Annotated in this window: 117 protein-coding genes and 1 tRNA gene (2 of these 118 only partly in view); 81 read left to right on the top strand and 37 right to left on the bottom strand. The window is 62.4% G+C overall.

Annotated features, from left to right (window positions below; translation table 11 throughout):
* The 8 genes from HH800_RS16110 to HH800_RS16075 form a co-directional block, all read left to right on the top strand.
* Window positions 1–1,439: the 3' portion of a xanthine dehydrogenase family protein molybdopterin-binding subunit gene (locus HH800_RS16110; RefSeq protein ID WP_169861678.1), read on the top strand. It extends 745 nt beyond the left edge of the window; 1,439 of the gene's 2,184 nt are visible here — the last part of the coding sequence; its start codon lies off the left edge, out of view; its stop codon occupies window positions 1,437–1,439.
* A gap of 176 nt (window positions 1,440–1,615) precedes the next feature.
* Complete coding sequence (gene peaA, locus HH800_RS16105; protein WP_169861677.1) at window positions 1,616–3,352, top strand: quinohemoprotein amine dehydrogenase subunit alpha; 1,737 nt, start codon at window positions 1,616–1,618, stop codon at window positions 3,350–3,352.
* Window positions 3,349–4,797: a quinohemoprotein amine dehydrogenase maturation protein gene (peaB, locus tag HH800_RS16100; RefSeq protein ID WP_169861676.1), complete on the top strand. Its 1,449-nt coding sequence runs from the start codon at window positions 3,349–3,351 to the stop codon at window positions 4,795–4,797. Before peaA ends, peaB begins: the two co-directional genes overlap by 4 nt.
* Window positions 4,794–5,174: a quinohemoprotein amine dehydrogenase subunit gamma gene (gene qhpC / locus HH800_RS16095; RefSeq protein ID WP_017501471.1), complete on the top strand. Its 381-nt coding sequence runs from the start codon at window positions 4,794–4,796 to the stop codon at window positions 5,172–5,174. The genes peaB and qhpC overlap by 4 nt, the downstream gene beginning before the upstream one ends.
* Before the next feature lie 8 nt (window positions 5,175–5,182).
* Window positions 5,183–6,274, top strand: a complete 1,092-nt coding sequence (locus HH800_RS16090; RefSeq protein ID WP_169861675.1) for a hypothetical protein — start codon at window positions 5,183–5,185, stop codon at window positions 6,272–6,274.
* A 103-nt stretch (window positions 6,275–6,377) separates the two neighbouring features.
* Entirely contained in the window at window positions 6,378–7,370 is a 993-nt protein-coding gene (locus HH800_RS16085; RefSeq protein WP_206379177.1) for a hypothetical protein, read from the top strand.
* Complete coding sequence (locus HH800_RS16080) at window positions 7,367–9,067, top strand: ABC transporter ATP-binding protein (RefSeq protein WP_169861674.1); 1,701 nt, start codon at window positions 7,367–7,369, stop codon at window positions 9,065–9,067. Before HH800_RS16085 ends, HH800_RS16080 begins: the two co-directional genes overlap by 4 nt.
* Window positions 9,060–9,734, top strand: a complete 675-nt coding sequence (locus HH800_RS16075) for a S8 family serine peptidase (protein ID WP_169861673.1) — start codon at window positions 9,060–9,062, stop codon at window positions 9,732–9,734. Before HH800_RS16080 ends, HH800_RS16075 begins: the two co-directional genes overlap by 8 nt.
* Here the strand turns inward: HH800_RS16075 and HH800_RS16070 are convergent, their stop codons facing one another.
* The 5 genes from HH800_RS16070 to HH800_RS16050 all read right to left on the bottom strand — a co-directional run bounded on the left by HH800_RS16070 (window position 9,735) and on the right by HH800_RS16050 (window position 15,935).
* Window positions 9,735–10,487 (bottom strand): FadR/GntR family transcriptional regulator, encoded by a 753-nt coding sequence (locus HH800_RS16070; RefSeq protein WP_169861672.1) that lies wholly within the window; start codon window positions 10,485–10,487, stop codon window positions 9,735–9,737. It abuts the gene before it with no gap.
* 16 nt (window positions 10,488–10,503) lie between these two features.
* Entirely contained in the window at window positions 10,504–11,427 is a 924-nt protein-coding gene (locus HH800_RS16065; protein ID WP_169861671.1) for a Gfo/Idh/MocA family protein, read from the bottom strand.
* A complete protein-coding gene (araD1, locus tag HH800_RS16060) occupies window positions 11,424–12,404 on the bottom strand; it encodes an AraD1 family protein (protein WP_169861670.1) in 981 nt (326 codons plus the stop codon). The genes HH800_RS16065 and araD1 overlap by 4 nt, the downstream gene beginning before the upstream one ends.
* Window positions 12,401–13,978, bottom strand: a complete 1,578-nt coding sequence (locus HH800_RS16055) for an aldehyde dehydrogenase (NADP(+)) (protein WP_169861669.1) — start codon at window positions 13,976–13,978, stop codon at window positions 12,401–12,403. Before HH800_RS16055 ends, araD1 begins: the two co-directional genes overlap by 4 nt.
* Before the next feature lie 154 nt (window positions 13,979–14,132).
* The gene (locus tag HH800_RS16050; protein WP_010337622.1) at window positions 14,133–15,935 is read right to left on the bottom strand and encodes an IlvD/Edd family dehydratase; all 1,803 of its coding nucleotides are present in this window, start codon (window positions 15,933–15,935) and stop codon (window positions 14,133–14,135) included.
* A 135-nt stretch (window positions 15,936–16,070) separates the two neighbouring features.
* On the opposite strand from HH800_RS16050, the gene HH800_RS16045 reads away from it, so the two are divergent.
* Window positions 16,071–16,973, top strand: coding sequence for a 2-dehydro-3-deoxygalactonokinase (locus tag HH800_RS16045; protein WP_004210968.1), 903 nt, complete (start codon window positions 16,071–16,073; stop codon window positions 16,971–16,973).
* 3 nt (window positions 16,974–16,976) lie between these two features.
* A complete protein-coding gene (locus HH800_RS16040; protein ID WP_169861668.1) occupies window positions 16,977–17,609 on the top strand; it encodes a 2-dehydro-3-deoxy-6-phosphogalactonate aldolase in 633 nt (210 codons plus the stop codon).
* Between the two features lie 5 nt (window positions 17,610–17,614).
* Here HH800_RS16040 and HH800_RS16035 read toward each other — a convergent pair whose 3' ends face one another.
* Window positions 17,615–19,654, bottom strand: coding sequence for a hybrid sensor histidine kinase/response regulator (locus HH800_RS16035; protein ID WP_169861667.1), 2,040 nt, complete (start codon window positions 19,652–19,654; stop codon window positions 17,615–17,617).
* 134 nt (window positions 19,655–19,788) lie between these two features.
* Between HH800_RS16035 and HH800_RS16030 the strand changes: the two genes are divergently transcribed.
* The 7 genes from HH800_RS16030 (at window position 19,789) to HH800_RS16000 (ending at window position 26,312) form a co-directional block, all read left to right on the top strand.
* Window positions 19,789–20,832: a COX15/CtaA family protein gene (locus HH800_RS16030; RefSeq protein WP_169861666.1), complete on the top strand. Its 1,044-nt coding sequence runs from the start codon at window positions 19,789–19,791 to the stop codon at window positions 20,830–20,832.
* A complete protein-coding gene (gene cutA / locus HH800_RS16025) occupies window positions 20,829–21,158 on the top strand; it encodes a divalent-cation tolerance protein CutA (RefSeq protein ID WP_169861665.1) in 330 nt (109 codons plus the stop codon). Before HH800_RS16030 ends, cutA begins: the two co-directional genes overlap by 4 nt.
* Entirely contained in the window at window positions 21,155–21,946 is a 792-nt protein-coding gene (locus tag HH800_RS16020; RefSeq protein WP_169861664.1) for a hypothetical protein, read from the top strand. The genes cutA and HH800_RS16020 overlap by 4 nt, the downstream gene beginning before the upstream one ends.
* Window positions 21,947–22,076: 130 nt before the next feature.
* Window positions 22,077–22,556 (top strand): 50S ribosomal protein L13, encoded by a 480-nt coding sequence (gene rplM, locus HH800_RS16015; RefSeq protein WP_004210974.1) that lies wholly within the window; start codon window positions 22,077–22,079, stop codon window positions 22,554–22,556.
* Entirely contained in the window at window positions 22,556–23,092 is a 537-nt protein-coding gene (gene rpsI, locus HH800_RS16010; RefSeq protein WP_004210975.1) for a 30S ribosomal protein S9, read from the top strand. The genes rplM and rpsI overlap by 1 nt, the downstream gene beginning before the upstream one ends.
* A 184-nt stretch (window positions 23,093–23,276) precedes the next feature.
* The gene (locus HH800_RS16005; RefSeq protein WP_169861663.1) at window positions 23,277–26,042 is read left to right on the top strand and encodes a DUF3857 domain-containing protein; all 2,766 of its coding nucleotides are present in this window, start codon (window positions 23,277–23,279) and stop codon (window positions 26,040–26,042) included.
* Between the two features lie 87 nt (window positions 26,043–26,129).
* The gene (locus HH800_RS16000) at window positions 26,130–26,312 is read left to right on the top strand and encodes a CsbD family protein (protein WP_004210977.1); all 183 of its coding nucleotides are present in this window, start codon (window positions 26,130–26,132) and stop codon (window positions 26,310–26,312) included.
* A 159-nt stretch (window positions 26,313–26,471) separates the two neighbouring features.
* Here HH800_RS16000 and HH800_RS15995 read toward each other — a convergent pair whose 3' ends face one another.
* A complete protein-coding gene (locus tag HH800_RS15995; protein ID WP_169861662.1) occupies window positions 26,472–27,839 on the bottom strand; it encodes an alanine/glycine:cation symporter family protein in 1,368 nt (455 codons plus the stop codon).
* A 93-nt stretch (window positions 27,840–27,932) separates the two neighbouring features.
* Here HH800_RS15995 and glmM point away from each other — a divergent pair, with 93 nt between their 5' ends.
* The 5 genes from glmM (at window position 27,933) to HH800_RS15970 (ending at window position 31,565) form a co-directional block, all read left to right on the top strand.
* The gene (gene glmM / locus HH800_RS15990) at window positions 27,933–29,273 is read left to right on the top strand and encodes a phosphoglucosamine mutase (RefSeq protein WP_169861661.1); all 1,341 of its coding nucleotides are present in this window, start codon (window positions 27,933–27,935) and stop codon (window positions 29,271–29,273) included.
* Window positions 29,273–29,497 carry a DUF1272 domain-containing protein gene (locus HH800_RS15985; RefSeq protein ID WP_037516302.1) on the top strand — a complete coding sequence of 75 codons (225 nt, stop codon included), beginning with the start codon at window positions 29,273–29,275 and terminating at the stop codon, window positions 29,495–29,497. The genes glmM and HH800_RS15985 overlap by 1 nt, the downstream gene beginning before the upstream one ends.
* Window positions 29,494–30,255 carry a bifunctional hydroxymethylpyrimidine kinase/phosphomethylpyrimidine kinase gene (gene thiD / locus HH800_RS15980; protein WP_169861660.1) on the top strand — a complete coding sequence of 254 codons (762 nt, stop codon included), beginning with the start codon at window positions 29,494–29,496 and terminating at the stop codon, window positions 30,253–30,255. The genes HH800_RS15985 and thiD overlap by 4 nt, the downstream gene beginning before the upstream one ends.
* Window positions 30,248–30,847 carry a ribonuclease HII gene (locus HH800_RS15975; RefSeq protein ID WP_169861659.1) on the top strand — a complete coding sequence of 200 codons (600 nt, stop codon included), beginning with the start codon at window positions 30,248–30,250 and terminating at the stop codon, window positions 30,845–30,847. Before thiD ends, HH800_RS15975 begins: the two co-directional genes overlap by 8 nt.
* A 61-nt stretch (window positions 30,848–30,908) precedes the next feature.
* The gene (locus HH800_RS15970; RefSeq protein ID WP_419248208.1) at window positions 30,909–31,565 is read left to right on the top strand and encodes a L,D-transpeptidase family protein; all 657 of its coding nucleotides are present in this window, start codon (window positions 30,909–30,911) and stop codon (window positions 31,563–31,565) included.
* A gap of 4 nt (window positions 31,566–31,569) precedes the next feature.
* Here the strand turns inward: HH800_RS15970 and HH800_RS15965 are convergent, their stop codons facing one another.
* On the bottom strand, window positions 31,570–32,991 hold the full coding sequence (locus tag HH800_RS15965; RefSeq protein WP_169861658.1) for an APC family permease: 1,422 nt from the start codon (window positions 32,989–32,991) through the stop codon (window positions 31,570–31,572).
* A gap of 215 nt (window positions 32,992–33,206) precedes the next feature.
* Here HH800_RS15965 and HH800_RS15960 point away from each other — a divergent pair, with 215 nt between their 5' ends.
* Window positions 33,207–33,728, top strand: coding sequence for a hypothetical protein (locus tag HH800_RS15960; RefSeq protein WP_235681900.1), 522 nt, complete (start codon window positions 33,207–33,209; stop codon window positions 33,726–33,728).
* Here the strand turns inward: HH800_RS15960 and HH800_RS15955 are convergent.
* The 4 genes from HH800_RS15955 to HH800_RS15940 all read right to left on the bottom strand — a co-directional run bounded on the left by HH800_RS15955 (window position 33,725) and on the right by HH800_RS15940 (window position 37,563).
* Window positions 33,725–34,639: an LLM class F420-dependent oxidoreductase gene (locus tag HH800_RS15955; protein ID WP_169861656.1), complete on the bottom strand. Its 915-nt coding sequence runs from the start codon at window positions 34,637–34,639 to the stop codon at window positions 33,725–33,727. The genes HH800_RS15960 and HH800_RS15955 overlap by 4 nt on opposite strands.
* Entirely contained in the window at window positions 34,636–35,502 is an 867-nt protein-coding gene (locus HH800_RS15950) for an SDR family NAD(P)-dependent oxidoreductase (protein ID WP_169861655.1), read from the bottom strand. Before HH800_RS15950 ends, HH800_RS15955 begins: the two co-directional genes overlap by 4 nt.
* Before the next feature lie 94 nt (window positions 35,503–35,596).
* Window positions 35,597–36,388 (bottom strand): 3-hydroxybutyrate dehydrogenase, encoded by a 792-nt coding sequence (locus tag HH800_RS15945; protein WP_004210994.1) that lies wholly within the window; start codon window positions 36,386–36,388, stop codon window positions 35,597–35,599.
* Window positions 36,385–37,563 (bottom strand): patatin-like phospholipase family protein, encoded by a 1,179-nt coding sequence (locus HH800_RS15940; protein WP_069337711.1) that lies wholly within the window; start codon window positions 37,561–37,563, stop codon window positions 36,385–36,387. Before HH800_RS15940 ends, HH800_RS15945 begins: the two co-directional genes overlap by 4 nt.
* A gap of 152 nt (window positions 37,564–37,715) precedes the next feature.
* On the opposite strand from HH800_RS15940, the gene HH800_RS15935 reads away from it, so the two are divergent.
* Window positions 37,716–38,609: a neutral zinc metallopeptidase gene (locus HH800_RS15935; protein ID WP_017502757.1), complete on the top strand. Its 894-nt coding sequence runs from the start codon at window positions 37,716–37,718 to the stop codon at window positions 38,607–38,609.
* Between the two features lie 6 nt (window positions 38,610–38,615).
* On the opposite strand, the gene HH800_RS15930 is transcribed toward HH800_RS15935, so the two are convergent.
* The gene (locus HH800_RS15930; protein ID WP_235681899.1) at window positions 38,616–38,927 is read right to left on the bottom strand and encodes a hypothetical protein; all 312 of its coding nucleotides are present in this window, start codon (window positions 38,925–38,927) and stop codon (window positions 38,616–38,618) included.
* 84 nt (window positions 38,928–39,011) lie between these two features.
* Window positions 39,012–39,203, bottom strand: a complete 192-nt coding sequence (locus HH800_RS15925) for a hypothetical protein (protein ID WP_017502755.1) — start codon at window positions 39,201–39,203, stop codon at window positions 39,012–39,014.
* An 86-nt stretch (window positions 39,204–39,289) separates the two neighbouring features.
* On the opposite strand from HH800_RS15925, the gene HH800_RS15920 reads away from it, so the two are divergent.
* From HH800_RS15920 to HH800_RS15885, 8 genes are all read left to right on the top strand, one after another.
* Entirely contained in the window at window positions 39,290–41,983 is a 2,694-nt protein-coding gene (locus HH800_RS15920; protein ID WP_169861654.1) for a bifunctional [glutamine synthetase] adenylyltransferase/[glutamine synthetase]-adenylyl-L-tyrosine phosphorylase, read from the top strand.
* Window positions 41,976–42,437 carry a thioredoxin-dependent thiol peroxidase gene (gene bcp, locus HH800_RS15915; protein WP_169861653.1) on the top strand — a complete coding sequence of 154 codons (462 nt, stop codon included), beginning with the start codon at window positions 41,976–41,978 and terminating at the stop codon, window positions 42,435–42,437. The genes HH800_RS15920 and bcp overlap by 8 nt, the downstream gene beginning before the upstream one ends.
* Window positions 42,434–43,243 carry a ferritin-like domain-containing protein gene (locus HH800_RS15910; RefSeq protein ID WP_169861652.1) on the top strand — a complete coding sequence of 270 codons (810 nt, stop codon included), beginning with the start codon at window positions 42,434–42,436 and terminating at the stop codon, window positions 43,241–43,243. The genes bcp and HH800_RS15910 overlap by 4 nt, the downstream gene beginning before the upstream one ends.
* A 109-nt stretch (window positions 43,244–43,352) precedes the next feature.
* Window positions 43,353–44,081: a M23 family metallopeptidase gene (locus HH800_RS15905; RefSeq protein ID WP_004211009.1), complete on the top strand. Its 729-nt coding sequence runs from the start codon at window positions 43,353–43,355 to the stop codon at window positions 44,079–44,081.
* A gap of 82 nt (window positions 44,082–44,163) precedes the next feature.
* On the top strand, window positions 44,164–44,490 hold the full coding sequence (erpA, locus tag HH800_RS15900) for an iron-sulfur cluster insertion protein ErpA (RefSeq protein WP_004211010.1): 327 nt from the start codon (window positions 44,164–44,166) through the stop codon (window positions 44,488–44,490).
* A 71-nt stretch (window positions 44,491–44,561) separates the two neighbouring features.
* The gene (gene xth, locus HH800_RS15895; RefSeq protein ID WP_004211011.1) at window positions 44,562–45,338 is read left to right on the top strand and encodes an exodeoxyribonuclease III; all 777 of its coding nucleotides are present in this window, start codon (window positions 44,562–44,564) and stop codon (window positions 45,336–45,338) included.
* Between the two features lie 67 nt (window positions 45,339–45,405).
* Window positions 45,406–45,921, top strand: a complete 516-nt coding sequence (locus tag HH800_RS15890) for a DUF2239 family protein (RefSeq protein WP_169861651.1) — start codon at window positions 45,406–45,408, stop codon at window positions 45,919–45,921.
* A 30-nt stretch (window positions 45,922–45,951) separates the two neighbouring features.
* On the top strand, window positions 45,952–46,263 hold the full coding sequence (locus tag HH800_RS15885) for a YdeI/OmpD-associated family protein (RefSeq protein WP_099232611.1): 312 nt from the start codon (window positions 45,952–45,954) through the stop codon (window positions 46,261–46,263).
* Window positions 46,264–46,622: 359 nt separating this feature from the next.
* On the opposite strand, the gene HH800_RS15880 is transcribed toward HH800_RS15885, so the two are convergent.
* Both HH800_RS15880 and HH800_RS15875 read right to left on the bottom strand, forming a co-directional pair.
* On the bottom strand, window positions 46,623–47,519 hold the full coding sequence (locus HH800_RS15880) for a bestrophin family protein (protein ID WP_169861650.1): 897 nt from the start codon (window positions 47,517–47,519) through the stop codon (window positions 46,623–46,625).
* A gap of 23 nt (window positions 47,520–47,542) precedes the next feature.
* Window positions 47,543–47,797 (bottom strand): hypothetical protein, encoded by a 255-nt coding sequence (locus HH800_RS15875; RefSeq protein WP_169861649.1) that lies wholly within the window; start codon window positions 47,795–47,797, stop codon window positions 47,543–47,545.
* 231 nt (window positions 47,798–48,028) lie between these two features.
* On the opposite strand from HH800_RS15875, the gene HH800_RS15870 reads away from it, so the two are divergent.
* From HH800_RS15870 to HH800_RS15860, 3 genes are all read left to right on the top strand, one after another.
* Window positions 48,029–48,934: a LysR family transcriptional regulator gene (locus HH800_RS15870; protein WP_037492074.1), complete on the top strand. Its 906-nt coding sequence runs from the start codon at window positions 48,029–48,031 to the stop codon at window positions 48,932–48,934.
* Between the two features lie 347 nt (window positions 48,935–49,281).
* On the top strand, window positions 49,282–51,492 hold the full coding sequence (locus HH800_RS15865; protein ID WP_235681898.1) for a TonB-dependent receptor: 2,211 nt from the start codon (window positions 49,282–49,284) through the stop codon (window positions 51,490–51,492).
* Window positions 51,489–52,304 carry a sialate O-acetylesterase gene (locus tag HH800_RS15860; RefSeq protein WP_169861647.1) on the top strand — a complete coding sequence of 272 codons (816 nt, stop codon included), beginning with the start codon at window positions 51,489–51,491 and terminating at the stop codon, window positions 52,302–52,304. Before HH800_RS15865 ends, HH800_RS15860 begins: the two co-directional genes overlap by 4 nt.
* Before the next feature lie 15 nt (window positions 52,305–52,319).
* On the opposite strand, the gene HH800_RS15855 is transcribed toward HH800_RS15860, so the two are convergent.
* Window positions 52,320–53,477: a hypothetical protein gene (locus HH800_RS15855; protein ID WP_004211020.1), complete on the bottom strand. Its 1,158-nt coding sequence runs from the start codon at window positions 53,475–53,477 to the stop codon at window positions 52,320–52,322.
* Window positions 53,478–53,676: 199 nt separating this feature from the next.
* Here HH800_RS15855 and HH800_RS15850 point away from each other — a divergent pair, with 199 nt between their 5' ends.
* Window positions 53,677–54,744, top strand: coding sequence for a fatty acid desaturase family protein (locus HH800_RS15850; protein ID WP_169861646.1), 1,068 nt, complete (start codon window positions 53,677–53,679; stop codon window positions 54,742–54,744).
* A gap of 497 nt (window positions 54,745–55,241) precedes the next feature.
* Here HH800_RS15850 and lptG read toward each other — a convergent pair whose 3' ends face one another.
* Complete coding sequence (gene lptG / locus HH800_RS15845) at window positions 55,242–56,342, bottom strand: LPS export ABC transporter permease LptG (RefSeq protein ID WP_004211023.1); 1,101 nt, start codon at window positions 56,340–56,342, stop codon at window positions 55,242–55,244.
* Window positions 56,343–56,346: 4 nt separating this feature from the next.
* Window positions 56,347–57,558 carry an LPS export ABC transporter permease LptF gene (gene lptF / locus HH800_RS15840; RefSeq protein WP_004211025.1) on the bottom strand — a complete coding sequence of 404 codons (1,212 nt, stop codon included), beginning with the start codon at window positions 57,556–57,558 and terminating at the stop codon, window positions 56,347–56,349.
* Window positions 57,559–57,695: 137 nt separating this feature from the next.
* Here lptF and HH800_RS15835 point away from each other — a divergent pair, with 137 nt between their 5' ends.
* Window positions 57,696–58,190: a DUF2141 domain-containing protein gene (locus HH800_RS15835; protein ID WP_010337967.1), complete on the top strand. Its 495-nt coding sequence runs from the start codon at window positions 57,696–57,698 to the stop codon at window positions 58,188–58,190.
* Window positions 58,191–58,197: 7 nt separating this feature from the next.
* Window positions 58,198–59,163, top strand: a complete 966-nt coding sequence (locus tag HH800_RS15830) for an acylglycerol kinase family protein (RefSeq protein WP_004211028.1) — start codon at window positions 58,198–58,200, stop codon at window positions 59,161–59,163.
* 224 nt (window positions 59,164–59,387) lie between these two features.
* Here the strand turns inward: HH800_RS15830 and HH800_RS15825 are convergent, their stop codons facing one another.
* Complete coding sequence (locus HH800_RS15825; RefSeq protein ID WP_169861645.1) at window positions 59,388–60,281, bottom strand: diacylglycerol/lipid kinase family protein; 894 nt, start codon at window positions 60,279–60,281, stop codon at window positions 59,388–59,390.
* Window positions 60,282–60,350: 69 nt separating this feature from the next.
* Here HH800_RS15825 and HH800_RS15820 point away from each other — a divergent pair, with 69 nt between their 5' ends.
* Window positions 60,351–61,229, top strand: coding sequence for a metallophosphoesterase family protein (locus tag HH800_RS15820; RefSeq protein ID WP_169861644.1), 879 nt, complete (start codon window positions 60,351–60,353; stop codon window positions 61,227–61,229).
* Between the two features lie 166 nt (window positions 61,230–61,395).
* Window positions 61,396–63,177, top strand: a complete 1,782-nt coding sequence (locus tag HH800_RS15815) for a diguanylate cyclase (RefSeq protein WP_169863347.1) — start codon at window positions 61,396–61,398, stop codon at window positions 63,175–63,177.
* Window positions 63,178–63,362: 185 nt separating this feature from the next.
* Here HH800_RS15815 and HH800_RS15810 read toward each other — a convergent pair whose 3' ends face one another.
* Complete coding sequence (locus HH800_RS15810; RefSeq protein ID WP_169861643.1) at window positions 63,363–64,238, bottom strand: LysR family transcriptional regulator; 876 nt, start codon at window positions 64,236–64,238, stop codon at window positions 63,363–63,365.
* A gap of 97 nt (window positions 64,239–64,335) precedes the next feature.
* Between HH800_RS15810 and HH800_RS15805 the strand changes: the two genes are divergently transcribed.
* Both HH800_RS15805 and HH800_RS15800 read left to right on the top strand, forming a co-directional pair.
* Entirely contained in the window at window positions 64,336–65,265 is a 930-nt protein-coding gene (locus tag HH800_RS15805) for an AEC family transporter (RefSeq protein ID WP_169861642.1), read from the top strand.
* A gap of 129 nt (window positions 65,266–65,394) precedes the next feature.
* Window positions 65,395–66,972 (top strand): EAL domain-containing protein, encoded by a 1,578-nt coding sequence (locus tag HH800_RS15800; RefSeq protein ID WP_169861641.1) that lies wholly within the window; start codon window positions 65,395–65,397, stop codon window positions 66,970–66,972.
* Window positions 66,973–66,975: 3 nt separating this feature from the next.
* Here HH800_RS15800 and HH800_RS15795 read toward each other — a convergent pair whose 3' ends face one another.
* Window positions 66,976–67,836 (bottom strand): class I SAM-dependent methyltransferase, encoded by an 861-nt coding sequence (locus HH800_RS15795; protein WP_169861640.1) that lies wholly within the window; start codon window positions 67,834–67,836, stop codon window positions 66,976–66,978.
* Window positions 67,837–67,877: 41 nt separating this feature from the next.
* Between HH800_RS15795 and HH800_RS15790 the strand changes: the two genes are divergently transcribed.
* The 6 genes from HH800_RS15790 to HH800_RS15765 all read left to right on the top strand — a co-directional run bounded on the left by HH800_RS15790 (window position 67,878) and on the right by HH800_RS15765 (window position 71,837).
* A complete protein-coding gene (locus HH800_RS15790) occupies window positions 67,878–68,636 on the top strand; it encodes a ComF family protein (RefSeq protein ID WP_169861639.1) in 759 nt (252 codons plus the stop codon).
* A gap of 50 nt (window positions 68,637–68,686) precedes the next feature.
* A complete protein-coding gene (gene grxC, locus HH800_RS15785; RefSeq protein WP_017500202.1) occupies window positions 68,687–68,944 on the top strand; it encodes a glutaredoxin 3 in 258 nt (85 codons plus the stop codon).
* Window positions 68,945–68,950: 6 nt separating this feature from the next.
* Window positions 68,951–69,781: a carbon-nitrogen hydrolase family protein gene (locus HH800_RS15780; protein ID WP_169861638.1), complete on the top strand. Its 831-nt coding sequence runs from the start codon at window positions 68,951–68,953 to the stop codon at window positions 69,779–69,781.
* Entirely contained in the window at window positions 69,778–70,266 is a 489-nt protein-coding gene (locus HH800_RS15775) for a DUF1178 family protein (RefSeq protein ID WP_169861637.1), read from the top strand. The genes HH800_RS15780 and HH800_RS15775 overlap by 4 nt, the downstream gene beginning before the upstream one ends.
* 36 nt (window positions 70,267–70,302) lie before the next feature.
* Window positions 70,303–70,379, top strand: a tRNA-Arg gene (locus tag HH800_RS15770).
* Between the two features lie 171 nt (window positions 70,380–70,550).
* Window positions 70,551–71,837, top strand: coding sequence for a tyrosine-type recombinase/integrase (locus HH800_RS15765; protein ID WP_048938294.1), 1,287 nt, complete (start codon window positions 70,551–70,553; stop codon window positions 71,835–71,837).
* A 450-nt stretch (window positions 71,838–72,287) separates the two neighbouring features.
* On the opposite strand, the gene HH800_RS15760 is transcribed toward HH800_RS15765, so the two are convergent.
* From HH800_RS15760 to HH800_RS15745, 4 genes are all read right to left on the bottom strand, one after another.
* The gene (locus HH800_RS15760; RefSeq protein ID WP_137405581.1) at window positions 72,288–72,467 is read right to left on the bottom strand and encodes a hypothetical protein; all 180 of its coding nucleotides are present in this window, start codon (window positions 72,465–72,467) and stop codon (window positions 72,288–72,290) included.
* A 23-nt stretch (window positions 72,468–72,490) separates the two neighbouring features.
* Window positions 72,491–72,772, bottom strand: coding sequence for a hypothetical protein (locus HH800_RS15755; protein WP_169861636.1), 282 nt, complete (start codon window positions 72,770–72,772; stop codon window positions 72,491–72,493).
* A gap of 116 nt (window positions 72,773–72,888) precedes the next feature.
* Window positions 72,889–73,209: a hypothetical protein gene (locus HH800_RS15750; protein ID WP_169861635.1), complete on the bottom strand. Its 321-nt coding sequence runs from the start codon at window positions 73,207–73,209 to the stop codon at window positions 72,889–72,891.
* Window positions 73,210–73,320: 111 nt separating this feature from the next.
* Entirely contained in the window at window positions 73,321–74,007 is a 687-nt protein-coding gene (locus HH800_RS15745) for a hypothetical protein (RefSeq protein ID WP_169861634.1), read from the bottom strand.
* A 126-nt stretch (window positions 74,008–74,133) separates the two neighbouring features.
* Between HH800_RS15745 and HH800_RS15740 the strand changes: the two genes are divergently transcribed.
* A complete protein-coding gene (locus HH800_RS15740) occupies window positions 74,134–74,859 on the top strand; it encodes a hypothetical protein (protein ID WP_169861633.1) in 726 nt (241 codons plus the stop codon).
* Between the two features lie 207 nt (window positions 74,860–75,066).
* On the opposite strand, the gene HH800_RS15735 is transcribed toward HH800_RS15740, so the two are convergent.
* The gene (locus HH800_RS15735; RefSeq protein WP_169861632.1) at window positions 75,067–75,225 is read right to left on the bottom strand and encodes a hypothetical protein; all 159 of its coding nucleotides are present in this window, start codon (window positions 75,223–75,225) and stop codon (window positions 75,067–75,069) included.
* A gap of 282 nt (window positions 75,226–75,507) precedes the next feature.
* Between HH800_RS15735 and HH800_RS15730 the strand changes: the two genes are divergently transcribed.
* Window positions 75,508–76,932, top strand: coding sequence for a VapE domain-containing protein (locus HH800_RS15730; protein WP_169861631.1), 1,425 nt, complete (start codon window positions 75,508–75,510; stop codon window positions 76,930–76,932).
* Window positions 76,929–77,930 carry a hypothetical protein gene (locus HH800_RS15725; protein WP_169861630.1) on the top strand — a complete coding sequence of 334 codons (1,002 nt, stop codon included), beginning with the start codon at window positions 76,929–76,931 and terminating at the stop codon, window positions 77,928–77,930. The genes HH800_RS15730 and HH800_RS15725 overlap by 4 nt, the downstream gene beginning before the upstream one ends.
* Window positions 77,931–78,190: 260 nt before the next feature.
* On the opposite strand, the gene HH800_RS15720 is transcribed toward HH800_RS15725, so the two are convergent.
* From HH800_RS15720 to HH800_RS15700, 5 genes are all read right to left on the bottom strand, one after another.
* Window positions 78,191–78,397 (bottom strand): hypothetical protein, encoded by a 207-nt coding sequence (locus HH800_RS15720; protein WP_169861629.1) that lies wholly within the window; start codon window positions 78,395–78,397, stop codon window positions 78,191–78,193.
* 24 nt (window positions 78,398–78,421) lie between these two features.
* Window positions 78,422–78,820: a hypothetical protein gene (locus HH800_RS15715; RefSeq protein ID WP_169861628.1), complete on the bottom strand. Its 399-nt coding sequence runs from the start codon at window positions 78,818–78,820 to the stop codon at window positions 78,422–78,424.
* Window positions 78,821–78,981: 161 nt separating this feature from the next.
* Window positions 78,982–79,899, bottom strand: a complete 918-nt coding sequence (locus HH800_RS15710) for a DUF6602 domain-containing protein (RefSeq protein ID WP_206379176.1) — start codon at window positions 79,897–79,899, stop codon at window positions 78,982–78,984.
* 441 nt (window positions 79,900–80,340) lie between these two features.
* Window positions 80,341–80,532, bottom strand: a complete 192-nt coding sequence (locus HH800_RS15705) for a DUF6771 family protein (RefSeq protein WP_169861626.1) — start codon at window positions 80,530–80,532, stop codon at window positions 80,341–80,343.
* Window positions 80,533–81,000: 468 nt separating this feature from the next.
* Window positions 81,001–81,393 (bottom strand): hypothetical protein, encoded by a 393-nt coding sequence (locus HH800_RS15700; protein ID WP_169861625.1) that lies wholly within the window; start codon window positions 81,391–81,393, stop codon window positions 81,001–81,003.
* 110 nt (window positions 81,394–81,503) lie between these two features.
* Here HH800_RS15700 and HH800_RS15695 point away from each other — a divergent pair, with 110 nt between their 5' ends.
* Together HH800_RS15695 and HH800_RS15690 are read left to right on the top strand one after the other, a co-directional pair.
* Window positions 81,504–81,902, top strand: coding sequence for a lysozyme (locus HH800_RS15695; RefSeq protein WP_169863346.1), 399 nt, complete (start codon window positions 81,504–81,506; stop codon window positions 81,900–81,902).
* A gap of 36 nt (window positions 81,903–81,938) precedes the next feature.
* The gene (locus HH800_RS15690) at window positions 81,939–82,673 is read left to right on the top strand and encodes an FRG domain-containing protein (protein WP_169861624.1); all 735 of its coding nucleotides are present in this window, start codon (window positions 81,939–81,941) and stop codon (window positions 82,671–82,673) included.
* On the opposite strand, the gene HH800_RS15685 is transcribed toward HH800_RS15690, so the two are convergent.
* Window positions 82,651–83,376, bottom strand: coding sequence for a methyltransferase (locus HH800_RS15685; protein WP_169861623.1), 726 nt, complete (start codon window positions 83,374–83,376; stop codon window positions 82,651–82,653). The two genes, HH800_RS15690 and HH800_RS15685, sit on opposite strands and share 23 nt — an antisense overlap.
* Before the next feature lie 60 nt (window positions 83,377–83,436).
* Window positions 83,437–83,754 (bottom strand): hypothetical protein, encoded by a 318-nt coding sequence (locus HH800_RS15680; protein WP_169861622.1) that lies wholly within the window; start codon window positions 83,752–83,754, stop codon window positions 83,437–83,439.
* 168 nt (window positions 83,755–83,922) lie between these two features.
* Here HH800_RS15680 and HH800_RS15675 point away from each other — a divergent pair, with 168 nt between their 5' ends.
* The 4 genes from HH800_RS15675 to HH800_RS15660 all read left to right on the top strand — a co-directional run bounded on the left by HH800_RS15675 (window position 83,923) and on the right by HH800_RS15660 (window position 85,836).
* Window positions 83,923–84,132: a hypothetical protein gene (locus tag HH800_RS15675; protein WP_169861621.1), complete on the top strand. Its 210-nt coding sequence runs from the start codon at window positions 83,923–83,925 to the stop codon at window positions 84,130–84,132.
* Entirely contained in the window at window positions 84,129–84,356 is a 228-nt protein-coding gene (locus HH800_RS15670) for a hypothetical protein (RefSeq protein ID WP_169861620.1), read from the top strand. The genes HH800_RS15675 and HH800_RS15670 overlap by 4 nt, the downstream gene beginning before the upstream one ends.
* Window positions 84,313–84,666 carry an HNH endonuclease gene (locus tag HH800_RS29380; protein WP_328805762.1) on the top strand — a complete coding sequence of 118 codons (354 nt, stop codon included), beginning with the start codon at window positions 84,313–84,315 and terminating at the stop codon, window positions 84,664–84,666. Before HH800_RS15670 ends, HH800_RS29380 begins: the two co-directional genes overlap by 44 nt.
* Before the next feature lie 93 nt (window positions 84,667–84,759).
* Window positions 84,760–85,836 carry a DUF4062 domain-containing protein gene (locus tag HH800_RS15660; RefSeq protein ID WP_169861618.1) on the top strand — a complete coding sequence of 359 codons (1,077 nt, stop codon included), beginning with the start codon at window positions 84,760–84,762 and terminating at the stop codon, window positions 85,834–85,836.
* A gap of 220 nt (window positions 85,837–86,056) precedes the next feature.
* Here the strand turns inward: HH800_RS15660 and HH800_RS15655 are convergent, their stop codons facing one another.
* Window positions 86,057–86,722, bottom strand: coding sequence for a hypothetical protein (locus HH800_RS15655; protein WP_169861617.1), 666 nt, complete (start codon window positions 86,720–86,722; stop codon window positions 86,057–86,059).
* Window positions 86,723–86,816: 94 nt separating this feature from the next.
* Between HH800_RS15655 and HH800_RS15650 the strand changes: the two genes are divergently transcribed.
* From HH800_RS15650 to HH800_RS15625, 6 genes are read left to right on the top strand one after another with little or no spacing between them, the layout of a single operon-like run.
* Window positions 86,817–87,266: a P27 family phage terminase small subunit gene (locus HH800_RS15650; protein ID WP_169861616.1), complete on the top strand. Its 450-nt coding sequence runs from the start codon at window positions 86,817–86,819 to the stop codon at window positions 87,264–87,266.
* Window positions 87,263–88,885 carry a terminase large subunit gene (locus tag HH800_RS15645; RefSeq protein WP_169861615.1) on the top strand — a complete coding sequence of 541 codons (1,623 nt, stop codon included), beginning with the start codon at window positions 87,263–87,265 and terminating at the stop codon, window positions 88,883–88,885. Before HH800_RS15650 ends, HH800_RS15645 begins: the two co-directional genes overlap by 4 nt.
* Before the next feature lie 51 nt (window positions 88,886–88,936).
* A complete protein-coding gene (locus HH800_RS15640; protein ID WP_169861614.1) occupies window positions 88,937–90,244 on the top strand; it encodes a phage portal protein in 1,308 nt (435 codons plus the stop codon).
* Window positions 90,234–90,845, top strand: a complete 612-nt coding sequence (locus HH800_RS15635) for an HK97 family phage prohead protease (protein ID WP_206379174.1) — start codon at window positions 90,234–90,236, stop codon at window positions 90,843–90,845. Before HH800_RS15640 ends, HH800_RS15635 begins: the two co-directional genes overlap by 11 nt.
* Window positions 90,846–90,896: 51 nt before the next feature.
* Window positions 90,897–92,081 carry a phage major capsid protein gene (locus HH800_RS15630; protein WP_169861613.1) on the top strand — a complete coding sequence of 395 codons (1,185 nt, stop codon included), beginning with the start codon at window positions 90,897–90,899 and terminating at the stop codon, window positions 92,079–92,081.
* Window positions 92,082–92,092: 11 nt separating this feature from the next.
* Entirely contained in the window at window positions 92,093–92,257 is a 165-nt protein-coding gene (locus tag HH800_RS15625) for a hypothetical protein (protein WP_169861612.1), read from the top strand.
* A 26-nt stretch (window positions 92,258–92,283) separates the two neighbouring features.
* Here the strand turns inward: HH800_RS15625 and HH800_RS15620 are convergent, their stop codons facing one another.
* A complete protein-coding gene (locus HH800_RS15620) occupies window positions 92,284–93,405 on the bottom strand; it encodes a hypothetical protein (RefSeq protein WP_169861611.1) in 1,122 nt (373 codons plus the stop codon).
* A gap of 105 nt (window positions 93,406–93,510) precedes the next feature.
* Here HH800_RS15620 and HH800_RS15615 point away from each other — a divergent pair, with 105 nt between their 5' ends.
* The 17 genes from HH800_RS15615 to HH800_RS15535 all read left to right on the top strand — a co-directional run bounded on the left by HH800_RS15615 (window position 93,511) and on the right by HH800_RS15535 (window position 110,823).
* Entirely contained in the window at window positions 93,511–94,074 is a 564-nt protein-coding gene (locus HH800_RS15615; protein WP_169861610.1) for a head-tail connector protein, read from the top strand.
* An 11-nt stretch (window positions 94,075–94,085) separates the two neighbouring features.
* Complete coding sequence (locus HH800_RS15610) at window positions 94,086–94,271, top strand: hypothetical protein (RefSeq protein WP_169861609.1); 186 nt, start codon at window positions 94,086–94,088, stop codon at window positions 94,269–94,271.
* Between the two features lie 3 nt (window positions 94,272–94,274).
* The gene (locus tag HH800_RS15605) at window positions 94,275–94,640 is read left to right on the top strand and encodes a head-tail adaptor protein (RefSeq protein ID WP_419248207.1); all 366 of its coding nucleotides are present in this window, start codon (window positions 94,275–94,277) and stop codon (window positions 94,638–94,640) included.
* A complete protein-coding gene (locus HH800_RS15600) occupies window positions 94,633–95,037 on the top strand; it encodes an HK97 gp10 family phage protein (protein ID WP_169861607.1) in 405 nt (134 codons plus the stop codon). Before HH800_RS15605 ends, HH800_RS15600 begins: the two co-directional genes overlap by 8 nt.
* Window positions 95,038–95,078: 41 nt before the next feature.
* The gene (locus HH800_RS15595; RefSeq protein ID WP_169861606.1) at window positions 95,079–95,414 is read left to right on the top strand and encodes a hypothetical protein; all 336 of its coding nucleotides are present in this window, start codon (window positions 95,079–95,081) and stop codon (window positions 95,412–95,414) included.
* Between the two features lie 53 nt (window positions 95,415–95,467).
* A complete protein-coding gene (locus tag HH800_RS15590) occupies window positions 95,468–95,902 on the top strand; it encodes a phage tail tube protein (protein WP_169861605.1) in 435 nt (144 codons plus the stop codon).
* The gene (locus HH800_RS15585) at window positions 95,902–96,270 is read left to right on the top strand and encodes a gene transfer agent family protein (protein WP_169861604.1); all 369 of its coding nucleotides are present in this window, start codon (window positions 95,902–95,904) and stop codon (window positions 96,268–96,270) included. The genes HH800_RS15590 and HH800_RS15585 overlap by 1 nt, the downstream gene beginning before the upstream one ends.
* Window positions 96,267–96,470 carry a hypothetical protein gene (locus HH800_RS15580; protein WP_169861603.1) on the top strand — a complete coding sequence of 68 codons (204 nt, stop codon included), beginning with the start codon at window positions 96,267–96,269 and terminating at the stop codon, window positions 96,468–96,470. The genes HH800_RS15585 and HH800_RS15580 overlap by 4 nt, the downstream gene beginning before the upstream one ends.
* Before the next feature lie 52 nt (window positions 96,471–96,522).
* The gene (locus HH800_RS15575; RefSeq protein ID WP_169861602.1) at window positions 96,523–99,438 is read left to right on the top strand and encodes a tape measure protein; all 2,916 of its coding nucleotides are present in this window, start codon (window positions 96,523–96,525) and stop codon (window positions 99,436–99,438) included.
* Window positions 99,439–99,450: 12 nt separating this feature from the next.
* A complete protein-coding gene (locus HH800_RS15570) occupies window positions 99,451–100,017 on the top strand; it encodes a hypothetical protein (RefSeq protein WP_169861601.1) in 567 nt (188 codons plus the stop codon).
* Window positions 100,017–100,667 carry a hypothetical protein gene (locus HH800_RS15565; protein ID WP_169861600.1) on the top strand — a complete coding sequence of 217 codons (651 nt, stop codon included), beginning with the start codon at window positions 100,017–100,019 and terminating at the stop codon, window positions 100,665–100,667. Before HH800_RS15570 ends, HH800_RS15565 begins: the two co-directional genes overlap by 1 nt.
* Window positions 100,664–101,098: a DUF6950 family protein gene (locus HH800_RS15560; protein WP_169861599.1), complete on the top strand. Its 435-nt coding sequence runs from the start codon at window positions 100,664–100,666 to the stop codon at window positions 101,096–101,098. Before HH800_RS15565 ends, HH800_RS15560 begins: the two co-directional genes overlap by 4 nt.
* Window positions 101,098–108,684: a hypothetical protein gene (locus tag HH800_RS15555; RefSeq protein ID WP_169861598.1), complete on the top strand. Its 7,587-nt coding sequence runs from the start codon at window positions 101,098–101,100 to the stop codon at window positions 108,682–108,684. The genes HH800_RS15560 and HH800_RS15555 overlap by 1 nt, the downstream gene beginning before the upstream one ends.
* Window positions 108,685–108,723: 39 nt before the next feature.
* Complete coding sequence (locus tag HH800_RS15550) at window positions 108,724–108,975, top strand: hypothetical protein (protein ID WP_107917569.1); 252 nt, start codon at window positions 108,724–108,726, stop codon at window positions 108,973–108,975.
* Between the two features lie 56 nt (window positions 108,976–109,031).
* The gene (locus HH800_RS15545) at window positions 109,032–109,334 is read left to right on the top strand and encodes a hypothetical protein (RefSeq protein WP_137405423.1); all 303 of its coding nucleotides are present in this window, start codon (window positions 109,032–109,034) and stop codon (window positions 109,332–109,334) included.
* Window positions 109,335–109,684: 350 nt separating this feature from the next.
* Complete coding sequence (locus HH800_RS15540; RefSeq protein ID WP_048938327.1) at window positions 109,685–109,900, top strand: hypothetical protein; 216 nt, start codon at window positions 109,685–109,687, stop codon at window positions 109,898–109,900.
* 248 nt (window positions 109,901–110,148) lie between these two features.
* Window positions 110,149–110,823, top strand: a complete 675-nt coding sequence (locus HH800_RS15535; RefSeq protein WP_169861597.1) for a heavy metal-binding domain-containing protein — start codon at window positions 110,149–110,151, stop codon at window positions 110,821–110,823.
* Here the strand turns inward: HH800_RS15535 and HH800_RS15530 are convergent.
* Window positions 110,796–111,200 carry a hypothetical protein gene (locus HH800_RS15530; RefSeq protein WP_169861596.1) on the bottom strand — a complete coding sequence of 135 codons (405 nt, stop codon included), beginning with the start codon at window positions 111,198–111,200 and terminating at the stop codon, window positions 110,796–110,798. The genes HH800_RS15535 and HH800_RS15530 overlap by 28 nt on opposite strands.
* Window positions 111,201–111,748: 548 nt before the next feature.
* Here HH800_RS15530 and HH800_RS15525 point away from each other — a divergent pair.
* A protein-coding gene (locus tag HH800_RS15525; protein WP_169861595.1) for a TonB-dependent receptor domain-containing protein crosses the window boundary here: on the top strand, window positions 111,749–111,754 show its 5' end (the start). Its footprint extends 3,087 nt past the window's final position; 6 of the gene's 3,093 nt are visible here — the first part of the coding sequence; it begins with the start codon at window positions 111,749–111,751; its stop codon lies off the right edge, out of view.

The following is a 111,754-nucleotide window of genomic DNA, read 5'->3' as shown; positions in this document are numbered from 1 at the left end:
TGACGATCAAGGGGGACGGGACGCCGGAATCCTTGTTCGACGGCGTCGCCATCCTGTCGACAAGCTGGTGGAGCGCCAACCAGGCGCGCGAGGCGCTGAAGGTCGAATGGGACATGAGCGCCGTCAGCGGCTTTTCGACCGAGGGCTATGCGGTGCAGGCGGCCGAACGGCTGAAGGGCAAGGCCGATGGCGACATCGTCCGCGCCGGGGATGTGGATGCCGCCTTTGCCGGGGCGGCGAAGACGGTCAGCGCGCAATATGATTATCCCTTTCTGGCGCATGGCACGCTGGAGCCGCAGAACTGCACCGCCCTGTTCGAGGATGGCGCGGTCGAGATCTGGGCGCCGACGCAGAATCCGGAAAGCGGGCGCGGGCTGGTGGCCAAGGCGCTGAACCTGCCGCCGGACAAGATCCGCATCAATTTCACCCGCATCGGTGGCGGCTTCGGCCGGCGGCTGATGAACGACTATATGGTGCAGGCGGCGGCGATCGCGGCGCAATTGCCGGGCGTGCCGGTGAAGCTGCTCTATAACCGCCAGCAGGATATCCAGCGCGATTTCTATCGCCCGGCTGGCTGGCACGGCTTCCGCGCGGCGCTGGACAAGGCGGGCAAGCTGACCGCCTTCCACGATCATTTCGTGACCTTCGGCAAGGACGGCAAGCCGGTGCGGTCGGCCGAGATGCCGGCGACCGAAATCCCCGCCGGCCTGATCGACACGGTGCTGCTGGAACAGAGTTTCCTCAGCTCCAACATGCCGACCGGCTGGCTGCGCGCGCCCGGTTCCAATGCGCTGGCTTTCGTCACCCAGGCGTTCCTGGACGAGGTCGCGCAGGCGGCGGGCAAGGATCTGCCGACGCTGATGCTCGAATTGCTGGGCGAACCGCGCGAATTGCCGCGCGGTCCCAATGCGCCGCCCTTCGTCACCGGCCGCGCCAAGGGCGTGATCGAGAAGGTTGTGGCGCTGAGCGGCTGGGCCGATCGCGGGAAATTGCCCAAGGGGCGGGGCAAGGGCTTTGCCTTTTACTACAGCCATATGGGCTATTTCGCCGAGGTGCTGGAGGTGGCGCTGATCGATGGCATGCCAAAGGTCGCGACCGTGTGGGTCGCGGGCGATGTCGGCAGCCAGATCATCAATCCGATGAATGCGCTGCACCAGGCGCAGGGGTCGGTGATCGAGGGGCTGGGCCAGGCACTGGCCGGGCAGAAGATCACGCAGGTGGCCGGCGCGGTGGAGCAGGCCAATTTCGACACCCATCCGTTGCAGCGAATCCCCGATACGCCGCAGATCATCGTCGAGTTCGTGAAGACCGATTATCCGCCGACCGGCATGGGCGAGCCGGCGCTGCCGCCGGTGATCCCGGCGCTGGTCAATGCGCTGCATGCCGCGACCGGCAAGCGTATCCGCACCCTGCCGATCGTGCCGGAGATGTTCGCCTGAACCCTGTTTTCCAACCCCCTCTTTACTTGGCCTGAAAAATCTTGATGATCGTCAAGAATCTGATGGCGGATCGACATGGCGTCATCCGTCATGCCGGTCAGAGGGGCAAAAAAGCCCCCGCCTGAGATTGGGCCGCGTCCAGGGCAAAAGACCGGACGCCAAAGGGGGACATCAGGGTGAAGCAGCTTCCGGTGAAGTTCGGTCTGTTGGCGTTGCTCTCTGCGTCGGTCGTGCTGGCCCAAGGGGGTAGCGGGGCCGATGGCGGTCCCGACGGCGCGACGATGAAGGAGACGGAGGAGGGTATCCCCGTCACCGATCCGCTGGTCCAGGAAAAATGCGGCAGCTGTCACGCGCCCGATGCCAAGGGCAACCTGTCGCGCATCAGCTGGGTGCGCACCACGCCGGAGGGCTGGGCACAGGCGATCAAGCGGATGGTGCGCCTCAATGGCCTCCCCATCACCCCCGAGGAATCGCGCGCGGTCATCAAGTCGCTCTCTGCCTCGCACGGGCTGGCGCCGGAGGAGGCGCGGCCGGTCATGTATCTGCCCGAAAAACGGATCGTCGACGAAGTCCTGCCCAACGAGACGATGCGCGGCGCCTGCGCCAGCTGCCATGCCTTTGCCCAGCCCTTGTCCTGGCGCCGGTCGAAGCTGGAATGGAAGACGTTGCAGGATCTGCACGTCGCCCTCTATTCGCAGGCCGATGCCCAATATCGCCGCCCGGCCGAGGATAGCGAGCAGCCTGCCGGCCGCGACCCCAAGGACAAGATGACGCGCGGCGAATATGCGCTGACCTATATGCCCAAGGTGGCAGGGCTGCATACGCCCGAATGGGCCGCCTGGAGCTCGCGGCTGCGCGCGCCGCGGCTGGCGGGCGACTGGCTGGTGGTGGCGTCGGTGCCGGGGCAGGGGCGCTTCGTCGGCACGATGACGGTGGCGCCGGGCGCGGCGGCGGACGAGTTCAAGACCAGCGCGTCGCTCACCTCGCTCTCCAACGGCGCGACCATCAGCCGCAGCGGCACCGGCCTCGTCTATTCCGGCTATAGCTGGCGCGGTTCGTCCAAGGGCGGCGCGGCGCCGGGCAAGCCCGATGATCTGGGCAGTCCGGCGCGCGAGACGATGTGGTTCGCGCCCGACCAGCAGCGCGCCGAAGGACGCTGGTTCTGGGGCGAATATCAGGAATTCGGCTATGATGTGAAACTGGTTCGCGCGACCGCCGCGCCCGCGATCCTGGCGGTGACGCCGGGCGCGGTGAAGGCCGGGGCGAAGGGCGTCGAGGTCACCATCTGGGGGCATAATCTGCCGGCCTCGCTGACGGCGGCGGATGTCGATCTGGGCGCGGGCGTCACCGTCGCCAGGGTCGTGTCGGCGACGCCGGGCAAGGCGGTGCTGAGCGTCGATGTCGCGGCCAGCGCGCCCGCCGGCCAGCGCGATGTCGGCATTGGCGGCGCGGTGCTGGAAAAGGCGTTCCCGGTCTATCGCAAGGTCGATTATCTCAAGGTCACGCCGGAAACGAGCCTGGCCCGGCTGGGCGGCACGAAGTTCGCCAAGGGCTATCAGCAGTATGAGGCGATCGGTTATGACAATGGCCTGGATGGCAAGCCCAACACCGGCGACGACGTCGCGATCGGCCCGGTCGACGCGACCTGGTCGATGCAGGAATTCATGTCGGTCTATTATGATGACGACATGAAATATGTGGGCGCTTTGAGCCCCACCGCCTTCTTCACGCCGGGGCTGGAAGGCCCCAATCCCGAACGTCGGTTCAGCCGCAACAATTATGGCGAGGTCTGGGTCGTCGCCACGGCGAAGGCGGAAAAGGATAAATTCGGCAAGCCCCTGAGTGCTCGGTCCTATCTGGTCGTGACCGTGCCCATGTATCAGCGCTTCGACCAGCCGGAGGTGTCGCGATGACCGTCATGCAGGCCCCCGCCTATCGCCGCGCCGAATATCATGGCTTTGCCGCCGGCGGCAGCGACTTCGTCTATCTGGTGAGCGCCGGCGCCATCTTCGAGATCGATGCGCAGGTGCAGGCCGTGCTCGACCGGCTCGATGGCCAGGAGCTGAGCCATGCCGCACTGGTCCGCGAACTGGCGGGCGAGGAGGGCGACCTGGCCGAAGCCGAGGCGCTGGTCCGCGAATTGCGCGCGGTGCAGCTCATCCATCTGGGCGCGGCGCCGGTGTCGGTGCCCGAAGCGCCGCCGGCCGATTTCCCGCTCCAGGCGCTGGTGCTCAACATCACCAACCAGTGCAACCTCGCCTGCACCTATTGCTATGAGTTCGGCGCGGACAAGATCGCGACCCCGGCCGGCAAGCCCAAATATATGACGCTGGAAACGGCGAAGGCGTCGGTCAATCTGCTGATCGCTGAGGCGGCCCATCGCCCGTCGCTCCACATCACCTTCTTCGGCGGCGAAACCTTGATGAATTTCAAGCTTCTGCGCGATGTGGTCGATTATGCCAATGGTGCGACGGCGGCGGCGGGCAAGGGGATCACCTACAGCCTCACCACCAATGCCACCTTGCTGACGCCGGAGATCGTCACCTTCCTGTCGGACAATCGGGTCGGCGTCACCGTGTCGATGGACGGCCCGCCCGAACTGCAGGACAAGCATCGCGTCTACAAGAATGGCAAGGGCAGCTATGCGGTGATCGAGCCGCGGCTGCGCACGCTGATTGCCCATCATCGCACCCGTGCGGTGACCGCGCGCGTCACCCTGACCGAAGGCGTGACCGATGTCGTGCGCATCTTCCGCCATCTAAAGGATGATCTGGGTTTCCACGAAGTCGGCTTCGCGCCGGTGACGACGGGGGAAACGCGGGCCTATTCGATCAATGCCGACGGCATGGACAGCGTGCTGGCGCAGTTCAACCTGCTGGCGCGCGAATGGCTGGAATTTGCGCTGCGTGGGCAGGTCCATGGCTTCACCAATGTCAGCGAGACCATCAGCGAGCTGATTTCGGGCGTCAACAAATCGCATCCCTGCGGCGCGGGCATGGGGCTGATGGGGGTCAGCCCGTCGGGCGACCTGTCGCCTTGCCACCGCTTCACCGACGCCGACACCCATGTGATGGGCCATGTGTCGAGCGGCATCGACCGGGCCAAGCAGGGCGATTTCCTGAGCCGGGGCCATGTCGGCGCCAAATATGATTGCCAGAGCTGCTGGGCGCGGCCGCTCTGCGCCGGCGGCTGCCACCATGAGGCATTCGTCCGCTATGGCGACACCGGTCACGCCAATCTCCATTATTGCGACTGGATCCGGCAATGGACCGACACCTGCCTGCATATCTATGGCGAGTTGGCGGTGAAGAACCCCGGCTTCCTCGAGCATTTCGCTGAACGAAAGGGGCTGTCATGAAGCATCTTCGTGCCATCAACAAAAAGGCGCGGCGGATCGACGACGCCGTGACGCAGATGGAGGCGGCGATCGAGGCCGCCGCTGCGTCGGGCGCCACGCCGTCCGACATGGAGGAGGATGTCGTCGCCCTGCAACAGGCGCCGCGTCCGCATGTGCCGATGGGCTGTACCCTGTCCTTCTCGCCCGGCTGGGAAGTGGATGCGGGCGGCGGCACGGCGGGCCTGTGCCAGCCGGTCGAGCGCGACATTTATGACTGCTACGTCACCTGCTTCTGGCCGGTGCAGGTGCCCGACCATGTGAATTATTCGCCCGACTGGGCCAGCAACTGCGCCACCGCGACCAAGGACTGGCGTAATCTCGACCTGGTATTCCCATGAGGCGCGCGATGCAGAAAATCCGCTTTGTCCTGGCGGCGGGGCTTGCCGCGCTGGCGACCATCCCCACCCATGCGGCGACCCTGTTCATGGGCGCCTATCCCGACGTTCTGCTGGTCTTTGACGAGGGCAAGGGCGCGGTCACGCAGAAGATCAAGCTGGATACCGGCCTGCCGACCGCCATGTCCCTGTCGGACGATGGCAAGCGCATCTATGTGTCGACCATCACCACCAGCGGGATCGAGGTAATCGACGCGGCGAGCCGCAAGGTCGTCAGCAAGTTCAGCCTGAATGACGGCCCCAATCGCGTGCGCTTCTATGGCGGCGTGGCGGACCCGGCAGGCCGCTATTTCTATACGATCATCACCAAGATCGACAAGGAAATGGACCGCTACAAGGTCAGCAAGCCGCTCTATGGCGTGGTCGACCTGAAGCTTGGCAAGCTGGTGCGCACCGCCGAGATCGAGAAGGATGATGAAAAGGCGATCGGCGGCTTTCGCGTCGCTTTCAAGGTGTCGGGCGACGGCAAATATCTCTACGCCTTTGGCGAGAAGGTGATCGTCATCGATACCGCGACATTGAAGGCCACCGACCGCATCGACCTGGCCCGGCCCGAAGGCACGGGGCTGGAAAATGTCGGCTTTGGCGGATCGCTGGAGACGCTGCGCACGCCCGGCCAATATGTGTCGCTGTTCAACGCGGCCGACCCCTATATCCACAGTAAGATGTTCGGCCTCGCCCGGTTCGACCTCAACAGCCGCCAGTTCGACTTCACCCCGATCGGCCCGGCACCGACCGCCATGGCCGGCCTTGAAATCACGCCCGACGGCAAGCAGGCCTATACCGTCGTGACCAACGGCACACTGGGATCGAAGCGCTGCGAATTCTGGCACATGGACCTTTCCACCAACGCGGTGATCGACAAGGCGGAGTTCCCCTGCCGATCGCGCTTCCGCTTCGGCATGTCGATGGATGGCGCCAAGCTCTATATCTACGGCGCCAGCTTCGACATCGAGGTCTATGACGCGAAGACGCTGAAACTCGAAGCCACCTGGGATCTCGGCAATGACGCGACCGGCGCCGGCATGGTGGCGGTGCCGTGAAAGTAATACGCTCACTTTCCGTTCGCTTCGAGCGAAGTCGAGAAGTGCGAAGCACAATTTTGCCCGTTTCTCGACACGCTCGAAACGAACGGGGGTTGGGGGCATGAGGTCCGTGGCCATCCGGGGCAGCGGGATGGCCGCCAATGCCTGCGCGCATCTGCTGAAAGGGGCGGGGCTTTGCGTCGGACAGGAGCCCGCCCATCGCCCGCCCGTGCCCAGCCTGTTGTTGAGCGAGGCGGCGCTGGCGTTGATGCGGGAGCTGTTCGCGCGGCCGGACCTGCTCGCGGACGCGCCGCGCGTGCGGCGCCGGCTGGTCGCCTGGGGCGGGGCGCCGGTGATGGTGCCGCATGAGGCGGTGCTGGCGTCGGAAGAACGGGTGCAGGCCGCGTTCGCGGTGGCGGAGACAGCGCCGATGGCTGCGCCCGATTTCACCATCCATGCCGCGCCGCCGCTGCCGATGGGCGAACTGCACGTCTTTGGCGAGCGCCATGCCGTCGCCGCCCGTGTGCGGCTGCGCGACCCGGCCTGCCGCGAGGAAGGCCGGGTCGAGGCGGTCGAGAGTGGCTGGCTGTTCCTGGTGCCGGCGAACGGGGGCGAGGGGTGGTTGCTGGGTGTCGGTGGCGAAATCGACGGGCTGCTGGCACAGAGTCGGCTTATTGCGCCGGGGATCGATCCGATCGGCGGATCGTCGCGCCCCTTTCTCGCCGCGCCGCGCCTGCACCTGCCGCTGGTCGGCGGCGACTGGCTGGCCTGCGGCACGGCGGCGATCGGCTTCGATCCGATCTGCGGCGACGGCACGGCCCAATCGGTGCGCGAGGCGATATTGGCGAGCGCGGTGCTGACCGGCATCGCGCAAGGCGGCGACCGGGGCGCGCTGCTTAGCCATTATCAGGCTATGCTGATCGCGGCGATGCGCCGGCACCTGCTGCTCTGCGCCCAATTTTATGCCGATGGCGGCCGGGGCGACTGGTGGCGCACCCAGCATGAGGCGCTGATGCAGGGGCATCACTGGTGTACCGGGCTGCTGGCGACACTGCCCGAGCCGCAATATGCGCTGCATGGCCTGCGACTGGTTCCACGGCGGGAGGCGGCATGAGCGCGCCTGCGCCTGTCGCTGAATGGCGCAGCTATCGCCGACTGCTCCCCTATATCCGGCCTTATCGACGCGGCCTGCTGCTGGTGCTGGCGATCAGCATCCTGTCGACCGCGCTCGGCCTTGCCCAACCCTATCTGTCCAAGCTGATGATCGATCAGGCGCTGCTGCGGCGGGACATGGGCGCGCTGTGGCGGATTGCCGGGATCATGATTACGGTCACGATACTGGGTTTCGGCGTCAACATCCTCGCAAGCTATCGCTATGTCCGGCTGTCGGCGGCGATGCTCTATGACATGCGCGCCGCGCTGCTGCGCCATCTCCAGACGCTCTCGCCGCGCTTCTATGCCAGCTTCCGGCTGGGCGATCTCGTTTCGCGCATGAACAGCGATGTGAGCGACGTGCAACGGATCGCGTCCGACACCCTGCTCTCGGTGGTCAGTAACCTGCTCTTCTTCATCGGCTGCGTCGCGATGATGCTCTGGCTCGACTGGCGGCTGTTCCTGGTCGGGGTGCTGTTGGTGCCGGCCAGCCTGGCGGCCTTCACTCATTATCAGCGGCGGCTGACTGCGCTGACCCGCGACATGCGCGAGCGGGGCGCGGATCTGGGCAGCCTGCTGGTCGATACGGTGATGGGGATGCGCGTGGTCACCGCGCTGCGCGCCGGCGAGCATGAGGTCGGGCGGTTCAAGGCGAAGAATGACGCCTTTATCGGCGCGATGCTGCGGATGCAGGTCGCCTCCTACATGACCGGGGCGCTGCCCGGCACGCTGATGACTGGGGCGACCTCCGCCGTGATCCTCTATGGCGGCTGGCGGATCATCGAGGGCGACATGAGCATCGGCACGCTCGTCGCCTTCATGACCTATCATATGCGGCTCTTGTCGCCGATCCAGACGTTGATGGGGCTGACGTCGGGACTGGCATCGGCGCGGGTGTCGCTGGGCCGCATCTTCGAGCTGTTCGATACAAGGCCCGATGTCGAGGAGCGCGCCGATGCCGCGCCGATCGGCCGGGTGCGCGGCGACATCCGCTTCGAACAGGTGGCGATGCGCTATGATCGCGATCCGGTGCTGCGTGACATGGACCTGACCATATCCGCCGGCAGCATCTGCGCGATCCTGGGGCCGAGCGGCGTCGGCAAGTCGACCATGGCCGACCTGATGGTGCGGCATGCCGATCCGACCGGCGGGCGCCTGTTGCTCGACGGGCATGATCTGCGCGACTTGCGGCTCGACGACCTGCGGCGCGAGGTGATGCTGGTCGACCAGTCGCCCTGGCTGTTCAATGACAGTATCGCCGCCAATATCGGCTTTGCCCTGCCGGATGTGCGCATCGAGGATATCGAGGCCGCCGCCCATGCCGCCGGGCTGGACGCGTTCCTGGCGCGCCTGCCCGAGGGGCTGGACACCCGCACCGGCGAGCGCGGGCTGGCACTGTCGGCGGGTGAGCGGCAGCGCATCGTCATCGCCCGCGCGCTGCTGCGCCGGCCATCGGTGCTGATCCTGGACGAACCGACATCGGCGTTGGATGGCGAGACCGAGGCACTGGTGGCGCAGCGGCTGCGCGGTGCGCTACCGCAAGCGACGATCATTCTCATCACCCACAAGCCGGCCCTGGCGCGGATCGCCGACCGGATCGTGACGATCATCGACGGGCAGGCGCAGGTGGCGCAACAGCCCGAGCCGGCTCATGCCTGATCTGCCGCCTGATGCGCTGCGCATCGCCGTGATCGACAGCGGCGTCCATCCCGATCATCCCCATATCGATGCCGCCCGGCTGCTGCCCGGCTTTGCCATCGCCAAGGATGGGCGTGACAGCGAAGCTGACACAGGCGACCGGCTTGGCCATGGCACCGCCGTCACTGCCGCGATCCAGGATCAGGCGCCCGATGCGCTCTGCCTGCCGATCCGGGTCTTCCATGACGCGCTCAGCACCACGGCGCGGGCGCTGGTCGCGGCGATCGACCGGGCGGTGGCGGCACGGGTGGACCTCATCAACCTCAGCCTCGGCACCGTCAATCCGGCCCATGGCGAGGCGTTCGCGGCGGCGGCCGAACGGGCGTTGGCGGCCGGCATCCTGATCGTGGCGGCACGCGATAATGACGGCACGCCCTGCTATCCCGGTAGTCTGGATATGGTCTTGGGCGTCGGCCTCGACTGGGATTGTCCGCGCGACGATTTTCGGCTGCGGGCGGGGCTGGCCTTCGCGTCGGGGCATCCCCGGCCGATCCCCGGCGTGCCCCAGCGCCGCAACCTCCATGGTGTCAGTTTCGCTGTCGCCAACATGACCGGCCTGATCGCGCAGCAGGGGCGGGCGGGGCTGGCCCGCTGGATGCCGGCCGGCGCCCGCGCAGTGGCCGGTTGATCAGACGCCCGGTTCGCTGAGCGCAATATCCATGTCGGCAAAGGCCAGGCGCAGCAGTTCGGCCATGGCGTTGCGCGCGGCGGCCGTGTCGCGCGCGGCGATGGCGCGATGCACCGCCTGATGATCGGGCAAGGGATCGCGCGGCAACAGCTTCTTGCGATGCTTGAAGGTGGTGGTCCAACTCACCGCCGCGCCGACCGAACTGGCCAGCGCCTCCAGCGCGTCATTATGGGTCGCGGCCAGGATCGCATTGTGGAAACGCTGGTCGGCGGCGCGCCCCTCCGGCGTGGACAGGCCATAGCGTTCCATCTCGGCGAGCGCCGCGTCCATGATCGCGAGTTGATCGTCGGTTCGGCGGCGCGCGGCAAATTCGGCGGCGGCCGGCTCGATCACGCCGCGCAGCTCGAACAGGTCGCGGATGAAGGCGCGGTCGGGTTCGCCGGCGAACATCCAGGCGAGCATTTCGGGATCGAGCACGTTCCAGCGCGCGCGCGGCAGGACGCGGGTGCCGGCCTTGGGGCGGCTTTCCAGCATCCCCTTGGCGATCAGGATGCGGATCGCCTCGCGATAGGCGGTGCGCGATACGCCAAGGCGTTCCGACGCCTCGATCTCGCCCTCGAACAGGTCGCCGGGCTTGTGCCTGCCGGTCAGGATGGCGGTGCCCATGTCGCGGGCGATCGCCTGGTGAATGCGGAGCGAGCCTTCGTCCGACGCGAACTTGCGTTCCGGTCCGTCCTTGCGCTCGCTCCCCATTCTACCTCCGTTGAATTTAGTCCTCAAAATCAGCCGTAGGGCAATGCCGGCCACAAAGGAAGGCATCGGCCACCAGGCGTAGCGGAGCGGTGTCGGCGTCGATCGCCTTGTCCGCCACCAGCCCGACGAAACGCCGATACATGGTCGGATATTCCTCGTCCGGCGCTTTCAACTGGACTTCGCCGTCCAGGGTCAGCGTATTGCCGCCTTCAGACAGGAGCAGCTTGCCATTGCTGGTTTCGACCGCGATGTCCCAGGTCTGGGGGCCGGTCTGGCGCCAGTCGAACACGGTGTCGATCGGCGCGCCCGAAGCGGTCGCCATCGCCAGCGTCGCGCCGATCGGCGCCTGCTTGTTGGACGGCACTTCCAGTTCGGCCGAAAGCAGGGTGATCGGTTCGGCGACGATTTCGGTCAGGATCGACAGGGCGTTGATGCCCGGATCGAACACGCCGAAGCCGCCCGCTTCCCAGATCCAGGGCTGGCCCGGATGCCAGTGACGGACATCCTCGCGCCACTGGATCGAGATGCGCTCGATCGTACGCGACGCCATCCAGTCCTTGGCCTGGGCGACGGCGGCGGCATAGCGGCTGTGCCAGCTGGCATAGAGGGTGACGCCATTGGCCTTGGCCAGCGCGATCAGGGCGTCCACTTCCGACACGGTCGCGCCCGGCGGCTTTTCCAGGAAGACATGCTTGCCGGCCAGGATCGCCTGACGGGCCGCCTGATAGCGGACCTGCGGCGGCTGGCACAGGATGACGGCGTCCATGTCGGGCTCGCCCGCCAGCATCGCGCCGAGATCGGGATAATTATTTACCCCTTCGCCCTGCGCGTTGCGGCTGGCGACGGCGACCAGATCGATGCCGTCGATCTTGGCGATCGCGGGCAGATGCTGGTCGCGGGCGATCTTGCCCAGGCCTACGAGGCCGGCCTTGATGCTCATAGCGCCTTTACCTTGGTCTTGCCCTCGTCCGCTGCGCGCTTCAGGCCATTGCGGACCGGCAGGGTGAAGGGCTTGGCCTCGACCTCGAACACATCGCCTTCCTGCGTGGCGAAGCCATCGGAGAAGGAGAGGGTGGCGGTGCCGAAGAAATGGACATGAATGTCGCCGGGACGGCGGAACAGACCATATTTGAAATGATGATGTTCCAGGTTCGCGATCGTGTGCGACATGTTGGTCTCACCCGACAGGAACGGCTTTTCCCACACCGTCTCGCCATTGCGGACGATGCGGCTGGTGCCGCGCAGATCCTGCGGCAGGTCGCCCAGCAGCAGTTCCGGGCCGAGCGAGGCCTGGCGCAGCTTGGAGTGGGCGAGCCACAGATAATTGCCGCGTTCGGTGATATGATCGGAAAATTCATTGCCGATCGCAAAGCCCAGACGCACCGGCGTGCCGTCGGCGTCGATCAGATAGATGCCGGCAACTTCGGGTTCCTCGCCACCATCCTCGGCAAAGGCCGGCATGGTGAAATCCTGGCCCGGATCGACCAGGATCTGGCCGTCGCCCTTGTAGAACCATTCGGGCTGCGCACCGATGCCGTCATCGGCGGGCTTGCCGCCCTCGACGCCCATCAGGAACATGCGCATGGAGTCGGTGAGGTCGCCCGAGGTGGCGGCCTTGTGCATCTTGTCGCGCCCTTCGGCCGAGCCAAGATGGGTCAGCCCGGTGCCGGCGACCAGCAGATGCGCCGCATCCTCATGGTCGATCGGCGACAGCAGGGTGACGGCGGACAGGTCCACCGCTTCGCCCAGCTTGCCTTCCGCAAAGGCGGCCAGGCCCTGGCCCGCCGCGATCGCGTCCAGCGCCAGCTGGCGGGTGGAGCTTGCGCCCGTCACCCGCTTCGCCGCGCCGGTCTGGTCGAGGGCGGCGACGCCGCGCGCGCCACCCTCGTTGAACTGAACCAGCGAAATGACGGTCACTGCGCCAGCTCCAGCTTGCCTTCCATGCGGCGGTTGAGCTTCCAGGGGTTGGCCGCCTGCAGCGCCGGCGGCAGCACGGCGTCGACGACGTCCTGATAGCAGACCGGACGCAGGAAGCGCATCATGGCCAGCGTGCCGACCGAGGTGGTGCGGCCGTCCGAGGTCGACGGGAAGGGACCGCCATGGACCATGGCATGGGTCACTTCGACGCCGGTCGGCCAGCCATTGGCCAGCACGCGGCCGACCTTGCGCGACAGCGTCGGCAGCAGCTTGGCGGCATTGTCATTGTCGCTTTCGTCCATCTGCAGCGTGGCGGTCAGCTGACCTTCCATCTGGGCGATGGTGGCGATCACTTCCTCGATCGTGGCGCACTTCACCAGGATCGACGAGGAACCGAACACTTCATGCGACAGCGCCGGGTTGGTGCGGAACTGTTCGCCGCTGGTGGCGAACAGGGCCGACTGGGCCAGGTTCACGCCTTCGGCTTCGGCGCCGCGCGCCACGGTGGTGACGCCTTCCGCGCCGGCCAGCGCCTCGACGCCCTTTTCATAGGCGGCATGGATGCCGGGCGTCAGCATGACATGGGGCTGGTTGGCCGACAGGGCTTCCGCGGCCGAAGCGACGAAGCGGTCGAGATCGGGGCTGTCGAGCGCGATCACCATGCCGGGGTTGGTGCAGAACTGGCCAGCGAACAGGCTGAGCGAACCGACGAAGGCGGTGCCCAGCGCTTCGGCGCGGGCCGCGAGCGCGCCCGGCAGCAGCACGACCGGGTTGATCGACGACATTTCCGAATAGACCGGGATCGGCTCTTCGCGGTTGGCGGCGATCTTCATCAGCGCAATGCCGCCGCCGCGCGAACCGGTGAAGCCGACCGCCTTGATGCGGGGATCGGCGACCAGCGCGCCGCCCAGGTCATTGGTGGTGCCGGGCAGGTAGGAGAAGACGCCTTCATGCAGGCCGCTGGCCTTGACCGCGGCGGCGATGGCGCGGGCGACCAGTTCGCCGGTGCCGGGGTGGGCCGGGTGGCCCTTCACGACGACCGGGCAACCGGCGGCGAAGGCCGATGCGGTGTCACCGCCCGCGACCGAGAAGGCGAGCGGGAAGTTGGACGCGCCGAACACGGCGACCGGACCGACGGCCTGGTTGACGCGGCGCAGGTCGCTGCGGGGCAGCGGGGTGCGTTCCGGCAGCGCCTTGTCGATGGTGACGTCGAGCCAGTCGCCCTGACGGACATAGGAAGCGAACAGGCGCAGCTGGCCGACGGTGCGGCCACGCTCGCCCTCCAGGCGGCCACGCGGCAGGCCGGTTTCGCTCATGGCGGTGGTGATCAGCAGGTCGCCGATTTCCATGATCTGGTCGGCCACGGCTTCCAGGAAGGAAGCGCGGGTTTCGGGAGACAGGGTCGAGAAGCCTTCGAACGCGGCGTCGGCCAGCGCGCAGGCGTCGGCGACATCGGCGGTCGAGGCGTTGTGGAAGGCGACGTCGCCCTTGGCGCCGGTCGACGGATCGACCGCGAAGAAGGGCTCACCACCGGTGCGCTCGGCAGCACCGACCAGAATGGCTCCGTTGAACATGGATATCTCCCGAAATGTCGTGGAAAGGGGGTAATATTTGCCGGAACGGCGCGCCCATCAGATGGGGACGAGGGGACGCAATTTCGAGCATCGCTGCACGGAAATTACGCCCTGTTGCCTCCTTTGAATGACGCGCCGTTAACGGCTCTGATGATTAATGGTTGTCGCGCGGCAGGCCCATGGTCTGGGCGATGCGCTGATATTTCTCCGCGCCTTCCAGGATCGCGCCGGTGTTCATCTGACCGACGACAGACCGCTGGATTTCCTGCCAGGGGGTCTGCGAGGCGGGGTACTTATAGCCACCTTCGGCGATCAGCTTGGCGCGGCGGGCTTCCAGTTCCTCGTCGGAAATCAGCACGTTCACCACGCCGGCCTTCAGGTCCATGCGGACGCGGTCGCCGGTTTCCAGCAGCGCGAGGCCACCCATCGCCGCCGCTTCGGGCGAAGCGTTGAGGATCGACGGGCTGCCCGAGGTGCCCGACTGACGGCCATCGCCGATGCAGGGCAGGGCCGACACGCCTTCGGTGATCAGATAGGCAGGCGGACGCATGTTCACGACCTCGGCCGCGCCCGGATAGCCGATCGGGCCGGCGCCACGCATGAACAGCAGCGTGTCGGCGGTGATGCCGACCGACGGATCGTCGATGCGGTGGTGATAATCTTCCGGACCGTCGAACACGACCGCCGGGCCTTCAAAGGCTTCCGGATCGTCGGGGTTCGACAGGTAGCGCATGCGGAATTCTTCGCTGATGACGCTGGTCTTCATGACCGCTTCGTCGAACAGGTTGCCGGTCAGCACCAGGAAGCCGGCTTCCTGCTTCAGAGGCTGGCCGAAGGGACGGATGACCTTCTCATCCTCGATCTCCACGCCCTTGCAATTCTCGCCCATGGTCTTGCCATTGACGGTCATCGCGCCTTCCTTGATCAGGCCCTGGTCGATCAGCTGGCTGATGACGGCGGGCAGGCCGCCGGCGCGGTAATAATCCTCGCCCAGATATTCGCCGGCCGGCTGCATGTTGACCAGCAGCGGCACCTTGTGACCGACGGTTTCCCAATCCTTGAGCGGCAGGTCGACGCCCATGTGGCGGGCGATGGCGGCCAGATGGATCGGCGCGTTGGTCGAACCACCGATCGCCGAGTTGGCGACGATGGCATTGTGGAATGCGTCGAGCGTCATGATGTCAGAGGGCTTCAGGTCCTCATGCACCATTTCGACGATGCGCTTGCCGGTGCGATAGGCGGCTTCCTGACGGTCGCGATAGGGGGCGGGGATCGCCGCGCTGCCGGGCAGCATCATGCCCAGCGCTTCGGCGAGCGCGTTCATGGTGCTGGCGGTGCCCATGGTGTTGCAGAAGCCGGTCGAGGGAGCCGACGAGGCGACCAGCTTGATGAAGCCTTCGTCGTCGATCTTGCCGGCGGCCAGCAACTGGCGGCCATGCCACACGATCGTGCCCGAACCGGTGCGCTCGCCCTTGTGCCAGCCATTGAGCATCGGGCCGACCGACAGGGCGATCGCCGGGATGTTGACGGTGGCGGCGGCCATCAGCAGCGCCGGGGTGGTCTTGTCGCAGCCGCTGGTCAGGATCACGCCGTCGAGCGGATAGCCATACATGGCTTCGACCAGGCCCAGATAGGCGAGGTTGCGGTCAAGGCCGGCGGTCGGGCGCTTGCCGGTTTCCTGGATCGGGTGGACCGGGAATTCGAGCGCGATGCCGCCCATTTCGCGGATGCCTTCGCGCATGCGCTCGGCGAGCACGAGGTGATGGCGGTTGCAGGGCGACAGGTCGCTGCCGGTCTGGGCGATGCCGATGATCGGCTTGCCGCTGCGCAGTTCTTCGAGGCTGAGGCCGAAGTTCAGGTAACGCTCCAGATAGAGCGAGGTCATGTCGATATTGTCTGGGTTGTCGAACCAGGCGCGGCTACGCAGCTTGGGAGTAGGCTTGGACGAATCGCTCATGTGGGCATCCTGACACTTTGAAAAGGCTTGGCACGTTGACGCGCTTGCCTCTCCGATATACTCAGACAAATAACTTTTCAAGGATGCAAAGAGAAGGAAAGTGCGGTTGAACGCGAAAAATCGGGCGGATCATCGATGAGCGACTATGCAGTGATCGGCGACTGGGGAACCAGCAATCTGCGGCTGTTCCGGGTGGAAGCGGGGCGGATCGTGGCGCGTCGCGACGGGCCGGGCATCGGTGTGGTCGGCCGCGAGGCGGAAGCCGCCTTTGCCGAGACGATCGCCCCCTGGCTGGAGGACGGCCTGCCGACATCGATCCGCCTGTGCGGCATGGTCGGCGCGCGCGACGGCTGGGTCGAGGCACCCTATGCCGATTGTCCCGCCGATGCCGATAGCTGGGCAGAGGTTGCCGTGCGGTTCGACTGGCGCGGCGCGCCGCTGGCGATCATGGCGGGCCTGGCCTGCACCGACGCCGACGGCATTGCCGATGTGATGCGCGGCGAGGAGGCCCAGATTTTCGGCGCGATGGCGCTCGATCCCCGGCTCGCCACCGGCCGTCACCTGATCGTGCTGCCCGGCACCCACAGCAAATGGACGCTGGTGGAGGATGGCCGGGTGATCCGCTTCCGCACCGTGCCGACCGGCGAACTGTTTGCGCTGCTGCGCGATCGTTCGACGCTGAGCCCCAATATCGCCGCCGCCGATGCCGATCCGGCAGAGGAAGCGGCTGGTTTTGCCGAGGGGCTGGAGCGGGCCGGCGCGGGCCGGCTGCTCGCCTCCCTGTTCGCGGCGCGGGCGATGCGGCTGCGCGCCGGGCGTTCGGCCGACTGGGCGCTGGGCTATCTGTCTGGCCTCGTCATCGGCTGCGAGATCGCCGAGGCGCGGGCCGCGCTGGCGGGCGACACCGGCGTCGTCTTGATTGGTGACGCGCGGCTTTCGGATCGCTATGCCCGTGCCCTCGATGCGCAGGGCATCGCTTCGCAATCGCTGGACGGCGACGCCTGTGCGCGGGCTGGCCTTGGCTTTCTGGAGAACTGACCCATGATCCTCGACGACCTGCTGGCCGACGGCGCGCCGCCGATCGCCGCCATTCTGCGTGGCGTGAAGCCCGAAGAGGCGCTCGATATCGCCGCCGCCCTGGTGGAAGCCGGCATCCGCGTGATCGAGGTGCCGTTCAATTCGCCCGATCCCTTGGTCAGCATCGCGGCGATGCAGCAGGCCTTTGGCGATCGCGCGCTGATCGGCGGCGGCACGGTGTTGACGGTCGAGGCGGTCGAGGCGCTGGCGGGGGCGGGCGGCCGCATCATGGTGACGCCGAACACGGTGCCGGACGTTATCGCACGCGGCGCCGAACTCGGCCTTGAACTGCTGCCCGGCTTCATGACACCGAGCGAGGCGTTCCGCGCGGTCGAGGCCGGCGCGCGCCGGGTGAAGCTGTTTCCCGCCGCCCAGCTTGGCCCGGCCTATGTCAAGGCGGTCAAGGATGTGCTGCCCAAGCATGTTGGCGTCTGGGCCGTGGGCGGCACCGGCGCGGACACGATCGGCGACTGGCTTGCCGGTGGCTGTGAAGGGATCGGCGTGGGCGGCGCGCTCTATCGTCCGGGCGACGATGCGCTCATCGTGCGCGAACGCGCGGTCGATCTGGTCGCCGCCTGGCAGCGCACCAAGGGCTGACCTTTTTACTGGGCCGGGCTTTCCACCCGGTCCAGCATATCACGGATCTTCTCGCCCAGTGCCCTGTAGGTGAAGGGCTTGGTCAGCAGCTCGACCCCCGGATCGAGCCGGCCATGATGGATGATCGCGTTGCGGGCATAGCCGGTGGTAAACAACACGCGCAGACCCGGCTGCCTGGCCTTGGCGGCGCGGGCAATGTCGGCCCCGGTCATGCCGCCGGGCAGCACCACGTCGGTGAACAGCAGGTCGATCGGCTCGGCCGCGGCATCCAGCGCCGCGAGGGCGGTCGGGCCATCGCCCGCCTCGATCACGCGATAGCCCAGGTCGCGCAGCACCTCGACCGAATAGGCGCGGACATTCTCGTCATCCTCGCACACCAGGATCACCTCCTGCCCGGCCTGCGGACAGGGCGGGGGCGGCGCCTGCACGATCTCCTCGGCCACCGGCAGAAGGCCATGATAGCGTGGCAGGTAGATTTTCACCGTGGTGCCATGGCCGGTCTCTGAATAGACCCGGACATGGCCGCCCGACTGCTTGACGAAGCCATAGACCATCGACAGGCCAAGGCCGGTGCCGCGTCCGACATCCTTGGTGGTGAAGAAGGGTTCGATCGCGTGGGACAGCGTGTCGGCGTCCATGCCCATGCCGGTGTCCGACACGCAGATCAGCACATATTGGCCGGGCGTGATTTCCTGTTCGGTCGCGGCATAATGGCTGTCGAGATGGGTGTTGGCGACCTCGATCGTCAGCTTGCCGCCCTGCGGCATCGCGTCGCGCGCGTTGACCGCCAGGTTGAGCAGCGCATTTTCCATCTGGTTGACGTCGATCTCGACCGGCCAGACCCGCGGGCTCTGCACCGTTTCCACCTCGATCATCTCGCCCAGCGTCCGGTGCAGCAGGTCCGACATGCCGGCGATCAGCCGGTTGGGATCGACCCGGTCGGGGGCCAGCGGCTGGCGGCGGGAAAAGGCGAGCAGCCGCTGGGTCAGTATCGCCGCCCGTTCGGCCCCGGCCATGGCATTGTCGGCGGCGCGGCGCAGGCGCGGCTGGTCGTCGGGTAGGGCGCGTTGCAGCAGGTCCAGATTGCCGGTGACGATCTGCAGCAGATTGTTGAAGTCATGCGCGACACCGCCAGTAAGTTGGCCCAGCGTCTCCATCTTCTGCGCCTGGCGCAGCGCGGCTTCGGTTTCGGCCAGGGCCTGGGCGTCGGCGCGGTGCCGGGTCACGTCGCGGGCGACGCAATAGATGAGGTCGCCCTCGGGCACGGCGGTCCAGCTGAAGATGCGATAATCGCCCCGTTTGGTGCGGAACCGGTTTTCGAACCGGATGGTCGGATGGCCGTCGGCCAGATCCTGCACCTCGCCGCGCGTCCGCTTCACATCGTCGGGATGCTCCATCCATTCCGATGTGCGGCCGATCAGTTCCTCCTGCGACCAGCCCAATATGTCGGTCCAGGCGGGGCTGGCGGACAGCCAGATCCCCTCGCTGTCGGCGATCAGAAAGGGGTCACGCGCCAGTGCCCAGAGGCGGTTGCGGTCGGCGCGTGCCTCGCGCTCGGCCAGCACGCGCACCGTGGTTTCGCTGACGATGCACAGCACGCCGCCGATTGACCCATCCAGTTCGAACACCGGCGAATAGGAAATGTCGAAGAAGACCTCCTCGCCCCGGCCGCCGTCGCGCTCGATATAGAAGGGACGGTCCTTGGCATGGAAGGTTTCGCCCGTGTCCCGCACCGATTGCAGCAGCGGGCCAAGATCATCCCACAGCTCGGCCCAGCCTTCGCGGGCCGGGCGGCCAAGCACGCGCGGATGCTTGTCGCCGATCGTGGGGGCATAGGCTTCATTATAGAGGGCGCAATAATCCGGCCCCCAGAACAGCACGATCTCCGCGCGCGACGACAGCATCAGCCGCACCGTCGAGACGAGCGATGGCGACCAAGCCGAGGCGGGCCCCAGAGGCGAGGATGCGTCGATCGTCGCGGTCAGGGCGCCCATCGGCCCCTGTTCGGCGATCATGTCGGCAATGTCCCTCTGCTGGCTCATCATAACCCTGTCGTTGCAATGCGTTGGTGGGAGACGCCCGTGCGCCGATTTGTATCCCCCGGCGATGGCAGCCCCATGACCTTTTGTCCCAGTCCGTGCCTCTTGAATAGGGGGCGGCATGGGCGCATGGACCGGGCATGACACGTTCTTCCCCGACCGCGTTCAGCGCGGCTCCGCGTCCCGTCGCCATTGCCCGCTGGCTGCTCATCGTGGCGGCGCTGGTCTTCTGCATGGTGGTGGTGGGCGGTATCACGCGCCTCACCGAATCTGGCCTGTCGATCACCCAGTGGAAGCCGATCACCGGCGCGATCCCGCCCTTGACCCATGACCAGTGGATGGAGGCGTTTCGCGACTATCAGCAGATCCCCGAATATAAGGAGATCAACAAGGGCATGAGCCTGGCCGCCTTCCAGTTCATCTTCTTCTGGGAATGGCTGCACCGGCTGCTCGGCCGCCTGATCGGCGTGGCCTTTGCCTTGCCGCTGATCTGGTTCGCGGCGCGCCGGGCGATCCCGGCCGGCTATGGCTGGCGGCTGGTCGCGCTGCTGGCGCTGGGCGGGCTGCAGGGCGCGATTGGCTGGTGGATGGTGAAGTCGGGTCTGTCGGTGCGCACCGATGTCAGCCATTATCGGCTGGCGGTGCATCTGCTGACCGCGCTCTTCATCATCGGCGGGCTGATCTGGACTGCGCTCGACCTGCTGGCGCTGGCGCGCAATCCCTATGCCCGGCCCGCCGCATTGCAGCCCTTTGCGCTGGCGACCCTGTTGGTGCTGCTGGTCCAGCTGATGTTCGGCGCCTTCACCGCCGGCCTCGACGCCGGCTATGTCTCCAGCACCTGGCCGCTGATGAACGACCATCTGGTGCCCGAAGGTATCCTATGGCTCGGCTCGCTCTGGGCGACCATCTCCAGCGATCCCTATCTGGTCCATTTCATCCACCGCTGGTGGGCCTGGGTTGCGGCGGCGATGCTGATCATCCTGGCGCGCAAGGCCAAGGTGGGGGGCCATCGCGGCGCGTCGATCGCGATCAATGCGGCGGTCGGCACGCAGGTGCTGCTGGGCATCGCCACTGTCATCAGCGGCATCGCCCTGCCGCTGGCCGTGCTGCACCAGGCGGTCGGCGCGCTGGTGGTGGCCTCGGCCGCCTGGGGCGCCCATGCCGTGGGATCGCGCCGGGCATGAGCCTTGAGCGGAACGAGTTGGTGCTGGTCTACAGCCTGTTCGGATCGGCCGAGCAGGCGCGCGCCGTCGCCCGCACGCTGGTCGAAGAGAGGCTGGCCGCCTGCGCCAATATCCTTGGTCCCTGCACCTCCATCTATGAATGGCAGGGCAGGCAAGAGGAGAGCGCGGAAGTCCCGGTCCTGTTCAAGACCAGCACCGACCGGCGCGACGCGCTGATGGCGCGGATCGCGCAGTTGCACGATTATGATGTGCCGGCGATCCTGGCGCTGCCGGTCGATGCTGCCCATCCGCCCTTCGCCGCCTGGGTCGCGGAGCAACTGGCATGAAGCGGGTGATCGCCTTCCTGTCGCTGGTGCTCGCCTCACCAGCGCTGGCCACCCCGGTCGCGATCGGCTTCGCGCCGCCGACCGGGCAGGATCTGCTCTATCGCATCGAACAGCATCGGCCGGTCGACGGGCGCGACAGCCTGTTCCGGGCCGACCGGATATTGCGCTTCGAAAAGGCAGGGGACGGTTACATCCTGCATGTCACGCTGCGCAGCCTGGACAGCGATGCGCCCGGTGCGGGTGCCGATGCCTATCGCGCCGCCCTGTCGCCGCTGATCGGGGTGGAGCATCGCTTCCGCCTTGATAGCCATGGCAAGATCGTCGGCCTCGACAATGTCGACGATGTCCGGGCGACGATGGAAAAGGCGCTCAACGCCATGGTGGCAAAGGCGCCGGAGGGCAGTGCGGGGCAGCGCACGGCGAAGAATGTCCTGACCCTGCTCGACGGGCTGACGCCCGAAGGGCGGCTGGCGCTGCTGTCGGGCGAGGTGCAGCCGTTGCTGCTGTTCGTTGACAGCGAAGTTGACGATGCCAGGCCGCGTGGCGTGCGCACCATGGCCGGTCCTCCGCTGGGCCGCGCCGTCGCGGTGGAGGGTAATTCCGTCCTTGCCGCCCATGACGGCAACCGCCTGACCTTGCAGGAGGATCTGCAGGGGGAGGGCGCCCATGTCACGATGCGCTATATCGTGTCGGCACAGACGGGACTGGTCGATGCGCAGGAGCGTAGGCTGACCCTGGGTGCCCAGACGCTGACCGAAAAGCGGAGCCTGACCGCTGCCGGCAAGTGAGTGGTATTATTTTACCCGTCGTGAAAGCCGCCGAATCTCTTGACTTGTCGGCCCCCAAACGTCATTAGCGCCCATCTTCCGGCGACCCTAGGGTAGCTGGTTCACTGTTCATTCTTGGAGAATTGGCACCATGAAGGCGCTGATGAAGACCACCAAGCCGGCAACCCCGGCAACGGTCGAAAAGAAGTGGATCCTGATCGACGCCGAAGGGCTGGTCGTGGGTCGTCTCGCTTCGACTGTGGCGAATATCCTGCGCGGCAAGCACAAGCCGAGCTTCACCCCCCATGTCGATTGCGGTGACAATGTCATCATCATCAACGCGGGCAAGGTCAAGTTCACCGGCCGCAAGCTGACCGACAAGGTTTACTACAAGCACACCGGTTATGCCGGCGGCATCAAGGAAACCACCCCCCAGAAGATCCTGGAAGGTCGTTTCCCCGAGCGCGTCCTGGAAAAGGCCGTCGAGCGTATGATCCCCCGTGGTCCGCTGGGCCGCCAGCAGATGCGCAACCTGCGCATCTTCGCCGGCACCGAGCATCCGCATGAAGCCCAGAACCCCGAAGTGCTCGACTTCGCGTCGCGCAACCGCAAGAACAAGGTGGGTGCATAATGTCCGATAACCGTCAGTCCCTGTCCGACCTCGCGTCGCTGGCCACTGCCGCTCCTGCCGCTGCCCCGGCTGCCGTCGAAGGCGAAGCGCCCGTCGCTGCCGCGCCGGTCCAGCCCTCGGCTCCGCTGCGCGCCCAGGAAATCGACGGCCTCGGCCGCGCCTATGCCACCGGCCGCCGCAAGGACGCCGTGGCCCGCGTGTGGGTGAAGCCCGGCACCGGCAAGATCACGGTCAACGGCCGTGACCAGGAAGTCTATTTCGCTCGCCCGACCCTGCGTCTGGTCATCAACCAGCCCTTCGGCGTTACCGACCGTGAAGGTCAGTATGACGTGATCGCCACCGTCAAGGGCGGCGGTCTGTCGGGCCAGGCCGGTGCGGTCAAGCACGGCATCGCCCAGGCTCTGTCGAAGTATGAGCCGGCGCTGCGCAGCGCGGTCAAGGCCGAAGGCTTCCTGACCCGCGACAGCCGCGTCGTCGAGCGTAAGAAGTACGGTAAGGCCAAGGCCCGCCGCAGCTTCCAGTTCTCGAAGCGCTAATCCGCTTCGCGACTGCCGCGAATTTCGAGAAGGGGCCGGTTTTCCGGCCCCTTTTTCTTTGCGCGTGATGCTTCCCCTTGAGCGCTTCGCCGCGATGCCATAGCCTTCGGTCAAACGGGGCTTAGTGCAAAAGGAAGTTCGGGGGGAAATGAGACATTTTGGGTGGTTGGCGGCTTCGGCGGCCATGACGGTTGTGGCGCCTGCCTTTGCCGGAGAGGTGCCGCTGTATCAGCCGGCCCCCGGCTGGATCGACAAGGCGGCGATGCCCAAGCTGGCGGCCGATGGCGATCCGCCCTCGATGATGATCCTCGACAGCCAGCAGCGGGTCGAGAAGGGCCAGCTGTGGAACTATGCCGACATCGCCACCCGCGCCGGTTCGGCCGAGGCGCTGACCCAGCTGTCGTCGCTGACGCTGCCCTGGGCGCCGGACAAGGGCGACCTCATCATCCATGAACTGACGATCCTGCGCGGCGATCAGGTGATCGATGCGCTGGCCAGCGGCAAGAAATTCACCGTGCTGCGCCGTGAGCAGGGGCTGGAAGCGCTGCAGATCAGCGGCATCCTGACCGCGACCATGGCGGTCGAGGGGGTGCAGGTGGGCGATGTGGTGCGGCTGCGCTATTCGACCACCAGCAAGGATGATGCGCTGGGCGGCCATGTCCAGAATGTCTCGGCCCTGCCGGCCGCGCCGCTGCGGCTGGGCTATGGCCGGGTCCGCCTGTTGTGGGATGACGCGGACGCGCCGCGCTGGAAGCTGCTGGCGAGCGGCGTCGATGCCAAGCCTGTCAAGAAGGGCAGCCTCACCGAGCTGAGCTTTGCCGTGCCGCTGGCCAAGCAACCGGAAATGCCGGCCGACGCGCCGACCCGCTTCACCCATCCGCCGCTGTTCGAACTGTCGACCTTTGCCAGCTGGGCCGATGTGTCGAAGACGATGGCGCCGCTCTATGCGACCGACGGGCTGATCGTCGATGGATCGCCGCTGGCGGGCGAACTGGCCAAGCTCAAGGCGCTGCCGGGATCGCCGAAGGAGAAGGCGGCGGCGGCGCTGCAACTGGTGCAGGACCATGTCCGCTATCTGATGGTCGGCATGAATGGCGGCAATTATGTCCCGCAGAAGCCGGCCGAGACCTGGACGCTGCGCTATGGCGACTGCAAGGCGAAGACGCTGCTGCTGCTTTCGCTGCTGCGCGGGCTGGGGATCGAGGCGGAGCCGGTGCTGGCCAGTTCGACCCTGGGCGATTCCGTGCCGGAACGGCTGCCCACGGCCGCGGCCTTCGACCATGTGCTGGTGCGTGCGGTGATCGATGGCCAATCCTACTGGCTCGACGGCACCGGGCTGGGATCGCGGCTGGAGGATATCGGCGATACGCCGCGCTTCGGATCGGTGCTGCCGGTGCGCACCGCCGGCGCGGAACTGATGCCGATCCAGACCCATGCCAATGCCCGGCCGACGATCGACGTCAGTGTCGAGGCGGACGAAAGCGGGCATGAGAAGCTGCCGACCGTGTTCGATGCCAAGGCGGTGCTGCGCGGGCAGATCGCCACCATGATCAGCACCGGTCTTGGCCAGATGGATGCCAAGCGGCGCGATGAGATGGTGCAGGGCTTTTTCAGCGAGCAGGTCGGCACCGCCCAATATAGCCAGGTCGGCGTCACCACCGATGCAGCGTCGGCCACCGTCACCTTCACCGCCCATGGCGTCACCAGCTCGCCCTGGAAGCTGAGCGACCGGCGCTATCGCCGCGACGCCAGCAAGTTGATCGACGAGATCAGCTTCGCGCCGGACCGGGCACGCCCCGCCTGGCTGGCGATCCCGGTGGCGACGGGTGCGCCGATCGGCATTCGCTATCATCTGCGCCTGCGCCTGCCCGAGGGCGGCAAGGGCTATGCGATCGAAGGCGAGCAGGGCCTCAGCAAGACGGTGGCCGGCTATGACCTGCGCCGGACCGTGCAGCTGAAGGACGGGGTGCTGGATGTCGAGGAGCGGACCGACGCCACCGGCGTCGAGATTGCGGCCGATCGCCTGCCCGACGAGCGCGATGCGCTGGCGACGGTGCAGGCGATGTCGCCGCATGTGATCGGCCCGGCCAAGCCCACCTATTTGTGGGATTACAGCCCGGCGACCATCGCCGCCTGGCCGCAGTCCAAGGCGGTCGAGGCGACCTTTGCCAAGGCGATCGCCGCCGATGCGGAGGACGCGACCGGCTATTCCAGCCGCAGCAATTTCCGCTGGGGTATTGGCGACTACAAGAATGCGCTGGTCGATCTCGACAAGGCGATCGGGATCAAGCCCGATGTCGACCTCTATCTGCAGCGGGCCTATCGCCGATTCCAGACCGGCGACGTGACCGGCGCGCTGGCCGATGGTCGGATGGCGCGCCAGCTCGACCCGGCGTCGGGCGCGGCGGTCGGCACGGTCGCGACCTATCTGGCCGAAAGCGGCAAGCTGGACGATGCGCTGGGCATGGTCGATGCAAAGATCGCGATCGGTGGCGAGGCGCGCGACGGCTATCGCAGCTTCAAGGCGACGCTGCTCGGCACCTATGGCGATCCGGCCAAGGCGATCGAGATCATCGATGCGCAACTGGCGGAAAAGCCGGGCATGACCGGGCTGTTCAACGAGCGTTGCTGGGTCAAGGGATCGCGCAATGTCGAACTGGACAGCGCGATGCAGGATTGCACCAAGGCGGTGGAGCTGAGTTCGGGCAGCATGGCCGCGCTCGACAGCCGGGCGATGCTGTGGTTCCGCATGGGCCGGTTCGATGATGCGCTGCGCGACCTGGACGTCGTCGTCGCACAGGAGCCGGGCAAGGAGCCGAGCCGCTACATGCGCGGCATCGTCCTGCACCGGCTGGGCCGGGCGAGCGAGGGTGACGCGGAAATCGCGGTCGCCCGGCGCATCGATCCGCGCATCGACGCCGTCTATGCCCGCTACGGGATCAAGCCCTGATTTTGTCGTGACGCCCGCGTTCCGATGGAAACCTTTCCCCCTGTCCGATGGTTGACAGGGGGAAAGCCACTTCCAAGGAGAAACCATATGGGTGAACTGACCGACAAGGTGAAGGCTGCGGGCAACAAGGCCGCCGGTGCCACGAAGGAAGCGATCGGCAAGGCCACGGATAATGAACGCCTGGAAGCCGAAGGCAAGCTGCAGAAGGCGAAGGGTACGGCCCAAGATGTGGCCGGCTCGGTCAAGGGTGCGCTCGGCGACAAGATCTGACGCCCCACCGTCTGCACGATCGAAGAGGCTCCGCCGACAGGCGGGGCCTTTTTCGTTTCTGTCCTATCTGGTTAAGGCCATGCTATAAGAACGGGGCCGCTTTCCGATAGGATCGCGGCCCCGCAAGATTATGTCAGAATGTGCGGGAAATGTGCGAAGTTAAGCCTGTTCCGCCAGATAGGCCTTCACGTCGCGGCGCAGTTCGCCGGCGCACAGATAGAGGGCGATGACATTGGGGATCGCCATCAGGAAGAAGCTGCTGTCGACGATGCCGACCACCCGGCCGAGGTCGATCGCGGCGGCCGGGGGCAGGGCGACGACATAGAGGATCTTGTAGACCCACTGGGCGCGCGGCCCGTTGCCGAACAGATAGCCCCAGGCCTGAAGACCATAGAAGCCCCAGGCGACCAGTGTCGAATAGGCGAAGAGGAAGACGACGACGGCGAGCAGCCAGGGGAACCAGGGTGACACCTTGGCAAAGGCGGCGGAGGTGATGGCGATGCCCTCAAAGCCGTTGTTCCAGGTGCCCGCGACCACCAGCGCCAGCCCGCCCAGCGCGCAGACGATCATCGTGCCGAGCAGCGGTTCGAGCAGGGCGACAAGCCCTTCGGACACCGGATGGCGGGCGCGGGCCAGGCTGTGCGCCATGACGGCGGACCCGACGCCCGCCTCGCTGGCGAACACCGCGCGGCGCATGCCCGCGACAAAGGCGCCGATCGCCCCGCCGGTGGCCGCATCGCTGGAAAAGGCGCCGTGCCAGATCAGCGCCAGCGCGCCGGGAATGGCGTCGGCATGGAGGATCAGGATGGCCGCGACGCCGCCCAGATAGACGGTGACCTTGAGCGGGGTCAGGCGCTTCGACACCTCGCCCAGCCAGGCCGCGCCGCCCATCGTCACCAGCGCGACGGCCGCCGCGATGAACACGCCATAGGCCCAGCCATTGGTCATGCCGGTGACCACCTTCACCTGGGCGAAGCTCTGGTTGACCTGCACCATCGGGATCGCGCCAAACAGGGCGAAGAAGGCATAGGCGCCGCCGAGCACCAGGCCGATCTTCGGCCAGCCGCGCGCCGCGCCGACGGCCTTGAGCACATACATCGGCCCGCCATGGACATGGCCGCGTTCGTCGAAGACGCGATATTTGAGGCCCAGCGTGACCTCCGCCATCTTCACCGTCATCGCGAACCAGCCGATGATGAACATCCACAATATCGCGCCCGGCCCGCCCATGGTCAGCGCCACCGCGACCCCGGCGATATTGCCCAGGCCAATGGTGCCGGACAGGGCGGTGGACAGCGCGCCCCACTGGCTGACATCGCCCTTCGCCTCGCCCTCATGCGGCTGGCTGCGCAGGATGCGGATCGCTCGGCCGACCTGGGTGACATTGGGGAAGCCCAGCCAGATGGTGAAGAACAGCATGGGGAGCGCCAGATAGAGCACGATCAGCTCGATCTGCGCGCCGAACAGGGGAACCTTGAAGAAGACTGCGCTGGACAGCGCGTCGACGGCGGCATTGAAATTTTCCATGCGGCGGCGATGCCGGGACAGCGGTGGAAAGTCGATCAAAGATTGCTATGGGGGAGGTGAGTTTTACCCATAGCCGCCCTGGGGCAGGATCGCATGAGCAGACAATATTTCGGCACTGACGGTATTCGTGGTCGCACCAACCAGTGGCCGATGACGCCGCAACTGGCGATGAAGGTCGGCATGGCGGCCGGCACCCATTTCCAGCGCGGCAGCCATCGCCACCGGGTGGTGATCGGCAAGGATACCCGCCTGTCGGGCTATATGGTCGAAAATGCGCTGGTTGCGGGCTTCACCGCAGTCGGCATGGACGTGGTCCAGTTCGGCCCGATCCCGACGCCGGCCGTCGCCATGCTGGCCCATTCGATGCGCGCCGACCTGGGCGTCATGATTTCGGCCAGCCACAATCCCTATTATGACAATGGCATCAAGCTGTTCGGTCCGGATGGCTACAAGCTGTCGGACGAGGATGAGCTGAAGATCGAGGGGCTGCTGAACCAGGATGTGCCGCTGGCCGCGTCCAAGGACATCGGCCGCGCCCGCCGGGTTGAGGATGCGCGCGGCCGCTATATCCATGCGGTCAAGTCGAGCTTCCCTGCCGACCTGCGGCTCGACGGCCTCAAGATCGTGGTCGACTGCGCCAATGGCGCCGCCTATCAGGTCGCGCCGTCGGCCTTCTGGGAACTGGGCGCGGAAGTGGTCGCCGTGGGTGTCACGCCCAATGGCACCAATATCAATGACGGCTGCGGATCGACCGCGCCGCTGCTGTGCCAGGAAACCGTCGTCTCCTCCGGCGCTGACATTGGCATCGCGTTGGACGGCGACGCCGACCGGCTGATCGTGGTCGATGAAAAGGGCCAGATTGTCGACGGCGACCAGATCATGGCGCTGATTGCCTCCAATTTCGCCCGCGCCGGCACGCTGCGCGGCGGTGGGCTGGTGGCGACGATCATGTCGAACCTGGGACTGGAGCGCTTCCTGACCGGGCAGGGCATCGGCCTAGAGCGGACGAAGGTCGGCGACCGCTATGTGCTGGAGCGGATGCGCGAGGGTGGCTTCAATGTTGGCGGCGAACAGTCCGGCCACATGATCCTGTCCGATTATGCGACCACCGGGGACGGCACGGTCGCCGCGCTGCAGGTGCTGGCCGCCTTGGTACGTTCGGGCAAGCCGGCGAGCGAGACGCTGCACCAGTTCGATCCGGTGCCCCAACTGCTAAAGAATGTCCGCTTCGCCGGCGGCAAGCCGCTGGAGGATGAGACGGTACAGCGGGTGATCGCCCAGGCCGAGGCTGAACTGAGCGGGTCGGGCCGGCTGGTCATCCGCCCGTCGGGCACCGAACCGGTGATCCGCGTCATGGCCGAGGGCGACCGCGAGGATCAGGTCAAGGACGTGGTCGAGCGTATCTGCGCCGCAGTCGAGAAGGCGGCGGCCTGATGCTAGAAATGCGCCCTGATTGCGAACGTTGCGGCACCGACCTGCCGGCCGATGAGCCCGGCGCGTTCATCTGCTCGTTCGAATGCACCTATTGCGCGCCCTGTGCTGAGGCGCTGGACGATCGCTGCCCCAATTGCGGCGGCGAACTGATGGACCGGCCGACCCGGATGGGCAAGGCGCTGGCGGCCAACCCGGCCTCCATGGAGCGCAAGTTCAAGGGATGAGCGTGCCCCGTATTCTCATCATTGCCGGGTCGGACAGTGGCGGCGGCGCCGGTATCCAGGCGGATATCAAGACGGTCACGCTGCTGGGCGGCCATGCCATGACTGCGATCACCGCGATCACCGCGCAGAACACGCTGGGCGTGCAGGGCGTCCACCCGGTGCCGACCGACATGGTGCTGGCGCAGATGGAAAGCGTGATCAGCGACATCGGCGTCGACGCGGTCAAGATCGGCATGATCGGTTCGGCGCAGACGGCAGCAGCGGTGGCCGAGCGGCTGGCGCAGCTCGATAATGTGCCGATCGTCTTCGACCCCGTCATGGTCGCGACCAGCGGATCGCTGCTGGCCGACGATGCGACGATCGCGGCGTTCGAGCGGCTGATGGCCATCGCCACGCTGGTGACGCCCAATATCCCCGAACTGGCGGCGCTGGGCGGCGAGGAGATCGCCATCCGTTTCGCCACCCATGTGCTGGCCAAGGGTGGCCATGGCGAGGGGCCGATGCTGACCGACCGGCTGATCGGGCCGCAGGGCGTGCGCAAGGCGTGGAGCAATGCGCGGATCGACACGCGGCACAATCATGGCACCGGTTGCACCCTGGCGAGCGCGATCGCGACTGGTCTGGGGCAGGGGCTGGACCTGATCGAGGCGGTCGAGCGTGGCCGCAAATATGTGCGCGAGGCACTGGCGCTGGCGCCGGGGCTTGGCGCGGGCCATGGCCCGATGGGCAATCCCTTTGGCTTCCACGCCTATGCCTGATTTCCTGCATGAACTGATCCATCATCCCGGCCTGGTCGCCGGTGTGGATGAGGCCGGGCGCGGGCCGCTGGCGGGGCCGGTGGTCGCGGCCGCCGTCATCCTGCGACAGGAAGATTGCCCCGAGGGCCTCAATGATTCCAAGAAGCTGACCGCCAAGCGCCGTGCCGCGCTGGAGGGCGAGATCAAGGCCCGCGCGCTGTGCTGGGGGCTGGGCATCGCCAGCGTAGCCGAGATCGACGAACTCAACATATTATGGGCGACGATGCTGGCCATGACCCGCGCGGTCGAGGCGCTGGGGCAGGAGTGCGCCCATATACTGGTCGATGGCAATCGCTGTCCCAACTGGCGCTGGTCCTCGACCGCGGTGGTGGAGGGCGACGCCAAATGCTTGTCGATCGCCGCCGCATCGATCCTGGCCAAGGAAGAGCGCGACCGGATCATGATCGCGGCGGCCGCCGAGCATCCGCATTATGGGTGGGAGAGCAACAAGGGCTATGGCAGCGCCAAACATATGGCGGCGCTGCGTGAGCATGGGCCGACGCCGCTGCACCGGCGCAGTTTTTCGCCGGTGGCGCAACTGCTGCTGATCTGACGATGCTGTCCCGTCGTGGGGCGGGATGGGCATGATTTGAGGGCTGGCGCGGGTGTAGCGCATGCTTAAGAAGGGATTCATGTCCTTCGCCCGTTCCGGCCTTTCCAGCCTGTTCCTGCTTGTCGGCGCGCTATCGCTGCCGGTGCAGGCGGCCGCGCCGGTCAAGCGCGCGCGGCCGGCGGCCAAGGCTGGTGCGCTGGCGCCGGGTGGCTATCGCTGGCTGGAGGAAGGGCCGCTCGACGGGCCGATCCATCTGGTCATCAGCATCGATCGGCAGATGGCCCATGTCTATAGTGGCGACCGGCTGGTCGGCATGGCGAGCGTGTCGACCGGCATGGCCGGGCACAGCACGCCGATTGGCGACTATCCGATCCTGCAGAAGAATCAGTGGCACCGGTCCAACCTCTACAGCAATGCGCCCATGCCCTTCATGCAGCGGCTGACCTGGGATGGCATTGCGCTGCATGCCGGGCATAATCCGGGCTATCCGGCCAGCCATGGCTGCATTCGCCTGCCCTATGCCTTTGCCCAGAAGCTGTTCGGCATGACCAGCCTGGGCGGGCTGGTGACGGTGACCAGGGATCGGCTGCATCCCTCGCTGACGATCGAGCAGATGGCGGCGGCGGATGCTATGGCCAAGGTGACTGCGCCGGCCCCGGCAAAGCCGGTGCTGGATATCGACCCGATCATCTTCGTGCCGAGGGTATCGCGGAGGTAAGCAGTCAGCGCTGGGCCAGTGCCGAGCGCCGCATCGAATAGCCGAAATAGAGCAGAGCGGCCGCACCAACCCAGACCGCGAACAGCGCATAGGTGTCGGCCGGCAGGCCGAAGATGAGATAGGCGCAGAAGAGCGTGCTGGCGATCGGCAGGACCGGATAGAAGGGCACCTTGTAGCCGCGCGGCAGGTCCGGCCGGGTGCGGCGCAGGATGATGACGCCGATCGACACGGTGGCAAAGGCGATCAGCGTGCCCATGCTGGTGAGGTTGACCAGTACGTCCAACGGCACGAAGGCGGCGAGCAGGGCGACGCCGATCGCGACGATCCACGTATTCTGGCGCGGCACATGGCGCACCGGATCGACCCGGCAGAAGAAGGCGGGCAGCAACCCGTCGCGGCCCATGGCATAGAGGATGCGGGTCTGGCCGTAGATCACCACCAGAGTGACGCTGAAGATCGAGGCGATGGCGCCCAGCGACAGGATCACCGCCGGCCAGCCCGCGCCGGTGAGATTGTGGAGGATGACGGCCAGGCCCGCTTCCTGCCCGGCAAATTCGGTCCAGGGCTGGGCGCCGATCGCTGCGACCGCGACCAATATATAGGCGGCGGTGACGATCAGCAGCGACAGGATGATCGCGAGCGGCAGGTCGCGGCGGGGATTGCGCACTTCCTCGCCGGCGGTCGAGACCGCGTCGATGCCGATATAGGAAAAGAAGATGGAGGAAGCGGCGGCGCCGATGCCGACCATGCCCTTGGGCGCGAAGGGATGGAAATTGGCGGGCTGGAAATGGGCGAGCGCGACCGCCACGAACAGCGCCAGCACGGCGAGCTTGGCGATCACCAATATGGCGTTGGCGGTGGTCGATTCCCGCGTGCCGCGCAGCAGCAGGATGAGGCAGAGGCCGACCAGCAGCACGGCGGGCAGGTTGACGATGCCGCCCGCACCAGGCGGCCGGGCGATGATGTCGGGCAGGCGCCAGCCGGTGCTGATCGAGAGAAGTTCATTGAGATATTGCCCCCATCCCACGGCAATGGCGGAGGCGGAGACACCATATTCCAGTAGCAGGCAACTGCCGATCAGGAAGGCGGCGAGTTCGCCCATGGTCGCATAGGCATAGGAATAGGAGGAACCCGACGCCGGCACGGCCGATGCCATTTCGGCATAGCAGAGCGCGGTCAGCGCGGCGGTGATGCCGGCGATGACGAAGGACAAGGTGACCGCCGGCCCCGCTTCGGGCACGGCGGTCGTCAGCGCCACGAATATGCCGGTGCCGATGGTCGCGCCCACGCCCAACATGGTCAGCTGGAACAGGCCGATATTGCGGGCGAGCGGTTTCGCGTCGGGATCGTCGCCGATGAAGTCGAGCACCGGCTTGCAGCGCAGCAGCGCGATCAGGAGCGGATGGCGGGGCGATCGGTTCGTCATGCTCCGCCGCTGTCATGCCGGGCGCGGGAAGGCAAATGAATATCGTGTGAGATTGGCGCGGCGGGACCGGCGAGGGCGCGCGATTGTCGGCGGGCCGCCGCTGGGCTAGGCATGGGGGTGTTGGCCGCCGACCTGTTCGGCTTGGGATGGATGATCGAGCCTTGATGGATCAGAAGCGATTGCCTGGCGCGCGGAAATGGGCGCGATCCATGCTGATGGCGGCGGCGCTGCTGCTGCCGGCGATGGCATCGGCGGCGGATGTGCCGAGCGGCGGCACCATATCTGTGTCCATGCAGGAGGATGCGAGCGGACGGGCGGGCGCGGCGGATGCCTTTGTCGATGCGGCCACCCTGGCCCTGTCGGACAAGGGCTTCACCTTGCTGGACGATGGCCATGCCGCGCTGGTCATGGAACTGGTGATCCGGGCGTCCGAGGTCGGGACCGGGACCGGTAAGGTCGAGAAGAGCAATTCCGACCTGATGCCCGGCGGCGTGTCGGGCGCGGTGGGATCGAGCTTCTCGCTGGCGGTGCCATCCGGCAAGACGCGCCATGTCGCGCTGGAGCGCACCGAGCTGGAGATGCGCCTGCATCGGCGCGGCGACGCGGCGGTGATCTGGAGCGGCAGTGCGGTAACGGTGCGCCCGGCCGACAAGCGGGCTAGCGCCGCCACGGCGCTGTGCAACGCGCTGCTGCGTGCCTATCCCGAGCAGCCCGAGACGGTGATCGGCGTCCCCTAGATTTTCGCAATCACCTCTTCGCCGACGCGGGCGGCATTGTCGCACCATTGGGAACGGGTGCGACCCCTGACCGTGATGCCGCAGGCGGTGACGCCCAATTCCGCATAGGTGCCGATGCGGTCGACGATCTGCTGGTTGGAGAGATCCTCGCCCGGCTTGTTGACTCCGCCCAGGATCACATCGGGCAGGTCGGTGCGGCCGACCTGCGCCGCATAGTCGCGCATATAGGCGATGCCGGCCTGAAGATCGGCCTCATTCTCCATCGCGGCGGTGCGGGTGGTGGCGCTGTTGACCCCGCCGCCGGCGGTGAAGAAGGGGTTCCAGCCGTCGGCGAGATCGACCACGCGGCGGATCGCGCGCCTGGCATTGCCGCCGACATAGAGGGGCAGGCCGGGCTTTTGCGGCGATCCGGGAATGATGCGGTTGCCGAACGCCTGATAGCCGGACCCTTCAAAGGCGAATTCTTCGCCGGTCGTGGCGGCGCGGATGACGCGCAGATATTCATCCATCAGCTCGTTGCGCTGGTCGAAATCGACGCCGAGCGCGCGATATTCGCCCTTGAGATAGCCCGCGCCGACGCTGAGCGTGACCCGGCCGCCGGCGAAGGCGTCGAGCGTGGTGATATCGCGCGCGACGATGAAGGGATTGCGATAGGGCAGGACGAGGATGCCGGTCTGGAGCCGCAGGGTCGTGGTGTGGGCGGCGAGCAGGGCAAGCATGACGAAGGGCGACTGGGCATGATGGCCACCGGCGTCGAGCCAGCGGCCGGTCGGCACCGGATGGTCGGTGACGAGGCCGGCGTGGAAGCCGGCCTGTTCCACCGTGCGGCCGATTTCGGCGACCGCCGCCATCGTACCGAACTCGTCGGGCAGGTCGGCATGGTCGAAGGGCAGGGGGACGTTGATCTTCATGCGTCGGACACTCCATGCGGTTCGACCAGCACCCATTGGCGGGCGGCGTTGCGGACCCAGCCGGACGAGGCCCAACTGCCGCCGTCGACCGGCAATATGGTGCCGGTGACATAGCTGCTCATCGGCGAGGCGAGGAACAGGGCCGCCTGGCCGCATTCGCTATCGATGCCGGGCCGTTGCAGCGGGATGCGGCGGGCGGTGGCATCGGCCATGGCGGGCGGCACGGGGAACCATGTCGCTTCGTCCACCGGGCCGGGAGGATTGCCGCGCGTGCCCGGCGTCGTGGCGAAATCGGGCGCGATCGCGTTCACGCGGATGCCGTGGTCGGCCAGTTCGAGCGCCATGGTCCGGGTGAAATTGTTCATCCCCGCCTTGCACGCGGCATAGACCGCATAGCCGGGCGCGGCGCGCGATCCTTCGATGCTGGAGACGTTGATGATGGCGCCGCCGCGCCCGCCCGTGATGATGTGCGGCACGGCGGCCGAGGTGGCGGCGAGCATCGAGACGAGGTTGAGGTCGATATGGCGGCGCCAGCTATTCTGGCTCTGGTCGAGGAAGCTCTTGCGCCCGACGCCGCCGACATTGTTGACGAGGACGTCGATCCGGCCGAAGCGGGCCTGGGCAGCAGCGACCATCGCCGCGACCTGATCGGGCTGGGCCATGTCGGTCGGGATAGGGAGACAGTCGCGGCCATGCTCCGCGATGCGCGCCGCCACTTCCGCGCCGCGGTCGGGGATGATGTCGGCGATGATGATGTCGGCGCCGGCCTCCGCCAGGGCCAGGGCGATGGCGCGGCCAATGCCCGCGCCGCCGCCGGTGACGATGGCGACCTGATCGGTGATACGGCACTGGTCTGGCGCCATGGCGCGATCCTCTTCCCCTTTTGACCGCCAGTTCGCGGCCAAGGGGGAAAGGGAGTCAATTGCGTGCCCGGTCATATCGACCGGGCGATGGCGCTTATTGGGCGGTCCAGCCGCCGTCGATCGAGAGATTGGCGCCGGTGATCTGGGCGGCGGCGTCGCTGCAGAGATAGAGGGCGGTGGCGGCGACCTGTTCGGCGGTGACGAACTGTTTGGTCGGCTGGCCGGCGAGCAGCACGTCGTTCATCACCTGCTCGCGGGTCATGTTCCGCGCCTTCATCGTGTCGGGAATCTGGTTTTCGACCAGCGGGGTCCAGACATAGCCGGGCGAGATGCAGTTGGCGGTGATGCCGAAGGTGGCGACTTCCAGCGCGACCGTCTTGGTGAAGCCGTTGAGGCCATGCTTGGCGGTCACATAGGCACTCTTGAAGGGCGAAGCGACCAGCGAGTGAGCCGAGGCGGTCTGGATGATCCGGCCCCACTTCTTGTCCTTCATGTAAGGAATGGCGAGGCGCGTGGTGTGGAAGGCGGCATTGAGGTTCAGCGCGATGATGAGATCCCATTTGTCGAGCGGGAATTCCTCGACCGGGGCGACATGCTGCATGCCGGCATTGTTGATGAGGATGTCGATACCGCCGAAGGCATCGGCCGCTTCCTTCATCATCGCCTCGATCTGGTCGACCTTGGTCAGGTCATGGCCGCTGTAGAGCGCCTTGGCGCCCGAAAGAGCTTCAAGGCCGAGCCGTTCCTTCTCGATTCCGTCCGCATCGCCGAAGCCGTTGATCACGACATTGGCGCCTTCGCCGGCCAGCGCCTTGGCATAGGCAAGCCCGATGCCCGAGGTGGAACCGGTGATCAGGGCGGTCTTGCCAGCGAGGGACTTGCTCATGCCATTTTCTCCTTGAGATGATCCGGCGCGTCGAGATCGAAGGTCGCGCTCTTTCCGTCGAGAATGTTGCGGGCGATGAGGTCGCCCTTGTGCATCACTTCTTCCACCGCCTCGCGACCCTGGCTCCAATGGTCGAGCATGGTCGCGCGGGAAAATTCGAAATCCTTCGCGCCGCTTTCCCAGGCGCGGGTGCGGTAGATGAGGTGGACGATGTTGACCGATCCGCCATCGAGCATGTCGCGCAGCTTCTGCGCCTCCGGCCCGTCCTGCAGTTCGGGCGGCAGCTTGTCGAGCAGCGCCTTGATCGCGCCATGCTCGCGGCGCAGGCGCAGATACTGGTCGGTCACCTGCCGGGTGCGGCTGCTATACTGGATGTCCTTCATGCGCGAATAGACATCGGTCATCTGCCGCGGCATCGGCCCTTCGGCCGGGAAGAGATCGACCTGGAACACCAGCATGTCGTCGGTCTGATGGTTGAGGACATGGGCGAGCGGGGTGTTGGAGACGATGCCGCCATCCCAATACCAGCGCCCATCGATCTCGACCGGGGGCAGGCCCGGCGGCAGCGCGCCCGAGGCCATGATATGGCGGGCGTCGATGCGGGTGTTGCCGCCAGGACCGCGCGTGTCCCAATAAGCGAAATTGCCGCTTTCGACATCGACCGCACCGACCGACAGGCGGACCGGCCCGTCATTGAGCAGATCCCAGTCGACACAGGCGTCGAGCGTGTCCTTCAAGGGCGCGCTGTCATAGAAGCTGATCGCGCCGGCCGATCCTTCGGGCATCAGCGGCGCTGGCCACAGGCGCGGGCGGAACATGCCGGGCACGCCCAGGGTCGCGACCGTGCCGGCGGCCATCAGATGGGCGGCCTCGCGGATATGGTCGATTTCCGGCAGGATCATGTTGGGCATGCCGCCCGAGACGGTCAGCCAGAATTTCTTGAGCTGGCTCAGGCGCCGGTGGGGCGGGTTGCCGGCGATGATCGCGGCATTGACCGCGCCGATCGAAATGCCCGCGACCCAGCTGACATCGACCCCCAGTTCATCGAGCCGCTGATAGACGCCAGCCTGGAAGGAGCCGAGCGCGCCGCCCCCCTGCAACAGCAATGCGACTTCGCGGGGGAGGGGGAGGGGCGTGGTGGCGCGGCGGCGCGGTCGGGATTCGGTGTCGGCCATGTCGCACTGCAATATAGGTTTTGGTCCGGCCATTCCAACTTAATGTCTCGTAACAAACTCGTTCCCGTCGATGGAACGTGCATCGTCAGCCGATGGTTTGCAGCCAGCCGGTTATGCAGTAGGCACGGGAACAGGATGCGAGGGAGGCCAGGGTGCGGCTCGACGACGAACAGGAAAGCAGCAATTTCGAGGTGCAGGACGGGCGCGGCGGCGGTTTCGGCGGCGGCGGCGGGATGGGCGGCCTGGGATTGCTGCTGCCGCTGATCGGCAGTCGCTTCGGCTGCGGCGGCATCGTCGTGGTGCTGATCATCCTGGCGGTGATGGGCGTCAATCCGCTCAGCCTGCTGGGCGGCGGTGGCGGCGTGCAGCAACAGGCGCCGCAGAGCGCGCCGGCGGGTAGCCAGGATGCGAGCAAGCTGACCGAGATCCAGCATTGGTCATTGAAGGTGCTGGGATCGACCGAGCGGGTCTGGGGCCAGATCTTCAAGGAAGCCGGCCAGACCTATCAGCCGACCATCCTGTCCTTCTATGCGCAGAGCGGCACGTCGGGCTGTGGCGCGGCGCAGAGCGCGATGGGGCCATTTTACTGCCCGAACGACCAGAAGGTCTATCTCGACACCGATTTCTTCACCGAATTGCGCGATCGCTTCGGCGCGCCGGGCGATTTCGCCCAGGCCTATGTCATCGCGCATGAGGTGGGCCATCATGTCCAGGATCTGGAAGGCACGCTGGGCCAGGTGAACCAGCAACAGCGCCGCGTCAGCGAGGCGCAGGGCAATGCGTTGCAGGTGAAGGTGGAGCTGCAGGCCGATTGTTATGCCGGTGTCTGGGCCAAGCGCACGGGCCTGATGGAAGCCGGCGACCTGGAAGAGGGCATGAAGGCGGCGCAGTCGATCGGCGACGATACGCTGCAGAAGTCGGCCGGACGGCGGCCGGTGCCGGAAAGCTTCACCCATGGCACCAGCGAGCAGCGCATGAGCTGGCTGCGCAAGGGGCTGGACAGTGGCGATCCGGCCCAGTGCGATACGTTCAAGGGGGCGCTGTAGGCGCGATCAATGTTCGGCGTTGGGGGAGCCTGGCGGCGGCAAATCTGATGACCCCGGACTGACGGACGCGGCCGTGTCCAGCGGCGGCATGATGCTGGGCTGGCCGGCATCGGCCATGGGCTCACCCGAAGCCGGGACGGCAAAGTCCTGCGGCGCACTGGGGGCGACGGGGGGAGGCGGCGGCGCAACCGGCGTGGCGACCGGCTGTGCTTCGCTAGGCTGAGGAAGCGGCTGGTGATGCGGCGCGAAATTCTGCAGCGCCAGGACGATCATCGGTGCGACCACCAGCGTGCCGCCGGCAAAGACCTTGTACATCATCGATTGACCCGCATTCCCGCCTGAAAATGGAAAGAGATTGGGGCCTTAGCGGCAAGACATGAAAAAATGTCTGCGCTTTATTGGTTAATGCTGATCAAGCTTCGCCAGCAGCGCCAGCATATCGTCCGGCAGAGTGTCGCGCTGCGCGGAGAAACTGGACCGCAGCGCCTTGCCCACGCCTTCATAGGGCAGGGGCAGGCCGACATTGACGACGCGGGCGCCGCCGCTGTCCCGTCCCGGTGCCGATCGGCCAAGAGGTTTGCGCTGCATTTCCATGAGACACAGAACGGCCATGTAAGCCAAAAGTTTCTGGATTTCGTCGCATTCGGACGCGATATCGCCGTCAACAAGGAGACGGAAGCGTGACGGACTGGATCGACCTGGAAGCGCGGATACGCGCGCATTCGCCATTTCTGGCGCGGCAGATGGACCGCTATCCGGCCGTCGTCGCGCTGCTGGCGACGGGCGATTTCGACGCGGCGATGGCAGCGGCACAGGCGCAGGGCGTGCCAGAGGATGGCGTGGCCAAATCGCTGCGGCGGCGGCGCGGCGCGATCGCGCTGGTGACGGCGGCGGCGGACCTGGCCGGGGCCTGGGACATGGACCGGGTGACGCGCACCCTGTCCGACTTTGCCGACCAGGCGCTGGAGGAGGCGCTGGCTGCGACCTTTGCCGAACGCTATCCCGATGCCGTGCCACAGGGGTTCGTCGTGCTGGCGCTGGGCAAGCATGGCAGCCGGGAACTCAATTACTCGTCCGATATCGACCCGATCCTGCTCTATGATCCCACCACCTTGCCGCATGGCGAGCGGGAGGATGTGGCCGACGCGGCGGTGCGGATCGGCCGGCGGGTCAGCGAGATACTGAATGCGCGAGACGGCGACGGCTATGTCTTCCGCGTCGACCTGCGGCTGCGGCCATCCCCCGAAGCCACGCCGATCGCGTTGCCGGTGGAGGCGGCGATCGGCTATTATGAGTCGACCGCGATGGGCTGGGAACAGGCCGCCTTCATCCGCGCCCGGCCGGCGGCGGGCGACATGGCGCTGGGCGATTATTTCCTGCGCCAGATCCGCCCCTTCGTGTGGCGACGCAGCTTGGACTTCGGCGCGATCGACGCGATCACCGACATCAGCCGGCGCATCCGCGACCATTATGCGCAGGGGCAGGCGTTCGGGCCGGGCTATGACCTCAAGCGCGGGCGCGGCGGCATTCGCGAGGTGGAGTTTTTCGCGCAGGTCCATCAGTTGATCCATGGTGGGCGCGACCCGTCATTGCGGTCGGGCCATACGCGCACGGCGCTGCGGGCGCTGGCGGCGGCGGGGGTGATCGAGGCGGAGGTGGCCGCGCGGCTGGACGAAGCCTATATCCTGTTCCGCACGATCGAGCATCGCCTGCAGATGGTCGAGGATCGCCAGACCCATGAATTGCCCAAGAACCCGGACTCGCTCGACAATGTTGCGCGCCTGCATGGCTTGGCGGACGGGGCGGCATTGCTCGACCTGCTGCGGCCCCATGTCGAGTGGGTCGGCGCCAATTATGACCGGCTGACCGCCGCGCCCGACGATGGCAGCCTGTCGCATGACGAGGACAGGCTGAAGGCGCAGCTCAAGGAGATGGGCTTTGCCGATGCCGACTGGGCGGCGGCGCGGGTCGCCCATTGGCGCGACGGCACGATCCGCTCGCTGCGCAGCGGCGCGTCGCGCGAGGCGTTGGAGCGGCTGTTGCCGGTGCTGATGCCCGCGCTCGCCACCGCGCCCGATCCGGGCCGGGCGCTCAACCGGCTGGACGACATGATCGGCCGGCTGCCGAGCGCGATCAACTTCTTCAAGCTGCTGGGCGCGCGGCCGGGGCTGGTCGAACTGCTGGCGGAGATATTGAGCCATGCGCCCGCGCTGGCCGATGTGCTGAGCCGCCGGGTCGAGCTGCTCGAAGGGCTGATCGATGCGTCGGCCTTCGATCCCGTGCCGCCGGTCGATGTCCTGGCGCAGCAATTTTCCGCGCTGGAGGCGGGCGAGGATTATCAGGCGCTGCTCGACCGGGTGCGGCAGCGGGTGAATGATCGCCGCTTCGCGCTGGGCGTGCAGATCGTGCGGGGCGGCGATCCGCTGGAGGCCGGGCGCGGTTATGGCCGGGTGGCGGAAGCCGCGATCGAGGCGCTGGCGGGCGCCACCGTGGCCGAGTTCGAGAGCGCGCATGGCAAGGTGCCGGGCGGCGAGATGGTGATCCTGGCGCTGGGGCGGATGGGCGGCGGGGTGCTGACCCACGCATCGGACCTGGACCTAGTTTACCTCTTCACCGGTGATTTCCTGGCGGAATCGGATGGGGCGCGGCCGTTGGGCGCTACCCAATATTTCAACCGCCTCGGCCAGCGGATCACCAATGCGCTGTCGGTATCGACGGCGGCGGGGCCGCTTTATGAGGTGGATACGCGGCTGCGGCCGTCGGGCGCGCAGGGGCTGCTGGCGGTCAGCCTCGACAGTTTCGCCAAATATCAGCGCGAGGAAGCCTGGACCTGGGAGCATCTGGCGCTGACGCGGGCGCGGCCGGTGTTCGGATCGCCGCAGGCGCGTAGCGCGCTGGAGGCGATCCTGACCGAAACGCTGCAACGGCCACGCGACTTCGACGAACTGGCGCGGCAGGCGGTGAAGATGCGCGGCGATATTGCCCGGCACAAGCCGCCGGCAAGCGAGCTGGACGTCAAGCTGGTGCCCGGCGGGCTGGTCGACATCGAGTTCCTGATCCACATCAGCCAGTTCCATTATCGCCTGGGGTTCGCCCCGGATCTGGGCGAGGCGCTGGCCGAGCTGGTGGCGGCCGGTCATCTGCCCGCCGCGCTGATCCCGGCGCAGGAACTGATCACCCGCTTCCTGATCGTGTCGCGGCTGGTATCGCCCAAGTCGACCGAGCCGCCGGAGGCGACCCGGCCGCTGGTCGCGCGCGCCTGTGGCGCGACCGATTGGGACGCGCTGCTTGAAAGCTATGCCAAGGCCCGGCAAAGCGTCGGCGACGCATGGCGCGCGCTGGCCGCGCCCTATCAGGAGGATCAAGATGCTTGAACAGGGAGCGATGCTGCCCGACGTGGCGCTGAAGGATGTGGATGGCGCGGATTTCAGCCTGGCGCGCTATCGCGGCAAGCCGGTGGTGGTCTATTTCTATCCCAAGGCGGACACGCCCGGCTGCACCAGCGAGGCGAAGGATTTCACCGAACTGGCGAGCGACTTCGCGGCGCTGGGCGTGGCGGTGGTTGGCGTGTCGAAGGACAAGCCGGCAAAGCTCAAGAAGTTCAGAGACAAATATGGGCTGGCGGTGACGCTGGCGTCGGACGAGCCGGGCACGGCGTGCGAGGCGTTCGGCACCTGGGTCGAAAAGTCGCTTTATGGCCGCCAATATATGGGGATCGCGCGGGCGACCTTCCTGGCGGACGGCGACGGCAAGATCGTGCGGGTCTGGCCCAAGGTCAAGGTCAAGGGCCACGCCGCCGAGGTGCTGGAGGCGGCGAAGGCGCTTTGACCCTGCCACCTGCCATCGATTCCGTGGGCGCGGGGTGCGCCCATGTGCTCCATATCGCCGATCCGACCGCCAAGCTGATGGCGGCGCGGGCGGTGGCGCGTAGCTGGCGACTGGGCCGGCTGGCGCATCGGTTCGACGTGGCGATGCCCGATCGGCCGGCCCGGCCCGATGCGCCCGAACTGCTGCCGCCGGGGCAAATGCCCAAGCGCAGCAAGATGGGCACGGATCGCGGGCGGATCGCGATGCTGCACGCACTGGCGCATATCGAGTTTGTCGCGATCGACCTGGCGTTCGACCTGATCGGGCGCTTTGGCGGCGAATTTCCGGCGGGATTCACCGACGAATGGATGCGGGTCGGCGCGGACGAGGCGATGCATTTCGCGCTGCTCGACCGGCGGCTGCGGCAGTTGGGCAGCCATTATGGCGCGCTGCCCGCGCATGACGGGCTGTGGCAGGCGGCGAGCGAGACGGCGGGCGATGCGCTGGCGCGGCTGGCCGTGGTGCCGATGGTGCTGGAAGCCCGTGCGCTGGATATCACGCCGTCGACGATCGCGCGGTTCGAGGGGGTGGGCGACCATATATCCGCAAGGATGTTGCAGCGGATCATGACGGATGAGATTCGCCATGTGTCGGCCGGGACGACATGGTTCAACCAGGCGACGAACCGATTGGGCCTAGACCCCGTCAAACATTACCAAATCCTTGTGAAACGCCATTTTCGGGGGAGCGTTAAGCCACCGTTCAACGACTCGGCGCGTCGGCAGGCCGGTTTGACGCGGGATTTCTACGACGCGCTTGCAAGCTGAGCGGCGATTTGCAGTCTGCATCCAGCGGGGGCGATCTAGGTCGCCATTTTATTGAACATGGGGAACCCACGAGAGGCAAAAGCCTTCGCGGGCATAAGTCGGGGTCGGCATGTTGATTCTTCGTACTGTGAATGCGCTGGGTGCGCGTTGGTTCCAATCGGCCAGCAAGACGGCCAAGATTTTCGGGATGGTCGGCATGGTAGGCGTGATGTGCGCCGCAGCCCCGGCCAACGCCAAGGATGAAGATGATCCATATGGCGACGCCTCGGAAATCAATACCAGTGCGCTCGGCCCGGCCGATGTCGGCTTCTCCAACATCTTTTCCAGCCTGCAGCGCATGGACGGCAACGCCAAGACCGCAGCCTATATCCCCTCGGGCCGCCCGGTCGAGAAGCTGTCGCTGACCTCGAACTTCGGCGTGCGTTCCGACCCGTTCAACCGCAGCGCCCGCATGCACAAGGGGATCGATATCCCCGGCCCGATCGGCACCCCGATCCACGCGACCGCCGACGGCATCATCAGCCGCGCCGGCTGGGCCAGCGGTTATGGCAACCTGGTCCAGATCTCGCACGGCAATGGCATGGAAACCCGCTACGGCCATATGTCGAAGCTGCTGGTTGCGCCCAACAGCTACGTCCATCGCGGTCAGGTGATCGGCCTGATGGGGTCGACTGGCCGTTCGACCGGCAGCCACCTCCATTATGAAGTCCGCGTCGATGGCGCGGCGATCAACCCGATCCCGTTCGTCGCCGGTCCCGACTATCTGATCGCGATGAACACCAAGCCGCCGGTCGCCATGGGCGGCCCGACCAAGGCGGACGAAAAGGCCGTCGACTGATCGACCGCTTTTGATCCCGACTTTTCCAAAGCCCCGGCGCCCATGGGTTGCCGGGGCTTTTGCTTGATCCTATCTAGGCGCCATGGCCGATATTGACCTCACCCCCTCCGCTGCCGCGCGCGTCGCGGCGATCGCCGCCAAGCAGGGCAAGCCCGCCATATTGCGGCTGGCCGTGGAAGGCGGCGGCTGTTCGGGCTTCCAATATCGTTTTGGCCTGGCCGAGCAGGTGGAGGCCGAGGATCTGGCGGTCGAGCGCGATGGCGTGACGCTGGTGGTGGACGATGTCAGCCTGGACCTGGTGCGCGGCTCCGCGGTCGATTTCGTGTCGGACCTGGGCGGCGCGGCGTTCAAGGTGACCAATCCCAACGCGACCGCCGGTTGCGGCTGCGGCACCAGCTTCTCGGTCTGATCGGCGCATTGGCTTGTAGACGCAGCCCACTTCTCTAAAGGGAAGTGGACAGCGAAAGAGACAGGTCCATTATGCGTATCGCCACCTTCAACATCAACGGCATCAAGGCGCGGCTGCCGCGCCTGCTGGAATGGCTGGACGAGACCCGGCCCGACATTGCCTGCCTGCAGGAAATCAAGACGTCCGACGAGACCTTCCCGGTCAAGGATATCGAGGATGCGGGCTATGGCGTGATCTGGCACGGGCAGAAGGGCTTCAACGGCGTGGCGATCCTGGCGCGCGGCGACCAGCCGGTGGAGGTGCGCCGGGGCCTGGAGGGCGAGCCCGAGGACGAGCAGAGCCGTTATCTGGAAGCCGATGTGAAGGGGGTGCGGGTCGCCAGCATCTACCTGCCCAACGGCAATCCCCAGCCGGGGCCGAAATTCGATTACAAGCTGCGCTGGATGAAGCGGCTGCGGGAGCGGGCGGCGGAAATCTGGGCGGAGGAAGTGCCCGCCATCCTGGCCGGCGACTATAATGTCATCCCGCGCGACGTGGACATCTATTCGCCCAAGGCGATGGCGGACGATGCGCTGATGCAGCCCGAAAGCCGGGAGGCCTATCGCCGGCTGCTGGGCGACGGCTGGACCGATTCGATCCTGACCCGCCATCCGGCCGGTGGGGTGTGGACCTATTGGGACTATCAGGCCGGTGCCTGGCCGCGCGACGCGGGCTTCCGCATCGATCATCTGCTGCTGAGCCCGGCGGCGGCCGACCGGCTGGTTGATGCCCAGGTCGACAAGGCGTTTCGTGGCCGGGAAAAGGCGAGCGATCATGCGCCGACCTGGGTCGAACTGCGCGATATCTGAATTTAATCCGGATATTATTGACTCTATTATATCCGGGTAATAAATCCCGTGTCGAAGGAGATTCGGCATGGACCGCACATTGACGGCCTTTTCGGGCGACTATTGGATCGCGACCGGCGACGAGGATGAGGTGCGCGCGGCGCTGCGTGCCATGGGGGACGACGCGCAGAATATCCTGCTGTTCGACGATAGCACCGGACGGCAGGTGGATATCGACCTGCAGGTCGATGCGCCGCCGCGGGGGCGGGGGCGACCCAAGATGGGGGTGCAGGCGCGCGAGATCACCCTGCTGCCGCGCCATTGGGACTGGCTGGCGGCGCAGCCGCGCGGCGCCTCCGCCACGTTGCGCCAGCTGGTGGAGGACGCAGTGAAGGCGAGTGCGGACAAGCCGTCGCCCCGCGCGGCGATGGATGCGGCCTATCATTTCCTGACCGCGATGGCGGGCGACCGGCCCGGCTATGAAGCGGCGATCCGCGCGCTCTATGCCAGGGACAGGGCGGCGTTCGACCTAGCGGCGGAAGGCTGGCCCGGCGCGATCCGGGCGCATGGTCTGGCGCTGGCGGAGCCGGCCTTTTCCGCCTAGCCTGCGCATCGCAATGATCGGAGAGGCTGGATGGCGGACGATTTCCTTCAGGGCATAGTGCATGAGGCGGCCGACGACATGCAGGCGGCGATCCGGGCCGATGCCGGCATCTTCGCGCTGTGGCAGGGGCTGACGCCGCTTGGCCGCAACGAGTTCATCTGCTGGGTCGAAGATGCCAAGCAGGCCGCGACCCGCGCGCGGCGCATTGCGCGCACTGTCGAGGAATTGCAGGAGGGCAAGAAGCGGCCCTGCTGCTGGGCCGGCTGCATCCACCGCACCGACAAGGCGCCAAGCCGCTGGCAGCAGGCGGTGCTGATCGAGGGTAAGGGGAAGCGGGGCTAGGCTGGCGTGGACAGATTCGACGCTTGCCGAAGGGCCGGGATGGGTGTGAACAACACATTCCTCCCCGTCACGGGGAGGGGGACCGCTCGCGTAGCGAGTGGTGGAGGGGCACAGGCCGGATAGCGCAGCGCTAAGAGGCACCTGCCCCTCCGTCAGCGCTTCGCGCTGCCACCTCCCCGTACCGGGGAGGAATGTCCGCTGCTGGTCGAAACACGTTGATCCCTATCAGCGTCATCCTGGCGAAAGGCTCTCCTGGACTCGTCGGAGGATTCGGGATCCATTGTGCGCCACGAGGGCGCGCTGAATGGATTCCGCATCGAATGCGGGATGACGGCCGGTTTGGCGGGCGATCTTTGGCTTTACCAGAGCACGCCGTCGACCGGCTGGACCGGCGGAGGCCCTTCGCGGCCGAGGGTGTCGCACATGTCCGCTTCGATCGTGGTGGTGATGCTGTCGAGCGGCAGGTCGTGGACGTCGTTGCCGAACGGATCGACCAGATCGTCGCCGATCTGCAGCACGGCGAGATACATGAAGCCCGCGGCCGCTGATCCCACCGGGGTGGCGATGCCCAACGTTTCGACCAGGCCGATCGGCAGCAGGATGCAGAAGAGCCGGGTGAAGAATTTGGGGAAGCTGCGATACTGGGCGGGCAGCGGCGTGTTCTTGATCCGCTCCATGCCGCCCTGCGCGTTCGACATGTCGACCAGCAGCCGTTCGATCTGGGTCTGCTGGATGCTGTCGATCCAGCCATCCGCGCGGGCCTGTTCGACCCGGCGACCCGACCCGTCGAGCAGGCCGTTGGCGGGATTGCGGCGGCCCAGTTCCGGAACTTCCTCCGGAATCTCCGGGCCGGCGAGCACGCGGCGCACGTCGGGCGCCGGATCGATCCGGCGGAGCTGGCAGCGCAGGGCTTGGACATAGGCGATATGGCGTTCGACCAGGGTCTGACGCAGGTCCGCCGTTTCGACCCGGTCGGGGATGAAGTTCATCACCGCGCGTGCCCAACTGCGCGAGACATTGACCATCGCACCCCACAGGATGCGGCCTTCCCACCAGCGCTGATAGGCGGAGTTGACGCGGAAGCCGAGTACCAGGGCGAGGGCGGTGCCGAAGATGGTCAGCGGCAGGGCCGGCGCCTTGAAGGGCGAGATGAAGTAGAAGATGGTGACCGCCAGATCCCAGAAGAACAGCGCGATCAGCGCGCGCCACGCGGTCTGGAAACTCTGGCGGATACGTGGGGCACGTCCGACGATCATAGGGGGAGCGGTTCTCTACGGGGTCAGGCGATGTCCGTGCCGTCGGCTTCATCCAGTTTCAGCCAGGCATGGCGCAGCGCCATGCCGCCGATGATGCCGACCGCCTTCAGGATGGTCGCATAGATGGTGGGGGTGCTGTCGCTGATCGCCAGCCAGGCGCAGGCGAAGCAGAGCGCCATGGCAGCATAGGTGGGCAGCGCCTCGATATCGTTCCAGGCAAGACGCTGGTTGGTCTTGGGCGTGGGCGCGGCGCGCGTTGCGGCGAGCGTGCGGATCATGGCGGTCCTTTCCGAAATGGAGCCGACGGGCGGCCTTTGTTCGAAAAATGATGCGACGCACAAGCGACGGTCAACGTGGTCCACACCATGCAAGCCAGCCTTGCGATAGCGGTAACGCCAGCAAAATTCCGTCGCATTTCCGTGCCGTTTGGGAGACGTGGCAATGTTTTCACACGGAACTGCAACCTTGCGCCTATTGCAATGCAGCGTAACGCGCATAGCTTTTTGCGCATGGCCGATCGCTATGCTGAAATCCTGTCCTTCGTGAAAATTGCCGAATCGGGCAGCCTGTCCGAAGCGGCCAAACGACTGGACCTGTCGCTTGCCGCGACCAGTCGCCGCCTGTCGCAACTGGAGTCGCGGCTGGGGGTGATGCTGGTGCGCCGCAACAGCCGGCACATGACGCTGACCCAGGAAGGCCAGATCTTCTACGAGAAGGCGGGGCAGGCGCTGTCCGACATCGACCAGGCGGAAAATGTGGTGATGCGCAACGCCACCGAGCCGGTCGGGGCATTGCGCGTGGTGACGACGCTGCACTCGGGCCGCAGTCGGCTGGCGCCATTGTTCCAGCATTATGCGACGCTGCACCCGGAAGTGGCGGTGCATCTGGAGGCGGCGGGGCAGGCGGCCAATATTGTCGAGACCGGCCATGACATCGCCATCTGTTTCGATCCGCCGCCCGACAGCGGCCTGATCATGAAGCGACTGGCCGACAATCCGCGCATGCTCTGCGCCTCGCCCGAATATCTCAGCCGACGCGGCGTGCCGCGCACGATCGAGGATCTGGCCAGCCATGACCGGATCGTCATTGGCGGCGGGCAGGATATGTGGCGCGCGATCGACATGGACATGGGGCGGGACAATCGGGCGAGCCGGGTGCTGAGCACCAATGATGGCGAAATGGCGCGGATGTGGGCGCTCAATGGCGCCGGTATCGTCATCAAGTCGCTATGGGCGGTGTCGGACGATCTGGAAGAGGGGCGGTTGCAGACGGTGCTGCCCGCTGTCGCGCTGCCGGAATCGCCGATCGTCGCCCTCTATCTGCCGGCGCAGGGGGACAGCGCCAAGGTGCGCAGTTGCCTCGATTTCCTGGCACGCCATCTGAAGCCGGCCGAGGCGACCCCGGCCGCCGCCTGACCCGATTTTGAAAATGCGCGATCGGCGCGATCGACTGTCTGCGGACCGTCGATCGCGCCGATGCTGATTCACGGCGGCCTGCTTCCACCGGAGCGCAGCCATTCGCCATGACAATCGATCTGTCAGGCCAATTTGTCTGACAAGTGCCGTGTTCATCAATATTGGTTTGACCAATATGTTGCGCTGGCCTGATCTGTCAGTTACAGCCTTTTCGAAATCTGGAGTGAAGTCCCGCAATGTGGGCTTTGATGTCGGTGCAGTCGGGCAAACCGGCGCATCGGCCGATGGCTCCTGGTGGCAGCTTTGGAACACAGGATCGGGAGAGGTTGATGAAGGGGCAGTCGAAAATGGCAGTCGTGATGGCGAGCCTGCTGGTTGGCGTCGCATCGGGGGCGCTGGCGGGCATGGCCCATGCGCAGGCGCAGGATATGTCCGCCGGCGACATCATCGTGACGGCGCAGAAGCGCGAACAGAATGTGCAGGATGTGCCCTTGTCGGTGCAGGTGCTGGGCGAGGCCCAGTTGCAGGCCAATGCGGTGCAGGATTTCAACGATCTGAGCCGCGTGTCGCCGTCGCTGAGCATCCGGCCGGCGGAAAATCCGGCGAGCGCCAATGTCGCGATCCGCGGTGTCGGCACCCTGGCCTTCAGTCCCGGCGTCGAGCCGAGCGTCGCGGTCATCCTGGACGATGTGGCGCTGGCCTTCCAGTCGCGCGCCTTTACCGATCTTTCCGATATCGAGCGGATCGAGGTGCTGCGCGGGCCGCAGACGACGCTGTATGGCAAGTCGGCCTCGGCGGGCCTCATCAATATCGTGTCCAAGGCGCCGACGAAGACGCTGACCGCGTCGGTGCGCGGCATGATCACCACCGATGACGAGCAGCAGATCGGCGCGGTTCTTTCCGGGCCGCTGACCGACACGCTGGGTTTCCGCACCAGCGTCAACTATGATGATTTCAAGGGCAATTCGCGCAACCTGGCCGATGGCAAGACGTTGAACGGGCGCCGCTATTTCTCCACCCGCAACAAGCTGCGCTGGAATCCGACGGCCGAGTTGCAGGCTGATCTGGCGATCGATTATGCCGATGGGCGGACGACAGCGACGCGGCCCTTCATCGAACTGGGCGACAATGCGATCCTGCGCGGCAACCCCGCCTTCACACAGGATGTGTTCGCGCCGGGCATCACGGTCGACAAGGACAATACGGACGTGTCGATCGATTTCCCGACCGGCAACACCTATAATGACTTCGCCCAGTCGCTGCGGCTGAGCTATGATACGGGCGGGCCGACGATCATGTCGATCACTGCGCATGACCGCTACAAGTCGCATGACTGGTTCGACAGCGACGATTCCGCGATCAGCAGCTTCCAGAATTTTCAATATGGCCATTTCGACAGCGAGCAGTTCAGCCAGGAACTGCGGCTGATTTCGCCCGGCAAGGACCGGTTCCGCTATACGCTGGGCGCCTATTACAGCAATGTCGACATCGGCCGCGACTTCTATCGCGGACCGCTCTTTTCCAACGCCAATTGGGATGCGACCAATGGCAGCGACCTGATCGCGGGCTTTGGCCAGCTGGAATATGATCCGCTGCCCGGCACGACGCTGATCGCCGGTGGCCGCTACAGCCGGGAAAAGATCGATTATGTGTTCACCGATCTGGCGGCCAGCCGGGTCTATGCGGGGCGCAGCAGCGACAGTTTCGGCACCTACAAGCTGGGCATCAAGCAGGATGTCGCGCGCGACATGAACCTCTATCTCACATATGCGACCGGGCATAAGGGGCAGGCCTATGACATCTCGTCGGGCTTCAACCAGGCGCGCGCCGACGCCGGCCCGGTGAACCCGGAAAAATCCGACAGCCTGGAGCTTGGCTTCCGATCGCAGTTGCTGGATCGCAAGGTGACGCTGAACGTCACCGTCTTCAATTCCAACTTCCGCGATTTCCAGACCCAGGCGGTGGAAAATCTGGCCGACGGGACACAGAATTTCCGCCTGACCAATGTCGGCAAGGTGCGCATCCGGGGCCTGGAAATGGAAACCAGCATCCGCCCGGTGGCCGGGCTGACGATCAATGGGTCGCTGACCTATCTGGACGCCAAGTTCAAGGAATTTGCCGGCGCGACCTGCTATGTGAACCAGACCGCGGCGCAGGGATGCGTCGGCACGCCGCCGCGCCAGGATCTGAGCGGCAAGGCGATGCTGATCTCGCCCAAGTGGAAGCTGGCTGGCAATATCGATTATGCCCAGCCGCTGGGGCAGGGGCCACTGGAACTGGTCGCGCAGGGGGCCGTCACCTGGCAGAGCAAGGTCGTGCCGCTGGACCAGAATCCGCGCACCATCCAGCCGGAATATGCGATGGTGAACATCGCGCTAGGCCTGCGCAGCGCCGACAAGTCCTGGCAGGTGATGGGCTTCATCAACAATCTGTTCGACCAGCATTATCGCTATCTGATCAACGATGTGTCTAACCGCTACGGGACGACGGCGATCCAGGGCTATGTGCCGCGTGATTTCCATCGTTATGGCGGCATCCGCCTGAGCTACAGCTATTGAGCTGGCGGGTTGCCGGACTGGGCCTGACCGCGCTGATCGGCGCGGCTGGCTCGGCCGGCGGCGCGGCGCCCTTGCCCGACATCTATGTGCTGGCCGGCCAGTCCAACATGTCGGGGCGGGGCGCGATGGCGGAACTGACCGAGGCGGAAAGGGCGCCGGTGCCGGGCGTGACGATGCTGGGCAATGACGGCATCGTGCGACCGGCGATGGAGCCGATCGACAGTGCGCAGGGGCAGCAGGACATGGTGTCGGCGGACCGGCTGGCGGCGGTCGGACCGGGCCTGTTCTTTGCCCGCGCGCTGATCGCGCGGCAGCGGCGGCCGATCCTCCTGATCCCCTGCGCCAAGGGCGGCAGCGCGATCGCGCGCTGGCGACCCGGCGGGGATCGGACGACGCTCTATGGCTCCTGTCTGGCGCGGGTACGATCGGTCCGGGGACGGCTGGCCGGCATCCTCTGGTATCAGGGCGAGAGCGACACGGAGAATGGGACGGCGGCAACGGGCTATGGCGCTGCGCTGGCCGATCTGGTCGGGCATTTCCGGCGGGATCTGGGACGCGCAGACCTGCCGTTCCTCTTTGCGCAGATCGCCGATCGGCCGGCGGCGTCGGAGCATGTCGCGCGCTATCCGGGGTGGGCGATGGTGCAGGCAGCGCAGCGCGACATCGCTCTGCGCTGCGCCTATATGGTGCCGACCGGCGGCCTTGTGCGGCAGGCGGACGAACTGCATCTGGTGACCGATGCCCAGCGCCGGCTGGGCATGGCGATGGCGCGGGCAATGATAGCCTTGCAGGCGGATGGGTGCGGGCGCTGAAGTGCGCCCGCCGCCTTACAGCGTCTTTTCGTAGACCTGATAGATCTTGTTGACCCTGGATTCGATGGCGTCGGCGATCGCGTTCATGCCCTGATTATCGTCCAGCACCCAGCCGATCTCGCCGCGCGTCGCGCTGTAATGGGCCAGGGCGTTGCGGCGGATATATTCGATCATCATGAAGGCGAGCTGGCTGGCCATGCGGGTCGATTGCAGCCGCTGGACCACGCCCATCAGCGGCACGCGCATGGTGCGGACCTGCGGCTTGCGCAGCCAGCGCAGCAGCTTGATCCAGCCGAACGGGAAGAGTGAGCCGTTAAGCGGCTTCAACGCCTCGTTGAGGTCGGGCAGGGTCATCATGAAGGCGACCGGTTCGCCTTCCAGCTCCGCGATCATGATCAGATCCTCGAACACCAGCGGCTTGAGCTTCTTGCCGGTGAAGGCGACTTCGGCGTCGGTGATCGGCACGAAGCCCCAATTCTTGCCCCAGGCATCGTTGAGGATGCCCAGGATGATCGCGGCTTCCTGATCGAATTTCGACTTGTCGACCTTGCGGATGGTGATGCGCGCGCTCTTTTCGCCCGAGGCGACGATGCGCTCGATCAGCGGCGGGAAATTCTTGGTGATGTCCAGCTCATAGGTCTTGAGCTGCTTGACCGGCTGATAGCCGGCGCCTTCGACCATCGGCTGATAGGCGGCGCTGTTATGGCCCATCATCACCGTCGGCGGATGATCATGACCCTGGATCAGCAGGCCGGGTTCTTCCCAGATCGACAGCGAGATCGGGCCGAGCACGCGGGTCATGCCCTTGGCCTTGAGCCAGCCTTCGGCCGCGGCGATCAAGGCGGCGCCGGTTTCGGCATCTTCCGCCTCGAACAGGCCGAAATTGCCGGTGCCCGGACCCATGCCCTGTTCGACCGGCTGGGCCAGCGCCAGCTTGTCGAAATGCGCGGAAATGCGGCCGACCACCTTGTTTCCGCGCCGGGCGAGGAAATATTGGGCCTCGGCATGGTCGAAGAAGGGATTCTTGCCCGGCGTCAGCAGGCCGTAGACTTCGGACTTGAGCGGCGGCACCCAATTGGGATCATTGGCGTAGAGCCGCCAGGGCAGGTCGACAAAGGCCTTGAGATCGGCCTTGGAGGAAACGGGGGTGATGAGGAGATCGGTTGATGCCACGGCGCAGGCCCTTGAAGAAATGTGTCGAGCAGTTCGGCGCTTGTTTGCGGAATGTCAATCTCGGGCCGGGGTCGGGGCGCTAAGAGTCGGTCTGGAAATGCGCGTCTTGCGCATCTGTACCGGCCCACACCCCCAACCGGGGTGAATATGTCACGTTGCTGCCACGATTGCAGCGCATTTGGAGTGTAGGGAAGGCAGCATGACTGTGCATGATCCCATTTTGGCCGCCGCGTCGCGCACGCGGTCGGCTATACCCGACGATACGAAGATGCTGCGCGCTGCCGCGGATCTGACGCGCACCCTGTCGACCGCGAACCCGGCCATCTACTGGCCGGACATGCTGGCGTCGGCGCTGATCGGCTATGGCGCGTTGGCCGGCGCGATTCTGGCCCAGAATGTGGCGATCGCGATCGGCTGTGCCCTGTTGTCGATGATGGCGCTCTATCGCGCGGCCAGCTTCATCCATGAGCTGACCCATATCCGCAAGGGCGCGCTGCCCGGCTTCCGCTTCGGCTGGAACCTGCTGGTCGGCATTCCGCTGATGATCCCGTCCTTCCTCTATGAAGGCGTGCATACCCAGCATCATGCCCGCACCCGCTATGGCACGGCGGAAGACCCCGAATATCTGCCGCTGGCGCTGATGAAGCCCTGGTCGCTGCCCCTGTTCATCGTGGTGGCCGCGCTGGCGCCGATCGGCCTGATCCTGCGCTTTGGCGTGCTGACGCCGCTCAGCCTCCTCATCCCGCCGCTGCGGCGCAAGGTGGTGGCGGAGTTTTCGGCGCTGTCGATCAATCCCGCCTATCGCCGCCGTGCGCCCGAGGGCGAGTTTGCCCGCATGTGGCATTGGCAGGAAGCGGGCGCCTGCCTGTTCGCGCTGGCGCTGGTCGGCAGCGTGTTCGCCTTCGGCTGGAAGCCCTTACTGGTCTATATGGCGATCCATTCGGCGATGACCGTCATCAACCAGTTGCGCACCCTGGTCGCCCATCTGTGGGAGAATGAGGGCGAGGCGATGACCGTGACGGCGCAATATCTGGATTCGGTCAATGTGCCGCCGCCTGGCACGCTGCCCGAATTGTGGGCACCGGTCGGCCTGCGCTATCATGCGTTGCACCACCTGCTGCCGAGCGTGCCCTATCATAATCTGGCGGCCGCGCATCGGCAGCTGATGGCGACGCTCGACATCGACTCGCCCTATCGCCAGGGCAATTATACCGGCATGTTCCCGCTGGTCGCCAAGATCGCCCGGAGCACGATGCACGCGCGCTGACCGCGGTGGATCGGGACTGGAAAGAAGGCCGGTGGAAACGCCGGCCTTTTTTGTGGGCGGACGGGGAGGACGGAGTTGCGCAGCGACCGTGGAGCGACGCTTTTGCTGCGATCAGGTGGTCGTGATCCAACCGGCAAAGGAGTGATCGGACGTGGCTTCCAGATCAGGGAATGTCCGAGCGGGCAAGCTGCGCACCGGGGATGGTGGGACGCCACCAAGAACCGCCCATCCCATCATCGTCACCCTGAACTTGTTTCAGGGTCCATTCCTCCCAATAGACCAATGGTTTGTTAGGCTTGATGGATGCTGAAACAAGTTCAGCATGACGTTGGTGGGATGGCCGTAAGCCACCCCAACTTCTTCGCCCCAGCGAAGGCTGGGGGCTCTGGCGGCGGCAGAGGGAGGGCGGGCATCTCGCTACCGGTTGACGTGGCGTGCGCATGCCTGAGATGCCAGCCTTCGCTGGCATGACGGGATTTGCCAGCCTTTAACCACGCTTATTCCTCGGTTCTGAACAGCACCGTCTCGCCGAGCAGCAGGAAGAGGAGGAAGGGCGCCCAGGCGGCGAGAATGGGGGGGTAGGCGCCCAGATTGCCCATGGCGAGCGAGAAATTGTCGGCGACGAAATAGGCGAAGCCCAGTGCCATGCCCATCACCGCGCGTAGGAAGAGCTGGCCCGAGCGGGCGAGGCCGAAGGCGGCGACGGAGCCCAGGATCGGCATCAGCACGGCCGAGAGCGGCCCGGACAGCTTGTGCCACAGGCTGCCTTCCAGTTCGGCGGTCGGCCGCCCGGCATCGTGCAGGTCGCCGATCGCGGCCTGCAACTCGCTGAAGGTCAGGGCGTCGGGATCGACCTTGGCCAAGGTGAACTGGTCGGGACGGATGTCGCTGCCGAAGCGCACGGTGCCGACATTCTGGAGCGTGCCGCGGGCGACGTCGAACTGGCGCGCGCCTTCCAGCACCCAGCTCTTGCTGGCGGCGTCATAATGGCCCTTGGGCGCGGTAATGATGGTGGTGAGGCTGTTGTTGATGCGGTTGAAGATCTCGACCTTGCGCAACTGCACGTCCTGGCCATGGCCCGCGACGATCGCCGCGGTGACGAGATTATTGCCGTCACGCACCCAGGGATTGGTCTTGATGCCGCTGTCCGCGGGCACCGGGCCGAAGTCGACCGCCTGCCAGGCGCTGAGCATCGCGGTCGAGCGGGCGACGATCCGTTCGTTGAAGGCGTAGCTGAGGACCGAGACGCCGAGTGCGGCGGCGATCAGCGGGGCGAGGATCTGCTGGGCGGAGAGGCCCGCCGCCTTCATCGCGATGATTTCGCTATTCTGGTTGAGCGTCGCCAGCATGATGAGGGTGCCGAGCAGCACCGAGAAGGGCAGGAAGCGGGCGACGATCTGGGGTGCGCGCAGGCCGACATAATGCCAGAGCTGTGCATCGCCATTGCCCGGATAGGCGAGGATGTCGCCCGAATTGCCGAGCAGGTCGAGCATCTGGAGCACGACCACCAGCATGGCCAGCACGGCAAGGGTGCGGGTCAGGAACAGCCGCACCATGTACCAGCTGACCTGGCGCGAGGGGAAGAAATCGAACTGCATGGGGTCAGGCTGCTCCTTGCGCCGGCTCGCCACGCCGCGTCACGAAGCGCAGCAGGCGGCCGATCTGCTTGCCGAGCTTGGCGAAGGCATATTCCAGCGCCGCGATCGGCTGTCCGCCGGGGCGGTGGGCGATGACATGATACATCCAGAAGATCAGCCCGGATGCCAGCAGGAACGGCCCCCATAGCGCGATGATCGGGTCGATCTTGCCCAGCGAGCCGATGCTTTCGCCATATTGGTTGATCTTGTGATAGGTGACGATGAAGACGATCGAGAGGAACACGCCGAGCGCCGAGGTCGAGCGCTTGGGCGGGATCGCGAAGGCGAGCGCGGCCATCGGCAGCAGCATCATCATCACCACTTCGACCATGCGGAAATGGAAGTTGGAGCGGACCTCGTTGCGCAGCTTGGTCGGCGTGGCGGGATCACGCCCCATCGAGAAGAGTTCGGGCAGGGTCTTTTCCCGGTCGACGTCGCGGCCGCGGAAATTCTCGATCTGCGGCAGGTCGATCGGCAGATCGTGGCTGGAGAAGGAGAGGATGCGCGGTGTCTTGTATTTGGGTGCATCGTTCACCAGCACGCCGTCGCGCAGGCGGAAGATGATGGTGTCGGGATCGTCGGTGGCGAGGAAGGCGCCCTGGGCCGCCGTGACCGCGACCGACTGGCCATCCTTGCCGACGGCGCGGACGAAGATGCCGCGCAGGTTGCGTCCTTCGTCCAGGCTGCGTTCGATCCGCAGGGTCATGCGCTTGCCCAGGCTGGTGAACTCGCCGACCTTGATCGACGCGCCCAGCGCGCCCGAGCGCAGTTCGAAGCGCAGCGCCTCATAGGCGTGGCGGGACAAGGGCTGGACCCAGCCGACAATGCCGAGGTTGAGCAGGGCGAGGGCGAAGGCGAACATGTAGGGGACGCGCAGCAGCCGGCCATAGGAGAGGCCGACGGCGCGCATCACGTCGAGTTCGGACGAGGTGGCAAGCTTGCGGAAGGCGAGCAGGATGCCGAGCATCAGCCCGATCGGAATGCCGAGCGAGAGATATTCGGGCAGCATGTTGGCGAGCATGCGCCACACGACGCTGACGGGGCCGCCCTCGGCCGCGACAAAATCGAACAGGCTCAACATCTTGTCGAGCACCAGCAGCATCGCGGCGATCACCAGGGTGCCAAGCAATGGCAGCGCGATCAGGCGGGCGAGATATCGGTCGATGGCAGTCAGCATTTCTCTATGTCGTCGTCCCATCACCATGTTTTGGCCGCAAACCCCGCCCATATGCGAGTCAGCTAATAAAAGAGTCGCGGGGCGAACAGGGGCTCGCCGTCCGATCACATCGGGCGGCTATAGCTTCCAGGAGTCTGATGGTCATGTTGAAAGTTGCAATGGGTCTGATGCCGGTGGCGGTTCTGTTGGCCGCAACGCCTGCCTTGGCCCATGGTCAGGAAATCACGAACGATCTGTCCCGTTGCGCCGCGTCGGCCAAGGGGCCGGCGGTGCTGGTCGATGTGCGCGGCTTTGCCGAGGCGACCGGCCGCGTGCGCATGCAGTCCTATCACGCCACCAAGGCGAGCTGGCTGACCAAGGGCGAATGGCTGAACCGGATCGACACCGTGGTCCGCCCGTCCGAAGGCGGCATGCGATTCTGCATGCCGATCCCGGAGCCGGGCAAATATGGCATCGCCGTGCGGCATGACCGGGACGGCAATGGCAAGACCGACATTTCGCGGGATGGCGGCGGTTTTTCGAACAATCCGTCGATCAACATCTTCAATCTGGGCAAGCCGTCGGTCGACAAGGCCGCCTTCTATGCTGGACCGGGCGTGACCCGGATCACCATCAACCTCAAATATATGTAAGGTCGTCATGGTTCGCGTCGCGCTCCTGTCCAATCCCAAGTCCACAGGCAACCGGCAGACCTTGCCGCGCGTGCGCAGCTATTGTGCCAACAACCCGGACATCTTCCATTATGAGGTCGAGCATGTCGACCAGATCGGCCGCGCGCTGCAGACGATTGCGCGGGTCGATCCGGCTGTCATCGTCATCAATGGCGGCGACGGGACGGTGCAGGCGGCGCTGACCGAACTGTATCAGGGCGAGCATTTCTGCGGTCGGGTGCCCCCGATCGCGGTGCTGCCCAATGGCAAGACCAACCTGATTGCGCTGGACCTGGGCATCCATGGAGACCCGATCAAGGCGCTGGAGCGGATCGTCGAGATCGCCAAGTCGGGGCTGGGCGACCATGTCGTGCAGCGCGAACTGATCGCGCTGACCGACGGGCAGACGACCCGTCCGGTGCTGGGCATGTTCCTGGGCGGTGCGGGCCTGGCCGACTATATTCTCTATTGCCGGGACAAGATCTATCCGCTGGGCCTGTCCAACGGATTCAGCCATTTCCTGACCGCGCTCGCCGTGCTGGCGTCGCTGGTTTTCGGTATTCGTGCCCGATTCCTGCCACAATCGAGCCACCCGGTCAGCATCTCGCTGATGCGCGAGGGGCAGTTGGCGGGGCGCTTTTCGGTCCTGATCGTGACCACGCTGGAGCGGCTGCTGCTGGGCGTCGATCCGGGTGACAGCCGCCGTGGCAACATGAAGCTGATGGCGGTCGACCAGAGCGTGTCGGCGCTGCTGCGCCTGGTCTGGGCCAGCGTCTTCCGCCGGATGGGCAAGCAGCAGATGCAGGGCATCCATCTGGAGCAGGGCGACACGATCCGCATCGAGGGTGCGCAGAGCAGCGTGATCCTGGACGGCGAAATCTTCCGCGCGTCGGAAGGCAAGCCGATCCTGCTGCGCTCGACCGAACCGGTGCCCTTCCTGCGCCTGGCCGCCTGAGATCGGCCGAGCTGCGGGGGCATCCGGCGCCTCGCTGAATGGTCGGGATGGTTGGTTTGCGGCCATCCCACCAACGTCATGCTGAACTTGTTTCAGCATCCATCCGGCCCAACAAACTATTGGTCTTATGGGAGGAATGAACCCTGAAACAAGTTCAGAATGACGATGATGGTGAGGGCGGCTTTTATGGTCGCTTCCCGAAAATCTAGACTTGTCCTTGCCGCTTAGTCCTGCGGCACCGCCACTTCGACGGCGCCGGGGGCGATCTTTACCGTGACCGGGGTTTTTGCCAGAACTTCGCCGTCGATCGATATCTTTTGCGGCGGGTGGCAGGCGAGCTTGAACTGGCGGCCGTGAAATTCCTCGGTATGGGCATTGCGGTCGCGCAGCTTGAAGAATTTGGCATACCAGTCCCAGGCGAGGCGCGGCTTGGAGCGGCCGACGACGGCCTGGATCACGATCTCGCCGGTATCGACGGCGGCATGGTCCGACAGTTCGACCCCGCCATGATAGGGGCCGTTGAGGATGCGCACTTCGGTCGACCACAGGCGCCGTTCCTTCACGCCATCGTCGATCGTCAGGCGGAAGGCGCGGAAGCCGACCGAGCATTTGACAGCCCAGAGCAGATAGCCGATGCGGCCGAGATAGCGTTTGAGCTTGTGCGGCACGGTCTGGCCGATCATCGGCGACAGGCCCAAGGAGGCGGCGTTCACGAAATAGTCGCGATCGATCATGCCCAGATCCACGCGGCGGCGCTGGCCGGTGGCGATGGCGCGGACCGTGCCGTCAAGGTCGAGCGGCAGGCCCAATGTGCGGGCGAAGCTGTTGGCGGTGCCGAGCGGCAGCACGCCGAACACGCAATCCTTGCCGACCAGTTCGTCGACCGTGCCCGACATGGAGCCATCACCGCCGCCGACGATGACCATCGGCGCGCCGCTCTCCACCGCCTGGCGGACGGTGGCTGCCATCTGTTCGGGATCGTCGACCGCATGGGCGGCGATCAGCTCGACGCCGGCGGCTTCGAGCTTTTCCCTTGCCTGATTGAAATTGTCCTGGCCGCGTCGGCTATGGGCGTTGACGACGAGGATCGCCTGCCGGGGGAGCGTTTTCGTTTCCATGCCGCAATAACACCGTGCGGCGATTTCGGGTCCATCGGAAACGAATAGCGATGGATTCGTTGGGGAGGCATGGCCCGTATCGCCCATCTGTCCGACATTCATTTCGGCGCGCATGATCCGCGCATCGTCGACGCCGCCACCGCCTGGCTGGAGGAGCGCCGGCCCGATCTGGTCGTCATCAGCGGCGACCTGACCCAGCGGGCGCGGGTGGAGCAGTTCCGGGCGGCGGCAGCTTGGCTGGGTCGCCTGCGCGCGGCGGGGCTGAAGATCCTGGTGATCCCCGGCAATCATGACGTGCCGCTGTTCGACGTGGTGCGACGCTTCGCCCGGCCGCTGGCGCGCTACAAACGCTATATCGGCCGCGACCTCTGCCCCTTTTACGAGGATGACGAGGTCGCGATACTGGGCCTCAACACCGCCCGGTCGCTGACGATCAAGGACGGGCGGATCAACCATGACCAGATGGACCGGCTGCGCGAGAGTTTCGCGCAGGTCGCGCAGGCCAAGACCCGCATCCTGGTGACCCATCATCCGCTGTTCGCCATGCCGATCGGCCGGGGCGGAGAATTGAGCGAGGCGGTGGGGCGGCATGAGGATGCGGTGCAGGCGGCGTGCGAGGCGGGGGTGCATGTTGCGCTGGCCGGGCATTTCCACCGCACCTATGCGGAGGCCGCGCAGAAAATGGTGGCGCATAGCGGCGGCGCGCTGGTGATCCAGGCGGGGACGGCGACATCGACCCGGCTGCGCAATGCCGAGCCGCAAAGCTTCAACTGGCTGCATGTCCGGCGCAACAATGCGATCGAGCTGCAGGTGATCGTCTGGGACGGCAACGCGTTTCGCCGGGCCAGCCATGTCGACTATGTGCGGGAAGGCGAGGCATGGACGGGACGGGATGTGATCGATCCGCCAACGGTTGGCAGCGTGGCTGTGCTACAAGGGACAGGCTGAGGCAGGAGTCTTCGATCGGTCGCAATTCTCCCTAAAAAACAATGATTCATGTTGCATCGGCGAAGCGATTGACCAAAGGCGATGGGCTTGCGGACCCAGGGAGTGTCAGTTGGTCGGATCATTGTCCCATCGGATTGTGGTGCTGTGCGGCATATTGTGCGTGGTTATGGTGCTGCTCGCCGGGCTGTTGCTCGACGGGTCGGCGCAGATGCGCGGCAGCCTGGGCTGGGTGACCCATTCCTCGCAGGTGCTCAAGACCGCGAACCGGACGCTGGGCCATTTGCAGGAAGCGGAGTCGGGACAGCGCGGCTATGTGCTGACCCGCAATCCCGAATTTGGCGAGACCGTCGCCGCAGAGATCGCCGCCGCCAAGCATGATGCCGCCGCGCTGGTCAATCTGACCGCCGACAATCCGCCGCAGAATGAACGGGCGCGGCAGGTGCGCGCGCTGGTGACGGAACGGGCCGCGAGCCTGGAGAAATCGGCGGCCATGACCCGCGCGGGCGACTTTGCCGGGGCGCAGGCATCGACCGCGACCGGACGCGGCCGCTATCTGATGCTGATGGTCGAAGCGCGGGTCGGCGATCTGCTGGCCGAGGAGCGCGCGCTGTCGGTCGAGCGCATGGGCGCGGTGGAACGGCGGCTCAACTATATTCGCTGGCTGGTGCTGCTGGGCACGCCGCTGACGGTGGCGATCATCGTCATCATGGGCGTGGCGCTGATCCGCGGCATCCGCCGTCCGGTCGAGGCTATGATGACGGTGATGGGCAAGCTGGGCGCGGGCGACCGCAGCGCGCGCATCGATGTCGAGATGCGGTCGAGCGAGTTCGAGCGGCTGGCCGGCGGCTATAATGAAATGGCGCGCGAACTGGAGGCGGCGGTTGCCGACCAGGTGGACAGCGAGGGGCGGCTGAAGATCGCCAACCAGGAACTGAGCGCCAATGCGCAGGTGCTGCGCGAACGGGGCGAGGTGATCGAGCTGCTGGGCGGCATGGCCCACCGGATGCAGGCGGCCCGCACCGACGAGGAACTGGCCTCGATCATCCGGGTGTTCGTGCCGCGCGTGCTGCCCGATATTCCCGGTGCCCTCTATGCCCATAATAATTCCCGCAACCTGCTGGTGCCAATCGCGGCCTGGGGCGGGCTGGAGGTGGAGCAGGCGGGCTTTGCGCCCGACCAGTGCTGGGCGCTGCGGCGCGGACAGAGCCATTATGTGACCGAGCAGGGGTCGGACATCGTCTGTGCCCATGTCGGGGCCGAGGCGGACCATTATCATTGCGAGCCGTTGCTGGCGGGCGGCGAGGTGATCGGCGTGCTGTATCTGCGCGGCGTGGTGGGGGCCGAAAACCGGTTCCGCCTGACCGTGCTGACCGAGAATATCGCGTCGGCCCTGGTCAACCATCGCCTGCAGCGCGGCCTGCGCGAACAGACGATCCGCGATCCGCTGACCAGCCTGTTCAACCGCCGCTACATGGAAGAGACGCTGGCGCTGGAGATTGCGCGGGCGACGCGCACCGGCAGCCCGCTGAGCCTGGTGATGTGCGACGTCGACCATTTCAAGCGCTTCAATGACGAGTTCGGCCATGAGGCGGGCGACGCGGTGTTGCAGGCGGTCGCGACGGAAATGCGCAGCCGCTTCCGCGACGGCGATGTCGTCTGCCGCTTTGGCGGCGAGGAGTTCACCATCATCGCGCCGGGCACGTCGGCCGTGGTGCTGGCCGACCGGGTGGAGATCGTCCGCCAGGCGATCAGCGAGCTGATGGTCAACCAGGGTGGGCGCACGCTGGGGTCGACGACCATGTCCTTCGGCGTCGCTACCTGGGAAGAGAGCATGGAGCGCGACGGCTCGACACTGATCAAGGCGGCCGATGCCGCGCTCTATCGCGCCAAGCGCGAGGGGCGGAACCGGGTGGTGCTGGACGCACGGGCGGAAGCGCTGTCAGCCTGACCGAGGTGGCCTGAAAGGGGCGGCGGAAAATAGGAAAATCGCCGCTTAACTTCGCATATTTCCCGCACATTTCGACATTTTATGTCGATGGTTGGAAATTTCCTTGCGTCGTCCTGCTTGCCTGACTTGAGAAAGAGCCGGGCGCGATCATGGCAGTTCGGCGCGCTGTAGGACAGCGGGCCGTTTCATGCGGGCTGGAGGCTGTCGGCGATCGCGCGCAGATGGGTGAGCGCCGGATTGCGGGCGTCGGGGCGGACCATCAACAGTTGCTCGACCATCGGCGCGTCGATCAGCGGCACGAAGCGCACGCTGGTCATGGCGAGGCGCCGCAGCGATTCCGGCACGATCGCGACGCCCAGCCCTTCGCCGACCAGGCTGACGATCGTCTGCTGCAACTGGGTTTCGAGCAATATGGCGGGTGGCGCGGCCAGCCAGCCCAGGATTGCGCGGCGCAGCGTGGGCGTCACATCCGCGGGCGAGAGGATGAAGCGTTCGCCGGCCAACTGGTCGGGGGTGAGGGCGCTGGCACTGGCGAGATGATGGTCCGACGGGACGACGGCGGCGAGCGGCTCGCGATAGAGCGGGCTGGTGACGAGGCCGCGCCGGGGGCCGGGGTCGAAGCCGATGGCGGCGTCGAAGCGCCCCTCCATCACGCCGTCGGCAAGCATCATCGGCAGCGTTTCGCGCAGGTGCAGCGTCACGTCGGGATGGGCGGTGGCAAAGCGGCGAGTGAGCAGGGGCACGCTGCTATAGGCGGCATGCATCATGAAGCCGATCGTCAGTTCGCCCAGATCCCCCGCCTGCCAGGCGCGGGCATCGCGACAGGCGCGGTCGAGCGCGGCGATGATCTGTCGCGCATCCTCCAGGAATCGGGCACCGGCGGGAGTCAGCACGGCGCGGCGCGAATGGCGCTCGATCAGGCGGACGCCCAGTTCCTGTTCCAGCGCGGCGACCTGACGACTGAGCGGCGGCTGGGTGACGTGCAGCCGTTCGGCCGCGCGGCCAAAATGCAGCGTTTCGGCGACGGCGACGAAATAGCGGAGCTGGCGAATATCGATCATACGGAAACAGTATCAATCATTCCATGTAATGGCATTGGTATGCATCGATCCGGCGGCGTAGGCGAGCGCTGTTTCCGCTGCCCCGAAAGTCCGTCCGATGTTGTCCGTGCTGCTGATCGTCCTGCCCATCTTCGCGCTGATCGGGGCGGGATGGATCGCCCGCAGAAGTGGCGTGCTGGGGCCGCATGCGACCGGCGAGATCAATCGCTTCGTGGTGTGGCTGGCGCTGCCGGCGCTGCTGTTCGACATCGTTGCCAAGGCGCGGTGGAGCGACATCTGGCAGCCCGGCTTCATCGCCGTCTTCGGCATCGGCGCAGGGCTGAGCTTTGCCGCGACGCTGTTGCTGCGGCGACGCGGGGGACGGCATCTGGCGGATGCGACGGTCGATGGACTGAACGCGGGCTATGCCAATACCGGTTTCATCGGCTTTCCGCTGGCGGCGACGATATTGGGGCCGGCATCGCTGGCGCCGACCCTGGTGGCGACGATCATTACCGTCTGTGTGCTGTTTGCCGTGGCGCTGATCCTGATCGAGATCGGCGTGCAGAGCGAGCGACGGCCGGGGCATATGATGGCCAAGGTGGGCCGGTCGCTGGCGACCAATCCGCTGCTGGTCGCGCCGCTGGTCGGTGGGCTGTTCCTGGCCTTTGCCATTCCGCTGCCGGCGCCGCTGGACAAGTTTCTGTCGCTGCTGGGCGGTGCGGCGTCGCCCTGTGCGCTGGTCGCGCTGGGCCTGTTCATCGCCGAGAAGCGGGAAGGCGCGCCGCCGCCGGCCGGGGCGGTGGGGTTTCTGGTCGGCATGAAGCTGCTGGCGCAGCCATTGCTGACCGGGGCGCTGGCGCTGATTTTTCGCCTGCCGCCGGCGCTGGCGGCGACGGCGGTGCTGATGGCGGCGCTGCCGACCGGCACCGGCCCGTTCATGGTTGCCGAATTCTATGGCCGGGAAGCGGGTATTACCGCGCGGGTGGTGCTGGTCTCCACCATCGCCTCGCTGGTGACCATTACCCTCTATCTGAGCCTGCGCTGAGCATCAGGGCGACAGGGCGTTGCGCTTTCGCGCGCAAGGACAGGCCGTTAACAAAATAAATACTCGTCTTTGCTCTGCTGAGGGCGCAGGTTTTGCTGCTCCGATGGCGAATGAAGATGGGGGCCGGACTTGCGGCGACGGATCATTATCTTTCTGGCCCTGATATTGGCGATATTGGCGATCGTCATTCCACTGGCACTGACCGTCCATTTTTCGCGCGAGCGGGCGATCGCCGCTGAACGCGCGCATATGCAGGAATATGCCAACTGGACGCTGCTGCGCGCCGAGCAGGTGCTGACCGACGCCAAGGATGTGCTGGCGCAGGTCGGCAAGGGCGATTGTTCCGTCGGTCATATCGAGCGGATGCGCCAGTTGGCGATCGACAGCGGGGCGGTGGAGGAGGTGGGCCATTATGATGGCGATCGGCTGGCCTGCACCGGTTGGGGCAAGGTGCCGGCGGATGTCGTCATCGGGCGCGGGACGCCTTCGGCGACGCTGGCGGGCGGTTATGCGCTTCATCTGCATGTGAAGCCGCGCATCAGCCATGCCCGCGAGGTGATGGTGCTGGGCTATCGTGACCATAATGTGCTGATCCTGCCGCAGCGGCTGGTCGATGTATTGTCCGACAGCCACATGATCCTGGGCATCGCGACGCGGCAGGGGACGCTGATCGCCATTACCGGGCGGGCCAATGACGGGCTGGTGGGACAATTGAGCCGGCAGGCGATGACCGGGATGGACGAGACGGACATCTATGCGTCGGTGCAGCGCGGCGACCTGACCGCCTTTGCCATTGCCGACCGCAGCGCCATCGATGCGAAGCTGGGCAGCGAGATGCGCCTGCTGTTGCCGATCGGGCTGGTGGCGTCCGCGATCCTGATGCTGTTGATCCTGTGGGTGTCACGCCAGCGCCTGTCGCCCGAAAAGGAACTGAAGCTGGCCATCCGCAAGCGCGAGTTCCAGGTTCATTATCAGCCGCTGATCGAGCTTTCGACCGGCTATTGCGTGGGCGCCGAGGCGCTGGTGCGGTGGCGGCGGCCCGATGGCCGGTGGATAGCGCCCGACCTGTTCATCCCGCTGGCCGAGCAGAGCGGGCTGATCCTGGACATTACCGACCATGTGATCGAGCAGGTGGTGGCGGACCTGCACGCCATGCTGCTGGCGGAGCAGCAGGTGCATGTGGCGATCAACATCTCCGCGCGCGACCTGGAAAGCGGCCGCTTCCTGGACGTGCTGGAGCGCGAGATAGCCAAGGCCGGCATCGCGCCGGGCCAGATCTGGCTGGAGGTGACCGAGCGCAGCCTGATCAACCCGGACACGGCCCGCGCGACCATCGCCCGCGCGCGCGATGCCGGGCATCTGATGGCGATCGACGATTTCGGCACCGGCTATTCCAGCCTGTCGCTGCTGGAGACATTGCCGCTCGACGCGCTCAAGATCGACAAATGCTTCATCGATGCGATCGGCCGGGATGCGGCGGCCAGCGTGGTCACGCCCCATATCATCGGGATGGGACGTGCGCTGAAGCTGAACCTGATCGCCGAAGGGGTAGAGACGCGCGAACAGGATGCCTATGTCCGCAAGGCCGGCGTCCAGTTCGCGCAGGGCTGGTATTATGCCAAGGCGCTGCCGGCGGACGAGTTCATGGCCTTCTACCGCGACTATAACCGGGGCAAGCGATCCCGCTTCCTGAGTGTCGCGGCCTGAGGATCAGTCCTTGCCCTTGAGCGCGGCGGCCAGCGAGACGGTGGCGCTGCCGCGGCGGGCGGGGGCGGCCTGGCTGGCGTCGGGCTTCCAGCCGGAGAGGTAGATCAGCGCCATCTGTTCGGCGGTGCGGCCGTCCGGATCGGCGGCGTTGGCGAAATGGGCGGCGGCGCGCATCAGCACATCGCGCGACAGGGCCGGCGGGCGGGTGGCGAGCGCATTGCCCGCGCCCATGCCGCGCAGGTCGTGCATCAGCCGGACGATGTCGCCATAGCGGATATTGAGCGTCTCTCCATCGGCGACCGGCATGGCGAAGCCAGCGCGGCTCAAGAGATCGCCGGCCGAGCGGACATCGACCTGGGGATGGACATGCTGACCGGGGCGGTCGCCTTCGGCCGCGAGCAGGGCGGACTTGAGGCGCGGCAGGCTGCCTGCGCCGGCAAAGGCGGCGAGCATCAGCCCGTCGGGCCGCAGCACGCGGCGCATCAGGATCAGCGCGCCGGGCAGATCATTGACGCTGTCGAGCGTGCCGCAGGCGATGACCAGGTCGAAACTATTGTCGGCAAAGGGCAGGGCATCCTCGTCCGCCTGCACGCCGCCGGCCCGCTGCGCGGCGAGAAAGCCGGGATCGGCGCAGGCGACGCGCTTGCCCATGGCTTCGAGCGCAGCCTTCGCGCTGCCGTCCGGGCAGCCGATCAGCAGCACCTCGGGCAGGTCGCGCTGCACATCGGCCAGCCGTTCGAGCAGTTCGTCCAGCATCGCGCGGTGGAGGAAGTCGTGATCGGCAAAGGCGCCGAGCATCCGGTCGCGGTGACGGGCGCGCAGGGCGCGGTCGAAAATGTCGGGGCGGGTTTCGGGGGCAGTCATGGCGGGCCTTGTGCATCGGGGACGAAGCGGGGACAAGGCAGATGATGTCGCTGGTCCCGCTTCTCAAGACCGTGATGCGTCCGGTCATGGATTATGCCCTTCCGCCCCGCTGCCCCGGATGCGGCGCGATCGTCGGCGCGGATCATGGTTTCTGCCTGGATTGCTGGAGCGGGATGCGGTTTCTGGGGCCGCCCTGCTGCGCGCGTTGTGGCCTGCCGTTCGAGCATGAGATGGGCGAGGGCGCGGCCTGTGGCGCCTGCCTGGCCAATCCGCCGCCCTTCGACAGCGCGCGGGCGGTGCTGGCCTATGGCGATGTCGCGCGGACGGTGGCGCTGCGGTTGAAATATGGGCGGCGGATCGGCCTGGCCCGGCTGGTGGCGGGGCAGATGCTGCGCCATGTGCGGCCGGAGATGGAGGACGCGCTGATCGTGCCGGTGCCGCTGCATCGCTGGCGGCTGTGGGGGCGCGGCTTCAACCAGGCGGCGCTGATCGCCGATCATCTGGGGCGGCTGACCGGGCTGGCGGTGGACAAGCATGGCTTGCGTCGGGTGAAGCGGACGCAGCCGCTGCGGGGGATGAATCCGAAACAGCGGGCGCAGGCGGTGCGCGGCGCCTTTGCACTGGGGCCGGACCATGGGCTGGCGGGACGGGTGATATGGCTGGTCGACGATGTCCATACCAGCGGGGCGACGGCGGCGGCCTGCGCCAAGCTGCTGAAGGCCGGCGGCGCGCGCGAGGTGCATCTGCTGTGCTGGGCGCGGGCCCTGCCCAGAACCGGGTCCAGAACTGGCGACGATTGACAAAGCGCGCATTCCCCCCAATTTCGGGGCAAAGGAGTTTTACCGAGATAATGGCAAAGGTCGAAATCTATACCAAGGACTGGTGCGGCTATTGCGCGCGGGCCAAGGCACTGCTGGAGGGCAAGGGTGTTGCCTTCGAGGAATATGATATCTCGCTGGGCGGCCCCAGGCGCGAGGAAATGCTGGAGCGGGCGCCCGGACGCACCACCGTGCCGCAAATCTTCATCGACGGCCAGCATATCGGCGGCAGCGACGATCTCGCCGCGCTGAACCGCGAGGGCAAGCTCGACCCGTTGCTGGGTCTGTAACGCCCGATGCGCGCCGCGATCTTTCAGATGACGACCGGGATCGACCCGGCCGCCAATGCCGCCGCGATTGAGGAGGCGGCGAAGCGCGCCAAGGGCGAGGGGGCGGACATGCTCTTCACCCCGGAAATGGCGGGCTATCTGGACCGGGATCGCAAGCGCGCGGCGGAAACGCTGCGCGGCGAGGCGGACGATATCGTGCTGGCCGCGGTGCGCGAGGCGGCAGCGCGCGAGGGGCTGTGGATCCATATCGGATCGCTGCCGCTGAAAGATGCGCGCAGCGACGGGCGCTGGGCCAATCGCAGCTTCATGATCGACGATCGCGGCGAGATACGGGCGCGCTACGACAAGATCCATCTGTTCGACGTCGATCTGGCATCGGGCGAAAGCTGGCGCGAATCCTCGGTCTATGGACCGGGGGAAAGCGTGGTGGCGGTCGATACGCCCTGGGCACGGATGGGCTTTTCCATCTGCTACGACATGCGCTTTCCCGATCTCTACCGGGCGCTGACCAATGCCGGGGCGACAGTGCTGCTGGCACCGGCGGCCTTCACCGTGCCCACGGGCCAGGCGCACTGGCATGTGCTGCTGCGCGCCCGCGCGATCGAGGCGGGCTGTTTCCTGATCGCCGCCGCGCAGGCGGGCGCGCATCAGGACGGGCGCACCACCTATGGCCATAGCCTGGTGGTCGATCCATGGGGCGATGTGCTGCTGGACATGGGCGAGGCGACGGGGCTGGCCCTTGCCGATCTCGACCTCAGCCGCGTAGAGGCGGTGCGCGGGCGGGTGCCCGCCATCGCCAATCGGCGCGTGATACCGCAGGATGTTGAGATCAGGTGATCGTTTTCGACCTTAAGTGCGAGGGCCAGGGCCATGTGTTCGAGGCCTGGTTCGGCTCCAGCGCAGACTTTGCGGACCAGAAGGAACGGGGCCTGCTCGCCTGTCCGCTGTGCGGCGACACGCGTGTCGGCAAGGCGCTGATGGCGCCGGCGGTTGCGGCCAAGGGCAACCAGCGGCGCGAGATCGCGCCGCAGCAGCAGCCGACGGCCGAAGCGGAGACGGCGCCGGTCGCGGCCGGGCCGGACGAGGCGAAGATGCGCGCGCTGGTCGAGGCGCTGGCGGACGCACAGAAGAAGGTGCTGGAAGGCTCCACCTGGGTCGGGCGCGGCTTTGCCGAGCAGGCGCGCGCCATGCATTATGGCGAGCAGGACAAGGGCAGCATCCATGGCGAGGTCGCCCCGGCCGAGGCCAAGGCGCTGGCCGAGGAAGGTATCAATGTCGCGCAACTGCCCTTTCCCGTGATTCCGCCTGAAGCGAAGAATTGACCGCGCGCGCCGCGCATAATAGAGCCGGCGCTGCGTGCACCCGTAGCTCAGCAGGATAGAGCATCAGATTCCTAATCTGAGGGCCATGGGTTCGAATCCCGTCGGGTGCACCATTTTCTCCAATAAAATCAAAGATTTGAAGCTCTGACCTTGTTGCTAACAGGGGCGGCAACGCCTCGTAGCATACGGCGTGGCATACGGTCAGGACGACAGAAAGCGACAGCATACAACAGCGTCGCGTGAATCGGTCTTCCTCCCTGCTTGGCGTATGCTGTGCATGGACGATGAGCATGGACGTAAAATGGAATCATCAGGGGCTGGTTGGCCTCAAGCAGGAAAATGCGAGATACCTCGATCCCAAGGGAAACCGGCTCGCTCTCGTGGTCACCAAATTTAGCAAAACTTGGACGTGGCAGGCGCGGGTGAATGGTGTGCCTCGGACGCTCACGCTGGGTAAGTTTCCAGCCGTGGGGCTGGCGGACGCTCGGGCAAAGGCTGGTGCGATCCAAGCTGATCACGATGCAGGCGTTGATGTCCACGTCAAATATGGCGCTGGCGTGGCGGCCACGGATGCTACTCCAGCGGTTGAGGCAAAGCGCGCGGGTATGACCTGTCAGCAAGCTTGGGATCGCTATATCGGCGGCCTGAAGGCAGGAACCAACGTTCACGGAAAAGCGCGTAACAAGCCCCGGACGATCATCGAGAAGGAGGGAATGTGGAAGAGGCAATGGGCTGACGAGATAGGTGACACGATGATGAATGAAGTGACCGAAGAGGTGCTTTACGATGTCATCCAAGGGCTGCGCGATGATGGCTATATGGGGGCGGCAAATTCGACCACGCGCTACATCAAAGCATTTTTCCGGTGGGCAAAATTGGAGAAGCGCGCCACGGGCCTCAGGACTAATCCAGCAGAAGACTTGCCTATCTCTCAGCTACGGGCGCGGGACCGATATCTCACGGAAAACGAAATCCGCTACCTGCTGACGGCGTTGGAAGCGGAAGACCAGATTTGGACAGATGCATATCGGCTCGCGCTTCTGACGGGACAGCGGAAGAATGAGATATTCGGGGCGCTTCGCTCAGAGGTGGATATCAACGCGCGTCACATCACGATCAGCGCAGATCGGATGAAGCACAATCGCGCGCACGTCGTCCCGCTCTCACCGCAGGCGTGGAAGATCGTTGAGCGGCGCTTGAAGGCAACGACATCGCGCTACCTGTTCGCGGCCGCTGACGGTGACAATCATTTGACTGGCTTTTCCAAGCGGCAGGCCGCGATCAAGGCGGCGGTTTCCAAGCTCGCGTCGGCCGATGGTATTGAAGTGGCGCATTGGTCGTTTCACGACCTGCGGCGCACTGTGTCGACAATGATGAACGGCTTACGCGATGAAGGCGGCAATCGTCTCATCGCCAAGGATCACATTGAACGGGTGCTAAGCCACATCATTCGCGGAGTGGAAGGCACCTACGATCGTAACGATTATTATGCAGAGAAACGGCGCGCGCTAATGCTCTGGGCCGATCATCTCGACAAAATTGTGAAAGCGTCAAAGCAAGCAACAAAATGAGATGTTGACCGTTCTTCATATTGTCCATGCTGCGCGTTCAGCGACCGCAGTGCGGCAACCTTAAACTTATCTTCCTCCGAAGATTACGGCCCGGCATTGTCGGGCCGATTTTTTGTCATGAGGATATCAACGGGTCAAAGCCTTAACGAAAAATTCTCAATTCAGTGTCATCATGCTCATCACAACAGATCGCTTTTTTCGACGATCCGAATTTGGCAGCAGCGACTTCAATGGCCCGGCGACCATAGCGTCGGGCCATTTTTCTGTTGCTAAGGAAATGCAAAGACGTAGGATTGGGCTGCTCTGAAAATCACGATGCTTCTCCCCTAGGCCCGGCCCGACCGGGCCTTTTTGTGTCGACGGCCGGTGAAGGTCGTTGTAAAGGTTGGATGGGCGATCCGGTTATTCGCTGGGAGACCGAACCCTTTCAGCATGATCGGATCGTCCACTTCAAATCCCGAAGCTCTCTCGGACATGGGCCTCATATTCCGCCCATTCTGACGCGGTCCACCAAAAGCCCGAAACCTCGAAGCGCGGTTCCTCGACAGGGCGCACACGGCGCGACGCGGGAAATGCGATCACATTGTCGTTGGCGGGCTGGTTGGCATGGTCGGGCTGATGCTTGTTCACGATGGTCCCCCTGTTTGATCGGATCAGCAGACAGCCAAAATATTGAGTTTAGCGGCGGCGGCACGATCGGCCGCGCAACTGTCGCGGAGACGTTCAATGTTCGCGAATGCTTCGGCGGCGTCACTCTGGTTGCGAGATTGTTCGATGACCAGATTGGCCATAGCATCGCGCAACTGGGTGAGGCGGTCGTCAGCGGAGGGGTGGGGCGTTCCAGCCACCATGTGATGGCCAATGTGTGCAGTCATTGCGCCGCACCGCGCATAGTCAATGATGTCATCGAAGGTCAGGCGTGGGTCGATATTCATGGAAATTTCCTTTTCGATTGGGCGCAAAGGTGCCGATTCCGGGGCGCGCCGCTCCCCGGACGGTGTCGTTAAAGTTTTTCGGGAATGGTGGGGGAGGTCAGGGCCTCCCCGGATCATCAGTCGACGCGCTTGGCCCAGACCAGTTCGGCATCTTTGAATGCCCGCTTGATTGCAGTCAGAAAGCGATGGTCGATGTCGAGGATGGCGTCAGCCAGTTCGTTGGCGGTGGCAGCCGAAACAGCACGTCGCTGGATATCTTCGTTGTAACGGTCGGAATACAGGGCCGCAGCGTATTGACCCGCAGCGGTCTGGTAGACGGTAACCCAACGTCCGTAGCCATTCTGTTCATGATAGAAGCTGCCAAGTTGCAGACCAGCGAATGCCAGATCGGCACCAAAATCGTCCGTGATGGTGATTTCTGTGGTTTCGTTATTCATTCTCATTTCCTTTATTCAAAGTTCTCCCGTCTCCAGAACCGCAGTGTGCTCCCGGACGGCATAGGCATCCGGTTCCGGGTGCCCTTATTCGCGGTGAGAGTGAGGTAGCGCTTACGGCGCGCCGACACGGTCCAGATAGCGGTCGTACCCGTTCAAGGCGGCGTGCAGCGCATCATTGTCGTTGAATTCCAGTTCGAGGCTGGTGCCGCCCATGCCAGTGGGACAGGCGAAATAGCGGACAACATGCGCACCGTGCTTTTCCAGAACCTTGCGTGCCGCTGCCTTGTAGCGGTGGTCGCTCAGGATGAACTGAACCTGCGCATTGAATTCACCACTCGGCAGAACCGCGTTGGGCATCAGAGGCATGAGATTATCAACCGACATATTATCGTCCCTGCCACGGGCCGCTTTCATGGCGCGGCGGCGATCGGCACGTGTCAGAGGCGGGGCGATCGTAGGTGCAGGCGATCCGGTGAAGATCAATTCCGGCTGACGATACTTCTCCGGCAGCGTGCAGTCATGTTGACCACGCATACCAACCAACAGCGTCTTGCCGAAAATCACTTCCGGCCATGCAACATCCGCAAACCTAAAAGGCGTGTGGCCGCCAGTCATCCGGGCATATTCCAACACGTAGACAGCCATGGGAAACTTGGTGCCGACCTTGAGCGAATATCGTTCGAACGATCCGCCGATGGCCGACCGGATAGCCTGACCGTCATTGATGTCGATTTCGATCTCGCTGGTGGTCTGTGTCTTGGGGTCGATCAGAAGGGCGGTGATGATGCGGGGTTTCATACTCGATACTGCCTTTAGTCCGGGTTTAAACAGCCGATTGCTGTTCGGTAGGCAGCTTTTCCCACGAGGTGCGATCAACGTCATTCTCGTTTTGGACAAGCCTCAAACCCTGCTATCGCGGCGCTTATGAAGACCCTTCAAGAGCTACAGGAAGCGCTCGCCAAGCGCTTGATTGAAAAGCACGGTTCGGAGGAATTGAACCGCGCGATAGGTTTCCTCAAAGGTTGTGAAAGCATGATCCGCATCAAGCGATTACATTCGCTCGAATGGGCAAAAAATATGGAAGCGCCTATTACCGCTGCTCGTCGTGAATTGGGTATAGAGGCAAAGCGGGCACAAGCGCTGTGTGATTGGCTCAACAGTCGATCTATTGCGTCTTCACAGGGCGGGCGCTTTGTCCCGGCCACACTCCACATCGAACTCTATGGTGTTGCTGATCGTTATGCTGAGCATGTCGTTCTTGAATGTCGCACGAGAATGTCGGCTCGGGCGCTATCGGCAGATTTTGAACACCGGCACGCCGATCGAAATTCGTTAGAGCACGAAGCTATCGAAAAATTAGTACCGGTTCTGGCCTTGGTCTACAGGCTTCAGGACATTCCAGAACCCGAACATTCGGAACTGTTCATGGAGGCGCAGGCAAAATTGGTGGCCGCAGCGCGGGAGCAACGGCACTCGAAATACAGTCCGATGTTCGCTCGGATAGGATATTTGAGTCCGGAAGAAATTGACGTCATGGCACCAGCTTTCAGGGACGATGCTGGATTCTGGGATTTGGTGCGTCGCGTGGCTTCAAAGTTTGATGAAGCGGCAGCACAAAAAGAGCGACGACAACCGCGATACCTGCCTTGAGTTAGACGTTCTAGACCTCCCCTGTCGTATGGGCGGCGGTGATGTCATAGCGAAAATGAAGTTTCGATAGTTTTGCCGAAAAATTTTATCGCCGCTCTGTGCGATAGGGCCACCGTCTGAAAGCTGACGATGGCCCCACCCAATTTGATCACCCCTATTTAGGGAAACTTAAAGTGTATGAACCCATTTGGTTAATGCACTTCATTGTCAGCGATATCCGCCATCTGGGGTGCGATCATAGGTGTTGGCGAAAATATAGCGGCAAAGCGCCAGATAGCGCGGTGTGTGCGGGCGGGCGTGCCTCAATGCGGCCTCAACCTCTTCCATCGTCATGGTCCAGACATTGCGCGCGGTCGTATCAGTCATAAAATTACCTCATCTGTTGACGACCTATTTATCCAGCAGGCGCGCGCAGGCGTTGATAAGGTCACAAAGACGAAAAAAAGATATTGAACGGCGAAATCGCGTTCTGGCATAAATAATGTCGGACGCTGTAGCGGCGACTGGATAATGGTTTGAGCGATTAAGATAAATAATATTGACGGAAGGTGGCACAGATCACTATCGTCTCATTATTACCTCTGAAGACAAAAATCCGAAATCCAGCGCGACCGCTACCGCGCTGGATTTTTTGTTTTCAGGAGATTTATGCACTACGTTGATGTTATTTCTAATCATAAGGAGGCGCTGGAAAAGCGCCTCAACGCAGATGACAAGCCGACCGCCCTCGAAACGCTGGCCCCGCTGCGGTGGGACGATGAGCATGAGGCGGACAACAAACTGTTTCTGAAGTGGGCCAAGGCGAAGGGTCGCGAATTGATCCGCGACCGGGACGTGGCCAAAGCCCAGCACCGGGCGCGCGTGATCGAAGCGCTCGGGAAGTACCCAGCCAATGCCATGGGCCTGATCGAAATTCTTGCCGACCTGCGGCGCGCGCGCGTCACATATAATGGTCTGCTGACAGCCTTGGATGTCCACGCTGGAGAGAGAACTGAAATCCTCATCACCGACTTTGCGCGTGACGCCCGGATCACAGCGGCCGACCTTCGGCTGGAACTGGCACGGGAAGAAATCAATGACGCGGCGGACCAGTGGTTCGCCCGTGCGAAACGGGCGCGGTTCAATGACATCCGCAACTCCATCGCGGCGCGTGCTGATTTCGACTGGCTGGATGTGGCGAGAAATTGCTTTCACACAGGTGAGGATATGTCGGCCGAACTGGTCGCTGCGGTGCTTCGCAAATTCGTCCATCAGGTTGTGAGCAAGATGCACCGAGCGACGGTCGGCTGGCACCTCATGCCGATTTTGGTCGGCCCGCAGGGTGAGGGCAAAAGCTACTTCATCGAAAAGTTGACCGGACCATTGTGCGAACTGATGCGGCAGACCGATTTCAAGGCGCTGACCGATGATCGCAATATCGAATTGTGGAACTCATCGATCCTGTTCCTCGATGAGATGTCATATGCGTCTCGGTCAGACGTTGAGGCGGTCAAGCACGTCATAACCGCCGATACGCTGGATCGCCGCCCCATGCGCTCCAACGGTATCCAACAGGTACGCCAGTGCGCCACCATGATCGGGGCATCCAACAAGGAAGTAGAGGAAAACATCCGCGACGAAACCGGCGCGCGGCGATTTTTTGGTCTGCGGTTCAAGCGCCCGCCAGCGGGTTTCCTGCAAGGACTGGACTGGTCGGCCGCGTGGCAATCGGTCAAGCACACCGATGCCGATCCGCTGGAGGAACATCGCGCAGAGGTTGCACGGATACAGGCTGCGACCCGCTACCGTTCCCCGGTTGAAGACTGGATCGAGAACATTGGCGAATATAGCGCGGGGACCATTCAAGCTGGCGAGAAGTTGCGGATCAAAGACCTCTATGACGACTATCTGAGCCACCGTCGAGCCGTGACCGGCGATCGTGATCCAGTGGTGAAGACCATGGATCAATTCTCTATCGAGCTGGCGCGCCTCATCCGAAACGCTGGCGATGACAGTAAGATGGCCAAGGATAAGGATCGAAAGGGCGCATTCTACATGATGCGCGGGCAGCCCGCGTTGAGGGTGGTCCAATGATCGTCAGCTTGTTTGGTACGCACGTCGTGGCGAAGGGTGAGAAAGCCGGGGAAATCGTTCCCGGCTTTCGTCCCTATCGCGCCGAATGTAGCTGGTCTGAATTCGTGGAGATGCTCCGGGCGGCTTCGGAAATCGAAACCGATCGCTGCAACAAGGTCAGTACCTACTCGATATCAATGGCAGAATTTGAACCGGATAAAAATCGCGGAAATAATTTCGCGTTGGGAGCGGACTGGATCGGGATCGACATCGACAACAAAGAAGGTTTGGTTCCTGATCCTTGGACGTTCGATAGTCTGGCGGCGTGGCTGGATGAGCAGGGTGTCACGCATGTCATCTACACCACGTCCAGCAGTCGAGAGGGGCGCGAATGTATGCGCCTGCTCATGCCGCTGTCAGAGCGGGTCGGACCATTGGAATGGACCGGTTTCTGGCTAGGCTGCAACGAATGGCTGCGCGGCAAGATGGACCCTCAGACCAAAGACATCGCCCGCCTCCTGTTCGAACCGCGCAAATGGTCTGGGGCGGATAATCGCTTCATCGCCTCTCCAGAGCGGCAGCCGCTCGATGTCGATGCGATGTTCGCGCTGGTGCCGCCTGCACCAACCGTAGTCGCCACAGCGCCGGTGGACTTGGCGTCCGCCCGCGCGAGGATGGCAGATCAGGTGCGGATAGAGGGCGATTTGGCCTGCCTTGAAACCTCGCCGATCATACCCACGGGTGCGGTGGATAAGGCCCTTACAGCACCGAAGGGTGGCCGCCTTTTCAAATTTCTCTGCGCATGCTCTGCGCGGGCGATCCGCAAAGGTATTGCGGTGACGGCGTGGGATATGGAGCGATTGGCCGCCAATATGGATGCGGCGCTGGGTGGGCATCGAAAGTCTGATTTGCGCCGGGAAGCTACGCGGGCGATGGAGTGGGCGCAGGGGCAGGTTCTGGACGATGACGCCGCCGCTATCGCCGCGCTCCGCAAGACTATGTCGGCACGATATGTGTGACGGGTATACCCGTCACACTTTCACCAACCCATCACACCTGAAAACCGCAGAAAAACGCCATTTGTGATGGGTGTGATGGGTGTGATGGGTACTTTTAGTTAGTTCAGATAAATTAGAAGAAATAAAAACAGCCGGAGGAATGGGAAATGCCTGTCATACCCATCACACCCGTCACACGGCGCTAAAAACCGCAGAAAACCGTTGGTTTTAGTGTGGCGGGTACGATGCTGAACCCATCACATGTGATGGATACAGGTGGTTCAGTCCATTGTTGCCCGTATTTCAGCATCGTAGCGGCGGCTCAGTTCGAAGCCGCTAATCTGCTGTCCGTCAGGAGAAAGCACACGTATTTGAGCAAAAGGTAGATTCTGCGCCGCCCGAAAATGGGTGAGAGCTTCAGCAGCTTTGGCCGTCGCAGCGACCGCCACCTCTTTGCCGTTGGTCTGCACTCCGATGATTTGATACATGCTGCCTCCTCAATGCATCAGCCCTCAAGAAGGGCTGTCAACCTTACTTCGAATGAAGCTAATACCATCACGGATGATAAAATAGAGGTTGTGTAGGTTGAGCCCCATTGTTTCTTCACCGTCAGTCCTATTTCCAAATACCGCGTTTGCTAGAGGGATTGCATCGTTTGAGGTAGGTTGTTTCTCTACGTCACACTGCACGTGCTTGAAGTGATGCGCGATCATATCAATAATTAGAAATTCAAAAGATTCTTTGCACCACTGCTTTCGCAGATTGCTCGGCTTGCGCGGATGAGTAACACGATCAATGGCATGAAACGCCACCACGCAAGCGAGAAAAGCATGGCGTCCAGACGTTGGATTGCGATGGAAATCGGCGAAGGTCGGATCGACAACCAGTTCCAGATATTGAGATAGTTTCACAACATTTCCACTGCCTGCTTTGGAAAACCTTACTGCTTGCGGTAAATGACAGCAACCAGTCAGCCAGCACGGTGGCGGTCAAGAGGATGTCGAGGGCGGATTGGATGGTGTCGATTGTCATCCTTGCGTGAGTGGATGGCAAAATTAGCTCCGTAGGATAGCTACAGCACCATGCCCCACTCATTCCAATTCCAACCGGCGTTGGTGATTTTTCCTTGATTAATCCCTTTTATGACCTCCGTCGAATAGACAGATTGCGGCCACTGTCGCATTTGTCCGCCGCCGCTTCCCCACAGGCCTGCAAGCCTGTGATAATCAGCCAGATCGCGAATAGCAGCATCATTCCATGCCATTCGCTGTGTAAGGTATCCCAACATGGCACCTATAGGAGTAAAGGGTGCGCCGGATGCATCGGTTGCGGCCGACATCCCGGCTGACACTCCCCATGTACCTCCAAACAAAGTCTCAAGCTCATGTTTTGCGGCAGGATTCCATTCAGCGTTGTAAAAGGGCATGCGAAATGCTGTCCAACAGCCAACATCGCTCAAGCAAACAACATCAATTAGATTAGAAGGATGATCTACTTTCTTGAGGTTCGTAGATAATGCGCTAGTCACGTTCCTCGCTGGATTGGATTTTTCAGATTTCCAAGCATGCGAGTGAGCAAGAATTCCATAGATAAGAGGAGAGTGAAGTTCTTTTTCCGGCGTGCCGATCCTCTTGGAAAAAAGTGACTTAAATATTTTGCACCGGTCAATGGATGCGGAAATATGTTCAGCTTTAAGTGTCGTTTTGCACTCGAAAGCTGCCGCAACACCATCAGCAAGCCAGACTTTCTTCTCTTGTAGCTTTTTGGGGTAGAATGGCTTGAGGACGATGACGTCAATTTGAGGAGACATCGCACCATTTGAGGCAAGCAAACGCCCCTTTGTCACCACCTGATAATTTGGAGGCAGCCATTCACGGAAGAGTGTGGCCCAGTTTTCCTCCCCTTCATCACCTGCCGTTCCGGGGTCTTCGGTCGTTCGCTCGAAAATGCGCTGATATTCAGAGGCCATCTCATCTGTGACCTGTTGCATGAATGTATGTAATGCGTGAGTAGGCTCGACCATTCGAGTATTATTGCGTATTTCTAAAATGGATCAAGGGATCGTCATCGGAGTGACTTAAATTATTTGCTGATTTTGGTCGCTTGCCGATAGTCCGCGTTCTGCCGGTACCACTCCTACCCGCGCAATCGTCGCGTCATATGCTTCCAGCTTTCCTCAATCTGCATCCAATGCGGATCGGTCGGAGCGTCTGAAGCAGGTTTGATCGCCACCGGGCGTCCTCCGCATTGTCTGCATCGCATATGCTGGCCGACCAGTCGGATTTCCTCATGCCATCGATGAAGATAAAACCAGCGCTGGATTTTCCGACTGTCCAGCACCGCCGAATGTCCGCACCGGCATAGGACGTACATATTCGCATCACGCCTTACATAGTGCGCGATCGTCTCCATGCGGACATTGGCGGCCATGTCACAGCGGCAGGATCATCTGGCGGTGATCCACCACCATTGGCGGATGTTCGATGGCGCGCACGATGGTCTGGGCCAGTTCGACCGCAGCCTGTTCGCGCAATCTTTCGTTCGGAGCGGTGAGCGCTACGCGCGCCCAGCCGGGGGCGAGAAGGATTGACTGGGCAACCCAGAGAGAATCGACCTGTTCCATGTGGTGATTAGAACAATACGGGAACAAATCGGCAAGGGGTTGCGGCAAAAAAGATGGGCTGGAGTTCATAACGAAATCGGAATGAAAGGCATTTTAACGAAATGCTATGAAGTTTTCGGCGATCTTGACCCCTGATGTACGATCCCACATAATGGCTGTAGCCGGAAAGTAAGAGTGCGATGGATAGCGCTGCTGCGCGAATGCAAACTCTCATTCGTATCATCTTTGAAGGAAAGATGCCGGAGAGCTTTCGCACTATGTTGGTAGGGCATAACGCCGTTATCGGCGCTGTTCTCGCTGAACCTTTAGGACAAGCGGTACAAGTTGCAATCAAGGATACAGACGGATTGTCTGCCGGAAAATTTCCGGCAGACCTCGTCGCAACTCTCGTAAGTTCGGGGGGGCGTGTGGTCTTTGAAGGGCGCTCGCCGACCACATAATCTTACGAAGTTGGCGATGGCTTCATCTTTATGATGCCTTGCGACGACCACGACGCTTCACCGGCGCTTCATCACCGGCAGCCGCAGCCAATTCCGCGTCCAGTTCACCGGCTTCAACTGACGCCTTGAGCGCCTCGTAGAAATCGCCCAACCGTTCGGCAGGAACGAACACTGCATCCTGACCATTCAACTGGACAGTGCGACGACCAAGGCGCAGGCCAGCCCGTGCGACATCAGCCTTCACTTTATACAAAGTCATCCGCGTAGGTTCTGCACCTGCTTCGATCGATGCCAGCGCGCCATCAATGGAGGCGACGGCCTTGGCGCGACGATCAGCGACAGGATCGCTCTTGGCCTTGCCAGCATTCTTCCATGCATCCGCATCGTTGATGATGAGCGACTGCCAACCCGATTTTGCCATGACTGTTTCTCCGAACTGTTGATGCGGCTGTGTCACTTCGAAGTGGACTGTCTGTCAAGGCTAATTAAGGGAATGAACCATCTGTAAAAGCCCGCACGGGGCTTGCCACAATAAAGCAGTTCGAAGGCTGCGAACTCAAAGCCTATCTCTGTCCAGCAAAGGTTTGGACTATCGGGTGGGGCCGTACCACCAATGTCAAACGCGGCGATATCTGCACGCAGACGCAAGCCGATGCTTGGTTGAATGCGGAATATGATGCTTTCGAAAAGGCCGTCCTGAAAGCGCTAGGAAACGCAAAGGTTACGCCTAACCAACTGGGTGCGATGGTTTCCTTCGCATATAACATCGGAACCGGAGCGTTCGCCAAATCGACGCTGCTGAAAAAGCATGTGGTGGGCGACTATGCTGGCGCTTTGAAGGAATTTGCGCGGTGGAATAAGGCCAAGGGCAGGGTGCTGCCCGGCTTGGTCAAGAGGCGGGCAGCCGAAGCTGGGCTATATTCGAAGTGACGGTTTTAACTAGGTGATGTATCGGATGCCTCAAATATGACGGAGATAGCTTTGCTGGTGAATGACGGCCTTAAGGTGATTTCGGACTATCTTGCCATTGTCTCCAGCAGGCTAACCACACCAGCCATGTATCGGGGACACGCAAATTCCGCTTGGCGGGCTACGCCAACGGCCTTTCGTGATGCAGGATTCGGAATAACCAGCTACGCTGAATTGCTCCGCTGGAAGCAGGTGTCAGGGCGATTTCAAGACCGGCCTCTGTCGGATTTGGAATGGTTGGTGCTGGCGCAGCATTATGGAGTTCACACGCCGCTTTTGGACTGGACTACCAACCCATTGGTTGCACTTTTCTTTGCGTGCCAGCCGGTAAAGCCCGAGGCTGGCGGATTAGTGATAAGCGGCGCTGTTTTGCAGGTCACTCAGGATGAACTGGTGCCTGCGCCGCCGAACAAAGACCCCTTTACGAACTGGGATGGTGGCCCAATACTGGTTAACGCTGAAACGATGAACAAGCGGACGCTCGCTCAAGATAGCATCATGACACTTCATTGTCAGTCGAATTCCCACATGAATGAAGATCACGACCCCAACATTTTCGTCATTGAAGGCGAACAGAAATCGCGAGTTATAGCGGCACTGAAGCTGTTTGGGATCAGTAGCGAGCGAATCTATAATGATATCAATACGGCTGCCCGTGATTTTCAGGAGCAATTGGCCCAGAATGCTGCTGCCGATGTGGCGTTGGGCATCATGCCGCAAAATCAGCCGTGACTATCTCGACAGATGGTGCCACGCCCCGCCATTCATCAATAAAGTACGCACAATCGACGCCGCATCCGGCTTCCAGACTGATGCCGGTGGCTTTGTTGAAGCGCTCATATTTCGCGCTGGTGCGCAGCCGATAATATGGCTGACCAGAATAGGCAAAAGGCGCGCTCATCTGCGGAATGATGAAAGTGCCGTCCGGCGCATACTGGCTTGCGATGTCGATGACGGCCAGATCAGCTTCGCCGCTGTAGCGCGGTCCTGCGATCTTGATTTTCTTCCCGAACGGTGGGTTTGAAATCACCCAGTCAAACTTGCCCAGATCGTCGGGTAGGTTTTGGACATCGGCTTCGATCCAACGCGCCTCTGGCATGACCTTGCGGCCGACAGCGACATAGCTGGAATTCATTTCCACACAGGTTATTTCCGGCCGATCATTCCAGCGTCGACCGTGCCAGTAGGCCGCATATGACAGGCCGCCGATACCCGCGCATAGGTCGAGGATGCGTTTGCCAGACACGTCCAGCGCCATGTCGAAGGCCAGTCCAAGCGGTGTGAAAAACGCACCGGCCGCTGCATTGTTGTGTTCTGCGCCTTCATTCCAGTGCTGGATTACGAATTCGCGTTCGTCCAACGTCAGGACATCCTTGGTGAGTAGATCGCAGGCCAGACGATGCTGTTTGACCTGTGCGTGGGATAGCTTTGCCATCCCATATTTAGGTTATCCGATGATGGCTGGCCCGAAGGGCCGGAACCGTTGGTCCCGCCTCTAAGATGAAGTTGTTCCGCCTAGTCTCTTTGTCTCAATCGTCGGGGCGCACGTCTCATACATGCCGCCGATCGTTATCATTTTGGCCTCACGGCCGGTCCAGTAGGTGCATGTTTTCAGCATGGCGATCTTATTTGCTGGATCAGCGCATTCTCCATGGTCGATCAAAATAGACTGTTGGCTGATGACGATAGCGGCTTCGCCAATGGCTATGGTTGCACATATCCACACCGCTGCTGATCTGACGGGCGCGTTCCAGTTCCAAAGTCTTATCATGCGGATTGCATAGCCGCTGTCGGTTAAAGTTGCGTCTATCAAGAATTGACCAAATACCCTTTTATCAGGCCTTCTGGCTGCTGCTGAAGTAAATAGTCATATGGATGACTATGACTTCGCAATTCTTGCGCTTGAGCGCATTCTCGATGCCATCGACAAGCTGGTCGATGCGGCCGAAACCATTATCGATGCGATGCCGGAGGTTGGTCAGTGATCCATCTCCGAGACGCCTTCATATTCTCAGCACTGGGCAACCTGCTGATGCTCTGCGGCACCGGGTGTGCCAGTCTGGCCTATGGCAGTTGGGTGCCGATGCAGGTCGGCCTGACCATCACTTCAACGACATTCCTTACCGCTGCCGCTGCCGTCTTGCCGCTGGTTTGGCTCAACCTCAAGGCAGCGATAGGAGAGGGCAAATGACCAACGAACCCACAACGCACATGGTCGCCGAAGTGATCGTTCGGGAAATGATGGGCTGGGATTCCAAGGCCAACGAAAAGCAGCGCCGCAATGAACTCTATGGGCTGGCCGACGCCTTGATCCGCTACTTTGCTGTGTTCAAACCTACAGCCAAGATTTTACCCGGTTTGCCGGGCGGCGATGCTCTCAATCTTGGTGGCTCGTGGGATGGAACGGCGGTCTGACGCTGCGGCCGAATATCGGCGATGGTATGGGTGGAAGGCGTGGAAGGTAAAGCGTCTGGCGCAGTTGCGAGCGGAACCGCTATGTCGATATTGCGAGGCGATGGGCGTGACCAGCGCTGCCACGGTGGTTGATCACATCATTCCCCATCGCGGCGATCATGACCTTTTCTGGCATGGTGAGGTCCAGTCGATGTGCAAGACCTGCCACGACGCTGCAAAGGCGCGGCAGGAACGGATGGGCTATGATATCGCTTGCGATGCTGACGGCTATCCAATCGATGCGGGGCATCCAAATGGACCACGTAGCTGACGATGATGCCTCATGCGATACTGTCCGCCTTATGGACTTATCTGCGGACTTGGGTAGGTTTCGCTCCTTAATCCCAAGGGGGAGGGAGTACGCGTGCACGAAAAGCGATATCAGGTCTTCATCAGTTCGACATATGAAGACCTTCAGGATGAGCGCCGCGCTGTGCAAGATGTGGTTATCAGTATGGGTGACTTTCCTGTCCAAATGGAGTCTTTTCCAGCGGCCGATGAAGATCAGTTCGAATTTATCAAATCTCTAATTGATAAATGTGATTATTACGTTCTCATTATTGCCGGGCGTTATGGCAGTGTGGCTGATGATGGTCTAAGCTATACGCACAAAGAATTCCTGTACGCTGTTGAGCGTAATGTTCCGGTTCTCGTAATGCTTCATGGCGAGATTGGTAAGATAACGGCTGATAAGATTGAGAATACTGATGCTGGTCGGAATCGTCTGAAGGAGTTTATTGCGGAAGCTGAGCGTAAACGTTTGCGAAAAAACTGGACAAATCTTGGAGAATTGAAGCTTGCGGTCTATGAATCGTTGGTTTTGGCTAAATCAACTAAACCGCGCACTGGTTGGGTCCGTGGAGACGCTGTAGCGAGCCTTGATGCTTTGGAAGAGTTGAATCAGGTCCGAAAAGAAAATCAGGAGTTCCGAGAGGCGTTAGGAAACTTGGTGGTTGATATACCGCTTCCCACTTTGCCGTCTGCCAGTGACTCCACCACTATAAATCTATTGCCCATCATATCCGGAAATGGCTTCGTTCAAAAGCAAGGAAGCGCTGCAACGATAGAAGCGTCGTGGATTTCCTTTTTTCCGGTAATATTCTCTCACATAGATATTAGTACAAGTGATTGGGATGGCTATTATTATTATAACATAGATTACGACAAATCTTGCATTGCGATAGGTTCAGCTATAGCGGGCGATTTGGTAAAGGAAGATACTTATGGCTTGTTCAAAATAGCGCGCAAATCACTAGATAGGCTCATTGCATATTATACAGAAGCTGGGTTGATGCGCGCCGACAACAATGGGCAAAGCCCATTCACCACGGAAGCGGAAAGGGTTGCCCGCCGGTTTTATATCGCAGCGGCATTGTCGACCTTCAAAATTGTCGAAGGCGAGATTTCGATTACGGACCCCGCCCTTGAAGTCCCATTCTAGTGCTGTTCGGCGACCTTGCGAATAGCTGCCCTCAACGCAAATGCATGTCTGACACGCGATCGGGTGTCCGATGATAAATAAATGCGGCGGGTGATAACCTCGTTCGGCGGGGCCGTGGCCCCGACCCGATGGGAGGGGGTAGTCCAAGGACTACGCCCCTTTTGGCGCTGCACCGCGCCCCTAATAACACGCGAATCTCCGCGAAATTTCAGATTATTTTTCAACCAGAGAACGAACCGTTTTGAAGGTCTTCGCGAATTTTCTTTTCGGCATCAGACAGCGCTTCGTAGAATTCGTCGACAATCTTATTAACCGTATTGCTAGGGTATTGATCCGGTTCATAACTGCCTTCTGAAGTCTCTTGGGCTACCTCGAACGACCCATCACTGGCTTTAGACCTTGCCGACGCGACTAGTTTCCTAACCTCTTGGCTAAGGGCTGTTGCGTGATTTAGCAGGAATTTCTTCAACTGCCTCTCATGTTCTGGAAGATTTTCTGCAATTTCTCGTTGAGCATCCGACCAGTCCAAATCTGGTGCCCAAGCATCCGGCATTACACCGTAGAATATCTTTAGGAAATCTACAGCGGCAGCGTGCTCTCTCTCAAACATCAATTCCTGTCGTTTGAGAATAAGCCTATTTCTATCTGCACCGAGAATTAATTCTGATTTATGGGTTTCAAGTTCTCTGCCAAGAGTAAGCTTATGCGTTTCAAGGTCTTTGTTCAGCGCGGATTTGTGTGTCTCAAGCTGCTCTTTTAAGCTCGCCTTATGGTGCTCAATAGCGCGTGAGGACATGATTTTCCCGGCTACGCCTCCGATACCAGCAGCGATTACGCCGACACCTCCCAACGCCCCAACCACTTCCATCACGCTGCTGAAATCCATTTCGTAACCTCGCAAAAAAATAGCTCATTCGCGCGCCGATTTTCGTTTCGCAAGCGAATTGGGATCGGAAAGCATCGCCTAGCCTAAATATTGGATGGCACGACCATCAAAACCGACCGAAATCAAGCTACTTAGCGGTAATCCGGGTAACCGACCGCTGAACCTGACCGAGCCGCGTCCTACGGGCGGGCCTGTTCGCCCAACCGTGATGACACCAGCAGCCAAGAAAATCTGGGCCAAGCTGGTCACGGCAATGCCGGATGGCGTTTACACCACCGCCGACAGCCATTTGCTGGCCGCCTATTGTGAGGCTGTCGCCGCGCACCAGCGGGCCACGCGCAAGATCATGGAAGGTGCTGACGAAATCGTCGGTTCGACTGGTCAGACGAAGATCAGCCCTTGGTTCAAAGAGCAGGCCGACAGCGCCCGCCTCATCGTGACACTGGGCGCAAAACTGGGCTTGGACCCAGTCAGCAGACAGCAAATCAATGGAGGCGAGGACAGCGGGCGCAACGCTTATACCGGTGACTTCGACATCAATTGAGTTTTGCGCCTGACGCGCCGGTCATCCTTCGAAACCCGACCCGCGCCGATAAGATCATCGCCTTTCTCAACCGCCTGCCGCTGGTCGACGGGGTCGCGGTTGGACAGCGTTTCTCGGTCGATCCTTGGTTGGCCGCGTGGATACGCGCGATCTATGAACCTGAATATGATGATGGTCAGCGCGTGGTGCGTAAGGCCGTCCTTTCGGTGGCCCGAAAAAACGCGAAGTCATATGCGGTGGCTGGGCTGCTGCTTTGCCACCTAATCGGCCCGGAAAGCGTCCAGAACGGACAGGTTTTCTCATGTGCGGTCGATCGATCACAGGCCCGCGTGATCTTCGACATGTGCGCCAAGATGATCCGAATGGAGCCGCAACTTCAGCATTGGCTCCAGATCACCGATTCCAAGAATACCATCTTCGTCAAACGCACGGACACCAAGGCGCGTGGATCAAAATACCGCGCCCTTTCCGCCGACAGCGCCACCAAGCATGGCCTTGGTCCGACATTCTTCGTCTATGATGAGTTCGGCGAAGCCCGCGATGACGACCTGTGGAACACCATGTATGACGGCCAGCAGGCGGTCGCATCGCCGCTGGCTGTCGTTATCAGCACGCAGAACCACGACCCCGAACATCCACTCTCCAAGCTGATCGACGATGGTCTCAGCGGGCAATCGGACCAGATAGTTTGTCACCTTTATGCCGCCGAAGAGGGGTGCGCGCTCGATGACCGCGAACAATGGCTAAAGGCCAACCCGGCGCTCGCGACGTGGAAATCGTGGAAACCGATAGAGGAAGCTGCTGCCGAAGCCATCCGCATGCCCGCCAAGGAATCCAATTTCCGTCGCCGATATCTCAATCAACGGATCAGCCTGACGGCGTCGTTGATATCTCGCGCCGATTGGAAGGCCTGTGAAGCGTCATATGAACTGGCTGATGGTGAGCCGATCTATCTGGCGCTTGATATGTCGAAAAAGGTCGACCTCACCGCACTGGTGGCTGTGACCTGTGGTGCGCACGATGAAACCCGCACGAAATCGTGGTTCTGGAAGCCGCGAGATGAAGTGGAGGATCATGTCCGCCGCGATCGCGTGCGCTATGACTTATATGCCAGCCAAAAACAGTTGAACCTTTCGGCGGGCAGGGTGGTCAGTCCACGCGATGTCGCAGCCAAGATCGTCGAACTTTGCGGCAAATATGATGTCCGCGCCCTTGTGTTCGATCGCTGGGGCACCGACGAACTGCTGCGTATCTTTGATGACATGGGGTTTGCTTCTCACCGCGACGGCGAAAAAGATGAGACCGGGCTGAAAATCGTCGCATGGGGGCAGGGGTTCAAGGATATGACGCCCGCAATTGAAGCCTTTGAGCGCGAAATTCTCACCGGCGCGCTCAAGCATGACGGGCATCCGCTGCTGACCGCCAATGTGATGAACGCGCAGGTCGAGAGCGACAAAGCAGACGGACGAAAGTTCAACAAGATCGCATCTCGCTTCCGCATCGATGGTGCGGTCGCACTGGCGATGGGACTGGGTTTTAAGGCGCGTAATCGCCCGAAAGCCGATGCCTATAACCCGTTCGAAGACCCTGATTTCGACCTCCTGAAGTGGGCTTCATAGCGCCTTCACCGGGCGGCGATCGGCATTTCATCGACCAGCATAAATATCGATATGCTGTTCAACATTTTTGGAGCCGAGCGTCGGTCACATAGTCTAGAAAATCCGAGCGTTTCGCTGACTGATGCCAGCGCGTGGTCTGCGTTTTTCAATACCGCCTCATCACTGACCGGCGAAACCATCACGTTCGAAAAGGCGCTGTCGATCCCTGCCGTTTGGGCGGCGGTCAACGTGATCGCGGGCACCATCGCTCATCTGCCGTTCCACCTGTTCAAGACCCAAGGTGCGGTCACCGAGAAGGACAGCGCCAATCCGCTCTATCGGGTGATCCACGATCGGCCCAACGACATCCATACGTCATATGCTTTCCGCAAAATGCTGGTCAGCCGCCTGCTGCTGGATGGTCGCTTCCTGTCGATCATCGTCGCCGATGGCGCTGGTCGCACGACTGGCCTGATCCCGGTTCCAGTGTCCAAGGTCACGATCAGGCAGCAGATTAGTGCCCGTGGGCTGTCACGATCTTACACGATCGACGGTGTCACATATAGTCACACCCAAATTCTCGATTTCACCCTGCTGGTGGCCGATGATGGCGTCTCGACCATATCGCCGTTGGTCGTCCATCGCGACACGTTCGGGCTGATGCTGGCTGCCGAACGCTACGCTTCGACGCTGCTGGTCAATGGTGGCGTGCCGCCGCTGGCGTTGGAGACGCCCGCTGCGTCCTCCCCAGAAGCGAACACCCGTGCCAGCGAACAGATTTCCACGATCATCGCGGCAAATAAGCGTCATGCCAATAAGGTGCTGCCGCTTCCCACCGGTTTCAGCCTAACGCCCATCGGCGTCAATGCCCGCGACCAGCAACTGCTGGAACTGCGCCAGTTCCAAATCGGTGAAGTGGCGCGAATCCTCAATATCGCGCCCGCCATGCTGCACGACCTGTCGACCGGGACATATTCCAACGTCGAACAGCAAAACCTCAATTTCGCGCAGCACACCATCGTCCCGCTGGTTGAACTGATCGAGCAGGAAATGAACGCCAAGCTGTTCGGCAAAAAGAACAGCAACAGCTTCGTCGAATTCGACCTTGATGGCCTCCAACGTGGCGATTTTACCTCGCGGATGACGGGGCTGGCTATGGCGGTCAACACCGCTTTGATCACCCCAAACGAGGCGCGCGCGCTCGACAATCGTCCACCGCTGGAGGGTGGCGACGAATTGATGATCCAAGGCGCGACTGTGCGCCTCAAGGCTCAGCCCGACACCGCAGCATCCGAGGCGGCTCAAACCCAGCCCGAACACCAACAGCCTGCCACGCAGGATGAAACCAATCCTGTGGAGGATAATGAAAATGCAGAATGAAACCCGCCATATGGCGCTGACCGACTTTGAACTTCGTGAAGCCACCGCCGAACAGAAGCGCGGATATGGCTATGCCGCCATGTTCAACAGCGACAGCCTTGATCTTGGTGGCTTTATCGAACGCATCGAACCCGGCGCGTTCGCCAGATCGCTGGCCGAAGTCGCCGCTGGCACCCGCAACATCTATGCGCTGTGGGCGCACGACACTTCATTGCCGCTGGGGTCTACCCGATCAGGCAAGCTGGTGCTGGGTGAGGATGCGCGCGGCCTGACCTTCGACCTGTCGGTCGATCGGTTCACTGACCAGCAGCGTAGCGCCCTTGAGGATGGCGATCTTCAGGTCAGCTTCGGCTTCCGCGTCCGCGAAGATCGTTGGGAAAAGCGTGATGGCGACATCATCGTCCGCAGCCTGATTGACGTCGACCTCAGCGAAATCAGTTTGGTGATCAACCCGGCTTATCCCTCGACTGAAGCGGCTCTTCGCAGTCTGGATGATTGGCGTTCAAGTCAAAAGGTCGCTGAGCCCTTCAAGGAAGGCGATGTTTCGACGGAATTGGTGAAGCGGTATCTGTTGTTCAGGCTCGGTCGGCGCGGCCTATAATGGCGTTTGCATAAATAACTCCGAACAAATTGTTTGGAGAATTCTTATAAAATGAATGCAAATGAACTTCGTCTGAAGTCGGATGAAATTGCCAATCAGGCACGCGCTCTGCTCAATACTGTCACCGACGAAAATCGTGGTGAAAAGGAAGCCGAATTTGACCGTATGATGGACGACGCTGATGCGTTCGCCGCACGCGCGGAGCGCATGGCAGGCGCGGAAGCCCGCAGCCGTGAATGGTCGGCCATCGCCACCGAAATTCCGTCCCAGTCCGTTGAGGTCGAAGCCCGTTCCGGTGGTCTATCGGAAGAGGATGTCCGCGCCGGTATCTTCAATGAGTATCTGCGCGGCGTGGTTTCGTCTGCTGAGGTCCGCGCCGCTGGTGTTGCGACCAATGCCGCCGGTGGTTTCACCGTCCCGACCGACCTGTCATCGACCCTGATCGAAACCATGAAGGCCTATGGTCCGCTCAACGTCGGTGGCCCGGTCAACTATCTGATGACCGAGTCCGGTAACCCGCTGAATTTCGCGACCAACAACGACACCGCGAACAAGGCGACCCTGATCGCAGAAAACACGCAGGCCGCAGATAGTGACGTGACATTTGGCCAGATCAGCCTTGGCGCTTACAAGCTGACGAGCGGCGTTTTCAAGGTTTCGAGCGAACTGATCGCAGACAGCGCGATTAACATCACCCAGTTCGTTGGGCAGGCGATCGGCGAGCGTTTCGGGCGTGGAATTAACGAACTGCTTACCACGGGCACCGGCACTGCTCAGCCGCAGGGCATCGTGACCGGCGCTTCGGTCGGTAAGACTGCTGCCGCCACCAACGGTATCACCTATGATGAACTGATTGACCTCTATCACTCGATCGATCCTGCCTATCGTGGCAACTTCGCCTTCATGTTCCATGACGATGTCCTCAAGGTGCTGCGCAAGTTGAAGGATGGTGAAGGCCGCTATGTCTGGACCCCGGCGAACGGGCCGATCGCGGAAACCATTGTCGGTCGTCCTTACTTCATCAACAACGACATGGAAGCCACTCTTGCCACTGGCAAGCGCACCGTCCTCGGTGGTGACTTCTCGAAGTATACCGCCCGTATGGCCGGTGGCCTTTCGATCAAGCGTCTCGACGAACGCTATGCCGATAGCGATCAGGTCGGTTTCGTCGGCTTCGCGCGTATCGACGGCAAGGTGATGGACCCCAGCGCCATCAAGGTTCTGGTTCAGGCCTAATGAAAGCCAGATTGCTGGTGGCGCTCGCTGGTGACCCTCATCGGGAAATCGGCGACACCATCACCGGCGAAGATGCTGTCCGGCTCATTGCAGCCGGATATGCTGAACCGGTCGAGGAACGCGCAACGATCGCCCTGAGCAAGGAAAAGGCGGTCAAAAAGGCCAAGGCAGAATGAGAAGGGGCGGGAAACCGCCCCTATCGTTAACGGCCAAAGCTGGGAAAAGTCGGCATGAGCGGCTCTCTTCGAAATGAATCCGCTGGATTGAACGGCTCATGATCGCCTTTATCGGCGGTGAGGGTTCGCCAATACTGCTGAAAGAATTGAGCGCAGGTCATGTCCGCCAGCTTAATTCGGGTATCATGCATCACAAACTCATGCTCGAATGCTTTTGCCAATTCATCTTCGATGACAGATTTGTCGCTAGGCGATATCTGAAATGCTGTCGCGACAATTTCACAGTGATCCTGCACCTTTTGTGCGATCAGTTCGACATTCTGCCGATGAAAGGCAAAACCCAGAAATACGATACGATCAGCATTGCCTATCGAAGCGCGCATCGCCGCAAGTTCATCTCCCTCTTCCACACGTTCCGTGAAGGTGCGAACTTGTTGTGCGACCGCTGCCAGTAGGTCGGGGGAACTGCTTCCAAACTCTATGCTAGGCGCATCCCCCTGTTGCCATGGAAGCCTGCCCGCGACGCCATAGGGTCTGTGAATCTTCAACGTCGGCATAATCTCGCGGATCGCTGAGACATCAAGGCCGTAATAGGCGGACAGCGAGATCGGAAGATAATGTTCTAGGCAACGATCATAATTGAAATTTATGATTTCAAGGTTCTTGAAAATTCCGTCGACTTCACTCTTGCGAACATTTTCAGTAAGTAGCTTTGTGAGGCTGCTATACCACGTCTCAGAAAAACGACCCAAGTCAATTAAATCTTTACGATGATCATTTACTTTGAAATTAGAGCTACCCTCTTCTGCTAAGAGGATTGATCGCACAATTCCGAGTTTGCCGACCAATTCAATTTTAGGGTCTTCGAGTGCGTCAATCACATTGTCAATCGATATCGCTTGCGCCGCTGATATGATTAACTGCCTTCCAGCTTTAAGGTGTTCATTTGTCTTGGGGAATTCCCTAACTTCTTGCATGCAAAATTTTATGGCTTCTAAAAGTAGTTCGTCGCCTGAGGATTGCCTGAAGTGCTCGAACTTGATGTCAAGCAGTCGCGTTATCCTTTTCAGCAGATCCGCGCCCATTGGGAGCCCTACTTCGACGCTCGCGCCTGCGCCGATTACTAGCACGGTCTTGGCTCTGAACATGCTGATTGCACCTCTCGAAATTTGTGTGACTTTTATCTTCACTATGGCGTCTAATCAATCGGCACTTATGGGGACGTTGATCGACGTTTGATCATAAATACGTCCATGAATTGGACCAAACTCAAGCGTATCGCTGCCCCCACGATCCCCGTTTTGACCGTCGACGACGTCAAGCGCCACCTCAATATTGCCCACAGCGATGAGGACACGCTGATCGAAGTCCTGATCGATGTTGCTGCGGAAGCGATCGATGGTCCGAATGGTATCGGACTGGCCCTCTTGCCCCAACAGTGGCGATTGTCGCTCGACCGTCTCGATAGCGTGATCACCCTGCCGCTGCACCCGGTCCAGTCAGTCCAGTCTGTCACAGTCTACCCCGATGGATGGACCAGTGGGATCATCATCGAACCGGATTCCTACCATCTCGACACGGATCAGCGCCCGGCGCGGATCATCTTCGATACAAAAGTCGCAGGCTGGAATGCGCCAGTAAAAATCGAATTCACCGCAGGCTACCTGACACCCGATGACGTTCCCGCCGACCTCAAGCATGTGATCCGCCTGCTGGTCGGCCATTATTACATGCATCGGGAGGCGACGTCGGAAGCGGCCATCAAGGAAATTCCGATGGCTGTAGCGTCGATCCTCCAGCGCCATGCCGGTTTTTGACTAAATATCCGATGACAGTGAAATTCCTGCGCGATTTCGATTATCGCGAAACCGATTACAAAACGATCGCATATCTCGCGGGTTACGCGGGTGAGGTCGACTATGAATGTGCCATCCGCGCTGTTGAGGCTGGTGCGGCCGAACTGGATGACCCCCACGAAATGCTCCCGCCCATCGGCGAGCAAGAGGACGCCTAAGCGATGGCTTGGCGCGCGCCGGGGGCGGGAGCGCTGGGTGATCGTGTGACCATCCGTCGCCGATCCAGTGTCTCAGACAACATGGGTGGCTGTGAAGATAGCTGGGTTGACCTGCTGGTCGATCAGCCTGCGCGCATCGTCCAGACACGCGGCGGCGAAAGCGTCCAGTCTCAGCGGTTGAGCGGCCTTGCGCCAGCCGACATCCTCATGCGTCGCGCCAACGACACACTGGCGATCACCTCGGCTGACATCGCCGTCGATGCCCGGACTGGTCAGACCTACAACATCAAATGGGTGGGATCACTGGAGGATGGCCGCAAATCCTTCCTGCTGCTGGCTTGCACAGCGGGGGAGGTGACCAATGGCTAACATGTGGTCCCTCGATATCGATATGCGCCAGTTCGCCGATGACCTGCGGCGTCTACCCGCGCAAATGCACGATGCTGCGGCCAGCGTGAACAAGAAGTCGGCCGATGAATTCGAACGGACCGTGCGCCGCAATATGCCTCGCTCGGACGAAGGCCCACATATTGCCGACACCATCGGACACACGTTGGGCGATGCCAAATATGCTGAGCATATCGTCGCCATTGGTAACGATCAGCTTCCATATTCGGCAGCGCTGGAATTCGGCCACACGCTCAACGGCCAGTGGATCGAAGGCGCACATGTCTGGCAGCCTTCGAAGAAACTGGTTGTTCGCAAGCATCGCAAGGCGCTGGTTCGTGCGCTGCGTAAACTGATCCGAAACGCGGTGGGTATGTGATGGCTCGCGATCCATCCATTCCGCTCCAGCGATCCGTTTTCATGGCGACCAGCGCAGCCGTGGATGCACCCGTTCTCCATGAAGTGCCGCAGGGTCAGTCGCTACCTTTCATCAAGATCGGCGACGACCTGATCGAAGCGGAATTCGGCGCGGGTGAATTCTTTGCCTGCACAGTCAACGTCCATGTTTTTGACCGCACTGCACCCAAGGTGAAAGTGCTCGCGGCCAAGGTCATGAAAGCGCTTGCCATCGACCTGCCGGTCTCGGGCTACATGACGTGCGAAAGTCATTATATCCAGACGATCTTTTCGACTGAGCCTGATGGGATGACCAAGCGTGCAACGCTTGAGTTTCTCTATCTGCTGCAACCGACATAATTGGTCGGTTGAATAAATAACTCCGAACAATTGTTTGGAGTTTTTAATCAAATATGGCTGCAATTACTACCGCTCGCGGTTACCAGTATACCGTTCAGGTTGGCAATGGCGCGACCCCCACTGAAGTTTTCGCACATCCTGCGTTGATCAACACCACCCGTGGCATCACCATGACGGTCAACGCTGCGAGCGCTGAAGTCGTCGACGCCACCAATCAGGCGCTGCCCGCCACCACTGTCCGTATTGCCCAGTCAACCGACAGCAAGATCGACGCGGCCGGTATGCTGCACACCTCTTCGCTCAAAGAATATATGGACATGGTCGCGACCGGCAAGGTCACGAACCTCAAGTTCACCGGACCCGGTGCAACCATCACCGGCCCTTACATTCTGACCTCGTTTCAGATTACCGGTGACCGTGTTGAGATGGTCGAATGCACGATGACCTTTGAGCAGGCCGGTGCTGTCACGGTTACGGCCACTGTATAATGGAGGCGGTTCGATCAGCCCGTCTGGTCAATCAGTTCGTGGGCGAAGGCTATTTTGACCTTTGCTTGCGGATTGATGAACTGATCGCGCTTCAGGAAAAGACGGCAGCCGGTCCCAGCGCGCTGTTCAATCGTTTTGTGCGTGGCGAGTGGATAATCCAAGAAGTGGTCGAGGTCGTCAGGCTGGGACTGATCGGCGGTGGTATGCACGCCAAGGAAGCCTTCGACCTCGTCAACCGGGTCATCATACCCGGCTACTACCACGAATATGCGATCCTTGCCGGATCGATCCTGTCCGCCTCGCTGTTCGGCCTCGATATGGAGGGCGACGACGATGAGGGGGAAGCGATGGCCCCAGCGATGGATTGATCGACTGGGGCGACATCATCGGTAGCTGCACAGCGATCGGCATCGGACCACAGGAAGCCAAGTCGCTGGTCTTATGGGAATATCAAGCAGCGATCCGGGGCTGGATCAAAGCCAATACCACCGAGGAACAGCGCCTCGAAGCGCCCACCGAGGAGGAGGCAAAAGCGGCGTTCCTGAAGTTGGCGCAGCAGGCTGAATAGCTGGTGATTCTGCCACCTGACTAAATAGTCGATGGCAGGATCAAACAACGCGATGGAAGTCCGCTTCCGCGCCAATATGCGCGATTTAGAGCGCGAACTTCAACGTCTTACCCGGATCAACAGCCGCGCGGCACAGCAGATGGCCGATGCGCACAAGCGCGCAGCAAAGGCTGCCGAAAGCGCGTGGAACAACAACGCGATCCTGTCTGGGTTGCAGCGCCAGATCGGAGCGATGGGGCCTCAGCTTCGCGCGATGTCCGCTACTATCGCTGGCCTGTTTGCGGGGCATGAAGCCCTACAGGCGGCGGAAACGTGGACCCGGTTCACCAACAGCCTGAAAGTTGCTGGTGTAGAGGGCAACAACCTTAAGGTTGTCCAAGACCAGCTTTACGAAAGCGCCATTGCCAATGGCGTTGCGATCGAACCCCTTGGCACCCTGTATTCCCGCTTGTCGCAGTCGGCCGGTGAGTTGGGCGCAAGCCAGTCCCAGCTTCTCAAATTTTCTAATGGTGTGACTGCCGCACTTCGTGTGCAGGGCGGCGACGCGGCATCTGCATCCGGCGCTTTGTTGCAGATGTCGCAGGCGTTGGCCGGTGGCGTGGTCCATGCAGAAGAATTCAACTCGATCAACGAAGGCGCGCGCCCGATCCTTGAAGCCGTTGCGCGCGGTAATGAGAAATATAGCGGTTCGGTCGCCAAGCTGCGCGCGGCGATGCTCGACGGCAAGCTGTCGTCCAAGGAATTCTTCGACAGCTTCCTCAAAGGATCGGCCAGCCTTGAGGCGCAGGCCGCCAAGGCACCGCTAACGGTCGCGCAGGCGATGACCAATTTGCATACCGCCTTCACGAAATTCGTGGGTGAAACTGATGCCGCCTATGGTGTGACCGAGCGGATCGGTCAGGCGGTCGGCACTCTGTCGCAGAACCTTGGCGTTCTAGCCCAATCCATTGCGGTCGTCGGCGCGCTCTATGCCGCAACTTTCGTTCCTGCGCTGGGACGGGCGTCAGCCCTCATTGTCGCTGGTTCGGTGGCCACGGTTCGTAGCACCGCCGCATCGATTGCCGATACCGCTGCCCTCATCACTCGCACGGCGGCCATCTATAATGTGTCCCGCGCTTCGGCCGCCGCAACCGTCGCATCGCGCGGTCTGGCGGCAGCCCTTGCTATGATGGGCGGTCCCATCGGCATTGCCATCATGGCGATCGGTGCCGCCATTGCCTACCTCGGGACGTCGTCGGTGAATGCCGCGCTAGAAACAGAGGCGCTGAGCCGGTCGATCGACACGGTCACAAAAAAGCGCGAGGAGGCTGAGGCCGCCGAAAGCAAGGCCAAGGTCGCCACCGATAATATGTCGGCTGCCCAGCGGTCGCAGTTGGAGCGCACTGCGAAGCTAACTAATCAGGTTTCGCTCTTGGCGACAGAATATGGTCGCCTTGCGGTGGAGGCAAAGCGCGCAGCGGTCGAAATGTCGGCGCAGCAGTGGGTCAAGGCCAACGACGATTTCCTGAAAGCAAAGGGCTCGGCCGAAGCTGTGCGCCCGCGTCATGCTCGTGGCGAGACTTCCGGCTCTTACGCGCGGCGTGAGGAGGAGTGGAAGAGGTCCGACGAGTATCAGACAGCCCACACTGCTTGGCAGAACCGAAACTGGGCGCTCGACGAATATGGGAAGGTGCGCGGCCAGAATGCGCTAGAATTTGCACCAAAGCCGGTCGCGGCGGCGGTCGACGGTAGCAAAAAGCCCGGAAAAGCCAAGACTGCGCCCAAGGATCGCGGTGATGATGCAGTCGCCGCAGCCGAGCGCGAATATCGTGATGCACTGGCCGCATCCGCGCAAACTGCCGATGAACGTCACAAATATGCGCTGGAAGCCTTGGCTGCCGAGCGTGATGAAAAACTGCGCCAGCTAGAAAAGCAGGTCGGTGAAAAATCTATCAAGGACGCCGATGCGGCCAAGGTCAAAGCGACCATCGAAGCCACCTATCAGCAGAAGGTCGCCAACGCTGAGGCTGAACGAAAACTGGAGGTCGATCAGCGTGCCCGCGAACAGGCGCAGGCCGGGGCTGACCTTGCCAATGAGGCGGCGCGGATCGAGGCGGACAATCTCACCGAAGCCGCACGATATGAGCGCGACACCCGCAAGCGTCATGCGATGGAACGCAGCGCCCTTGCGAAAAAGCAGGCGGCAGAAGACGCGGCGTTCAGGCTTCAGCAGGATCAGCTTGCCCTCGACCGCGAAAAGGCCGGTTGGACCAAAGAGGTTATTGACCGTCTGCGTCGTGATGCGGAAGCCAATCGAGAAGCTCAGAAAGCGGGTGAACGCACGTCTCTTGACCGCGATCAACAGCATGACCGTCCGACAACCATCGCCGGTCAGATCGACGATTATGCGAAATCATTTGGGACGTTGAATGAGCAGCTTGGCAACATTGCTGCTGGCGCGATCGACAACATATCGCGCGGCCTGACCGACGCCGTGATGGGAGCGAAATCCTTCAAGGAAGCCTTTGGTGATATGGCGAAGGCTGTCATCGCGCAGCTTATCGAGATGGCGATCCGGTTCGCGATCTTCGAAGCGATCGGCATGGCGTTCGGTGTGCCGGGGCTGGGTCGGGCGTCGCTTGGTATGAGTTCGTCCACTCCGATCGCGCGAAACGCGAAAGGCACCGATCGCTTTGCGGGCGGCTTGAGCATGGTCGGCGAAAATGGTCCAGAATTGGCTTACCTTCCCGCAGGCACCCAGATTGCGCCGAACAACCTGTTGCGCAATGCATTGTCGGGCGGGTTAGGGGCTGCGAGCACCACCAACAACAATTATTACAATACAACAGTCAACGCGAATGACTCGGTTCTGACTGAAACGGTCAAATCGTGGATCGATCAATCGCAGGCGCAAACGATGGTTGCGGTCGAACGTAAGATCGGACGTGGTCAAACGGACGCGCAGCGAAACCGGCTAGTTCGGAAATAACATAAATATGGGATGGCAGTCACCATCCCAACAATTCCGCGCTATCTCACGACTGAGATTATATTACGATCGTCATCGGTTGATCAAACGCCATATTTGGGTGGCCCGACCAAGCGCATAGCCCGCAAGGGCGACCGCTGGCTTTATAAGGTCCAGTGCCAGCCAATGAGGGTGGATCAGGCCGGTCCCCTGATAGCTATCCTCAATGCTGGTCTCAGCGACAAGGTCATCTGTGTCGTTCGGCAAGCAGGTCTCAATCTGGCGGCCTATTCGACCGGCGCGGTGGTCGGCGCGGCGAATGGCAAAACACTGGTGCATTCGGGCGGTGGCGCGGCGAAGTTCGTTGGCCAGTTTTTCAGCGTCAGCAAAAATGGCGTCAATTACCTCCACCAGATCACAGCGGTCAGCGGCACGACCCTGACGTTTCAGCCCGCGCTCAAAGTGGCACTGGTGGGTGGTGAAGTTCTCGATTTCGCCAACCCCAAGATCGAAGGATTTCTGGAAGGGACCGAGCGCGGCTTCACGCTTGGCTTTGCCCTCAACGTCGGAATCGATTTCACGATTGTGGAGGCCCAGTAATGGACGCCTCTCTGAATTCCGCGCTCGACCAGTCGTTCGTTCGGTCCTTTGTCGCAATCCAGATCAAGCTGACCAATGATAGTGTCATCAACCTGATAGATGGATCGGGCGAAGTCAGCTTCCCGGTTGATGGCGCGACCGTCACCTTCGATGGCGACGACGCGATATATGGGGCACTTGCGACGGCCAAGAGCTTCGAGGATACGGTAGCGTCGGACGCGCCGCGCTTCACATTTTCCATTATGCCGCCTTCGGCAACGGCCACGGCAGAACTGGCCAATCCAAAACATCAAGGCTCGCCCGTCCGCGTCTGGTTCGGTGTCGTCAATGAGATGACCGGGACGGTGATTGGTGTGCCCGAACTGCTTTGGGTCGGCCGTCTGGATTTCGTGCGCACCCAGATTGGCGAAAACGCCCAGCTTGTCGAAATCGAGACGGTTAGCGCCTTTGACCGCTTGTTCGTTGCTGAGGAAGGCGCGCGCCTCAACGGCAATTGGCACAAGCGCATCTGGCCGGGCGAAACCGGGTTAGACTTCAATATCGACGCGCAGGGCGACATTTTCTGGGGGATTGCAGCACCCACCGCTGCGGCTGTCCGAACGCCCACTGGCGGGTGGGCCAATATCGCCGCGATGCTAAATAATCGATGACCTTGATTGACCGTGTGGCTGCCACCCAGAAGACTATTGATGACTTCCTTCATGTAGATTTCCAGTGGGGGACCGCCGATTGCGGCCAACTGGCGGGCCGCCATGTCGAGGCTCTGGGCCTGACTTCTCGCCTTGCCGAAGCCCCCAATTACAAGACCGAACGGGGCGCGCGGCGCGCGCTCTCGGCCCTGTCCGTTTCGTCAATGGAAGAACTGGTCGACGGCCACGGGTTCGAGCGCATCGCGCCTGCGTCCGCGCTTGTCGGTGACATTGTTGGTTTCCCCGGTGGAACGGACGAAAAACCTTGGACAGCGCTTGGCATCCATTGCGGTGGTGATCGCATCCTTGGGTTTGCTGATGTCGCGGGCAGTGGTCCCACGGCCGAATATGGCCCGCTGTCTGTTTGCACGATCGCTTGGAGGGTCATCTAATGCCCGCAGCGATCCCCTTTGCCGCAGCCGCATTCGTCGCAGTTGGTTCGGCTGCCACCGCCATCGGGCTTGGAACCGCCTTCATGATCGGTGCGATGGCCGTGTCGTGGGGCGCGGTCCTCACGGTGACTGGTGTAGCCCTTATGGCCGTGTCAGCGTTGACCATGAAGACGCCGAAACCTGCGAGTTCGGGCGGTCAGCTAGATACCAAACTTGATCCAAAGGCACCTGTCCCGGTCCTCTACGGTCGCAGCGCCACTGGTGGATACGCGATTTACAAAGAGACGTATGGCAGCAAGAATAAATATGCGGCCATCGTCGCTGCACTGTCGATCGGTCCCATTCTCGGCATCAACAGCTATATAGCCAACGATCGGCCGCTATCCTTCTACGGCGATCCGCACGCGGCAGTTTACAACACCGCTGGTTACGCTGACTCCAAGCTTTACCGTGGCAAATTCCGCATGCGCTACCAGCGCGGCGAAACCCCTGCGCCTCAGACCATCGATCAGGCTGCGGGCGGTGGGCTGCCGAAGTCGCCGGGCAAGCTGTCGGGCATCGCGCACGCTATCCAGTTGCTCGAATATGATAGCGATCAATTCCCGCAGGGGATGCCGAAGTCACTCTGGGTGGTCAGCGGCATCAAGGTCTATGACCCGCGTAAAGACAGCACTTTCCCCGGTGGGTCTGGTTCGCATCGTCGCGCAAATCACCTGACGTGGGAATTCAGCGAGAATCCATATCTCTGTGCGCTCGATTGGACGCTGGGCCGCCAGTATAACGGCCAGAAGGTCTATGGCATCGGCGCAAAGTGGGAGGAGGTCGATGTTGCCGCCTTCGTGGCTGGTGCCAACATTGCTGATGCCAATGGCTGGAAGGTCGGTGGCGTTGTCGTCTCCTCAGATGACAAAATGGCCGTGCTGGGCACGCTGCTGGAAAGCGGCGGCGGCGTCCCGATCGCGCGTGGTGCGCAGATCAGTTGCATGGTCAATGCGCCGAAGGTTTCCACCCTCACCCTGACATCGGCCGACGTCATTGGCGAAGTAGAGGTCCAGAACAGCACGTCATGGCGCGACCGCTCGAATACCGTCGTTCCGTCCTATCGAGAGGAGAGCCAGCTATGGGAAGTCGTCGCCGGTCAGGCGGTCTCCTCCAGCGTTTATGTCGAGGAAGACGGCGGAGAAACCAAGACCATAGAGGTTGAATATCCGCTGGTTCAGCAGGCCAAGCAGGCGCACCAGCTTGCGGTCTACGAATTGTGCAACGGCCGCGAATTCCTCACAATGCGGGTCACAGCTGGTATCCGTATGCTCAACGCCAAGGTCGGCGAAGCCATCACGGTCAATCTGCCTGAGATTAATGCGAACAGTCAGAAGTGTCTGGTTGTGTCGCGCGAATTCAATCCGGCCGATTGGTCGGTCGTGCTGGGTCTCAAGAGCGAAACGGACGCCAAGCATCCGTTCGCATTGGGGCAGACGCAGGTCGCACCGCCGTCACCCGCTCTCGACGGTTATAATCCTGCTGAACCGGGCGCGCCGAACGCCAATGCGTGGTCCATTACCTCGACTACGATTACGGCGGATGATGGTGTCGTCATCCCGGCGCTGGTCGTCAGCGGTGAAAATGATGATCCCAATACGGCGGCGATCCTCATTGAGTATCGGCCTACTGGCTCGACCGAATGGACCAACTGGGGTTCCTTCGCCAAGCATACGCGCCAGATCGAAATTACGGCTGTCACCCGCAACACCGCCTATGATGTTGCGGTCAGCTATCGGACGGTGCTGGGTGTCACGAGTGATCGGCTGCTGCTGAGCGGCACGGCAGGTGACCAGTCAATTGACTGGAATTCCGGCGTCATCGTTGGCGATGGGAAGCCTGAAGATGGGGCGACCGTTGGCGCGCCGGACGGCACCTACGTTGGCAGTCAGCCCGCCGAAAACGTGGTCGACGCCATCACGGGAAGCGATGGCCAGATCATTCGAACTCGCGATATTTCGGTTGCCGTCAATAATGCCAATGCTGCGATTGATGACCTTGTTGAAACATATGGCTCGACTGCAACAGCAGCCGCCAGCGCAAACGCTGCTCAGATCGCGGCCGACGCTGCACAGGCATCGGCAGGCACGTCACAGACTGCCAGCGATAATGCCGCTACGGCCAAATCTGCGGCCGAACAGGCTGAGAATGATGCAGTCGCGGCCAAGACGGCTGCGGAAGCGGCGCGGTCGCAGGCACTGACGGCGGCGACCAATGCAGGCACGGCAAACACCAATGCGCAGGTGGCCAAGACTGCCGCACAGACGGCAAAGGCCGACGCTGAAGCCGCCTTTGCGAACTCTACCGCAGCGAAGAATGCGGCTGTCGCGGCACAAGGGGCTGCGGAGACGGCGCGGAATAATGCGCAAACTTACGCGACGAACGCCAGCAACAGTGCGACCGCTGCGGTCGGTAGTGCCACAACGGCGACCACGAAAGCATCGGAAGCGGGAAATTCGGCGACTGCTGCACAGGCCAGCAATGTATCCGCCTCGTCCACCTATAACGACCTGCTCAACACGATCTACAATCAACCATTGCTGCCGTTCTCGTTCGAGGAAGGCACAAAGCACTGGACCCGTGTGCGCAATGGCGCTCCTGCAAATCTGGTCACTGTAGCTGGCACTCCCATTGCGGATGCGGATTTCGGGCAGGCGCTACAGTTCTCCGATTGGACCTCTGCCGGAACGAATATCCTGAGCAAAGGCGCGGTCGCTGTCTCGATCGGCCGCATCTATGAAGTCACTGTTCGCTTCAAGGTTACGGCTTCCGACGGTTCGGTCAGCTTAAACACGATCGTCGGAACTATGGCTGAAAACTATGTCGGGACAGATGGATCGATAGCGGCATTCGCTTCGGGTGGCTCGTCCAGTGTCACTGTCACCGATGTTGTCCAGACCTTCACCGCCAAGTTCGCGATCGGCGGCGGCACTGGCATAGCCTCGCTTCCATCCAATACCAAATATATCCGCCCCGGCCTTCGTCTGAACTCATCAGAAACCGGGCTGACGCTGGTTGTTGGTGAAATTCGCTTGCTCGACGTGACCGAGCGCGAAGCATCCGCAGCGTACGCAAATGCAGCTTCCACTTCCGCCAGCGCCGCAGCCACAAGTGCCACCGATGCGGGCACTTCCGCATCTGCTGCCCAGACCAGCGCCACCACTGCCACGACACAGGCCGGTAAAGCATCCACTTCTGCCACAAATGCGGCGACGAGCGAGACAAACGCTAAGGGGGCCGAAAATGCGGCGAAAACGTCTCAGACAGCCGCTGCGACATCGGCAACGAACGCGGGCAACTCGGCTACTGCCGCAGCGACTTCGGCGTCCACTGCTAGCTCGAAAGCTACGGAAGCAAGCCAGTCTGCATCCACCGCGACCACACAGGCCAACACGGCGACCACGAAGGCCGGTGAAGCCAGCACCAGCGCCACTCAGGCGGCGACGAGCGCCAGCGATGCACTAGGTTCGAGAAATGCTGCCGCGTCGTCGGCCACTAATGCCGCCACCAGCGCCACGAACGCGGGTAACAGCGCTACGGCTGCGTCTGGTTCGGCATCGACCGCGACTACGCGGGCCACGGAAGCAGGCAATGCTGCGACTTCCGCAGCAGCGTCGGCGGTGTCTGCGAACTCGACCTATAACAGCACGTTAGGCGCTCTCTACGTCGCATCGCCCATTTTGCCATCAAGTTTTGACGAAGGCGCAAAGCACTGGACCAACCAGCGCGTAGGAAATCCGACGAGCTTGGCCGACATTGTCGGAACGGCTGTAATCGATCCCGACATGGGTCCGTCGTTGGAATTCAGCAACTGGGCTGGCGCAGGCAATAATATCCTGACCAAAGGCGTGATCGCACCAAAACCCGGTCGTATCTATGAAGTCTCAGTATCACTCAAGATCACCCAGAGCGATGGCGCGGTTAGTTTCAACCTAGCGTTGGGAACGATGCTTTCCGGCTTCGGAACAGCGGCATCCAATTATAGATCAGGCACTATAGGCAACTATTCAGCAACAGGTTCTGTCAATGTCCTAACTGGCAAGTTCTCCCTTGATAGCATCTCCGGCGTGACCACTATCCCAGCCGATGTCGTGCTATTTCGCGCTGGCGTGCGTCTAAACTCATCAGAGACTTCGGGATCGCTGGTCTTCCGTGTTGGTGAAATTCGTATCACCGACGTTACTGAGCGCGAAGCTGCTCTAGCTTCGGCAAATGGTGCAGCGGCCAGCGCATCAGCGGCAGCTTCCAGTGCATCGTCGGCAGGCACCTCCGCCACCAACGCGGGCAATAGCGCGAACAGCGCAACCCAGTCCGCGAACACGGCATCGACCAAGGCCAACGAAGCATCCAATAGTGCGACGTCGGCAGCGAACAGCGCGTCGAGCGCGTCGTCATCCTCGACCAACGCCAGCAATAGCGCGACCGCTGCAAACTCGTCCGAAGTTTCGGCCAAGCTCAGCGCGGCTTCTCAGATGCCAGCGGATTTCCAGCAAGATGGCAAATTCTGGCAGCAGGGCTTCGGCGGTCTACCGGCCAATCTGAACTCGATAACCGCAAATGCGACCTTCTCGTTCGTGAATAACAGCGATGTCGGTCGATCAATGCGCGTCACCGCGACTGCCCAGACCGACGTCGGCAATATTGGAATGATGCCGCTTCAAGCGGATCGCGTTTATCGCCTCACTGCCAAGGTCCGCCAGCAGACCGGATCGGTTTTTGCCCAGCTTCAGCTTTATAGGATCGGCGTCACGAGCGCTGGCGGTTCAACCGGCAATGGCACTGTCAGGTCCACCTACACCTTCACAGCACTCAATGAATGGGTCGAACTGGCCGGTACAGTCCCGGCATCCACGACCAACGCTATGATTGCGTCGGGCGCATCCAGCATCCGTTGCTTGCTGCGCCTCTTGGCTGCGTCTTCCACGGTCTCGGTCGATTATGCATACATCCGCATCGAGGATATCACCGAAAGCACTAGCGCGGCAGGATCGGCGAATGCCGCAGCCAATAGCGCATCGCAGGCATCCGCGAGCCAGTCTTCGGCGGGATCGTCAGCTTCATCGGCCCAGTCCAGTGCAACAACGGCTGCTACGAAGGCAGGCGAAGCATCCACTTCGGCCTCGCAAGCCTCAACCAGCGCGTCAAATGCCGCTGGCAGTGCCAACACTGCCAGCCAACAAGCAGGTCTGGCAGCACAATCGGCAGCCAATAGCGGCAGCAGCGCAAGTGCTGCGGCCGGTTCAGCTTCCACCGCCAGCACGAAGGCGAGCGAAGCTAGTCAATCAGCCAATGCGGCTCAGAGCGCCTCGGTAACCGCGTCCAGCGTGGCGCAGGCGATAATGCCGAACACTTTTGGCGATCTCAAAAACTGGACTTGGGACTATTCGAACGGAACCTCCGACTGGAGTGGTGACAGCCGCGTTCGGGCTTTCGACCATTCGACCCACGGCAGGGTGATGGAAATCACCAACAATCCAACATTCGTCCCACATATCGCGTCGAAAGGCCGTGTCGCGTTGGTGCGCGATCACAAATACCGAATGAGCGTGAAATGGTGTCTCGTCGGCCAGCAGAATGGCGATGTGGCAGTCAATGCCAGCCTTTTCGCGATCGGTTTGAAGCCGGACAACAACCAGTGGAACAACATTAACTTCTATGCCTCTATCGCACCCGGTAATGTCGGGTGGGGCTGGTCAAATTTCGCCACCCACGTTCTTGATATTGATGCGAACACCCTGATCGATCAGGGCTGCACTTGGGTTCGACCGCTGCTACGACTGGAATCGCAGGGAGTCTATTACGTCCAGTCGATCGACTTCCGCGATGTCACATCTGAGGTCGCGGCGGCAGCGTCGGCGGCGGCGGCGTCAACTAGCTACAGCAACGCGCTCTATGAAGCCACACTGGCCGCGCAACGGGCGTCGTCGGCAAGCGGCTCGGCCAATACCGCCGCTACGCAAGCCAGCAATGCCTCGAATTCTGCGAACGCTGCGGCGGCAAGTGCCTCTAGCGCCTCGACCAGTTCGTCTGCGGCTGGATCGTCCGCAGCATCGGCCAGCTACAGCGCGATCACCGCATCGACCAAAGCCGGTGAAGCATCGTCTAGTGCATCAGCGGCGGCAGGGTCAGCTTCGACAGCGAGCAGTCAGGCGTCAGCGGCATCCACTAGCGCATCATTGGCGGCTACCTATTCCACAGCCGGTGGAAACCTGCTGGTCAATACCGAAATCGTGCCGGACACTAGCGGTTGGGCCAATAATTCGGTCGGAATGGTCGCCACACATGGGCGCTCGCAGCCCAGCGCAGAATGGGTGCTGACCGGTGAACATACGCTCTCGATCGTCCAGCCCAACAATGGCAGCAGCGGTTACGCAGAGTGGACGCAGGTAATCAACGTCAAGCCGAACCAATGGTATGACGTTAGTGGTTTGGCAGCAGCACACCGCTGCACCGTGCAGGTTTATTTTCAATGGGTGGACGGCAACGGTTCCGCTGGTGCCGCGCCGTCGACAGGCCAATTTACGCCGGGCACGGGCGGCAACAAGATTCAGGATTGGACCAACTACGGCTACAAAGCGCAGGCTCCGGCAAATGCAGTTCGCGCCAACCTGATCCTGCGGAAATTCCCGACCCTGTCTGGACAGACCGATAGCTGGGCTTGGTTCTGTCGTCCGCAAGTTCGCGAAACCTACGCTGATGCGCCTACACCCGCACGTTATGCGCCGGGGCGGGCAGGGGCGGTCTTGTCCAACATGTCGGCCAGCATTTCCACCACGCAGAACACGGTCGCGACCGCCAACGCGGCTATCGCCTCCCACGAAACGCGCCTTCAGGCTGCTGAGTCCAACGTCAGTCAAACGATGGGTGCAGTATCTGATCTCCAAGGGCGGACGACCGCCTATTGGCAGGTGCAGGCGGTCGCGGGTGATGGTCGCGCGCAAATGCGCTTGGTTGCCGATGCTAATGGGGACGGGGGCGTTGACATCGTGGGCGACCTTCGCGTGACTGGAAACGCGCTAATCACTGGCACTGTGAACCCTGAAGCGTTGGCGTTGAGTCGCTTTGTGAAGCGTCTTGGGCCGGTCAGCATTTCGCCGAGCAACTCAACTGGCACGCTCTATTCGTCGCCGTTGGGCGAAACGATGGGTAACGGCAGCTATGTGCTCGAAGGGACGGTGGGCTTCACATATTCCAGTGGCCGGTCGACCACGACATATAATGGCAAGCCGCTCTACACCGACTATGCGAACGACGGCGGCATAAATGTCCTGTTGAAGAAGAACGGCAATATCATCGCAAGCACCGGGTGGTCGGGTAATCTGCTAACCAATTACGGCTCGCTTGCGTATGGATCGGCGATGACTACCGTCTTCGACGCACCCGCAAGCGACACCTATACAGGGAATGTCACTGTCGAAGTCGTGGCGTTCAAGGGAAGCACCGATACCGGTATCGTCAATCAGGGCGACTATTACACGCGCACGATCAGCGGCAGCTATACCAATTTCAGCTTCAGCAATCTGCGGCTGAAATGGACCTTCATCTGAATTGGGCGGGCGCGGAAGCGTGCCCGCCTAAATACATGCATGACAAATTATTCGAACCCAAATCTTACGCAGAGAGAAATCGTCGAAACCAGCCTGCTCGCAATTGAAGCCATGCAGGCCAAGGTGGCCGAAACCGCTGATGCGGCCAACGCTCACACCGCTGATGCACTGGACTATGTGACCGCGCAGATCATCGCCCAGCATGTTTCGATCCTGACCGGCAGCAACATCCAGCTTGAGCAAGAAAGGGCGCGGCTGTTCGGTATCATCGCTGCTTGGGACGCTGACTGACTTGCGCCTCCGATGCAGGTCCGTTTGAATGGCGGGCGAACATCGGAGGATCAGCCATGGATGATTTTCGCCAGCAGGTAGTTGATGCAGCGGTTCGCGAACTGCGCCACCAATTGGGCGATGGCTCGGTCGACCAGCATGGCACGCGTGTGCAGGTGGACGGCAGCTTCAAGATGGCAAGGGTGGCCGAATATATACTGCGCACCGCGCTCGATAGTCGTGATGAGCGGATCATTGAGGAAGTGGCAAAGGGCATTGCGCGTGACGGGAGGGACTGGGAAGAATCCCGGGATCAGGCGATCGATGCCATTACTTCGATGTATGGAATCATGACTGCCTTGATCGACCCGTCGACTTGATAACTAATCCGTTGCATCGGTTCGAAGCAAGTCGGCCTGCCGCTTAAAATAAGCTGCGCGACTCCTGTGTGCATCAATCAGCATCATGTCATCACCGCGTTTCTGGGCTTCATCGGCAGCCGTTTCTTCGTCCACTGCGAGGCGGAGCATACGTGCATATTCCGATTTCCTAGAAGGCATTGCGACCCACCCTTTTCTCATTGGATAGGTGATCCCGGCGTCACCAAAATTCGGGGGGGAATAAGGAGTGCGCGCCGGGATCACCATCAGCGTAGCCGGATGGGTCCGCCGGTCAACCTAACTCAGTTCGTCTTGCCCTACCTTTCGGGCGGATCGGCATAAATACCAGCATGACTACCAAGCCAATCAATTGGGCCAAGGCTGCCCTTCATGCTCTCACCGAGATTGCCGTGCGCGTCTGGCCGCTCGTCAATCGCCGGAACCTTTCCGTCATGTTGGGTATTGCTTCGCTCTTCGGGCTGGTCGCGCCGGACCGTGCAACGGAAATCAGAAATGTCATCCTTGCACCCATGGGTATTGAGCAAAGCGCAGGCGACCTGCTGTGATGTTTAGCCACGGGAAGACGGTTGTCGATCACGTTGCGGGCGCTGGACCGATATTGATGTCGTTCGCGTCTTGGGCTGGTGCGATCACGCCAATTTTGACCGCAATCAGCGCCGTGATGGCGATCACGTGGTTCGGCCTCCGATTCTATCATTATGCGCGGCATGGTCGCGATATTCCGAAATAAACATTTTCGATGTGACAATAACCGCTTAAGCATGTTTGCACATTAGAAGGTATGGGGGCAGTGATGAATGACGTTTGCCTGAATTGTAACGCGACGATTACGCCGGGTTCCACTTTCAAGCTTCCAAATCCCCGCAAGTCACCTGAAACGGTCGCCTATGTAAATTTTATTCACGAAGCCAATTATCCCGATCTCTGCGAAAAGTGCGGTCCCGGCCTGATCCAAGACGCTTACATCATTATCGACCGCAAAATTTCTGAGCAGCTTGAGATGATCCAAGCGCGGATCGTCGATTATCCCATGTTCACGATGTCATGGCTTCCGGCATCGATTGACGTCCGTTTCAAGGGGATGATCACCGCAAATGTGACCGTCGGAACGGGATTTTTCAGCGAATTCAGTCAGGGATTCTCTGATTTCACTGGGGCGGTGAACGTCAAGTCGGGCATGAGCCACAAGGTCAACAAGGGAGAGGCCGCAGCCCGCTCCATCCTTGTTGAAAAGGCAATGGCTTTGGGAGCAAATTGCATCATCGGCGTCGATATCGATTACGGAACGACGGCGAACAACGCTGCGACCATAAACATGCAGGGCACCGCTGCGCTGGTCTCAAACCTTGAAGCCCTTGTGCATATCGACGAACTCGCGAAAGCGCACGAACTTCAGCAAGCTTACGATCGCGTGGCGGAATTGAGGCGTTGGAGCGCTGGTCAAATATTGGCCACTTTTGCTGCCTGATCATCGGCTAGGCGGAACGTCTCGGTAATATGGTCGGTCTCCGTTCTTCCTAGCCAATAATCCCGCTCGCCCTCGATGCGAGCCAGTTCGGCCCGATCGTTCGTCAGGCTTGCCTGATCCTCAAGGCCGCGCAGTGCGAACCAAAGAACTTTGTTGAACGATGACGTAAAGGTGGGCTGGTCCAGATGCTCTGCCTGCCCATCGGTCGTTTGCCACCATGCGGTAGAGTAGGGGGTGCGCGGAAGCCTGAGGCCCAGTTCGGCCAAATCGTCGCGTGATAGGTTGCTGCGATCGTTGAGGTCTTGGTCGGAGCCGTCGACGGTGGACCAGTCGCAGCCTGTGCCAGCGAGCATGTGAAGGGGATCATGGGCGTCCATGATCCTACTTATGATCAGCGCCCGAACCCGGTCCAATCAGCCTGAGAATCTGATGCTCATGGGAAGCGTATGATGCGCGGCATAGAATACGCGTGGCATACGGTGTTGCGTGATTGGGCGTAACAACATAAGACAACATGTAACAAGGAATGGCGGAAATCTGCGGTTTTTTGGAGAAATGGTTACAGGATACGACGTCTGGTAACAGACTTGCTCAGATTCCTAATCTGAGGGCCATGGGTTCGAATCCCGTCGGGTGCACCATTTTCCTGAAATTATAATGACTTACGCGCTCATCGGTGGGGCGCGAGCGTGACATTTTGTTGCGCGTCATGCTGTTGCACGACGGTCACATGTTTCACGAAAATTTCAATGTGTGACAAGGATATTACAATATCGCTTGTCTTGCGTCCCAGTTGGGGCACCCTGTGCGCAGCGGCGCGGGAGAGGGCCCGCGTACGTCTTAACAGGGGCCGAGCTTCGTGAAAAAATATAGCTTTCTGACATTTACTGCCCTGGCGGGCAGTTTTGCCTTTGCAACGGGGGCCATGGCG

Source organism: Sphingobium yanoikuyae (genome assembly GCF_013001025.1).
In the GTDB taxonomy this organism is placed as follows: domain Bacteria; phylum Pseudomonadota; class Alphaproteobacteria; order Sphingomonadales; family Sphingomonadaceae; genus Sphingobium; species Sphingobium yanoikuyae_A.
Note: the sequence above shows the minus strand (reverse complement) of the source record. Positions and strands in the feature narration are given on the sequence as shown.

What these genes read in the sequence shown, in the direction of transcription:
- HH800_RS15905 (WP_004211009.1), top strand. Translation starts at nt 43,353, where the DNA reads ATGTTGATTCTTCGTACTGTGAATGCGCTGGGTGCGCGTTGGTTCCAA.
- HH800_RS15885 (WP_099232611.1), top strand. Translation starts at nt 45,952, where the DNA reads ATGGCGGACGATTTCCTTCAGGGCATAGTGCATGAGGCGGCCGACGAC.
- qhpC (WP_017501471.1), top strand. Translation starts at nt 4,794, where the DNA reads ATGAAGCATCTTCGTGCCATCAACAAAAAGGCGCGGCGGATCGACGAC.
- erpA (WP_004211010.1), top strand. Translation starts at nt 44,164, where the DNA reads ATGGCCGATATTGACCTCACCCCCTCCGCTGCCGCGCGCGTCGCGGCG.
- HH800_RS16040 (WP_169861668.1), top strand. Translation starts at nt 16,977, where the DNA reads ATGATCCTCGACGACCTGCTGGCCGACGGCGCGCCGCCGATCGCCGCC.
- HH800_RS15965 (WP_169861658.1), bottom strand. Translation starts at nt 32,991, where the DNA reads ATGACGAACCGATCGCCCCGCCATCCGCTCCTGATCGCGCTGCTGCGC.
- rplM (WP_004210974.1), top strand. Translation starts at nt 22,077, where the DNA reads ATGAAGGCGCTGATGAAGACCACCAAGCCGGCAACCCCGGCAACGGTC.
- HH800_RS15640 (WP_169861614.1), top strand. Translation starts at nt 88,937, where the DNA reads ATGCTGTTCAACATTTTTGGAGCCGAGCGTCGGTCACATAGTCTAGAA.
- HH800_RS15805 (WP_169861642.1), top strand. Translation starts at nt 64,336, where the DNA reads ATGTTGTCCGTGCTGCTGATCGTCCTGCCCATCTTCGCGCTGATCGGG.
- HH800_RS15555 (WP_169861598.1), top strand. Translation starts at nt 101,098, where the DNA reads ATGCCCGCAGCGATCCCCTTTGCCGCAGCCGCATTCGTCGCAGTTGGT.
- HH800_RS15585 (WP_169861604.1), top strand. Translation starts at nt 95,902, where the DNA reads ATGGAGGCGGTTCGATCAGCCCGTCTGGTCAATCAGTTCGTGGGCGAA.
- HH800_RS16075 (WP_169861673.1), top strand. Translation starts at nt 9,060, where the DNA reads ATGCCTGATCTGCCGCCTGATGCGCTGCGCATCGCCGTGATCGACAGC.
- HH800_RS15620 (WP_169861611.1), bottom strand. Translation starts at nt 93,405, where the DNA reads ATGTTCAGAGCCAAGACCGTGCTAGTAATCGGCGCAGGCGCGAGCGTC.
- HH800_RS15600 (WP_169861607.1), top strand. Translation starts at nt 94,633, where the DNA reads ATGGCTAACATGTGGTCCCTCGATATCGATATGCGCCAGTTCGCCGAT.
- HH800_RS15875 (WP_169861649.1), bottom strand. Translation starts at nt 47,797, where the DNA reads ATGATCCGCACGCTCGCCGCAACGCGCGCCGCGCCCACGCCCAAGACC.
- HH800_RS15590 (WP_169861605.1), top strand. Translation starts at nt 95,468, where the DNA reads ATGGCTGCAATTACTACCGCTCGCGGTTACCAGTATACCGTTCAGGTT.
- bcp (WP_169861653.1), top strand. Translation starts at nt 41,976, where the DNA reads ATGCTTGAACAGGGAGCGATGCTGCCCGACGTGGCGCTGAAGGATGTG.
- HH800_RS15750 (WP_169861635.1), bottom strand. Translation starts at nt 73,209, where the DNA reads ATGAATAACGAAACCACAGAAATCACCATCACGGACGATTTTGGTGCC.
- HH800_RS15995 (WP_169861662.1), bottom strand. Translation starts at nt 27,839, where the DNA reads ATGGAAAATTTCAATGCCGCCGTCGACGCGCTGTCCAGCGCAGTCTTC.
- HH800_RS15745 (WP_169861634.1), bottom strand. Translation starts at nt 74,007, where the DNA reads ATGAAACCCCGCATCATCACCGCCCTTCTGATCGACCCCAAGACACAG.
- HH800_RS15985 (WP_037516302.1), top strand. Translation starts at nt 29,273, where the DNA reads ATGCTAGAAATGCGCCCTGATTGCGAACGTTGCGGCACCGACCTGCCG.
- HH800_RS15685 (WP_169861623.1), bottom strand. Translation starts at nt 83,376, where the DNA reads ATGGCAAAGCTATCCCACGCACAGGTCAAACAGCATCGTCTGGCCTGC.
- HH800_RS15975 (WP_169861659.1), top strand. Translation starts at nt 30,248, where the DNA reads ATGCCTGATTTCCTGCATGAACTGATCCATCATCCCGGCCTGGTCGCC.
- HH800_RS16000 (WP_004210977.1), top strand. Translation starts at nt 26,130, where the DNA reads ATGGGTGAACTGACCGACAAGGTGAAGGCTGCGGGCAACAAGGCCGCC.
- HH800_RS15835 (WP_010337967.1), top strand. Translation starts at nt 57,696, where the DNA reads ATGGTCATGTTGAAAGTTGCAATGGGTCTGATGCCGGTGGCGGTTCTG.
- HH800_RS15550 (WP_107917569.1), top strand. Translation starts at nt 108,724, where the DNA reads ATGACAAATTATTCGAACCCAAATCTTACGCAGAGAGAAATCGTCGAA.
- HH800_RS15710 (WP_206379176.1), bottom strand. Translation starts at nt 79,899, where the DNA reads ATGCAACAGGTCACAGATGAGATGGCCTCTGAATATCAGCGCATTTTC.
- HH800_RS15700 (WP_169861625.1), bottom strand. Translation starts at nt 81,393, where the DNA reads ATGGCAAAATCGGGTTGGCAGTCGCTCATCATCAACGATGCGGATGCA.
- peaB (WP_169861676.1), top strand. Translation starts at nt 3,349, where the DNA reads ATGACCGTCATGCAGGCCCCCGCCTATCGCCGCGCCGAATATCATGGC.
- grxC (WP_017500202.1), top strand. Translation starts at nt 68,687, where the DNA reads ATGGCAAAGGTCGAAATCTATACCAAGGACTGGTGCGGCTATTGCGCG.
- HH800_RS15560 (WP_169861599.1), top strand. Translation starts at nt 100,664, where the DNA reads ATGACCTTGATTGACCGTGTGGCTGCCACCCAGAAGACTATTGATGAC.
- HH800_RS15530 (WP_169861596.1), bottom strand. Translation starts at nt 111,200, where the DNA reads ATGGACGCCCATGATCCCCTTCACATGCTCGCTGGCACAGGCTGCGAC.
- HH800_RS16090 (WP_169861675.1), top strand. Translation starts at nt 5,183, where the DNA reads ATGCAGAAAATCCGCTTTGTCCTGGCGGCGGGGCTTGCCGCGCTGGCG.
- HH800_RS15655 (WP_169861617.1), bottom strand. Translation starts at nt 86,722, where the DNA reads ATGGATTTCAGCAGCGTGATGGAAGTGGTTGGGGCGTTGGGAGGTGTC.
- HH800_RS16070 (WP_169861672.1), bottom strand. Translation starts at nt 10,487, where the DNA reads ATGGGGAGCGAGCGCAAGGACGGACCGGAACGCAAGTTCGCGTCGGAC.
- HH800_RS15925 (WP_017502755.1), bottom strand. Translation starts at nt 39,203, where the DNA reads ATGGAAATGCAGCGCAAACCTCTTGGCCGATCGGCACCGGGACGGGAC.
- HH800_RS15930 (WP_235681899.1), bottom strand. Translation starts at nt 38,927, where the DNA reads ATGATGTACAAGGTCTTTGCCGGCGGCACGCTGGTGGTCGCACCGATG.
- HH800_RS15945 (WP_004210994.1), bottom strand. Translation starts at nt 36,388, where the DNA reads ATGAGCAAGTCCCTCGCTGGCAAGACCGCCCTGATCACCGGTTCCACC.
- HH800_RS15570 (WP_169861601.1), top strand. Translation starts at nt 99,451, where the DNA reads ATGGCAGTCACCATCCCAACAATTCCGCGCTATCTCACGACTGAGATT.
- HH800_RS15795 (WP_169861640.1), bottom strand. Translation starts at nt 67,836, where the DNA reads ATGACTGCCCCCGAAACCCGCCCCGACATTTTCGACCGCGCCCTGCGC.
- HH800_RS15790 (WP_169861639.1), top strand. Translation starts at nt 67,878, where the DNA reads ATGATGTCGCTGGTCCCGCTTCTCAAGACCGTGATGCGTCCGGTCATG.
- HH800_RS15865 (WP_235681898.1), top strand. Translation starts at nt 49,282, where the DNA reads ATGGCAGTCGTGATGGCGAGCCTGCTGGTTGGCGTCGCATCGGGGGCG.
- HH800_RS15735 (WP_169861632.1), bottom strand. Translation starts at nt 75,225, where the DNA reads ATGACTGATACGACCGCGCGCAATGTCTGGACCATGACGATGGAAGAG.
- HH800_RS16080 (WP_169861674.1), top strand. Translation starts at nt 7,367, where the DNA reads ATGAGCGCGCCTGCGCCTGTCGCTGAATGGCGCAGCTATCGCCGACTG.
- HH800_RS15615 (WP_169861610.1), top strand. Translation starts at nt 93,511, where the DNA reads ATGAATTGGACCAAACTCAAGCGTATCGCTGCCCCCACGATCCCCGTT.
- HH800_RS16035 (WP_169861667.1), bottom strand. Translation starts at nt 19,654, where the DNA reads ATGATGAGCCAGCAGAGGGACATTGCCGACATGATCGCCGAACAGGGG.
- HH800_RS15725 (WP_169861630.1), top strand. Translation starts at nt 76,929, where the DNA reads ATGATCGTCAGCTTGTTTGGTACGCACGTCGTGGCGAAGGGTGAGAAA.
- HH800_RS15870 (WP_037492074.1), top strand. Translation starts at nt 48,029, where the DNA reads ATGGCCGATCGCTATGCTGAAATCCTGTCCTTCGTGAAAATTGCCGAA.
- HH800_RS15825 (WP_169861645.1), bottom strand. Translation starts at nt 60,281, where the DNA reads ATGGAAACGAAAACGCTCCCCCGGCAGGCGATCCTCGTCGTCAACGCC.
- HH800_RS15670 (WP_169861620.1), top strand. Translation starts at nt 84,129, where the DNA reads ATGACCAACGAACCCACAACGCACATGGTCGCCGAAGTGATCGTTCGG.
- rpsI (WP_004210975.1), top strand. Translation starts at nt 22,556, where the DNA reads ATGTCCGATAACCGTCAGTCCCTGTCCGACCTCGCGTCGCTGGCCACT.
- HH800_RS15565 (WP_169861600.1), top strand. Translation starts at nt 100,017, where the DNA reads ATGGACGCCTCTCTGAATTCCGCGCTCGACCAGTCGTTCGTTCGGTCC.
- thiD (WP_169861660.1), top strand. Translation starts at nt 29,494, where the DNA reads ATGAGCGTGCCCCGTATTCTCATCATTGCCGGGTCGGACAGTGGCGGC.
- HH800_RS15940 (WP_069337711.1), bottom strand. Translation starts at nt 37,563, where the DNA reads ATGGCCGACACCGAATCCCGACCGCGCCGCCGCGCCACCACGCCCCTC.
- HH800_RS15535 (WP_169861597.1), top strand. Translation starts at nt 110,149, where the DNA reads ATGAATGACGTTTGCCTGAATTGTAACGCGACGATTACGCCGGGTTCC.
- HH800_RS15705 (WP_169861626.1), bottom strand. Translation starts at nt 80,532, where the DNA reads ATGGAACAGGTCGATTCTCTCTGGGTTGCCCAGTCAATCCTTCTCGCC.
- HH800_RS16050 (WP_010337622.1), bottom strand. Translation starts at nt 15,935, where the DNA reads ATGAGCGATTCGTCCAAGCCTACTCCCAAGCTGCGTAGCCGCGCCTGG.
- HH800_RS15595 (WP_169861606.1), top strand. Translation starts at nt 95,079, where the DNA reads ATGGCGACCAGCGCAGCCGTGGATGCACCCGTTCTCCATGAAGTGCCG.
- HH800_RS16065 (WP_169861671.1), bottom strand. Translation starts at nt 11,427, where the DNA reads ATGAGCATCAAGGCCGGCCTCGTAGGCCTGGGCAAGATCGCCCGCGAC.
- cutA (WP_169861665.1), top strand. Translation starts at nt 20,829, where the DNA reads ATGAGCCTTGAGCGGAACGAGTTGGTGCTGGTCTACAGCCTGTTCGGA.
- HH800_RS15815 (WP_169863347.1), top strand. Translation starts at nt 61,396, where the DNA reads ATGGTGCTGCTCGCCGGGCTGTTGCTCGACGGGTCGGCGCAGATGCGC.
- HH800_RS15955 (WP_169861656.1), bottom strand. Translation starts at nt 34,639, where the DNA reads ATGAAGATCAACGTCCCCCTGCCCTTCGACCATGCCGACCTGCCCGAC.
- HH800_RS15690 (WP_169861624.1), top strand. Translation starts at nt 81,939, where the DNA reads ATGACGGAGATAGCTTTGCTGGTGAATGACGGCCTTAAGGTGATTTCG.
- HH800_RS15610 (WP_169861609.1), top strand. Translation starts at nt 94,086, where the DNA reads ATGACAGTGAAATTCCTGCGCGATTTCGATTATCGCGAAACCGATTAC.
- HH800_RS15765 (WP_048938294.1), top strand. Translation starts at nt 70,551, where the DNA reads ATGAGCATGGACGTAAAATGGAATCATCAGGGGCTGGTTGGCCTCAAG.
- HH800_RS15540 (WP_048938327.1), top strand. Translation starts at nt 109,685, where the DNA reads ATGACTACCAAGCCAATCAATTGGGCCAAGGCTGCCCTTCATGCTCTC.
- HH800_RS15650 (WP_169861616.1), top strand. Translation starts at nt 86,817, where the DNA reads ATGGCACGACCATCAAAACCGACCGAAATCAAGCTACTTAGCGGTAAT.
- HH800_RS16085 (WP_206379177.1), top strand. Translation starts at nt 6,378, where the DNA reads ATGAGGTCCGTGGCCATCCGGGGCAGCGGGATGGCCGCCAATGCCTGC.
- HH800_RS16055 (WP_169861669.1), bottom strand. Translation starts at nt 13,978, where the DNA reads ATGTTCAACGGAGCCATTCTGGTCGGTGCTGCCGAGCGCACCGGTGGT.
- HH800_RS15755 (WP_169861636.1), bottom strand. Translation starts at nt 72,772, where the DNA reads ATGAATATCGACCCACGCCTGACCTTCGATGACATCATTGACTATGCG.
- HH800_RS15830 (WP_004211028.1), top strand. Translation starts at nt 58,198, where the DNA reads ATGGTTCGCGTCGCGCTCCTGTCCAATCCCAAGTCCACAGGCAACCGG.
- HH800_RS15575 (WP_169861602.1), top strand. Translation starts at nt 96,523, where the DNA reads ATGGAAGTCCGCTTCCGCGCCAATATGCGCGATTTAGAGCGCGAACTT.
- HH800_RS16020 (WP_169861664.1), top strand. Translation starts at nt 21,155, where the DNA reads ATGAAGCGGGTGATCGCCTTCCTGTCGCTGGTGCTCGCCTCACCAGCG.
- lptF (WP_004211025.1), bottom strand. Translation starts at nt 57,558, where the DNA reads ATGCTGACTGCCATCGACCGATATCTCGCCCGCCTGATCGCGCTGCCA.
- glmM (WP_169861661.1), top strand. Translation starts at nt 27,933, where the DNA reads ATGAGCAGACAATATTTCGGCACTGACGGTATTCGTGGTCGCACCAAC.
- HH800_RS15970 (WP_419248208.1), top strand. Translation starts at nt 30,909, where the DNA reads ATGCTTAAGAAGGGATTCATGTCCTTCGCCCGTTCCGGCCTTTCCAGC.
- HH800_RS16045 (WP_004210968.1), top strand. Translation starts at nt 16,071, where the DNA reads ATGAGCGACTATGCAGTGATCGGCGACTGGGGAACCAGCAATCTGCGG.
- HH800_RS15820 (WP_169861644.1), top strand. Translation starts at nt 60,351, where the DNA reads ATGGCCCGTATCGCCCATCTGTCCGACATTCATTTCGGCGCGCATGAT.
- HH800_RS16030 (WP_169861666.1), top strand. Translation starts at nt 19,789, where the DNA reads ATGACACGTTCTTCCCCGACCGCGTTCAGCGCGGCTCCGCGTCCCGTC.
- HH800_RS15850 (WP_169861646.1), top strand. Translation starts at nt 53,677, where the DNA reads ATGACTGTGCATGATCCCATTTTGGCCGCCGCGTCGCGCACGCGGTCG.
- HH800_RS15880 (WP_169861650.1), bottom strand. Translation starts at nt 47,519, where the DNA reads ATGATCGTCGGACGTGCCCCACGTATCCGCCAGAGTTTCCAGACCGCG.
- lptG (WP_004211023.1), bottom strand. Translation starts at nt 56,342, where the DNA reads ATGCAGTTCGATTTCTTCCCCTCGCGCCAGGTCAGCTGGTACATGGTG.
- HH800_RS15890 (WP_169861651.1), top strand. Translation starts at nt 45,406, where the DNA reads ATGGACCGCACATTGACGGCCTTTTCGGGCGACTATTGGATCGCGACC.
- xth (WP_004211011.1), top strand. Translation starts at nt 44,562, where the DNA reads ATGCGTATCGCCACCTTCAACATCAACGGCATCAAGGCGCGGCTGCCG.
- HH800_RS16005 (WP_169861663.1), top strand. Translation starts at nt 23,277, where the DNA reads ATGACGGTTGTGGCGCCTGCCTTTGCCGGAGAGGTGCCGCTGTATCAG.
- HH800_RS15960 (WP_235681900.1), top strand. Translation starts at nt 33,207, where the DNA reads ATGGCGGCGGCGCTGCTGCTGCCGGCGATGGCATCGGCGGCGGATGTG.
- HH800_RS15630 (WP_169861613.1), top strand. Translation starts at nt 90,897, where the DNA reads ATGAATGCAAATGAACTTCGTCTGAAGTCGGATGAAATTGCCAATCAG.
- HH800_RS29380 (WP_328805762.1), top strand. Translation starts at nt 84,313, where the DNA reads ATGCTCTCAATCTTGGTGGCTCGTGGGATGGAACGGCGGTCTGACGCT.
- HH800_RS15950 (WP_169861655.1), bottom strand. Translation starts at nt 35,502, where the DNA reads ATGGCGCCAGACCAGTGCCGTATCACCGATCAGGTCGCCATCGTCACC.
- HH800_RS15545 (WP_137405423.1), top strand. Translation starts at nt 109,032, where the DNA reads ATGGATGATTTTCGCCAGCAGGTAGTTGATGCAGCGGTTCGCGAACTG.
- HH800_RS15720 (WP_169861629.1), bottom strand. Translation starts at nt 78,397, where the DNA reads ATGTATCAAATCATCGGAGTGCAGACCAACGGCAAAGAGGTGGCGGTC.
- HH800_RS15730 (WP_169861631.1), top strand. Translation starts at nt 75,508, where the DNA reads ATGCACTACGTTGATGTTATTTCTAATCATAAGGAGGCGCTGGAAAAG.
- HH800_RS15635 (WP_206379174.1), top strand. Translation starts at nt 90,234, where the DNA reads ATGCAGAATGAAACCCGCCATATGGCGCTGACCGACTTTGAACTTCGT.
- HH800_RS15780 (WP_169861638.1), top strand. Translation starts at nt 68,951, where the DNA reads ATGCGCGCCGCGATCTTTCAGATGACGACCGGGATCGACCCGGCCGCC.
- HH800_RS15740 (WP_169861633.1), top strand. Translation starts at nt 74,134, where the DNA reads ATGAAGACCCTTCAAGAGCTACAGGAAGCGCTCGCCAAGCGCTTGATT.
- HH800_RS15605 (WP_419248207.1), top strand. Translation starts at nt 94,275, where the DNA reads ATGGCTTGGCGCGCGCCGGGGGCGGGAGCGCTGGGTGATCGTGTGACC.
- HH800_RS15810 (WP_169861643.1), bottom strand. Translation starts at nt 64,238, where the DNA reads ATGATCGATATTCGCCAGCTCCGCTATTTCGTCGCCGTCGCCGAAACG.